This is a genomic window from Paenibacillus sp. BC26 (assembly GCF_900116125.1).
Lineage (GTDB): Bacteria > Bacillota > Bacilli > Paenibacillales > Paenibacillaceae > Paenibacillus_Z > Paenibacillus_Z lignilyticus.
In genome coordinates this window covers 57,672-173,014 of the sequence record NZ_FPAD01000006.1, presented here as the reverse complement: position 1 = coordinate 173,014, position 115,343 = coordinate 57,672, and the positions used below count along the sequence as shown (strand labels likewise).

117 protein-coding genes, 1 pseudogene and 2 riboswitches (2 of these 120 cut by a window edge) are annotated in these 115,343 nt (G+C 52.2%); of the genes and pseudogenes, 72 read left to right on the top strand and 46 right to left on the bottom strand.

From position 1 onward, the window contains the following. The 4 genes from BM412_RS29255 to BM412_RS29240 all read left to right on the top strand — a co-directional run. Positions 1-331, top strand: the 3' portion of a protein-coding gene (locus BM412_RS29255) for a hypothetical protein (protein WP_091225235.1). Its footprint begins 53 nt before the window's first position; the window shows 331 of its 384 coding nt (coding positions 54-384); its start codon lies beyond the left edge, outside the window; it ends in the stop codon at positions 329-331. 15 nt (positions 332-346) lie between these two features. Continuing rightward, positions 347-1,012: a DUF421 domain-containing protein gene (locus BM412_RS29250; protein WP_091225234.1), complete on the top strand. Its 666-nt coding sequence runs from the start codon at positions 347-349 to the stop codon at positions 1,010-1,012. Between the two features lie 188 nt (positions 1,013-1,200). Next, positions 1,201-1,503: a hypothetical protein gene (locus tag BM412_RS29245; protein WP_091225233.1), complete on the top strand. Its 303-nt coding sequence runs from the start codon at positions 1,201-1,203 to the stop codon at positions 1,501-1,503. A 126-nt stretch (positions 1,504-1,629) separates the two neighbouring features. After that, positions 1,630-3,105: a DHA2 family efflux MFS transporter permease subunit gene (locus BM412_RS29240; protein WP_143111722.1), complete on the top strand. Its 1,476-nt coding sequence runs from the start codon at positions 1,630-1,632 to the stop codon at positions 3,103-3,105. 73 nt (positions 3,106-3,178) lie between these two features. Here the strand turns inward: BM412_RS29240 and BM412_RS29235 are convergent, their stop codons facing one another. Together BM412_RS29235 and BM412_RS29230 are read right to left on the bottom strand one after the other, a co-directional pair. Next, a complete protein-coding gene (locus BM412_RS29235; protein ID WP_143111721.1) occupies positions 3,179-3,751 on the bottom strand; it encodes a GNAT family N-acetyltransferase in 573 nt (190 codons plus the stop codon). Positions 3,752-3,903: 152 nt separating this feature from the next. Beyond that, a complete protein-coding gene (locus BM412_RS29230) occupies positions 3,904-4,407 on the bottom strand; it encodes a hypothetical protein (RefSeq protein ID WP_143111720.1) in 504 nt (167 codons plus the stop codon). A gap of 154 nt (positions 4,408-4,561) precedes the next feature. Between BM412_RS29230 and BM412_RS29225 the strand changes: the two genes are divergently transcribed. After that, entirely contained in the window at positions 4,562-5,362 is an 801-nt protein-coding gene (locus BM412_RS29225; protein ID WP_256256650.1) for a class I SAM-dependent methyltransferase, read from the top strand. A 125-nt stretch (positions 5,363-5,487) separates the two neighbouring features. Continuing rightward, on the top strand, positions 5,488-6,960 hold the full coding sequence (locus tag BM412_RS29220) for a stalk domain-containing protein (RefSeq protein ID WP_177246149.1): 1,473 nt from the start codon (positions 5,488-5,490) through the stop codon (positions 6,958-6,960). 110 nt (positions 6,961-7,070) lie between these two features. Here BM412_RS29220 and BM412_RS32715 read toward each other — a convergent pair whose 3' ends face one another. The 6 genes from BM412_RS32715 to BM412_RS29195 all read right to left on the bottom strand — a co-directional run bounded on the left by BM412_RS32715 (position 7,071) and on the right by BM412_RS29195 (position 12,247). Further along, positions 7,071-7,196 carry a hypothetical protein gene (locus tag BM412_RS32715; RefSeq protein ID WP_256256649.1) on the bottom strand — a complete coding sequence of 42 codons (126 nt, stop codon included), beginning with the start codon at positions 7,194-7,196 and terminating at the stop codon, positions 7,071-7,073. A gap of 69 nt (positions 7,197-7,265) precedes the next feature. Next, a complete protein-coding gene (locus BM412_RS29215) occupies positions 7,266-8,531 on the bottom strand; it encodes an MFS transporter (protein WP_091225228.1) in 1,266 nt (421 codons plus the stop codon). A gap of 97 nt (positions 8,532-8,628) precedes the next feature. Continuing rightward, positions 8,629-9,306 carry a lysoplasmalogenase gene (locus BM412_RS29210; protein WP_256256648.1) on the bottom strand — a complete coding sequence of 226 codons (678 nt, stop codon included), beginning with the start codon at positions 9,304-9,306 and terminating at the stop codon, positions 8,629-8,631. A gap of 455 nt (positions 9,307-9,761) precedes the next feature. Beyond that, positions 9,762-10,241: a GNAT family N-acetyltransferase gene (locus tag BM412_RS29205; RefSeq protein ID WP_091225227.1), complete on the bottom strand. Its 480-nt coding sequence runs from the start codon at positions 10,239-10,241 to the stop codon at positions 9,762-9,764. A 100-nt stretch (positions 10,242-10,341) separates the two neighbouring features. Further along, positions 10,342-10,989 carry a GntR family transcriptional regulator gene (locus BM412_RS29200; RefSeq protein WP_091225226.1) on the bottom strand — a complete coding sequence of 216 codons (648 nt, stop codon included), beginning with the start codon at positions 10,987-10,989 and terminating at the stop codon, positions 10,342-10,344. Positions 10,990-11,125: 136 nt separating this feature from the next. After that, positions 11,126-12,247, bottom strand: coding sequence for a tyrosine-protein phosphatase (locus BM412_RS29195; RefSeq protein ID WP_091225225.1), 1,122 nt, complete (start codon positions 12,245-12,247; stop codon positions 11,126-11,128). Between the two features lie 329 nt (positions 12,248-12,576). Between BM412_RS29195 and BM412_RS29190 the strand changes: the two genes are divergently transcribed. Both BM412_RS29190 and BM412_RS29185 read left to right on the top strand, forming a co-directional pair. Continuing rightward, positions 12,577-13,692: a GNAT family N-acetyltransferase gene (locus BM412_RS29190; RefSeq protein WP_091225224.1), complete on the top strand. Its 1,116-nt coding sequence runs from the start codon at positions 12,577-12,579 to the stop codon at positions 13,690-13,692. A 22-nt stretch (positions 13,693-13,714) separates the two neighbouring features. Then, on the top strand, positions 13,715-14,674 hold the full coding sequence (locus tag BM412_RS29185; RefSeq protein ID WP_091225223.1) for a DUF4838 domain-containing protein: 960 nt from the start codon (positions 13,715-13,717) through the stop codon (positions 14,672-14,674). A 67-nt stretch (positions 14,675-14,741) separates the two neighbouring features. Here BM412_RS29185 and BM412_RS29180 read toward each other — a convergent pair whose 3' ends face one another. From BM412_RS29180 to BM412_RS29165, 4 genes are all read right to left on the bottom strand, one after another. Then, a complete protein-coding gene (locus BM412_RS29180) occupies positions 14,742-15,458 on the bottom strand; it encodes a VOC family protein (protein WP_091225222.1) in 717 nt (238 codons plus the stop codon). A 135-nt stretch (positions 15,459-15,593) separates the two neighbouring features. After that, the gene (locus tag BM412_RS29175) at positions 15,594-16,910 is read right to left on the bottom strand and encodes an ABC transporter substrate-binding protein (RefSeq protein ID WP_091225221.1); all 1,317 of its coding nucleotides are present in this window, start codon (positions 16,908-16,910) and stop codon (positions 15,594-15,596) included. 71 nt (positions 16,911-16,981) lie between these two features. Continuing rightward, the gene (locus BM412_RS29170) at positions 16,982-17,815 is read right to left on the bottom strand and encodes a carbohydrate ABC transporter permease (protein ID WP_177246148.1); all 834 of its coding nucleotides are present in this window, start codon (positions 17,813-17,815) and stop codon (positions 16,982-16,984) included. After that, positions 17,812-18,720, bottom strand: a complete 909-nt coding sequence (locus BM412_RS29165) for a carbohydrate ABC transporter permease (RefSeq protein ID WP_091225219.1) — start codon at positions 18,718-18,720, stop codon at positions 17,812-17,814. Before BM412_RS29165 ends, BM412_RS29170 begins: the two co-directional genes overlap by 4 nt. A gap of 166 nt (positions 18,721-18,886) precedes the next feature. Here BM412_RS29165 and BM412_RS29160 point away from each other — a divergent pair, with 166 nt between their 5' ends. Continuing rightward, on the top strand, positions 18,887-19,726 hold the full coding sequence (locus BM412_RS29160; RefSeq protein WP_177246147.1) for an AraC family transcriptional regulator: 840 nt from the start codon (positions 18,887-18,889) through the stop codon (positions 19,724-19,726). Positions 19,727-19,960: 234 nt separating this feature from the next. After that, the gene (locus tag BM412_RS29155) at positions 19,961-20,815 is read left to right on the top strand and encodes a GNAT family N-acetyltransferase (protein WP_091225217.1); all 855 of its coding nucleotides are present in this window, start codon (positions 19,961-19,963) and stop codon (positions 20,813-20,815) included. Between the two features lie 84 nt (positions 20,816-20,899). On the opposite strand, the gene BM412_RS29150 is transcribed toward BM412_RS29155, so the two are convergent. Beyond that, entirely contained in the window at positions 20,900-22,516 is a 1,617-nt protein-coding gene (locus BM412_RS29150) for an AraC family transcriptional regulator (RefSeq protein WP_091225216.1), read from the bottom strand. Then, positions 22,509-23,495: an ABC transporter substrate-binding protein gene (locus tag BM412_RS29145; RefSeq protein ID WP_091225215.1), complete on the bottom strand. Its 987-nt coding sequence runs from the start codon at positions 23,493-23,495 to the stop codon at positions 22,509-22,511. The genes BM412_RS29150 and BM412_RS29145 overlap by 8 nt, the downstream gene beginning before the upstream one ends. Before the next feature lie 239 nt (positions 23,496-23,734). Between BM412_RS29145 and BM412_RS29140 the strand changes: the two genes are divergently transcribed. The 4 genes from BM412_RS29140 (at position 23,735) to BM412_RS29125 (ending at position 28,544) form a co-directional block, all read left to right on the top strand. Then, a complete protein-coding gene (locus BM412_RS29140) occupies positions 23,735-24,643 on the top strand; it encodes a DMT family transporter (RefSeq protein WP_091225214.1) in 909 nt (302 codons plus the stop codon). A 41-nt stretch (positions 24,644-24,684) separates the two neighbouring features. Continuing rightward, complete coding sequence (locus BM412_RS29135; RefSeq protein ID WP_177246146.1) at positions 24,685-25,929, top strand: copper amine oxidase N-terminal domain-containing protein; 1,245 nt, start codon at positions 24,685-24,687, stop codon at positions 25,927-25,929. A gap of 171 nt (positions 25,930-26,100) precedes the next feature. Next, positions 26,101-26,736 (top strand): 2OG-Fe(II) oxygenase, encoded by a 636-nt coding sequence (locus tag BM412_RS29130; protein WP_091225212.1) that lies wholly within the window; start codon positions 26,101-26,103, stop codon positions 26,734-26,736. Positions 26,737-26,825: 89 nt separating this feature from the next. Next, entirely contained in the window at positions 26,826-28,544 is a 1,719-nt protein-coding gene (locus BM412_RS29125) for an MBL fold metallo-hydrolase (protein WP_091225211.1), read from the top strand. Between the two features lie 391 nt (positions 28,545-28,935). Here the strand turns inward: BM412_RS29125 and BM412_RS29120 are convergent, their stop codons facing one another. The 3 genes from BM412_RS29120 to BM412_RS29110 all read right to left on the bottom strand — a co-directional run bounded on the left by BM412_RS29120 (position 28,936) and on the right by BM412_RS29110 (position 30,885). Beyond that, entirely contained in the window at positions 28,936-29,571 is a 636-nt protein-coding gene (locus BM412_RS29120; protein ID WP_091225210.1) for a DUF4328 domain-containing protein, read from the bottom strand. Beyond that, a complete protein-coding gene (locus tag BM412_RS29115; protein WP_143111719.1) occupies positions 29,568-30,386 on the bottom strand; it encodes a hypothetical protein in 819 nt (272 codons plus the stop codon). The genes BM412_RS29120 and BM412_RS29115 overlap by 4 nt, the downstream gene beginning before the upstream one ends. A gap of 172 nt (positions 30,387-30,558) precedes the next feature. Continuing rightward, a complete protein-coding gene (locus BM412_RS29110; protein WP_091225208.1) occupies positions 30,559-30,885 on the bottom strand; it encodes a hypothetical protein in 327 nt (108 codons plus the stop codon). 183 nt (positions 30,886-31,068) lie between these two features. Then, a riboswitch (TPP riboswitch) is annotated at positions 31,069-31,177 on the top strand. 89 nt (positions 31,178-31,266) lie between these two features. On the opposite strand from BM412_RS29110, the gene thiM reads away from it, so the two are divergent. The 10 genes from thiM (at position 31,267) to BM412_RS29060 (ending at position 40,667) form a co-directional block, all read left to right on the top strand. Further along, on the top strand, positions 31,267-32,079 hold the full coding sequence (thiM, locus tag BM412_RS29105) for a hydroxyethylthiazole kinase (protein ID WP_091225207.1): 813 nt from the start codon (positions 31,267-31,269) through the stop codon (positions 32,077-32,079). Continuing rightward, a complete protein-coding gene (thiD, locus tag BM412_RS29100) occupies positions 32,076-32,894 on the top strand; it encodes a bifunctional hydroxymethylpyrimidine kinase/phosphomethylpyrimidine kinase (RefSeq protein ID WP_091225206.1) in 819 nt (272 codons plus the stop codon). Before thiM ends, thiD begins: the two co-directional genes overlap by 4 nt. Beyond that, positions 32,891-33,577 (top strand): thiamine phosphate synthase, encoded by a 687-nt coding sequence (thiE, locus tag BM412_RS29095; RefSeq protein WP_371264871.1) that lies wholly within the window; start codon positions 32,891-32,893, stop codon positions 33,575-33,577. The genes thiD and thiE overlap by 4 nt, the downstream gene beginning before the upstream one ends. Before the next feature lie 214 nt (positions 33,578-33,791). Further along, on the top strand, positions 33,792-34,085 hold the full coding sequence (locus BM412_RS29090; protein ID WP_091225205.1) for an RNA polymerase alpha subunit C-terminal domain-containing protein: 294 nt from the start codon (positions 33,792-33,794) through the stop codon (positions 34,083-34,085). 68 nt (positions 34,086-34,153) lie between these two features. Beyond that, the gene (locus BM412_RS29085; protein ID WP_091225204.1) at positions 34,154-35,050 is read left to right on the top strand and encodes a LysR family transcriptional regulator; all 897 of its coding nucleotides are present in this window, start codon (positions 34,154-34,156) and stop codon (positions 35,048-35,050) included. A gap of 91 nt (positions 35,051-35,141) precedes the next feature. Then, positions 35,142-35,579, top strand: coding sequence for a rhodanese-like domain-containing protein (locus BM412_RS29080; protein WP_256256647.1), 438 nt, complete (start codon positions 35,142-35,144; stop codon positions 35,577-35,579). 37 nt (positions 35,580-35,616) lie between these two features. After that, on the top strand, positions 35,617-36,510 hold the full coding sequence (locus BM412_RS29075; protein WP_091225203.1) for an aminoglycoside phosphotransferase family protein: 894 nt from the start codon (positions 35,617-35,619) through the stop codon (positions 36,508-36,510). Between the two features lie 201 nt (positions 36,511-36,711). Continuing rightward, positions 36,712-38,289 (top strand): spore germination protein, encoded by a 1,578-nt coding sequence (locus BM412_RS29070; RefSeq protein ID WP_256256646.1) that lies wholly within the window; start codon positions 36,712-36,714, stop codon positions 38,287-38,289. Positions 38,290-38,308: 19 nt separating this feature from the next. Beyond that, positions 38,309-39,532, top strand: a complete 1,224-nt coding sequence (locus tag BM412_RS29065; RefSeq protein WP_091225201.1) for a Ger(x)C family spore germination protein — start codon at positions 38,309-38,311, stop codon at positions 39,530-39,532. 19 nt (positions 39,533-39,551) lie between these two features. Next, a complete protein-coding gene (locus BM412_RS29060) occupies positions 39,552-40,667 on the top strand; it encodes a GerAB/ArcD/ProY family transporter (RefSeq protein ID WP_091225200.1) in 1,116 nt (371 codons plus the stop codon). Positions 40,668-40,680: 13 nt separating this feature from the next. Here BM412_RS29060 and BM412_RS29055 read toward each other — a convergent pair whose 3' ends face one another. Beyond that, positions 40,681-40,914 (bottom strand): YczF family membrane protein, encoded by a 234-nt coding sequence (locus BM412_RS29055; protein WP_091225199.1) that lies wholly within the window; start codon positions 40,912-40,914, stop codon positions 40,681-40,683. Positions 40,915-41,028: 114 nt separating this feature from the next. Next, positions 41,029-41,559, bottom strand: a complete 531-nt coding sequence (locus BM412_RS29050) for an SRPBCC family protein (RefSeq protein ID WP_091225198.1) — start codon at positions 41,557-41,559, stop codon at positions 41,029-41,031. Between the two features lie 187 nt (positions 41,560-41,746). On the opposite strand from BM412_RS29050, the gene BM412_RS29045 reads away from it, so the two are divergent. Continuing rightward, complete coding sequence (locus BM412_RS29045) at positions 41,747-42,241, top strand: hypothetical protein (RefSeq protein ID WP_091225197.1); 495 nt, start codon at positions 41,747-41,749, stop codon at positions 42,239-42,241. A gap of 57 nt (positions 42,242-42,298) precedes the next feature. Continuing rightward, positions 42,299-42,583 carry a hypothetical protein gene (locus BM412_RS29040; RefSeq protein ID WP_091225196.1) on the top strand — a complete coding sequence of 95 codons (285 nt, stop codon included), beginning with the start codon at positions 42,299-42,301 and terminating at the stop codon, positions 42,581-42,583. A gap of 806 nt (positions 42,584-43,389) precedes the next feature. Here the strand turns inward: BM412_RS29040 and BM412_RS29035 are convergent. Continuing rightward, entirely contained in the window at positions 43,390-44,088 is a 699-nt protein-coding gene (locus BM412_RS29035; RefSeq protein WP_091225195.1) for a polysaccharide deacetylase family protein, read from the bottom strand. A gap of 100 nt (positions 44,089-44,188) precedes the next feature. Here BM412_RS29035 and BM412_RS29030 point away from each other — a divergent pair, with 100 nt between their 5' ends. Further along, on the top strand, positions 44,189-45,925 hold the full coding sequence (locus BM412_RS29030; RefSeq protein ID WP_091225194.1) for an ABC transporter ATP-binding protein: 1,737 nt from the start codon (positions 44,189-44,191) through the stop codon (positions 45,923-45,925). 82 nt (positions 45,926-46,007) lie between these two features. Next, positions 46,008-47,831 carry an ABC transporter ATP-binding protein gene (locus BM412_RS29025; RefSeq protein ID WP_091225301.1) on the top strand — a complete coding sequence of 608 codons (1,824 nt, stop codon included), beginning with the start codon at positions 46,008-46,010 and terminating at the stop codon, positions 47,829-47,831. 76 nt (positions 47,832-47,907) lie between these two features. Here BM412_RS29025 and gdhA read toward each other — a convergent pair whose 3' ends face one another. From gdhA to BM412_RS29000, 5 genes are all read right to left on the bottom strand, one after another. Further along, positions 47,908-49,284 (bottom strand): NADP-specific glutamate dehydrogenase, encoded by a 1,377-nt coding sequence (gdhA, locus tag BM412_RS29020; RefSeq protein ID WP_256256659.1) that lies wholly within the window; start codon positions 49,282-49,284, stop codon positions 47,908-47,910. A 308-nt stretch (positions 49,285-49,592) separates the two neighbouring features. Then, positions 49,593-49,796, bottom strand: a complete 204-nt coding sequence (locus BM412_RS29015) for a hypothetical protein (protein WP_091225193.1) — start codon at positions 49,794-49,796, stop codon at positions 49,593-49,595. 505 nt (positions 49,797-50,301) lie between these two features. Then, positions 50,302-50,595: a transporter gene (locus BM412_RS29010; protein ID WP_091225192.1), complete on the bottom strand. Its 294-nt coding sequence runs from the start codon at positions 50,593-50,595 to the stop codon at positions 50,302-50,304. Between the two features lie 38 nt (positions 50,596-50,633). Continuing rightward, positions 50,634-50,963: a hypothetical protein gene (locus BM412_RS29005; protein WP_091225191.1), complete on the bottom strand. Its 330-nt coding sequence runs from the start codon at positions 50,961-50,963 to the stop codon at positions 50,634-50,636. 165 nt (positions 50,964-51,128) lie between these two features. Continuing rightward, positions 51,129-52,112: a diaminopimelate dehydrogenase gene (locus tag BM412_RS29000; protein ID WP_091225190.1), complete on the bottom strand. Its 984-nt coding sequence runs from the start codon at positions 52,110-52,112 to the stop codon at positions 51,129-51,131. Positions 52,113-52,248: 136 nt separating this feature from the next. On the opposite strand from BM412_RS29000, the gene BM412_RS28995 reads away from it, so the two are divergent. Beyond that, positions 52,249-54,009 carry an ABC transporter ATP-binding protein gene (locus tag BM412_RS28995; protein ID WP_091225189.1) on the top strand — a complete coding sequence of 587 codons (1,761 nt, stop codon included), beginning with the start codon at positions 52,249-52,251 and terminating at the stop codon, positions 54,007-54,009. A gap of 38 nt (positions 54,010-54,047) precedes the next feature. Beyond that, positions 54,048-55,007 carry a D-2-hydroxyacid dehydrogenase gene (locus BM412_RS28990; protein ID WP_091225188.1) on the top strand — a complete coding sequence of 320 codons (960 nt, stop codon included), beginning with the start codon at positions 54,048-54,050 and terminating at the stop codon, positions 55,005-55,007. Positions 55,008-55,016: 9 nt separating this feature from the next. Here the strand turns inward: BM412_RS28990 and BM412_RS28985 are convergent, their stop codons facing one another. Next, positions 55,017-55,685, bottom strand: coding sequence for a phytanoyl-CoA dioxygenase family protein (locus BM412_RS28985; RefSeq protein ID WP_177246145.1), 669 nt, complete (start codon positions 55,683-55,685; stop codon positions 55,017-55,019). A 112-nt stretch (positions 55,686-55,797) separates the two neighbouring features. Between BM412_RS28985 and BM412_RS28980 the strand changes: the two genes are divergently transcribed. Both BM412_RS28980 and BM412_RS28975 read left to right on the top strand, forming a co-directional pair. Beyond that, entirely contained in the window at positions 55,798-56,430 is a 633-nt protein-coding gene (locus BM412_RS28980; RefSeq protein ID WP_091225186.1) for a hypothetical protein, read from the top strand. A gap of 24 nt (positions 56,431-56,454) precedes the next feature. Continuing rightward, entirely contained in the window at positions 56,455-56,904 is a 450-nt protein-coding gene (locus BM412_RS28975) for a YdeI/OmpD-associated family protein (protein ID WP_091225185.1), read from the top strand. A 160-nt stretch (positions 56,905-57,064) separates the two neighbouring features. Here the strand turns inward: BM412_RS28975 and BM412_RS28970 are convergent, their stop codons facing one another. The 3 genes from BM412_RS28970 to BM412_RS28960 form a co-directional block, all read right to left on the bottom strand. Next, positions 57,065-57,859, bottom strand: a complete 795-nt coding sequence (locus BM412_RS28970; RefSeq protein ID WP_256256645.1) for a sigma-70 family RNA polymerase sigma factor — start codon at positions 57,857-57,859, stop codon at positions 57,065-57,067. A gap of 93 nt (positions 57,860-57,952) precedes the next feature. Then, positions 57,953-58,402 carry a carboxymuconolactone decarboxylase family protein gene (locus tag BM412_RS28965; RefSeq protein WP_091225184.1) on the bottom strand — a complete coding sequence of 150 codons (450 nt, stop codon included), beginning with the start codon at positions 58,400-58,402 and terminating at the stop codon, positions 57,953-57,955. A 198-nt stretch (positions 58,403-58,600) separates the two neighbouring features. Beyond that, positions 58,601-59,989 carry a glycosyl hydrolase gene (locus BM412_RS28960; protein ID WP_091225183.1) on the bottom strand — a complete coding sequence of 463 codons (1,389 nt, stop codon included), beginning with the start codon at positions 59,987-59,989 and terminating at the stop codon, positions 58,601-58,603. A gap of 198 nt (positions 59,990-60,187) precedes the next feature. Here BM412_RS28960 and BM412_RS28955 point away from each other — a divergent pair, with 198 nt between their 5' ends. From BM412_RS28955 to BM412_RS28920, 8 genes are all read left to right on the top strand, one after another. Then, entirely contained in the window at positions 60,188-60,982 is a 795-nt protein-coding gene (locus tag BM412_RS28955) for an alpha/beta fold hydrolase (RefSeq protein ID WP_371264870.1), read from the top strand. Positions 60,983-61,098: 116 nt separating this feature from the next. Further along, positions 61,099-61,437, top strand: coding sequence for a DUF5658 family protein (locus BM412_RS28950; RefSeq protein ID WP_091225181.1), 339 nt, complete (start codon positions 61,099-61,101; stop codon positions 61,435-61,437). A 44-nt stretch (positions 61,438-61,481) separates the two neighbouring features. Further along, a complete protein-coding gene (locus tag BM412_RS28945) occupies positions 61,482-62,807 on the top strand; it encodes an amino acid permease (RefSeq protein WP_091225180.1) in 1,326 nt (441 codons plus the stop codon). Between the two features lie 161 nt (positions 62,808-62,968). Beyond that, positions 62,969-63,256: a hypothetical protein gene (locus BM412_RS28940; protein WP_091225179.1), complete on the top strand. Its 288-nt coding sequence runs from the start codon at positions 62,969-62,971 to the stop codon at positions 63,254-63,256. A gap of 131 nt (positions 63,257-63,387) precedes the next feature. Then, positions 63,388-63,921, top strand: coding sequence for a GNAT family N-acetyltransferase (locus tag BM412_RS28935; protein WP_091225178.1), 534 nt, complete (start codon positions 63,388-63,390; stop codon positions 63,919-63,921). A 58-nt stretch (positions 63,922-63,979) separates the two neighbouring features. Beyond that, positions 63,980-66,244, top strand: a complete 2,265-nt coding sequence (locus tag BM412_RS28930; protein WP_091225177.1) for a glycoside hydrolase family 3 N-terminal domain-containing protein — start codon at positions 63,980-63,982, stop codon at positions 66,242-66,244. 322 nt (positions 66,245-66,566) lie between these two features. Further along, entirely contained in the window at positions 66,567-67,454 is an 888-nt protein-coding gene (locus BM412_RS28925) for an ATP-binding cassette domain-containing protein (RefSeq protein WP_091225299.1), read from the top strand. Next, positions 67,451-68,242: an ABC transporter permease gene (locus BM412_RS28920; RefSeq protein WP_091225176.1), complete on the top strand. Its 792-nt coding sequence runs from the start codon at positions 67,451-67,453 to the stop codon at positions 68,240-68,242. The genes BM412_RS28925 and BM412_RS28920 overlap by 4 nt, the downstream gene beginning before the upstream one ends. Before the next feature lie 49 nt (positions 68,243-68,291). Here BM412_RS28920 and BM412_RS28915 read toward each other — a convergent pair whose 3' ends face one another. Continuing rightward, a complete protein-coding gene (locus BM412_RS28915; RefSeq protein ID WP_091225175.1) occupies positions 68,292-69,092 on the bottom strand; it encodes a TetR/AcrR family transcriptional regulator in 801 nt (266 codons plus the stop codon). Between the two features lie 200 nt (positions 69,093-69,292). Here BM412_RS28915 and BM412_RS28910 point away from each other — a divergent pair, with 200 nt between their 5' ends. Together BM412_RS28910 and BM412_RS28905 are read left to right on the top strand one after the other, a co-directional pair. Further along, complete coding sequence (locus tag BM412_RS28910; protein WP_091225174.1) at positions 69,293-70,126, top strand: helix-turn-helix transcriptional regulator; 834 nt, start codon at positions 69,293-69,295, stop codon at positions 70,124-70,126. Between the two features lie 123 nt (positions 70,127-70,249). Next, positions 70,250-71,263: an ABC transporter substrate-binding protein gene (locus tag BM412_RS28905; RefSeq protein WP_177246144.1), complete on the top strand. Its 1,014-nt coding sequence runs from the start codon at positions 70,250-70,252 to the stop codon at positions 71,261-71,263. Positions 71,264-71,707: 444 nt separating this feature from the next. Here the strand turns inward: BM412_RS28905 and BM412_RS28900 are convergent, their stop codons facing one another. Both BM412_RS28900 and BM412_RS28895 read right to left on the bottom strand, forming a co-directional pair. Continuing rightward, entirely contained in the window at positions 71,708-72,517 is an 810-nt protein-coding gene (locus tag BM412_RS28900; protein ID WP_091225173.1) for a CPBP family intramembrane glutamic endopeptidase, read from the bottom strand. A 231-nt stretch (positions 72,518-72,748) separates the two neighbouring features. Beyond that, entirely contained in the window at positions 72,749-73,636 is an 888-nt protein-coding gene (locus tag BM412_RS28895; RefSeq protein ID WP_091225172.1) for a LysR family transcriptional regulator, read from the bottom strand. Positions 73,637-73,772: 136 nt separating this feature from the next. Here BM412_RS28895 and BM412_RS28890 point away from each other — a divergent pair, with 136 nt between their 5' ends. The 13 genes from BM412_RS28890 to BM412_RS28835 all read left to right on the top strand — a co-directional run bounded on the left by BM412_RS28890 (position 73,773) and on the right by BM412_RS28835 (position 83,646). Next, complete coding sequence (locus BM412_RS28890) at positions 73,773-74,864, top strand: branched-chain amino acid aminotransferase (protein ID WP_091225171.1); 1,092 nt, start codon at positions 73,773-73,775, stop codon at positions 74,862-74,864. Positions 74,865-74,974: 110 nt separating this feature from the next. Further along, a complete protein-coding gene (locus BM412_RS28885; RefSeq protein ID WP_091225170.1) occupies positions 74,975-75,469 on the top strand; it encodes a ferric reductase-like transmembrane domain-containing protein in 495 nt (164 codons plus the stop codon). A 66-nt stretch (positions 75,470-75,535) separates the two neighbouring features. After that, positions 75,536-76,189: a DUF2306 domain-containing protein gene (locus BM412_RS28880; protein ID WP_091225169.1), complete on the top strand. Its 654-nt coding sequence runs from the start codon at positions 75,536-75,538 to the stop codon at positions 76,187-76,189. Between the two features lie 52 nt (positions 76,190-76,241). Continuing rightward, a riboswitch (ZMP/ZTP riboswitch) is annotated at positions 76,242-76,320 on the top strand. Beyond that, a complete protein-coding gene (locus BM412_RS28875; RefSeq protein WP_256256644.1) occupies positions 76,297-76,968 on the top strand; it encodes a DJ-1/PfpI family protein in 672 nt (223 codons plus the stop codon). It overlaps the preceding riboswitch by 24 nt. A gap of 280 nt (positions 76,969-77,248) precedes the next feature. Next, the gene (locus BM412_RS28870) at positions 77,249-78,013 is read left to right on the top strand and encodes an SDR family NAD(P)-dependent oxidoreductase (protein WP_091225168.1); all 765 of its coding nucleotides are present in this window, start codon (positions 77,249-77,251) and stop codon (positions 78,011-78,013) included. Positions 78,014-78,106: 93 nt separating this feature from the next. Continuing rightward, the gene (locus tag BM412_RS28865) at positions 78,107-78,685 is read left to right on the top strand and encodes a TetR/AcrR family transcriptional regulator (RefSeq protein WP_091225167.1); all 579 of its coding nucleotides are present in this window, start codon (positions 78,107-78,109) and stop codon (positions 78,683-78,685) included. Between the two features lie 267 nt (positions 78,686-78,952). Further along, on the top strand, positions 78,953-79,414 hold the full coding sequence (locus tag BM412_RS28860; RefSeq protein ID WP_091225166.1) for a flavodoxin: 462 nt from the start codon (positions 78,953-78,955) through the stop codon (positions 79,412-79,414). Continuing rightward, positions 79,414-79,590 carry a hypothetical protein gene (locus tag BM412_RS32285; RefSeq protein ID WP_177246143.1) on the top strand — a complete coding sequence of 59 codons (177 nt, stop codon included), beginning with the start codon at positions 79,414-79,416 and terminating at the stop codon, positions 79,588-79,590. Before BM412_RS28860 ends, BM412_RS32285 begins: the two co-directional genes overlap by 1 nt. A gap of 80 nt (positions 79,591-79,670) precedes the next feature. Then, on the top strand, positions 79,671-80,255 hold the full coding sequence (locus BM412_RS28855; RefSeq protein WP_091225165.1) for a DUF975 family protein: 585 nt from the start codon (positions 79,671-79,673) through the stop codon (positions 80,253-80,255). 131 nt (positions 80,256-80,386) lie between these two features. Further along, positions 80,387-80,968: a sigma-70 family RNA polymerase sigma factor gene (locus BM412_RS28850; RefSeq protein ID WP_371264869.1), complete on the top strand. Its 582-nt coding sequence runs from the start codon at positions 80,387-80,389 to the stop codon at positions 80,966-80,968. Next, positions 80,949-82,235 carry a hypothetical protein gene (locus tag BM412_RS28845; RefSeq protein WP_091225163.1) on the top strand — a complete coding sequence of 429 codons (1,287 nt, stop codon included), beginning with the start codon at positions 80,949-80,951 and terminating at the stop codon, positions 82,233-82,235. The genes BM412_RS28850 and BM412_RS28845 overlap by 20 nt, the downstream gene beginning before the upstream one ends. A gap of 88 nt (positions 82,236-82,323) precedes the next feature. After that, entirely contained in the window at positions 82,324-82,956 is a 633-nt protein-coding gene (locus BM412_RS28840) for a DUF2306 domain-containing protein (protein WP_091225162.1), read from the top strand. A 78-nt stretch (positions 82,957-83,034) separates the two neighbouring features. Further along, positions 83,035-83,646, top strand: coding sequence for a DUF975 family protein (locus tag BM412_RS28835; RefSeq protein WP_091225161.1), 612 nt, complete (start codon positions 83,035-83,037; stop codon positions 83,644-83,646). Positions 83,647-83,703: 57 nt separating this feature from the next. On the opposite strand, the gene BM412_RS28830 is transcribed toward BM412_RS28835, so the two are convergent. The 3 genes from BM412_RS28830 to BM412_RS28820 all read right to left on the bottom strand — a co-directional run bounded on the left by BM412_RS28830 (position 83,704) and on the right by BM412_RS28820 (position 88,460). After that, positions 83,704-85,200, bottom strand: coding sequence for a DHA2 family efflux MFS transporter permease subunit (locus BM412_RS28830; protein ID WP_091225160.1), 1,497 nt, complete (start codon positions 85,198-85,200; stop codon positions 83,704-83,706). After that, a complete protein-coding gene (locus tag BM412_RS28825; RefSeq protein ID WP_091225159.1) occupies positions 85,197-85,646 on the bottom strand; it encodes a MarR family winged helix-turn-helix transcriptional regulator in 450 nt (149 codons plus the stop codon). The genes BM412_RS28830 and BM412_RS28825 overlap by 4 nt, the downstream gene beginning before the upstream one ends. A gap of 240 nt (positions 85,647-85,886) precedes the next feature. Then, complete coding sequence (locus BM412_RS28820) at positions 85,887-88,460, bottom strand: bifunctional 2',3'-cyclic-nucleotide 2'-phosphodiesterase/3'-nucleotidase (protein ID WP_091225158.1); 2,574 nt, start codon at positions 88,458-88,460, stop codon at positions 85,887-85,889. Between the two features lie 325 nt (positions 88,461-88,785). Between BM412_RS28820 and BM412_RS28815 the strand changes: the two genes are divergently transcribed. From BM412_RS28815 to BM412_RS28775, 9 genes and pseudogenes are all read left to right on the top strand, one after another. Next, a complete protein-coding gene (locus BM412_RS28815; protein WP_091225157.1) occupies positions 88,786-89,928 on the top strand; it encodes a glycoside hydrolase family 172 protein in 1,143 nt (380 codons plus the stop codon). A gap of 31 nt (positions 89,929-89,959) precedes the next feature. Next, the gene (locus BM412_RS28810; RefSeq protein ID WP_177246142.1) at positions 89,960-91,273 is read left to right on the top strand and encodes a glycoside hydrolase family 140 protein; all 1,314 of its coding nucleotides are present in this window, start codon (positions 89,960-89,962) and stop codon (positions 91,271-91,273) included. A 53-nt stretch (positions 91,274-91,326) separates the two neighbouring features. Further along, positions 91,327-93,009, top strand: coding sequence for a glycoside hydrolase family protein (locus tag BM412_RS28805; protein ID WP_091225156.1), 1,683 nt, complete (start codon positions 91,327-91,329; stop codon positions 93,007-93,009). Positions 93,010-93,160: 151 nt separating this feature from the next. Next, positions 93,161-94,885, top strand: a complete 1,725-nt coding sequence (locus BM412_RS28800; protein ID WP_091225155.1) for an extracellular solute-binding protein — start codon at positions 93,161-93,163, stop codon at positions 94,883-94,885. A gap of 99 nt (positions 94,886-94,984) precedes the next feature. Then, positions 94,985-95,881, top strand: a complete 897-nt coding sequence (locus BM412_RS28795) for an ABC transporter permease (RefSeq protein WP_091225154.1) — start codon at positions 94,985-94,987, stop codon at positions 95,879-95,881. 13 nt (positions 95,882-95,894) lie between these two features. After that, positions 95,895-96,503: pseudogene (locus tag BM412_RS28790) on the top strand (carbohydrate ABC transporter permease); the annotation flags it as partial. A 28-nt stretch (positions 96,504-96,531) separates the two neighbouring features. Further along, a complete protein-coding gene (locus BM412_RS28785) occupies positions 96,532-97,851 on the top strand; it encodes a sensor histidine kinase (protein WP_091225152.1) in 1,320 nt (439 codons plus the stop codon). Continuing rightward, the gene (locus BM412_RS28780) at positions 97,851-99,473 is read left to right on the top strand and encodes a response regulator transcription factor (RefSeq protein ID WP_177246141.1); all 1,623 of its coding nucleotides are present in this window, start codon (positions 97,851-97,853) and stop codon (positions 99,471-99,473) included. The genes BM412_RS28785 and BM412_RS28780 overlap by 1 nt, the downstream gene beginning before the upstream one ends. Before the next feature lie 30 nt (positions 99,474-99,503). Then, entirely contained in the window at positions 99,504-100,490 is a 987-nt protein-coding gene (locus BM412_RS28775) for an aldo/keto reductase (RefSeq protein WP_091225150.1), read from the top strand. Between the two features lie 324 nt (positions 100,491-100,814). On the opposite strand, the gene BM412_RS28770 is transcribed toward BM412_RS28775, so the two are convergent. The 3 genes from BM412_RS28770 to BM412_RS28760 all read right to left on the bottom strand — a co-directional run bounded on the left by BM412_RS28770 (position 100,815) and on the right by BM412_RS28760 (position 102,554). Next, complete coding sequence (locus BM412_RS28770; protein WP_091225149.1) at positions 100,815-101,444, bottom strand: TetR family transcriptional regulator; 630 nt, start codon at positions 101,442-101,444, stop codon at positions 100,815-100,817. Next, the gene (locus BM412_RS28765; protein ID WP_091225148.1) at positions 101,437-101,943 is read right to left on the bottom strand and encodes a hypothetical protein; all 507 of its coding nucleotides are present in this window, start codon (positions 101,941-101,943) and stop codon (positions 101,437-101,439) included. Before BM412_RS28765 ends, BM412_RS28770 begins: the two co-directional genes overlap by 8 nt. Positions 101,944-102,107: 164 nt before the next feature. Then, positions 102,108-102,554 (bottom strand): VOC family protein, encoded by a 447-nt coding sequence (locus tag BM412_RS28760; RefSeq protein ID WP_091225147.1) that lies wholly within the window; start codon positions 102,552-102,554, stop codon positions 102,108-102,110. A 130-nt stretch (positions 102,555-102,684) separates the two neighbouring features. Here BM412_RS28760 and BM412_RS28755 point away from each other — a divergent pair, with 130 nt between their 5' ends. Continuing rightward, the gene (locus tag BM412_RS28755) at positions 102,685-103,086 is read left to right on the top strand and encodes a GNAT family N-acetyltransferase (protein ID WP_091225146.1); all 402 of its coding nucleotides are present in this window, start codon (positions 102,685-102,687) and stop codon (positions 103,084-103,086) included. Positions 103,087-103,268: 182 nt separating this feature from the next. Then, on the top strand, positions 103,269-104,030 hold the full coding sequence (locus BM412_RS28750; RefSeq protein ID WP_256256643.1) for a peptidoglycan-binding domain-containing protein: 762 nt from the start codon (positions 103,269-103,271) through the stop codon (positions 104,028-104,030). 56 nt (positions 104,031-104,086) lie between these two features. Here BM412_RS28750 and BM412_RS28745 read toward each other — a convergent pair whose 3' ends face one another. Genes BM412_RS28745 through BM412_RS28725 form a run of 5 tightly spaced genes read right to left on the bottom strand, consistent with a single transcriptional unit; the run spans position 104,087 to position 107,983 of the window. Next, on the bottom strand, positions 104,087-104,560 hold the full coding sequence (locus tag BM412_RS28745; RefSeq protein ID WP_091225144.1) for a DinB family protein: 474 nt from the start codon (positions 104,558-104,560) through the stop codon (positions 104,087-104,089). A 19-nt stretch (positions 104,561-104,579) separates the two neighbouring features. After that, entirely contained in the window at positions 104,580-105,077 is a 498-nt protein-coding gene (locus tag BM412_RS28740) for a HugZ family pyridoxamine 5'-phosphate oxidase (RefSeq protein WP_091225143.1), read from the bottom strand. Positions 105,078-105,125: 48 nt separating this feature from the next. Next, complete coding sequence (locus tag BM412_RS28735; protein ID WP_091225142.1) at positions 105,126-105,908, bottom strand: ABC transporter ATP-binding protein; 783 nt, start codon at positions 105,906-105,908, stop codon at positions 105,126-105,128. A 1-nt stretch (position 105,909) separates the two neighbouring features. Next, entirely contained in the window at positions 105,910-106,908 is a 999-nt protein-coding gene (locus BM412_RS28730) for a FecCD family ABC transporter permease (protein ID WP_091225141.1), read from the bottom strand. A gap of 22 nt (positions 106,909-106,930) precedes the next feature. After that, entirely contained in the window at positions 106,931-107,983 is a 1,053-nt protein-coding gene (locus BM412_RS28725) for a helical backbone metal receptor (protein WP_091225140.1), read from the bottom strand. A 216-nt stretch (positions 107,984-108,199) separates the two neighbouring features. Here BM412_RS28725 and BM412_RS28720 point away from each other — a divergent pair, with 216 nt between their 5' ends. From BM412_RS28720 to BM412_RS28700, 5 genes are read left to right on the top strand one after another with little or no spacing between them, the layout of a single operon-like run. Then, positions 108,200-108,625, top strand: coding sequence for a VOC family protein (locus tag BM412_RS28720; RefSeq protein ID WP_091225139.1), 426 nt, complete (start codon positions 108,200-108,202; stop codon positions 108,623-108,625). A 5-nt stretch (positions 108,626-108,630) separates the two neighbouring features. Continuing rightward, positions 108,631-109,404, top strand: coding sequence for a sigma-70 family RNA polymerase sigma factor (locus BM412_RS28715; protein ID WP_091225138.1), 774 nt, complete (start codon positions 108,631-108,633; stop codon positions 109,402-109,404). A 1-nt stretch (position 109,405) separates the two neighbouring features. Then, complete coding sequence (locus BM412_RS28710; protein WP_091225137.1) at positions 109,406-109,783, top strand: VOC family protein; 378 nt, start codon at positions 109,406-109,408, stop codon at positions 109,781-109,783. A gap of 21 nt (positions 109,784-109,804) precedes the next feature. Further along, positions 109,805-110,170, top strand: coding sequence for a VOC family protein (locus BM412_RS28705; protein ID WP_091225136.1), 366 nt, complete (start codon positions 109,805-109,807; stop codon positions 110,168-110,170). Positions 110,171-110,198: 28 nt separating this feature from the next. Then, a complete protein-coding gene (locus BM412_RS28700; RefSeq protein WP_091225135.1) occupies positions 110,199-111,128 on the top strand; it encodes a DMT family transporter in 930 nt (309 codons plus the stop codon). 47 nt (positions 111,129-111,175) lie between these two features. Here BM412_RS28700 and BM412_RS28695 read toward each other — a convergent pair whose 3' ends face one another. Next, positions 111,176-112,084 (bottom strand): nucleoside hydrolase, encoded by a 909-nt coding sequence (locus tag BM412_RS28695; RefSeq protein WP_091225134.1) that lies wholly within the window; start codon positions 112,082-112,084, stop codon positions 111,176-111,178. Between the two features lie 59 nt (positions 112,085-112,143). Here BM412_RS28695 and BM412_RS28690 point away from each other — a divergent pair, with 59 nt between their 5' ends. Then, positions 112,144-113,319 (top strand): FAD-dependent monooxygenase, encoded by a 1,176-nt coding sequence (locus BM412_RS28690; protein ID WP_091225133.1) that lies wholly within the window; start codon positions 112,144-112,146, stop codon positions 113,317-113,319. On the opposite strand, the gene BM412_RS28685 is transcribed toward BM412_RS28690, so the two are convergent. Both BM412_RS28685 and BM412_RS28680 read right to left on the bottom strand, forming a co-directional pair. Next, complete coding sequence (locus tag BM412_RS28685; RefSeq protein WP_091225132.1) at positions 113,304-115,238, bottom strand: beta/alpha barrel domain-containing protein; 1,935 nt, start codon at positions 115,236-115,238, stop codon at positions 113,304-113,306. The two genes, BM412_RS28690 and BM412_RS28685, sit on opposite strands and share 16 nt — an antisense overlap. A 76-nt stretch (positions 115,239-115,314) precedes the next feature. Then, positions 115,315-115,343, bottom strand: the 3' portion of a protein-coding gene (locus tag BM412_RS28680; protein WP_091225131.1) for a metal-dependent hydrolase. The gene runs 670 nt beyond the window's last position; the window shows 29 of its 699 coding nt (coding positions 671-699); the start codon falls outside the window, past its right edge — the gene reads right to left on this strand; the stop codon is at positions 115,315-115,317.

The window sequence follows — 115,343 nt, the reverse complement described above, 5'->3', positions numbered from 1 at the left end:
GTTGTGCGGGCTATTCGCTTGGCAATATCGTCTCTTTCAAAGCGGAAATCCCAACTTCGAGGATCGCCTTCGCAAGGTGGAATCTTATGCTGTTCAAGGGAATTGGAGCGAGGCTCAGCAAGAAGTCGAGAGCGTACTGCATACTCGGAAAAAGGGCCATACACTTATCGCCATCAAATATGCCGACACAAGCTTTACGTTGATGAACGTTACGCTGGATGTGCTGAAGGCCGCAACGGAGGAGAAGGATCTTCGAACCGTGCGGTACAGCACGAAGGAAGCCTTGGTGTTATTCGACAATATCACTTCTCTTTCTCCGAAATCTCCATAGGAAGCTGTGATGGGAATGGAATTTTTCATATACGCCGTACGATGCTTTATCGTGCTTATGGCAACGTGGCTCGTAACCAATTTTATCGGCAAAAAATCGATTGCCCAGCTGACTCCCTATGACTTGGCGATTCTGTTCGTGATCTCGAACGTAGCGGCGCAGCCTTTGGTGAATAAGGACTCGTTCAAGACGGCCGCTGGGATGATCTTTATGGGGCTTTGCCTAGTGGTAATAGCGAAGCTATCGCTGCACCGCTGGTTCTATAAGATGGACTTCACGCCTTCGATTCTCATTGCCAAAGGAGTCATCGACAAGAAAGAACTGAGAAAGAACAGTATGAATCTGCATATGCTGCTCTCCCAGCTCCGGGTCCAGGGCTATTTTCAGGTGTCGGATGTGGAGTATGCGATCCTGGAGGCAGGCGGAGATCTGTCCATTCTGCCGAAGTCGACGGCAAGACCGGTGACGCCGGACGATCTTAAACTCTCGCCTCGGCAAGAAGGGCTCTCTTATGCGGTCATTATTGACGGCTATCTGATGAAAGACCAGCTTCAAGCCGCAGGAGTGAATGAGGACTGGTTGGACAAGCAGCTCCAATCGCAGCATTATTCGGCGATTAAGAACATTTTCTACGCCGAGGTCAACGATCAGAAGCAGCTGTTTGTAAGCGGGAATCGGTAGCGGGAAAATAAAAATGCAGCCGGAATATCGTATGCAGCAGGGGGATATCGCTCATGAAGCGATGTGCCCCTTTTTGCGTTAGGGAATGTCCTGCAAAGGAGACTCCGATCATCCGATAATATAGGAGAATGCCGCGAATGATGTGCGCAGGCCAGTCGACAACTAAGAGTAAAAGGAGAGGATTATGTATGCACTACCAGTTCTGCCAGCAAGTGAAGATCGTGGATATGGATGATGAAATTATTTCGGAAGTGTTATTCGAGCACGGGGAGTTCGAGACGGCAGCTTTGTCGATCGGTTCATCGGTCCTGATTCATCAATTGGGATTGAGGGAGTTTAGCGTGGTCTACGACAGAAGGGAAGGCAAAATCGCCCGTTATAAGGTCGCGGATATCGAGATCGATCTGATTACGCAGCCGGTGGTTACTCGGGTATACCTGGAGCCGGTGAAGCTTATCGTTGGCCAGCACGATATCGGGGAAATGGCCTGAATCTGAAAAAAAGTCGCAAGCCGCCGAAAACAAAAATTAACAATAAAAGCCGGTTAGGTGATTGCAAAATTTACCCAATAATAGTACCGTTTATGGGTAGAAGATTAAGTGAAATGAGGAGATAAGTTGTCTAACCATTCGAATGCAGCTGCTGCCTTGGAGGATGCGCCATTTTCGATGAAGGCGATTATGGGTCCGCTTATGGCAATCGTTGTCGGGATGATCATGGTCATACTCGACAGCACGGTAATGAACATTGCATTGCCGACTTTGATGGACGATTTCAAGTCATCCGTTAATACGATGCAATGGTCCATTACGGCGTATACGCTGGCGCTTTCCGCGGTTATTCCGCTGGCCGGCTGGCTGACCGATCGATTCGGCGCCAAACAAGTTTTCCTGATTACGATTTTCTTGTTCGCGGCAGGCTCCCTTCTGTGTTCCTTTGCCACAACGCCGGAACAGCTGATTATCTATCGCGTTATTCAAGGAATCGGCGGAGGCATGGTGCAGCCGATCGGGATGGCGATTATTTTCAAGCTCGCTCCTCCTAACAAGCAAGGCGCGGTCATGGGCATGCTCGGCATTCCGATGATGCTGGGACCTGCGCTCGGACCGGTATTGGGCGGTTATTTGCTGGAATACGCGACTTGGCACTGGATCTTCCTCATCAATCTGCCAATCGGTATTATCGCCATCCTAGTCGGACTTAAGTATCTGCCGAAAGTCGAACGCAAAACCGTGCCGGAGCTCGACATTTGGGGTATGCTTCTTGCACCGATCGCATTCGCTACGTTATCTTACGCGGTTAGTGAAGGCGGCAAGGACTGGGGTTCCACTAAAACAATTGTCGGCTTAATCATTGGCGTAGTGGCCTTGGTGTTGTTCATCTTCGTGGAGCTGCGCCATAAACAACCGTTACTGGAGCTTCGCGCGTTCAAGTCTGCGGACTTCACCGTCGGCATGGTCACGTCTTGGTTGATGTTCATGGCTTTATTCGGCTCCTTCTTGTTCGTGCCGATGTACATGCAGCAGGTATTTCATTATGAGCCGCTCAAAACCGGGTTTATGATCCTGCCGCAAGTCGCGATGACAGGATTGTTTATGCCCATTGGCGGCAAACTGTTCGATAAATTCGGCGCTCGCGCCGTATGCGTGGTCGGGGTCGCCTTTGTTGCGGCAGGCATGTTCTATATGTCGCAAATTCAAGCGGATTCCGGCGCAGGATTCGTGATCATCGCAACGATGATTATGGGCGTAGGCATGGGACTGTCGATGATGCCGGTCAATACGCACATCTTGAAAGCCGCACCGCGCCATCTGGTAGGCCGTGTAACGCCGCTTACATCCGCTGCCCAGCAAGTCGTGGTTTCGTTCGCGGTTGCAGGCTTGGCCAGTTATCTGAGTACGCGAATTGCGGATCATATGGCCGCAACCAAAGGGGATGCCGCTGTCTCGCTAGTGGCAGGCTTCGGAGATACGTTCTTCATCGCCGGATGCATCGCCACAGCCGGCGCCTTGTTGGCTATTCTGCTTCGGAAGCCGAAAGTCGCGGAAGGCGAAACATCGGATCAAGTGAATGCTCCTGTTATGATGCATTAAGCGCGTATGAGAAAAAGGCTTCATCGTCCACGGGACGGTGAGGCTTTTTTTGCATGTTCCCAAATCCAAGCATTCAACTTAACAATAATGCCAGCATAACCACGTCAAGGAATCTTTTCGTAACATCGTGCAACAAATACTGTCTTAATACTCCTTCTTCTTGAAAGCCCAGCTTCTTTAACACTTTAAGCGAGGCCGCATTCTCAGGGAGGACTTCAGCTTGAATGCGGTGGTGACCGATATGTTTCCGGTTGAAGTCCAGAACGGATCGCAGCGCTTCAGACATGATTCCTTTGTTCCAACACTCAGGCTTCAGATCAAATCCGAGGGTAAGAGGGAAGTAGGGAGCTTCATTAAAATGTCCTCTGATCGGCATGAGCATGAGCGTTCCTACAAATTGCCTCGTGCTATTAAGGGATATGCCCCAAGGGATTAGCTTTTTATCTTCGTAAGCTTCATTCCAAGAGTCGATCAACACCCGGGTATCCTCGACCGAGGAGGGCCCGTACCAATCCAAATGTTTCGTGACCAGAGGGTCGGAGTAAAAAGCGTAGATGTCCCCGGCATCTGCGGCATTCATTTGTCGTAAAACCAACCGTTGCGTATACAGGGTAGGAAATGAGGGGAATAGGCTTTCACTGCTCACAGAGGTTCACTTGCCTTTATACTAAGAATATAATTAGGCAATCATATCGGACCATCCTTAAAAGCAACTTAAAATAGCATAAATTCTTCATATGCATTAAAAAGCCTGGAGCCACCTCATGCGAGGCAGCTCCAGGCTATTTGCATGTACCGCTATTGAGCGCCAAATGTCATCATTACGGATGATCGTTCGGCATCTGCGGCATCCGGGGCAATTACGATGAGCATGCTGTACGTATCATTCTCCCCAACAAACGTAACCTGATCTTGTGCGGTCGTATCCGCAAATTCGTAACCGTCCTTCTTGAGCGCTTCTCGGTAAAAGTCTGCTGTTTCGGAAACGCTCAGACCTGTCGTGAGGGAGACCATATAACTCTTCATCGCGTCTGTAGACATATTAAGCGATCTTACAATAACAGCGTCCTCCGGTAACGGGATGTCCTGCGGAAAATCGTTCGGTAATTCCGTGGCCTTCTCGTTGTTCGTAACGGTCACTTCGCCTTCATCCGTCTTAACCGTAATTTTGTCTCCATCCTTGGTGACTTCCGCATTACCCTCCGCTGTTTTTATGGTTGTGGTCTCCTTGGCATCAGACCCGCAACCGATAAGCCAGACCGACATCAAGACAAGCATCGAGGTGATTCTCCAGTATCTCAATATCTTGTAGCCCTCCTCATCTTGAACCTTAGATTAGGATATATGCTTCTTTATTCTCCATTATGAAAAACACTTCGGCCTGACGGCAGGATACTTTAAGCATAACGATGAATCACTGTATAGCAGGAACCCCTAATAAGAAGGGAGTATCAACTTGAAGAATGATCATAACCAATTGCGCGAGTCGTTTGAACAAGCCGCAAGTATTTATCAGCAGGCGCGTCCGGATTACCCCGAAGATTTGTTCAATGATTTCATACGTGTAACGAACTTGAATGCTGGCGCTCGTTTGCTCGAAGTGGGTTGTGCTACAGGGAAGGCGACACTCCCTTTAGCACAGTTGGGATTCAAAATCACGTGCATCGAACTGGGAGCAGAACTCGCTGCAGCTGCACGGCACAACCTTGCTGGTATGGATGTAGATATTATCAACGGGAACTTCGAGGAATGGCAGCCTGAAGCGGGGGAAGGTTACGATCTTGTATTCGCTGCGACCGCTTGGAATTGGGTAGATCCCGAAGTTCGATACCAGAAGGCATGGCAGGCCCTTCTTCCCGGCGGACACCTGGCGTTCTGGAACGCCAATCATGTTTTTACGGATGAGGGAGATCCTTTCTTTCATGAAATTCAGGACGTGTACTATGAAATCGGTGAAGGGAAGCCGGTGGAGGACAACGACTGGCCGCGGGTTGGAGAGCTTCAGGAGCAAACGGACGAGATTGAGAAAAGCGGCTTGTTCGAGGTTGTTCATGTGCGGCATTTCGATTGGGAGCGGATCTATCACGTTGAAGAGTACATTAAACTCCTTGAAACCTTCTCCGGGCACATCCTTATGGAGGAATGGAAACGCAAAAAGCTGTTTAGCGAAATTCGACTGCGTCTTAATAGGCGTCCGGACCAATCGGTTCGCCGCCACTGGGGAGCTGTTCTTCATGTCGCGCGTCGAAGAGATTAACAGGACTCCGGCAAAGGTATTCATGGAGGTGACGTGTGCTGCGTAGATTTCTGATATTCATTATGGGTATAGCCTTACTAATAGGTAGTGGAAGTTTATCGCCAGTGGTAAGAGCGGAAGGGCAGTTGAAACCCATCACTGTTCAAGTTAACGGCGTGGCAGTTTCAATGACGGCAAAGCCTTATATTACTCAAAGCGTGACAATGGTTCCGTTCAGGGCGATTTTCGAGGCTCTGAGCTTGAAGGTGGAGTGGGACAAGTCGAAGCAGACCGTTTCCGGCTCAAATGCATGGTCACGAATGGAACTCAAGGTTGGAAGCTTAGCGGCGAAAGTGAATGGGAACCAAATCAGGATGCAAACGCCTGCCGAGATCAAGGATGGAGCCGTCTACGTTCCGCTGCGATTTATCGGGGAAGAGACGGGTAATAGGGTCACTTGGAACGCAGCAGCCCGTAACATCGATATTCGCACCGGAAACACGATAAAAGGACGGGTTTATACAGCTGACGGTGTAGGAAGCATGAGCGGAAAGCATATCCAACTGCTACAACGGCAGGGTGACAAGCTGCTGGACATTGCGGAGGTCCTAACCGGTCCGAACGGGGATTTCCGTTTCGACGGACTAGAGATAGGGAGCGACTATTTCATTGAAGGAAACTGGACGGAGGATTCAGACATCGTAACATGCGCCTTCCGGTTTCGCGTCTCGGGTAACTGTGCCAGGCTCGGAGTGGTTGATCGTCAGGCTACAGTCCGGGTACTGTCACCGGATGGAGACCCGATGATCGACAACGAGCTTAATTTCACCGTATCGGAGAACGATACTTTGATTAGCTACTTGGGGCAGCAACAAAACGAGTACATAACCAATCTATTGCAAGACGGGCATACCTATACGATATCAGCACAGCTTCCCCCGGCTTGGTCTGAACGGTTTGCAGTTCCGGCGCCGTACACCTTTACCTACCATGCCGGAGAAAAGGTCAAGCATGAGTTCATTCTGTCAACTTTGCTCGATGCTCCGGTTATCGGACGAGTAACGGACGATACGGGCAAACCACTGGCCAGATTTAGGGTTTTGATCAGCCTTGAATCCGATTCATCTAACCGTGAATCCGTTATATCCGGGCAGGACGGAAGCTTTTCCCTCCGGGGGCTTGAAGCGGGGCATGCCTACTTGCTTTATGTCGATGTAAACGTGCCATTCGCGGCGAGAGGCAAAAACCCGGCTATAGGCGACTTGATCCCGCCTTTAGCTCAAAAATTTACGTATGACGGCACAACACTTGATTTGGGCAACGTAAAGCTGAACCGAATTCAGATGATTGGCAAGGTCGTCAATGGGGAGGGTAAGCCGCAATTCGGTATCCCCGTTCTGCAAGACGCGAAGGGGAAGGATGTCGGCAATGTCGTCTTTACTAAAAGTGGTTACGTTGCCGTTGGCGGTATGAATGAAGGGGAAACCTATACTTGGAAGGTATACATAGGTGATTTTACCTTGACCAAAGAAGTGACTAAAGTAACCAAAGGTTCATGGAAAGCATATACCTTTGTTTACAAGCCGGGGCTGGAAGAACACACGTTTACCGGCGACTGATAAAGAAGACCAGGACTTAGACGAATATTCAAAAGGGGAGTCGCGTAACCGCGGACTCCCCTTTGTCTTATTTATTCGATGTCTCTTTGGCCGCCAGCGCTTTGTTCTTCTCATTGATTGGAAATATCCTTCGCCCCAACGGCAACGGAGACAAAGAGAAATATGATTAATAGTGCGATCCCCGAGATAATAAAAAGCAGCTTGCCCGTTGTACCAACGCGAGTAAAAAACGTCATGAATAAGGCTCCTCTTGAAAAGCCGGGATTACGCACCGTAATGGTGTGTAATCCCGGCTTTTAACGGAGTTACTGCCCTTCCACCGCAACGGGAACCGGATCCTTGATTCGGTACAGGGGCAGAAGAAACACGATGCCGATCAGGAACATCGCAGCAGAGCATTGATAGGTCCAAGAGAGCGATAAGCTGTCCTTCAGGAAGCCCGATATGCTCATCGTAACAACCATCGCGCCCATGAACATAGGAGTCAGAATGCCATTCACGCGTCCGACGAATGTCTCTTCCGTCTTGTTCAGAATGAGCGTATTAATGCCGATCTGCAGGGCTGGCATGAATAGGCCGATCATGGCTTCCATCGCCAGCGTAAGCCAGAACATCTCGGAGAATCCCATGATCGAAACGCCAATCCCGGTGACAAGCATACCCCATAAAACAAGCGTTTGCGGAGCGACTTTGTTCGAGAATACCATCGATAATCCTCCGCCGACAAGCATAGCCGCGCCGTTAGCTGCGAAGAGCCATTGCAGATTGCCCTTCGGCAAGCCGAGCTGCTCGGTAATAAGAAATACGGCAAGCGTATGGATGACGCCGATACCTAGCCCAGCGGCGAGGAATGAGCCGCCCAAAGCGACGAGTGCTTTGCGACGAAGAACGTAGTCGAGCCCCATCTTCATCTCCGTCCAAATCGATGTCCCTTTATCGATTTTCTCTTCAATCCGGTCCGGAGGCAGCAGCGTAAGTACTGCAGCAGAGATGAGGAACATGGCGCAGACGATGCCCATCGACCAGTAGATGTTCAATTGTTCGAATACGAATGTGCCCAGAATCGGACCCAAAATCATGAATACCGCCATCATGGTCTGGAACAAGGCCATGCCGGCTTGCATCTGCTCTCCCGGCACGTGCAGCTTGAACAGCTTCATGCTGGAAGGCTGAGAGAATTGCGATAGAATCGCCGAGACAAACGTAGCGAAGAATATCGACTGCCAAGAGCCATAAAGCAAGGTGAGCAAGATAACGAAGATGGATATCGCGCTAAGCAGGTCACATAATACCATTGTCCGCTTAGGCTTCCATCGATCGGCGAACGCGCCGCCGATGAACGAGAAAACGAAAATCGGCGCGAACTCCGCTACCGATACCAACGAGACGGCAAGCGCGTCTCCGTCGGTCATTTCGACTACAAACAAGAGCACCGCGAAGTTGCGCACCCAAATGCCAATCTGCATGAATACGCCTGCTGATAAAATAGCTTGAATAAAACGGTTTCTCAGCATGGAGCCCATAGAGGGCTTAGGTTCTGATGAAGGACTATTTGTTACAGGGAGTTCCATGTGTAAAATTCATCCTTTCCTAGCAAAATAGTAGATCATATGTTCGATTCTACTATAATTATGTCTATTAAGGAACGAGAACATACTCTTAAGACTATTAAAATTTTGCGGAAAAATGAGAGGTGATAGGAGTGGCCGTGGTGGCCGTGGATGGTTCTCTCAAGCTGTTGGCAATGAAGAATTGAGCTGCATAATAGGTAGCCATAATCCAAATGTCGGAGTGGGAAATGTCAGCAACGAACATGTTCCAAGACAGAAGGGAGTCGGAGGCCAAGAAGAGCAGAGACCCGATTACCGCATAACCATTGCCGGTTAGAATCGCCGTCCAGGCCATCGCGGAGATAACCGTTACATAGAGAAGAACAGGTACGATGAGTCCGCTCTGCCCGCTGCCTTGCAGGGCATGAACCAGCTGTATACTCATATACCCGGCATAGATGGCAATTGGAATGAGGGTGACAGCACGTGGCCAAGAGAACCGCATGCGACGGATGAAGGATGCTGTATAAAACAGGTGTCCGATCAGAAATGCAGAGAGCCCGGCAACGAACCATTTCATCAATCCGTCTCCGCACATAGAGAAGATCAAACCGAGCAAGAGCAGCGAATGCTTCGGCTGCCGGGAAGCCGGGCAGAGCAAGTAGGCATACGTAATGATGAGGGCCATAGGAATTAGCTTGAATACCAGCTTCAAGCCTTCAGGCTCGGACGGAATGATGAAAATATAAGAGAAGCTCATAAGTCCAATGGCAAATGGAAGCAGTTTGCGAATCAAGGGGAGCTCCTCCTATAGAAAATGTAGTTGGTCTACTTGATTCTGCATTGGCCAACCAGTCTCCTGCCTAGTGTGGAGCGTTATCGTTTAATTGCCGTCACGTCGCAAAGAAGCGCACTGGTCATCGGATTTTTTAGCTCCCGGCGCCTTGCAGGTGGAGCAAATTTTCTCCTATGGCCGCGTGCTTTGTCGCATTCCACCTCTAACGGTTGTGACAGTGGTTATTTTGCTTAAACAGACCCTTTTCGTAGGCTAACGGTTGCCAGCGAGCTTATTTGAACGTTTTCCACTGGGAATCGCCCCATTCGCATCAAATAGCGTCTGTCACAACCGTTAGAATTGCAAAAAGGCTTATTTTCATCAAATAGCCACGCTGACAACCGTTAAAGTTTTGTCCAAGAAGTGTAGACGAAAAAACGGCTGTCGAGACTTTCCCTGGCAGCCTGTTACGTCCTTTATCCGCCGTTCAACTGCTTGATATACCAGGCATCGCAAGCATAATGCTCCGTGCCTGCAAGCGGCGCATCGAGTTGTGCGAAGCCATGTTTGGCATAGAATCGATTGGCAGCGACCATAGTCGTCAACGTTTCCAAGTAGCATTGCCGATAATGAATACGCGCAAAGCCCAGTGCTTCGTCTAACAGAGCCGCTGCCGCGCCTGTACCCCTTGCTTCCTGCAGCAAGTACATCTTCTGCAGCTCACATACTTCGCTCGATTCCGCAAAAGGCGCAATGCCGCATCCCCCAACGATTCTGCCATCCTGCTCAACCACCCAATAGGCCCGTCCTTCGGCATTATAGTAATCAGCCAAGTGGCTCAAGCTCTCATCCTCCCAAGCTAACCCGGCTCTGTTGCCGCCAAATTCGATCAGGCATTCCCGTATAATTCGTTCGATCGCCGCGTTGTCGCTTGGCTGCAGGTTTCGAATGTTCACTTTAAACAACTCCTAGCTTAAAAGTGTAGTAGTTCAGCTTAATAGAAAAGGGCCTCTGCAAAAGAAGCCCATAATTTTATATAGTGGCAAGAGTCCGGTTCTACAATCTCGACATGCGCAGCATGCGCTGGCGGTTATGGGCATAGGAGTCGTTGGCGATCTCGCGAAAACGATCGTAATCGCCGGCTGCAATCGCATCGTAGATCGATTGGTTCAACCGGTTGGCGGAATAGTGCGGCTCGTGGGGCGTTAATTTGAAATTAATGGTGGCGAAGAGGATGAGTTGTTTGACGCCGGCATCGACGATTTTCGCAATAACTCCGTTATTCATCACATTGAGCAAGCACTCAGAGAACTTCATAGAGCTCTCAAGATACTGCGTATAAGCATTATTCTGCTCGGCGTCGAGTTGACGGTTTAAATGCTCCTGCAGATGCTTAAGGTCCGGTTCTACCACGCCATCTTTTAATAGCGCTATAGCCTGCATTTGAAACAGATGCAGCACCTCCATGGTGTCGATGACTTCTTTCATGGAGATCTCTTTGACGAGCACGCCTCTATTCTTAAGCGTAACGAGCAGCCCTTCGTGTTCGAGACGAGAAATCGCCGCGCGTATGGGTGTACGACTCATATTTAGGGTTTCGGATAATTCATTCTCGGATAGAAGCGAACCTGGCATGAATTCACCGGTTCGAATTTGATTATCAATATAGTCGTACGCGGTATCGATTAACGTTGAATTCGCCATTATTGCACATTCCTCTCCGTCTGGCACTCCTCTGTATAATATGACAAGCAAGGGACTCTCTGCAAACTCAGCTCACGAAAATGCACGATCAAAAAGGAGTCGTCCCTCAATCGGGGCGACTCCTTACTTGTTAGATTTATTCGGTGTACATCGCTTTCAGCTTAGCGCGCTCCTCTTTTGTAATACCAAGGCCTGTCTCCAGAAACGCATCAATGGAGCCGTACTTCGCTTTCATCTCGTCAAGGGCAGCTTGCAGGAATTCTTTCTGAACGCCCATCAGCGCGGTAATGGCAGCAACCACGTTCTCGTCCTTCACTTGCTGCTTCACGCCTTCGATCATGTTCTTGTTCGCATCTGCACGATAGAAGTTGCTGAGCAGGTAATCGTCCATTACCGTTTTCTCATCAACGCCAAGCGTCAGCAGAATGATTGCGGAGCCCAGTCCGGTGCGGTCTTTGCCGGCGGTGCAGTGCTGCAAGAGGGCCGCGTTGTTCGGATCGTTAAGCAGATCCATCAATTGCACGTAGAACTTCGGAGCGTCGACCATTTGCTTGTTGAAGCCCACCATCATTTGAACGGCGGATGCCGCGTCCTTCATCATGCCGGAGGCAATCATCGCGTTCATATCGGCCGTTGAGCCGGGATTTCCCGCATCGGTACGAACGTTGTTGACGCCTGGAATTACCGGATCCGGTAGAGCTTTCACTTCCGCATCGGTACGGTAGTCGACGTTTGTCTTAATGCCCATTTCCTGAATCGCCTTAAGGTCTGCATCCGTCAAATGGCCGAGCTCTTCGCCGCGGAACAGCTTGCCCCATTTTACCGTTTTGCCGTCTGCTGTTTGATAACCGCCAAGGTCGCGAAAGTTAAATGCGCCTTGCAGGTTTACTTTGCGCTCAGCCGTCTCGATCGTTGCGCTGTTACCGCCTTTTACGAGGAAATAAATCCGGGATCCCGGCTTAGGATCCGCTGTTGCAAAACCGTTAAACGCCGAGTACGTCTTAGCGAGCAATTTACCGTTCTTCTCGATGTTGTCCGGAGAAGTGCTCCAGTATACCTTGGCCGAGCCGAGGTCAGCATCGGCTTTCCAACGTACGATCAATTTCCCTTGAGCGGTGCGTTCAACGCTTGCTTGCGTGAAGGCACCGGCTTTCTTAGCGATTGGCGCGGCCGCGAAGCCGGATGCAGGAGCAACAATTGCACCGACGAGCACAGATGCGGATAATACAGCGGTTGTAAGTTTCGAAATGTTCTTCATTATTATGTACCTCCCTGAAAGTTCAACGTGTCTACAAGTAGAGTACAAGTTGTATATTTTCGAGAGATCATAGAATTGTAAATGTTTGATGTAGCCATGCGGCGTATTTTTTTTACGGCGTTTTTGTCAATTCATTGCTGCTGTTGGCGTGCATAAAGTCTGCGTATGGTTAGGGAAACAATGAAGGATTTGTCGAAAGCACTGGATTATGCAGCGGCTCATCTTGGGGTAGGCGTTTTTCGGTATAATGAAAGTAGTTTGAAGACAGAGGCTTGAATGCATGTGAAATGATAGTTATTAATCCTTATATAGAGGGAGCTGTGAATGAGATGGAATATAGAAAAGCAAGACCGGATGAGCGTGAGGCGTATATCGATCTAGCCAACTATGCCTTTAAGCTTGATATCGAAGCCGTGCTGCCCAAAGTGTACAGCGAGGACATCGATTCTTCGTCCATTCACATGGTGGCTGCGGATGAGCAGGGACGGCTGCGCGCTCAGGTAGCCATTTATCCGGAGCCGATGAACGTAAGCGGTATTTCGCTGCGGGCCGGATACTTGGGGATTGTGTCGGTGCATCCGCGAGCTCGCGGGGAAGGGCATATGAAGGTGCTCATGAACAAGTGGCTGGAGGAAGCGCCGGAATTGTACGATATGGTCGTTCTATACGGTCAGCGGCAGCGGTATGAGTATTTCGATTTTACCCTCGGCGGGGTGAAGATCAAGTATTCGGTGGGAGAGGTCAATTGCCGCCATGCCTTAAGCGATGTGAACGTGGACGGGCTGTCGTTCCGTCCATTGTTCGAAGTCGAAGGCGCAGCAGCCTTTGCACGCAGTCTGAACGATGCACGGCCGGCATTCGTTCATCGTGACGAGCAGCAGATGTCGCACATCTTGAATGGGCTCGAGCAGAAGGCGATCGGCGTTCTGGATGGGGACAAGCTAATTGGCTATATTGTCGTCAACAAAGCGGGGAATGAAGTAACGGAGCTCGCGATGGCAAATGTGAACGACTTTCCGCGTGCAATGAAGGGGTATTTGGCTCATTCGGGTCAGGACTGGATCGCTGTATTCGCTCCTGAATATGAGACGGAGCTGAACGCGAGCTTGAGCAGCTTTGCGGAAAATTACGCGATCGGCCCATCCGACAGTTACCACATTATAAACTTTGCCCGCGTGCTTGAAGCTTATTTAACGCTTGCTTATCGGACGACGGGACTTGCGCCCGGCGAATTCTCCGCTGTACTGGACGGACAACCCGTTACGGCTCGCGTGGACGAGAACGGCGTGACGGTCGAGCGGTCAGCCAAGCCCGGCGCAATTGCGCTGGACAAGAAGCAGGCACAGACGCTTCTGCTTACACCGCAAGGTCGTTATACGGGAGCTAACGTGCCTGCCGGATGGTTTCCGCTACCGATTCACTGGTATACGGCGGATAAATTTTAACAGCTAAGAGGAGACAACCAACATGAATGAAGAGAAGCGCGGCATACTTATTCTGCCTGAGGAGGTCGGCCCTTATTGGGCGGACCTGATTGCCCGTTCGGGTCTAAATCTGGTGGGCATCCATCCGGGCTGGGGAGCGGGAGCGCTTGAGGAGCTTGAGAGGATGCTGGATGTTGTGAGAACGCCGGCGTTTGAGCAGTTCGCAGAACGGATGAAGGAGCTGAACGTGGACCTCGAATTCGAATCCCATGCCATGTCATGGCTGGTTCCGCGAGCGCTCTTCTCCGAGCATCCCGACTGGTTCCGGCTGGATGAGTCAGGAAGCCGCAATCCGGACTTTAACTTGTGCGCTTCCAATAAGGAGGCACTCGAATTCTTGGAGGTGCGCTCAGAAGAGCTGGCAAGGGCTTTGCCTACATTATCGGGGCGATACTACTTCTGGATCGACGATGTGACGAACAGCGCTTGCCACTGTGAGGAATGCCGGATGTTGTCCACCTCCGATCAGGCGATGAAGTTCTACAATCATATCCTGCGGGGGATTCGGCGGTTTGATGCGTCGGCTGAGCATTGCTACCTGGCTTACCAAGATACGATCCAAGCGCCGGTCAAGGTACAGCCCGACCCTGGTATCTTCCTCGAGTATGCGCCAATTTACCGGAATTCCGCTGTTACGATCCATGATCCGGATTGCCCGGAGAACTATAAGGAGCTCGAGCACCTGTCCGGTCTGCTGCAGCTGTTCGGACAGGAAGGCGCTCAAATTCTGGAATACTGGATGGACAATTCCCGGTTTCTAAAGTGGACCAAACCTTTGCAAGCACTGCCTTTCTACGAAGAGGTCATCCGTCAGGATGCGGCTTACTATCGGAGCCTAGGCTTCGGCCGGCAGACCAGCTTCGGCGTATGGTTAGGCGAGGACTACGCGCAGGAGTTCGGAGAGCCGCCGATTATCGCTTATGCTCGTGCTATAGGGGAATAAGGCTGAAATGAAAAACAGAGCACGGTGATCCAAACACCGTCGCTCTGTTTTTTATTGTCTGCTAGAGTTATTCGCCGTTCAGGATATCGTCATACTGCTGGGAAATTCGTTTCCAATCAGCAGTATCATTATTAGCGTCGACAATTAGCCCCTTTAGGCGATCGTTTAGTACCGGGTCGACGACATGATTACGGTGCAGTTGGATGTCCAGCGCAACCAGCAGGATTTTAGCTAAATCCATGCTTCCGACGTTCAACGTACCGAGATCTGCAGGGAAAAACTTCTCCAACATATTGGACGCCGACTTGCTGTCTTCTTTGGAATACATCAAATCGAATAGGGTCTCGAAGGGGTTGACCCATGCTTCGCTTTCGATGGTTCGAAAGAAAGCGGGATTGGCAAGCTCGGCATTCGGCGTTCCGACAAACAGCGTATTTCCGCCCATATCCGTAATTATAAATCTTCGATCTTCCGCCAAGTCCTTCAACTTCGATATGCGGGGAATGCCGGAGCGGGGGATTTTCCCGATCGCTTGTTTCAAGCCGGCAGTGAAAGCCTCATAGAGACGATTGACGTCATCGACTTGCACGTAGCACATTTGCGGATTTTCGGCAGGCGCTATCTTCTTGCTAACATAGAAATGAATCTCCAGCTGGCCATACTTTACAACGGCATACGGGTGCGGACGATTCGAGTTATACACGGTTTCGAAGCCCAAATGTTCGTAAAAGGCAATCTGTTCCCTAATGGAGGGACACGGCAAAATGGGTTTGATTTGATTCATTCCATAAGCCCCTTTCATTGTTAATTTTGCTGCTATCTCTATCGTACAACATTCATGCAAATGATAAGGTTTGATCACAATGAAATAAAAAGAAGCGCTCCCGATTAACGGAAGCGCCCAGGGTCTTGCCGGTCTTTACTTCTTCTTGCTCAATATGGCGTCGATTTCCTCGGCGATCTTTTTGGCGCCTTCTTCCGGCGTCACTTTCTTGCTCAGAATTTGATCGCCGTAAGTGATATACACCTGATCCTCTTCCGCCGTCGTTTCCGTAAACTGATACAGTTTGCCTTTTTCCAGCATTTGCGAAATGATTTTGGCGTTGGACGGCATCCCTTCGGCATTCAGGATTTCCTTCTTGTCGACGACGCTCGGTCTAGGCGGGATAATGCCTCGGCTGGCGGCGTCATCCGCGTAGGAGTCCGGTGTCGAGAGCGCTTCGATAACGGCCCACGCTTCGTCGGGATGCTTCGTGTCCTTGGAGATCGAGAAGCCAGAGTTATGAATATAAGTCGTCAGCGGATCGATATCGCCGCTGGCCACCGGCATTGGCGCCACATTCCATTTGAACGGCAGCGTCTTATAACCGCCAATCGCCCAAGAGAAGTTTGCTTCCATTGCGATTTTGCCAGTCGCAAACGACATGCCCGTTACGTCCTGCCCGCCGCTGGCAGGTGAAGGAGCAACGCCGTATTTGTTGGACAGCTCGCTTGTAAACGCAAGCGAAGCGATGACTTTCGGATCGTTGAATGCCGATTTCGAGCTGTCATCGTTTAAGTAATTGCCTCCATTGGTGAACACCCATGCGCTGTACCACCATGGCCCAATCCCCGGATAGCTGGTGCCGAATTGCGTAATGCGGTCGCCGTCTTTGAGCGTCAGCTTCTTCGCGGCATCCAAGTAAGCGTCCCAAGTCCAGTTGCCTGCCTCATACAATTCCCAAGGTGTCTTCAAGCCGGCTGCCTTGAACATATCTTCGTTGTAGAAGAAGAGTGCCGTATTCAAGTCCTGCGGGATGCCGTATTGCTTACCGTCGTATTGATAAAATTCCAATGAAGCCGGATAGAAGTCGTCCTTGTTGAACGTCGAGCTGGCTTCGATATAGGAGTTCATATCGAGCAGCTTGCCTTGACTGGCGAATTTCTTGAGCGGCTCGCTCATGAACAGAACGTCCGGCTGCGTGCCGCCGGCGAACATCGTCGTTACCTTATCCCAGTATTCGCCGCCCGGTATCGGGGTCACCTGCACTTCGATATTGAGCGACTTGTCTAAGTATTTATCGATGCGGGCTTTCAGCACCTTCGTCGCATTCTCATCGCCGGTGTACGTCATGGTAATGGTGACTTTGTCATCGGACTTGCCCGAGTTTGAGCATGCTGCTGCGAAGACGAGCGAGCTTACAGCCGCGAACACGAACATGAAACGACTCCACTTTCCAATTGACAGCGTTTTCATTTTTCGTTGCCTCCCCTTATTATTCTAATGCTTCGCGAAACCGGCAGAGCTCTCGAACATTCCCCCTCTCGTTACCCTTTGATTCCGGAGACGACTACGCCTTGAATCATTTTCCGCTGGAATAAAAAGAAAATCGTAACGGTCGGTATGAGCGCGATGACCGAAGCCGCCATCAGCAGATGCCACTCCACGGTGTGCAAGCCTCGCAGCGCGTTAATGCCCAGTTGAATCGTCCGCAGCCGCTCGGAGTTGATATAAATGAGCGGTCCGAGAAAGTCATTCCATACGCCGTTGAAGGAGAATATCGTCACGACGCCAATCACCGGCAGCGACATAGGGATGATAATGCGGATGAAGGTGTTCCAATAGCCGCAGCCGTCGATTTTGGCGGCATCATTGTACTCCTTGGCAATATTCATGAAAAATTGCCGGTACAGGAAGATGTAGAAGGGGGTGCCGAAAAAGGCAGGCGCGATCAAAGGCAAGTACGTATCCAGCCAGCCGATCTCCTTGAAAATGATGAACTGGGGCACCAAGGTCGTATGATAAGGGATCATCATGGTCGACAGCATGACGATGAACAGCGCGCCGCGGCCGGGAAATCGCAAATTGGCAAACCCGTAGCCGACCATCGCGGAAGAGAAGACGGTGCCGCAGACGACGAACACGGCAATGAACAGCGTGTTTAGAAAATATTTGCCGAACGGCAATATCCGAAAGATATCCGGATAATTGGACCATCGGAAGCGGGAGGGAATGACCTCCGGCGGGAAAATAAACACGTCCGCGTACGGCTTGATCGAGGTCGTAATCATCCACCAGAGCGGGACGAGCAGGAAAAAAGCACCCATCGCGATAACGATATAGACAATTGTTTTTTGCAGCCGTTCAGCGGTCGACTTCATCCCCGATTCTCCTCTCCGGATGCATAATAGACCCATCTTCTCGAGGTCGCGAATAAGAGGAGCGTCATGAGCAGAATGATCAAGAACAGCACCCAGGCAAGAGCGGAGGCGTACCCCATTTTGAAAAACTTAAAGGCGTTCTGATACAAATACATCGCATAGAAAAGCGTAGCGTTGTCGGGCCCGCCATTGGTAATCACGTAAGCTTCGGTAAAGGTCTGGAATGCGCTGATCATTCCGATGATCAGATTGAAGAAGATGACGGACGTCATCATCGGGATCGTAATTTTCCAGAGCTTCTTCCACTTGCTGCAGCCGTCGATTTCGGCGGCCTCGTACAATTCGGTCGGGATGCCCTGCAGTCCGGCCAAGTAAATGATCATGCCGCCTCCCGCACCCCAGATGCTCATGATGACGAGGGAAGGGAGCGCCCAAGTGGGACTGGCGATCCAGCCGGGGCCTTGTATGCCGACGTAAGAGAGGAGCAGATTGATGACGCCGAAATCCGGATTCAGCACCCACATCCACATGAGCGAAACCGCGACGCCCGATAAGATGGCGGGGAAATAGTAAATCGTCCGCCAAATGGACAAGCCTTTTATCTTCTGATTGAGCAGGAGCGCAATGCTGAAGCCGAACACGATGCCGAGCGGAACGGCGGTAACGACGTAGATGACTGTTACTCTAAGCGAGATCCAGAACTTCTTGTCATGAAGAAGCGTGTTATAATTTTCCGCTCCGATCCACTTGGACGGCGTAAGCAAGTCCCAGTCCGTCATGCTTACATAGAATGCGGTTAGGAGTGCGCCAAGCACGAATACAATGAACCCGACGATCCACGGAGCGATAAACAAATAACCTGCGACAGCCTCTCGTTTGGCCTCTTTCCCCAATGCCCTGTTCACCTCACGCTGCGTTGAATTCGTATTTGTTTTGCAGTTTCGATGCCAATAAAGAAAGCGCTTGCGGCATCTGGTAACCCGAGTATATGATAATTTGTAAGCGCCTTGCAGATAGCATACTGGACTAAAAGATATGGGCTTTTGTTTTTATAACAAAGGAGTGAGCTGTTTGTCCCAATCGCTTTTTGTCGAACCGTTTCTGCCGTTTGTGCGCGGTGTAATCAACTTTGATTTGAAGCGGGGCGAAACGTTCTCCTACCCGATGCATCATCATCCGGATATCGCGCAGCTGCTGCTTATTACCGAGGGCAGCGGATCGTTCCTGATTGACGGCAAAATCTATAAGGCCGGCCCGAGAACTATGCTTGTCTACGATACCGGCGTATGGCACGAGGAGCTGTCGGATGCATCTGAACCGTTTAAGGCGATCTCCATCTCCTTTAACGCTTTTCAGTTGACTGATTTAGCGCCGGGAACCTTCATTAAGCCCGGAGCTAGCCCAATAATTGAGCTTGGCGACCGCTACGATGAGGCGTTATCTCTGTCGCGTATCATCTTGCGTTTGGCAGAAGACCCCTATGTGCCCGCTGGGCTAAGCATTCGTTATTATGTGGCCATTCTGTTGATTGAGCTTGCGAAGCTCGTCCATAACGGCTTTATTAAGGAAACGTCTACAAGCACCGATCGAACGGTTGCCGCGATTAAGCAGTACATTCACAATCATTACATGGACGCCATTACGCTGGATCAGTTGTCAAAAGCTTCTTTTTTCAGTCCCGGATATACGTGCCGGGTATTCAGTCAATCCGAGGGGATCAGTCCTATTCAATATTTGGTCGGCTACCGGATGGAGGTGGCCAAGCATTACTTGCGGACAGAGAGAGATCCGGTGTATCGAATCGCCGAGCTGGTCGGCTATCAGAGTGAAACCCACTTCAAGAACGTGTTCAAGAAAACGATCGGTCTGCCGCCGCACAAATACAGAAAGATGCATCGATTAGAAGGATAGGCGCTTGAGCTGAGCCGCTGAGCCTTCGGAGAAGAAGTAAATAAACGCAAAAAAAGCCGCCGGAGTTTGGCGGCTTTACGTATGCGTGGCCCAAGTTTGCATAGCTAAAAATGGCATGGATACATAGTAGTCTATAAAAAAATGATTATCAGTCTATCTCTTTTTTGGAGGAAATTGTATTTTAAATAAGCGGCCGCGGCGCGAATACGAAGGCGAAGGTGGAATCGAAGGCAGATGAATAGAGCAGGAATCCGGTATGAACGTTATAAGGAACAGGATTATCGAGTGGCAAGGGAATTATTAAGCCAGGATGATGCGGGCGAAAATATGCTTCGGGTGTTTGAGCGGGAGCCGCAATTGTTTATTTCCGTGTTTATAGAGGACCAACTGGCTGCATTGGCCCAAGTGAATGAGCCTGGGACGCTGTCTTATTTAACCGTGTACGTCGCGCCGCTGTTTCGCAGGCAAGGGATTGGGTCTGCTGTCGTAAGATATGCAGAGGAGAAGTTGCGGACGGGTGGAACCGAGAAAGTCAGAAGTTCCTTTCGCGCCAATTATCCATCAACCCTTACATTTGCACACAAGCTCGGATATGGCGACTACTTCTCATCAAGCTTAATGCGGCGAACCGGCGGGCCTTTTCCTATGGAGAAGCTGGAGGAGCTGCCGGTGAGATCGTACACCGATCAAGACTATACAGCCAGTCAGTCGTTGTATGCCGAGGCTTTTCACGAAATGCGTGTCCGTGTCGGCTCCTTCCCGGATTCCGTGGTTGCGCAACCCAGCGAACAAGAACGACGGTCATGGCTTGAGGATGCGCAGGATCGATTTGTCTACGTGTTAAATGGGGAAATCGCCGCATATGCCCATCTTTCTACTGGTGAGATCAGCAGCATTTCTGTTCGATCAGACCTGCAGGGACATGGAATCGGAAAAACGTTTATGAGGTATCTATGCAATGAGATCTATCGGCGTGGCTATGCAAACGTCGACCTGTGGTGCGTTGTCGGAAATAATGCCAGAATTCTGTATGATCGCCTAGGTTTCGAAGAAAAATATACGATGCAATTTGTACGGAAGACGCTATAGATGTGACAGCTGCTCCATCATGCCAACAAGGCCGGGACACCAGTAATAGGTGTCCCGGCCTTGTTGAGTTAATAAGCGTCCTCATTAGAGATGGGTGGAGAAGAGCCGCGGCACATCGCTCAGAAAAATATCGTGCTGGCTGGCGGCGTAATCGCTCCATGGTGCCTCGAAGCAGGAGTAGCCGAAGGCAAGATGAATTTTGTTGTTGCGGACAGGAGAGAGCTCGCGCCACACTTCCGACTGGGAGACTCGGTTCCATAAGGCTTGCGCGGCGTCGTCGTCTTCCACGTGCAGCAGGATACGATCGGACGCTACCTCAGCAAGTTCTTGAGGCTGGATAGGGCGCTTCCATTCGAGATCGGAGATGGCCTTCGGAGCGGGAATCCCCAAGTCGTCGTACAGCACTGTACCGGCTCTTCGTCCCCACACGTATAGCTGATCGCGGCAGACAAGCAAGACAAGAAGAGCATCTTGTCTGATTAGAGGCGACAGCGACTCCTTGGTAGCGGCTGCTTTGCGATCGTAGCGGGTTAGCCACTTGCGTGCTTCTTCCTGCTTGCCGAGCAGCTCCGCAATCGCGATCAGATGACGCCGCCAATCGTCCTCGTTACGCAGGAACAAGGCAGGCGCTATCGCATTCAACCTCGCGCGCTCTTCCGGCGGAATCAGATCCTCGATTCCGATAATGTAATCGGGCTGCGCCTGCCGCAGCGCGTTGTAGTTGTAATCGTATCGATGGCTGAGCGGGACTTTAACCTCGTATTTGTATTTGTTGCGGTACATGTCCGTCCAATAGTGATCCATCGGAGCCGCGAACGGAATGATCTGCAGGGCAAGCAGCTGCCCGAAGTTGATCCAGCTGTACGCGGCAACTTTGAGCTTCTGGTTGCGCTGGTAGACGGCCGGGGCAACGCCTGTTTCTTTCTTGAACAAGCTGCTGAAGTAAGCTTCATTCTTGAAGCCGACCTCGTATACGATTTGGCTGATGGGCAAGGGTTTGTCCCCTTCCATCAGTCGCTTCGCTTCCGTGAGGCGCAGCTCGGTTCGGTATTCGGACACGCCTTTGCCATAACGATCCTTGAACAGGCGCATGAAATGATAGCGGCTTAGACCGGCGATGGCAGCAAGCGAATCGATCGTGATTTCTTCCTTGTAGCGGCGTTCCAGCTCAAGCCGGGCGCTCTCCAGGGCAAAGGCGGTTTTCTGCTCCTGATAGCTAAGCACGAGACTAAGCAATTCGAGCAAACCGGCTTCGCAGCGAAGGCGAGAAGCCGAACTATCTCGGTTCCAGTTCGAACGCAGCGTATCGAAGAGATGCGCTGCGGCGGCGGCCGAAGGAATCGTCGCTTCCCCGATGTAAGGGAAGCGTGCGGCAGACGGCCCGGGCGGAAACGCGCTTACTTCGAACTCGAGCAGCAGCAACTCGAAGGGGAGTCCCGCGAAGTTGGTCAATTCGATCAATTGCCCGGGAGCGCAGAGGAACAACGTACCCGGCCGAAGCGCATGGAGATGGCCGTCGATGACCAGGTTGCCGCCATGGGAAACGGAGAGCAGGAGCATATGGGATTGGCTTGGCTCGATGAAGTTCCGTTCGGAACCGGCTGCCAGCGCCGTGATCCGGAGTGCTTTTACATCCAGCAGCGTGTAACGGAGAAGACTCCCAGCCATTGGCTGAGAGTCGAAAGCGACATCTTTATTCATGGATATCCTTCAGAACATCGGAGATAATCAGGTCATTTGCGATCGGATTGGCATTGAACCAATGGCCGGAATCCGCATCGAATACGTGACCTGCTTTCACCGCGGAGAGAGACTTCCAAAGTGTGTTATTGACCGGCGGTTTACCGCGTCCTTCCCCGGTAATGAGGAAGATATAATCGACATCCTTCAGCTCAGAGAGCGCTTCAATGGAATACTTCTCATATTCACCCTTCAGAACGGCCGGCTGCTTGAAGCCGAGTGCGCCGTACAGCGTAGCGCCGCCGTAGAAGTTCGGGCCGAATAAGGCGAAGCCTTTCTCTTCGTCAGCCTGCAGGACAACGGCTGTTTTGTTGGCCGGCAATGTTCCCAGCGCAGCCTTCGCTTCAGCGAGCTTCTGATCGTAGGCGTCCAGCGCCTGCTTGGCGGCATCGTCCTCGTTCAGCAAGGCACCCAGCTTCTGCATGTTGCCGCGCCAGTCCGCTTCGTCCTCGGATAATACGAACGTTGGCGCGATCTTCGCGAACTGCTCGTAGCTGCCATTGGCCATGTATGTCGGAGCTAGGAAAATAATAAGATCAGGCTTATAGGAGAGCGCTTCTTCCGGCTTTAGACCGCCTTCCATATTCAGCACGGGAATATCTTTAAGTTGATCTTGCAAATAGTGCTGCGGCACGCCGCCGGCACCCCACTGCGCGACCGGTTTCATATTGAGCGCGGCAAGCGGGTCTTCCATGAACGGAGCGATAATCCGCTTCGGATGCGTCGGAACTTGCACTTCATGGCCCATAACATCCGTTAACGTACGGAAGTCTGCTTCCGGTTCAGAGGATGTCGAGTTCTCCGTGGATGCCGTGTTTCCCGACGAAGCCGAGTTCTCTGAGGCATTGCTCGCATTGTTAGATGAGTTGCCGCACGCGGCAACGAGTAGGACCAGGGAGATCAGAAGAGCGACTAAGGACATTCGTTTCATTGCGTACATGGTTATAACCCCTATCGTTTATCATTGAGATTGATTATCGTTCTCTGTCATTAGTATAGGGGGAGCCCAAGAAAAAAGGAATAAGTAATCGTGCTCTCTTTTTTGGAAAGACCGCATTTTTAGTGATAGGGAATTATTAACGGGCAAGGCTTCCGCGGGAAATCCTATACAAAGGTTCCGGCTTTTTTGGTATGGTTAATTGGGGTTTCAAAAAGATTGGCTGGGAGAGACGACATCTTATGAGTAAACAACAACAAATGAAATCGAGTTTATTGCTGCTAATTACGGCATGCATCTGGGGGTCCGCTTTTGTCGCGCAGCGTGAGGGGATGAACTATGTAGGGCCGTTTACCTTTAATGCCGTTAGATTTGCCCTTGGTGCATTATCCTTGGTTCCGCTCATTATCTGGCTGGATCGAAGATCGCGGAAATCATCCCATGAGATTAAGGCTTCGGTCAAAAGTTCGGCCGTCTCCGGCTTTCTGGCAGGACTGATTCTCTTCTGCGGGGCGTCGTTGCAGCAAATCGGACTCATTTACACAACGGCGGGAAAAGCCGCTTTCGTCACCGGTCTATATATCGTTATTGTGCCGTTCCTGGGTTTGTTCCTAAAGCAGCGCATTAATGCAAACAGCGCGATAGGAGCCATTATAGCGGTTTACGGGTTATATTTATTGTGCTTAAAGAATGATTTGACGCTCGGTACCGGCGACTTATACGAGCTTGTCGGCGCGTTCTTCTGGTCGGCGCATATTCTGCTGATCGATAAGCTGTCTCGCCAAACGGATGTCATTAAGCTGTCGTTCGTTCAGGTGGTGACCTGTTCCGTTCTCAGCTTTATCGTTGCTTTTGCAACGGAGACGATTGATTTCGCAGGGCTGTCGCAGGCTCTTATTCCTCTTCTGTATGGCGGAATTTGCTCCGTCGGGATCGCTTACACACTGCAGGTTGTCGGTCAGAAAGGCGCGCATCCGACGCAGGCGGCGATCATTATGAGCATGGAAACGGTATTCGCGGTCGTTGGCGGTTATTTCATACTCGGCGAGCTGCTGGATACGCGCGGCGTAATCGGTTGTTTGTTTATGCTGGTGGGGATGATCATTCCGCAGCTTCCTCCGATTAGAAGAAACATTATTGCGCAGGAATAGTTGCGATTCGACTACAATGATAAAGGATGGGAATAAAAGATATGAAAAAGCTACTTTGTTGGTTTTTACTGCTATGTACGCTGACAACCGGTTTCCCTCGCATTTCTGACGCAGCTGCTGAACAATTAATCGCAGTAACCATTAATGGGGACAAACAATTCTATGATCAACATCCGCTTCAATTCAATGGTGCGGTAGTCGTTCCTCTCCGTGCCATTTTTACCTCTCTGGGAGCAACATTACAATACGACACCAAGACGCAAACCATTACAGCAGCAACCGATGTCATAAACGTCGTTCTTCAAGTGGGAAGCAAAACAGCAAAAGTAAATAATAAACCGGCGAAGTTGAGTCAAGCGGCCGTCATTATTAAAGGTTCAACCTATGTCCCTGTACGATTCATTGCAGAAGCGTTTGGCGCTGATGTAAAGTGGGATGCGGCTCGTAACACCGTTGTCATTCATTATGTAAATTCAGATCGATTGCAGACAGCCATTAGCAAGGGTGATCTGAAGCAATTTACCGCGTTATTGAAGCTCGCATCGCCGGATACAGCAACTTCTGCGCTAAAATTACTGATTGCCAATAAGAAGGATGCTCAATGGGCGAAGGTCGCACTTGATGCAGGCGGATCTGTTGTGAAGCCTTATAATTATTTTGCGGAAGCCATTATACTAAGACAGATGGATGAAATCCGAACAATGCTGGAGACAGGCATGGTGAACCCGACTACGGCTCCGCGCACTGCACAGAAGATTTCCTACATCGGTCTGGCTCAGACCCATTATACAACGCCGATCATGGACCCATCGTCCATGACAATCATTCCTGTTAAGAACTCCGAGCCATCGATGGAGCTTGCCCAGCTACTGTATGACTTTGGTTTCAAAGCGGATAACATCGATGCGGTGCTCGCGTTGTCCAACAGTAAGAATGACTGGTTGGATTGGATACTCAGTCACGGAGCGGATCCGAACGGAGAAACGATGAAGCTGGTTAAATTGGAAGGTCCGAACGATAACAGCATCCACTTCTATCATCCGTTGTCGACGCCATTCCCGTACGTAAAGCAGAAGCTCATTGATGTTGCCTATGCCGTCTCAAGTTGGGGGCCAAGCCTCGAAAACATGCGCAATCTGGATTTGTTAATTGTAAAATACGGCGCAGATCTTTCCCCGCTAACGCAAGCACAAAAGGATCGTTTATTGGAGCTGGCAAGCAGCAACAACATGTCGCCGCTTGCTGAAGCACTTGTAAAGGCAGGGGCGATGAAGCAGGTCTATTAAAACAAACTCAAAGCAGCGAGGTCATGTCCTCGTTGCTTTTTTCATGTCATCGCAACAGGTCCATCCGCCGTCTGGAAGGGATTTCCGACTCCGTTGAAGAACTAGTAATCAACTGGAATACCGTTTGATTCGACTACTTCCTCAGTACTCGAGATAGAGGAGGACATGACGATGACGATTAAAGAACAGCCGATGATGAACGTGAGAAGAAACAAAATTATAACGACGGATAAGGAAATCACGATTGTCGGCAGGATCGAAGAACCGCTCATTCTTATCTTGGAAAATGTATTGAGCCACGCCGAATGCGATATGTTGATTGATTTAGCCACAACCAGAATGAAGCGAGCGAAGATCGGCAAGGCTCACGAAGTAAGCGATATTCGCACCAGCAGCAGCATGTTCTTCGAGGAAAGCGAGAATGAATCGATTCATCGCATAGAAACCCGAATTTCGGAGCTTATGAATATACCGCTCGCGCATGCGGAACCGCTGCAAATTTTGCACTATAAAGCCGGCGAGCGGTATCAGCCGCATTATGATTATTTTAAATCCGGCCACGGGGTAAACAATCGCATCAGCACGCTGGTCATGTACTTGAATGATGTGGAGGAAGGCGGAGAAACGTATTTTCCTTCCCTTCATTTTGCGGTCACGCCCAAAAAAGGAAGCGCTGTCTATTTCGAATACTTCTACACCGACGACCATTTGAACGGACTGACCTTGCATGGCGGAAACCCCATTGTGGCCGGTGAGAAGTGGGTCGCTACCCAGTGGATGAGAAGACAAATTTATCGTTATGAATAGGAGAGCAGCTTGCATGCTAAAGCCGATATCGACGCATCTTTTTCAATATGAGGATACTTGCTTGGTGTATGTGATTCAGAACGGCAGCGTTGATTGATTTTGGATCGGGTGTCGTGCTCGAAGAATTGGCATCCATTGGCGTCGACAAGGTAACGGATGTGCTGATGACGCATCATCATCGTGATCAAGGACAAGGACTGGATAAAGCAGTTGCGGCAGGTGCGCGCGTATGGGTGCCTCATCATGAGCAGGATTTGTTTGCCCGAGTGGATCAACATTGGCAGGGCCGTGAAATACTCGTCAATTACAATGTGCGCCAAGATAAATTCTCGTTGCTGGAACCGATCTCGATTGCCGGAACGTTGAAGGATTATGCGAATTACACCTTTGGCGAGCATACGTTTAACGTGGTTCCTACCCCCGGCCATACGACAGGATCGATAACGCTGACGACCGAACTGGACGGCAGCCAAGTTGCCTTTACAGGGGATCTGATTGCCGGTCCGGGAAAAGTATGGTCCATGTCCGCCACGCAGTGGTCGTATAACGGCTGTGAAGGGGTCATGCATACCCTTAGTTCTATATCGGCTCTGCGGGATAAAGGCTTGCAACTGCTGCTTCCTTCGCATGGCGAAATCATGGAGCAGCCTTCCGCGGCCATAGATCCGTTAATCGAGAAGTTAGAGCAGCTTCTTCGGCTGCGCGGCCAATACTCGGATTATGAGTCTTTCAAGGAGCCCGAGTTTCGGGAGATTACCCCGCATCTGCTGTGGAATGCCCGCAGCTTCGCCAACTCCTTTGTACTGCTCTCCGAAAACGGTAAAGCGCTGCTCATCGACTACGGATATGCGAATATCCATGCCATCTTCATCGCGGGAACGGATCGCGCCTCACGCCGGCCCTCTCTCACTCCCATTGAGCGGTTGAAGAAGCAATTCAATGTGTCCAAGATTGATGTGGTTATTCCGACGCATTATCATGACGATCATGTGGCGGGCTTTAACCTCCTGCGCGATATCGAAGGTACGGAGACCTGGGTAGCCGATAATTTTGCCGATCTCTTCGAACACCCGATGGACTACGACGTGCCATGCATTTGGTATGATCCGATCCCGGTAGACCGCAGAATACCGCTCGAACAGACCGTTGTGTGGGAGGGGTATGAGATCCGTCTCTACGAGCAGCCGGGGCATACGCTCTATGCGGTCGCGATTTCGTTCGAAGTTGATGGGAAACGCGTACTGGCTATCGGAGATCAGCAAGGAAATGACGGGAATTTGAACAACTACGTGTATCAGAATCGGTTCCGTTCCCATGACTATATCCTAAGCGCGGAATTGTACAAAAAGCTCGATCCCGACCTCATCATCTCCGGCCACTGGGATCCGCTATGGGTGGAGGAAGGTTACTTCGACAAGCTGCAGCGAGATGGAGTAAGCTTGAAACAGCTGCATGACGAGCTGTTGCCGCTGGAGAAGATCGATCTGGGTGCGGAAGGTTACTGTGCATGGATAAAGCCGTACCAGCTCGAGTTGAGCGGCGGGGAAACGGCCGAAATTGCGGTTGAGGTGTTAAATCCGTTGCCGCAGAGAGACAAGGTGACCGTTCGGCTGGTTACGCCTCCAAGCTGGAGCACGGAAACCAAGGAGCGGCAGCTGGAAATCGATCCTCACGAAGTGGCGACGGTTCAGTTCGCGATTACGGCTCCTGCGGGGGGCACGGCGAATCGAGCCCGAATCGCGGTCGATATTTCGATTGGGGACCGGAAGCTGGGTCAGCAGGCGGAAGCGCTTGTGACGGTGAAGTAGTTTGGTGAGCAGGGTGGTCAAAGACAAAGAGAGCAGGCGATGTCGCCTGCTCTCTTTGTGTCGAGAAACCCACAGCGTTTGATACAACGTCGGTTTCTTAGCTTCCTGCGTGCTGCTCTGTCTCTTTCGAACTCTAACGGTTGTGACAGTGGTTATTTGGCATAAATAGACCCTTTTTATTATCTAACGGTTGCCAGCGAGCTTATTTGATCGGTTTCCACGGGGAATCGCCCCATTTGCAGCAAATAACGTCTCTCGCAACCGTTAGAGTTTTCAAAAGGTTTATTTTCATGAAATAGCCTCGCTGACAACCGTTAAAGTTTATTCATGAAGTGAAGTATAGACAAAAAGTGGCTGTCGAGACTTTCTCGGGCTTTTCTATTTCGTCTCCCTATGAGGGAAGCTGCACTGCACTCGCGGGATCGATTGCATCGGAAGTCGTATGATTCGCTCGTGCATGGATATTGCTCAGGCCTCTGGATACGAGCAAGCAAAGGGTGAAGAATATGGTGTAAAGGATAGAAGTAACTAAGCTGGAAGCGAACAGAAGCGCTCCCGAGACTTCTTCGGCACGCGATACGAAACGGCCGAGAATATTGGAGGCAATAAAGAAAATAATCAGCGGAACGGACATGCCTTGAATCCATTGACCGTCCTTGCTTATCGCTGCTGACCGCTGATAGTGGCTGCCGATTTGCTGATAGATGGACGGAATGCCATAGAAGTTATAGAACGGAATGATCATGCAGGCAATGGCGGATCCCGGCGTTCGCGGGAATTGAAGATAAAGTCGATTCAAGTCCATGTGCACCCGGTATATCCAGATGAGATATACGATAGCGGCTACATAGTAAAGCACAACCGAAACGATATCTACAAAACCGTACATCGGATAGATGTAGTCACTGAACATATTCAAGTCGATCATGTAGATGAAGGAGAAGACCAGATCGGCCAGTGCTGCTACTAAGAGAGCGGCCAGAAGGATTTTGAGGATAAATGAGATAAATTCTGATTTTAAGTTCACTTCGGATCGAGCTCCAATTCATACTTAGGATAGTTGCTTAAATAATAGATGGCTTCTTCCAGGCTGGCTACGGGGACAACCCGTAAACGCAAATGAAGTTCCCCGGCGACTTGCAGCGCTTCCTCCTCGTTGCTGAGGCCCTCATACATAAACGTTTCTTTGTCCTTGGGAACCAGAAAAATATCAGCCCCTTCGGCTTCCGCCGTCCGTAGTTTCTCGCGAATGGCACCGACAGAGCCAACGGATTGATCCTCCTCGAGCGTACCCGTACCGGCAATAGTGAGTTTGCCCAGCTTCGAAAAGTCGACGTGCTTTTCTTCCTCGTACAAGCCGATGCCGAGCATGAGCCCGATCGAATTCCCATAATACTGTGAGGTTTCTTCGATGAGCTTGTTCTCCCGGTCCTCCAGCTGATCGACCGAGCTCGGCTGATCCGCAATGTCTGCTGCGGAATCCACTGCGTGACGAATCGTATCGTCCTTCAGCAACTTTTCGAAATCGAGCATGTCGTCACTTGCTTCCTTGGCGGAGGCGCTTACTCGCGTGAATTGGGCATCCGGATAAGAGCGTCTGACCGATAACTTCTCGTACCGATTGCGGGTAAAACCTTCGCGGACATAGACGAAGTGAACGCTGCCCTTTACGCCAATGTCTTGAATGGACACAAGCCCTCCGGGCGCGGAGAAGCTATTGTATTGAGGGAGGTAACAATAGAGGGCGATTGATAAGGGAAGCAATAAAAGCACGAGCGCAATCAGCCATTGCTGCCAAGAGGTTAATCGCCCTCGTACAGCTTGTACTTGTGGTTGTTCCAAGAATATCATCCGTTCCAATTTATCGTAAAGTTCAACAATATTTGCTAGTATTCAATGAATTATGTAAAAATCCTGCATTTTTACAATAATATTAATTTGGAAAAGAATGAACCCCGCTATCACATTGGGTGAAGCGGGGTTCATCATTTTACCGAGCCTGATCAAAGCGGTACTAGTTGCTGCCCGAAAGGACATAATCCGTGTTCGAAAGCGTGTACGTAAGGGTGCTGTTTGTGTTTAGTAAAGCATCCAAAGTGCTTTCGAGGGTAACGACGAATTGCATTTTGCTGTAGAGGTCGCCTTCGAAGATCGTGAAAAGCAGGATTCCATTTAGAAAAGTGTTGTCGTCGTCGCCGTAAGCAACCTCTTCCGTCCCAAATGGTCCAAGGGTAAAGGATTCCGTGCCATATTGGTTGTAAGGCTCAAAGCCTGCGCGGATAAACAGCGTAATATCCAAAGCGGCTCCTGTATTATTTACAAACGTTTTTAAACCTGCCATGAGCTGTATCCTCCTTTCAAAGCGGGATACTCCATCCTATTCTAGTAATTTCAATTTGCTAGGACTTCCGGATAGAATTAGTTAATCGTCCGTATCCGACCATGCCGGATTGGCTTGCTCGAGGCGAGTAGAGCCCTCGAATTTCGTTGCAATTTCGGGTCTCATGGATTACACTGATCACAATCGAATAAGCGCGGGAGCTTGTAGAAACAGGCTGAGAGTACGACTAATCCGTCGTAGACCGTTTAACCTGTTGGGTAATGCCATCGTAGGAAGTTCACGGCTGTCGTGCGCATTGTTGCGCCTTACCCTCGTTCTGCGGGTAAGGCGTTTTTTTGATGCTTAAATTGGAAAAATAGGAATGAAGAGGTGGCTGAGGCTATGAACATTCAAACGGTAGCGAGCAAGCTGAAACAAGTAAGGGAAACAAACCCGTTAATTCACAATATTACGAATGTCGTCGTCACGAATTTTACTGCGAACGGCTTGCTGGCACTTGGAGCTTCGCCGGTCATGGCGTATGCCAAACAGGAAGTCGCGGATATCGCCAAGATTTCAGGAGCGCTCGTACTGAACATCGGAACGCTGAACGAAACGGAAATTGAAGCGATGAAGCTGGCGGGCAGCTCGGCGAATGCGCATGGTGTTCCGGTCGTGCTGGATCCGGTTGGCGCGGGAGCTTCGGCGTATCGTACGGATACGGCAAGAGGATTGCTCGCAGACGTGAAAGTCAGCATCATTCGGGGCAATGCGGCGGAAATCGCAAACGTGGTCGGCCGCGAGTGGACGATCAAAGGCGTCGATGCCGGTACAAGCGGCGGCGATGTTGTCGAATTGGCTAAGCATGCGGCTGCGCAGCTGGGCACAGTTGTCGTGATTACCGGTGAGGCCGACATCGTTTCTGACGGAACGAGAACGTTTGCCGTGCGCAACGGAGATGCTATTCTGACGCGTGTTACCGGAACGGGCTGTCTGTTGACGTCGGTTATCGGCGCATTCGCGGCGGTGGAGAGCGATCTGATCTTGGCTTCCGTGGCTGCATTGACCGCATACGGCGTTGCGGCCGAGCTTGCTGCCGGCAAGGCGGCCGGACAAGGACCGGGCAGCTTCCAAATCGCGTTCCTCGATCAGTTGGCGAATGTAACCGCAGCGGATATCGAGAAGCTGGGCCGAGTGGAGCGGATTGAACAATGAGCACATCGATTGCTAGAGCATTAACGATTGCAGGCTCGGATAGCGGCGGCGGCGCCGGTATTCAAGCCGATTTGAAAACCTTTCAAGAACTGCGGGTGTATGGCATGTCGGCCATTACGGCTGTTACGTCGCAGAATACACTCGGCGTGCGAGGGATCTATCCGCTGACGGCAGATGCCGTTCGATCGCAGATTGAGGCCATCGGCGACGATCTTGGCACGGATGCGGTAAAGACGGGCATGCTGTTCAACGATGAGATTATCGTTGCCGTGGCTGAGGAAATCCGCCGCTACGGCTGGAGCAAGGTCGTTGTCGATCCGGTCATGATCGCCAAGGGCGGAGCTTCGCTGCTGCTCGAACAAGCGGTCCGCGCCATGAAAGAAACGCTGCTTCCGCTCGCGTGGGTTGTCACGCCTAATGTGCCGGAAGCGGAAGCGCTGACGGGGATGACGATCTCCGGCATTGCTGCGCGCAAAGAAGCGGCGAGACGGTTAGCCGATTTCGGGGCGAAGCATGTCGTGCTCAAAGGAGGCCATGATTTGTCCGATGACGGGCAGGCGATCGATATTCTCTACGATGGACGGGACTTCTACGAGTTTCGCAGCGAACGGAGAGAAACTCGCCATACGCATGGCACCGGCTGTACGTTTGCTTCGGCGATCACCGCTGAGCTTGCCAAGGGCCGCGGTGTGCCTGAAGCTGTCGAAGTCGCCAAAGCTTTCATCCAGGCGGCGATCGAATATCCGCTTGGCCTTGGACAAGGGCACGGGCCGACCAATCACTGGGCGTACCGCGATCAGGAGAGCGGACGATGAGTATGCGGGCATGGCAGGATGATACTATTCGCGAGGCGCTGCGGCTCTATTTCATTATGGGGAGCAACAACTGTTTGCCGGGAGTTGATCCCGTGCAGGTATTGTCGGAAGCGATTCGAGGCGGCGTCTCGATGTTTCAGTTCCGCGAGAAGGGCAGCGGCGCACTCGTGGGCGATGCCCGAGTAGAGCTTGCCTGGCGTCTTCGGGAACTGTGCCGCGAGCACCGCATTCCGTTCATCGTGAACGACGATGTCGAGCTGGCCTTGGAAGTGGATGCGGACGGCGTCCATGTCGGCCAAGAGGACGAAGCGGCTTCGACTGTACGCCGGTTAATCGGCGATGCTAAGCTGCTTGGCGTCTCTGCCTACGATGAGCGGGAGGCGGAAACTGCCATTCGCAGCGGTGCGGACTACTTAGGTATCGGTCCGCTGTTCTCCACGCGCACGAAGGAGGATGCCAAGGATGCTTCCGGCCTCGACGTACTTACGCAGATGCGGGAACTGGGCATGCGGATTCCGATTGTCGGCATCGGCGGAATTACCGATGGCAACGCGGCTGACGTGATCCGCGCAGGAGCTGACGGAATATCGCTGATCTCCGCGATATCGCTGGCTCAGGAGCCGTTCGCGGCATCCAATCAGCTGCGGCAGGTCGTCGACGCGGCATTCGCTGGAATGGGCTAAGCCCCCAAAAGCATGGCTCACTGTATTGACAGTGAGCCATGCTTTTTTGTTGTTGTTGTTGGCCAATCTCGCTGCATTGGCTCCCAAGTAGACCTCATGGTGGTCTGCATGCGCGAAATCCGCTGCATTGGGTCCCCGAAGGCGGCAGTACCCGGTCAATTTGCGGTACAATAAACAAAATGGCAAATTTCCTTGAGAGGATGGTTGCATACCAATGGCAACAACGGAGAAGTCCTTACGAACGTGCAAGAAAGGGCATCAGTATTATAAAAGCACCGATTGCCCAACCTGCCCGACCTGCGAGCAAGAAAAGAAACCGGAGAGCGGGTTTCTGTCCCAGCTGTCGGCACCGGCAAGACGAGCGTTGGAGCACAACGGGATTACCACTCTAGAGCAGCTATCGCAGTATAGGGAAGCGGACATACTCAAATTTCACGGTATGGGGCCGGGTTCCATGCCGAAGCTGAGAGCGGCTTTGGAGGCAAATGGGCTTTCTTTTAAGCAATAAGCAAATGTACCGAGCATGGTGGCCGGATCACCATGGCCTTGTATTTTAGGGAATGGAGGTGGTTGTAGATGGAACTGACGTATTTGAAAACTTTTCGCGAGGTAGCGAAGTGCGGGAGTTATACACGAGCCGCGGAAGCGCTGGGTTATGCCCAGTCGAGCATCACGTCGCAGATTCAGAAGCTGGAAGAAGCGTACGGGGCGGTCCTGCTGGAGCGTTTCGGAAGAGGCATGAAGCTGACGATGGCGGGCGAAGCGCTCCTGCAATACGCCAACGATATTTACAGACTGCATGAAGAATCCAAGGAAGTCGTGGCCAAACAAGCCAAGGGGACGCTCTCGATCGGGACGATTGAGACATTGGCTGCCTTTTACCTCCCGCCGCACCTGCAAGCCTACCGCCGCGAGTATCCGGACGTGAACATTGTCATACAGCCAGCGAACGAGCCGTTCATTATCGAATCGGTGAAAGAGGGCGAGCTCGACATCGGAATCATTCTGGATCCTCCGTTCACGGACCCGGAGCTTCACAGCAGCATCCTGCGAGAAGAACCGCTGGTTATCATTGCGAACCCCGATCATAAATTAAAAGGACAAAGCGAAGTCCATGCCCATAACCTGGAGAACGAGTCGCTCATTCTGACGGAGGATGGCTGCACGTACCGGGCCATGCTGCTCAAGGTGCTAAAAGGCAATCAAGTGAGCTTTAGTCTCTCTTACGAGTTTGGCAACTTGGAAGCCATCAAGCAGTGTGTCATCTACGGTCTTGGGATTGCACTGGTGCCCCGGATTACAGTGGCCGAGGAAGTCCGCAAAGGACAGCTTATCGCGATTCCTTTTGTCCACCCGGACTGCAGGTTCTATACACAATTGCTATACGCAAAGAAGAAATGGAAATCGAACGCGTTCAATGGCTTCGTGGAGCTGCTCAGCGGCGGTTCCGGTTTCAAATATCGAAATGAGTGAAGTATAGTATAGATAACTATCGATAACTCCATGGTTAAGGGCTGTGATACATTGATATCAAGAAATCACAACTCCACCGGAGGTAATCAAAATGACCATTCAAACACGCCAATCCCTCGTTCTCGAGACACCTGCCGCATCGCCGGAGCACACGCATCGTCACTTTATGAACAAGCTTTCCGTGGAAACCGACGTTGCGGATGTGCGCTATGACATGCAGCACGGCCTGAATGACTTTCTGCTCATCGATGTTCGGAGCTCGAAAGCCTATGAAGAATGCCATGTTCCGGGCGCCATCAGCCTGCCTTCCAACAACATCAGCCCAGAATCAACAGTTGCATTCTCGAAAGAACAAGTTATTGTGGTCTATTGCTGGGGGCCGGCTTGCAATGGCGGCACCAAAGGCGCGGCGCGCTTATCCGGTCTGGGATTCAGAGTAAAGGAAATGATCGGCGGCATCGAATATTGGCGCAAAGAAGGGAACGAGGTAGAAGGTACACTTGGACAATCAGCTCCCTTGATCGGATAAGGGACGCAGCGGTTCGTCTATCAAACGGAGGTAACGAATGACGGAAATCAACACGGAGCTGGTAAGCAAACTAATTAAGGGGCAGTTCCCGCAATGGGCGGACTTGCCGATCTATCCGGTAGCCAATAGCGGTCATGATAATCGGACCTTTCATTTAGGCAGCGAAATGAGCGTTAGGCTACCGAGTCATGAGTCGTATGCGGCACAAGTCGAGAAAGAACTTACATGGCTGCCTAAGCTTAGACCGCACCTCACTTTACCTATACAGGTTCCGGTAGCGAAAGGGAATCCTGCGGAAGGCTACCTGTGGCCGTGGTCCATCAATCGATGGATCGAAGGAGAAACGGTAAGCCTTGCTGCGATAGAGGATCTGAATCAACTAGCGGGAGATTTAGCTGCTTTCTTAAAGGAGCTGCAAGCCATTCCGGCTTCGGATGGACCTCCTGCTGGCGCGCATAATTTTCATCGCGGAGGCGCTCTTACGGTTTACCATGAGGAAACGAAGATGACACTCGAAAATCTGAAGCCGATCCTCGACGCTAATGCATTCCATGAGATGTGGGACCTTGCGCTGCAGTCGCAATGGACGGGGACGCCGGTCTGGGTGCACGGCGATGTCGCAATCGGCAATCTCTTGGCACGGAACGGGCGGCTCAGCGGTGTTATTGACTTCGGCATTTTGGGCACGGGCGATCCGGCTTGCGATTATGTGATGGCATGGACATTCTTCGATTCGGAAAGCAGGGAGATCTTCCTGCGGGAAGTCGGCTGCGATGAAGCAACTCGTCATCGGGCACGCGGCTGGGCATTATGGAAGGCGCTGATCACCTACAATTGGCATGACAAAGAGTCTGCTGCGGCGGTAGAAGCTAAACGGATTTTGGATGTTATCAAGAGTGAGTATGGGCAGCAGGCGGGAAAACGCATCTAACGTAAGTATCGTAATGTACAATGAGGGATTCTGCCCGTCCGTACAGTTATTAATGTGTACCATAAGTAATAGCCGGCAACTCTCCATTCGGGAGAGTAGCCGGCTTTTTCTTATGAGCCGCAATAGGTAAAAAAAGGTGGAGTGAGGCATACTAGCCTTGGGAAAATAGGTAAATTGCAAGTTGAAGGAGATTCAACTTTGATGAGAATACGAAGAGCAGTATTCGGCTCCGGCCCTGGTAAGGCAGGTGGCCGCAAGGAAAATCGAGCCGTTCCGCCGGGCCAGCTTGAAACGGATTTAGAAGCAAATATAAATCGAATCCGAGCTGAACTGGTGTCCAGCCCTGATCTGATTGTGCGCAAATTCACCCTGCGTACGGGAAGGCCGCTTCATGTGGCGGCTGTCTATCTGGATACGATTACGGATAAAGAAGTGGTAAACGAGTTCGTCATGCGGTCGCTCATGTCGCCTTTTCTGCCGCAAATACCGGAAGAAGCGGATTCTCCGGAGGCTGCGTTCCGGTTCATCTGCGATAATGCGCTTGCTGTCGGGCAGATCGAAGTACTCGATAACTGGACATCCATGATGCTTGAATTGTTGACCGGCAAGACACTGCTGATTGTGAATGGCTGGAGCCAGTGTATTTGCGGGAATACGATTGGCGGTGAGAAACGCGCAGTATCGGAGGCAAGCACCCAAGTGGTCATTCGGGGACCGAAGGACAGCTTCTCCGAGTCGATCGCAACGAATATCGCGCTAGTGCGACGCAGGATACGGAGCGCGAAGTTTGGCTTTGAAGCCATCAAGCTTGGCAGCGTTACGCAAACCAGCGTTGCCATGCTTTATATAGACGGAATCGTCAAGGATGAAATCAAGAAAGAAGTCAGAAATCGGTTGGAGAAAATCAACACGGACGCGATTTTGGAATCCGGGTATATCGAGGAGTTTATCGAAGACAATTGGAGCTCCCCTTTCCCTACCGTATTCAATACGGAGAGACCGGATGTAATCGCCGCTAATCTGCTTGAGGGACGCATTGCCATTTTGGTGGATGGAACGCCCTTCGCCTTAGTGGTGCCCACGGTGCTTTCGCAATTTTTCGCCGCTGCCGAGGACTACTACCAACGATACGATATCGGCACCTTCATTCGATTATTGCGGTATATGGCATTCATCATTTCGTTGTTTGGGCCGGCTGCCTACATTGCTTTGACGACCTTTCATCAGGAGATGCTGCCGACGACGCTTCTGATTAATTTGACTGCGGCCAGAGAAGGCGTTCCGTTCCCGGCGCTCGTTGAGGCGTTCATCATGGAGATCAGCTTTGAAATTCTAAGGGAGGCGGGCATTCGAATGCCTCGGGCTGTTGGACAAGCCGTGTCGATCGTAGGCGCGCTAGTGCTGGGAGAAGCCGCTGTTCAAGCGGGTATCGTATCCCCGATCATGGTCATCGTAGTGGCCATTACCGCGATCGCGAACTTCTCTATTCCCGCATACAATCTAGCCATTACGGCACGATTGCTGCGATTCCTATTCATGATGGCGGCCGGACTGCTTGGTTTCTACGGCATCATACTCGGCATGATCATGATGGTCGCCCACTTGAATGCGTTACGCTCGTTCGGCGTATCCTTCCTGTCGCCGCTCGTGCCCTTCAAGTATAAGCAGTTGAAAGATGTATTCGTTCGTCTCCCGCATTGGAGCCTTAGGGCTCGGCCGGACGATACGGCGGAGGAGGGTGTTCGAATGCCTCCGGGACAAAAACCACAAAGCGAGTGAGTAAGGGGGCGGCAATCAGATGGAGATGGGAAAACGGATGATGAAGCTTGCCCTAATTGCAATCTCATTGGCGTCTGTCTTGTGTGCTACCGGCTGCTGGAACAGCAGAGAGCTTAACAAACTTGCGATCGTGACGGCAATGGCTATCGACAAAGCAGAGAGTTCCGATCAATACGAGCTGACTTTCCAAGTCGTGGTCCCGAGTGAATTATCGAAGTCGGGAAATGGCGGAGGAGGAGGAGGAGGGGCGCCGTTTTCCATTTACAGCGTGCGATCGAAAACGTTGTTCGAGGGGATACGCAAAGCATCGAAGCAGGTGCCGAGGCAATTGTTCTTCTCTCATATCCAAGTTGTCGTGCTTGGCGAGAAGCTCGCAAAAGCAGGCATCGAAGAGATTTTCGACTTTTTCGAACGCTCGCATGAGGTGCGGTTAACGTCAATGCTGCTCGTTGCAAGAGGCAGTTCCCCTGGGAAATTGATTAGTACAATCACACCGCTTGCACCTCTGCAAGCACAGGCTGTGCTGGGAGCCAGCGAATTCTCGGCGAAAATTTGGTCCAGCTCACCCAATATCGGCATTGACGAGGTCATCCGGAAGCTCATCAATCCCGGAGCCGAACCATCGATCAGCGGACTCCGGATGATGGGCGATGATGCGAACGTGACGCAGCAGCAGAATCTGGGACAGTCACGCCTTCCCTATCACCTTGAAGTGTCAGGGATTTCCATGTTTCGCGAAGGAAAGCTTGTGGGATGGCTGGAGAATGAGAAAGCGCGCGGATACATGTTCATCATTAATCAAATGAAGAGTACAATTATGAATTTATCATGCGCTGGGAAAACAGACGCCCTAGCCCTTGAGATTATAAAAAGCAAAACCAAGATCCAGGTTTCGATGAAAGACGGTCATCCGAACGTGCATATCGTCGTGAAGGCTGAAGGAAATGTAGCCGAAGTCAAATGCGGCATCGCGCTTACCGAGCTATCCGTACTGAACAAGCTGGAGCAGGAATGGGGGGAAGCAGCGAAATCCAGTATGCTGGCGGCGATTCGCAGCGCGCAAGCCGTCCACTCCGATGTATTTGGTTTTGGCGAAGTGCTGCAGCGCAATCATCCGAAGGCATGGAGGCAAGTACAAGATAGTTGGGCGGAAGCCTTCTCGGAAGCGGAGGTGACAATCACCTTCCAAGGGCAGATCCTGAGATCGGGCATGCGAGGAAAATCGCTGATGGAGAAGTCTTGAAACAGAGAGGAGTGACAGCATGAATAACCGAGTCGTACATATAGGCCCGCTGCATTTGTTTGCATGGATTACTTTATTCGAGCTGGGGACAGCCGTCGTCATTCAGCTCGGGATGGGTGCTAAGCAAGATGCCTGGATTGTCATTCTACTCGGCTGTCTGTGCGGCATTGCCCTGTTTGCCGGCGTATTCGGCACGCTGTATAACCTGTACCCGGATCTCCCTCTAACGGGGTACATGCGCAAGATAATCGGGCCTGTTCCGGGATGGGTGCTGGGCTTTGCCTATCTACTGTATTTTATATATATATCGGGCCGCGACGTCAGAGACTTTATCGATTTGCTATCCGCTGCAGCCTATGATGTCACGCCGTTGTTCGCCCTGGCGATGTTTATGTTGATCACGGTCGGTTATACGATTCGTCTGGGAGTGGAGGTGTTTGCGAGAACAACCTTTGTTTTCTTCATATTCTGCTGCATGATGTTTCTGTTCATCATCTTCTTGGTCCTTTTCTCGGAAATGTCGGAGGGCAATCGGCTGCTCCCCGTGCTTGGCGAAGGATGGAAACCGGTCTGGAAAGCGCTGTTTCCCACGAACATCACGTTTCCATTCGGCGAAATGATCGTAATGACGATGTTTCTTCCTTATTTGAACAAGAAATATAAGGCGGTCAAAATCGGCGTTGGCGCCATGGTGTTCAGCACGTTGCTGCTCATCATTGCCACCTATGTGAATACTTCCGTGCTCGGCACCGAAATCGCTTCGCGGGCGACGTTCCCGCTATTTACGGCCTTGAGCCGGTTAAAGCTGTCTGAAATCGCCCAGCGAATGGATGCCATCGTGCTCTTCTTGTTTGTCATTACCAGCTTCGTCAAAATAGGCACCTTCATGTATGCCGCGATCTTGGCGGCCGGCGATTTGTTCCGAATCACGAATCACAAGACGTTAATCATGCCGGTCGGTCTCATCGTCATGTTCACATCGCTCACGGTCGCGGGAAGTTTGACGGAGCATCTGCAGGAAGGACTCAAGATCGTGCCGTATTACCTCCATCTGCCGCTCCAATACGCGATCCCAACCCTGCTCATGCTGATTGGCTTAATTCGGCGCAAAGGGCAATCCGCTGCTTCCTCATGATGAGGACGAACTGTCAGTGCCCGGGCCAGAACTTGCGCAGAAGGGCCATAATCGGCTTGCGAACGTAGAGGAAGAGGAGGATCGCAAGCATGAGTTTCTCGATAAAGTCTAGCATGGAGAACGGGAATATTAAATTTCGAATCATGCGGTCCATAGGAAGACCTTGAAGGAGATCCATAGCCAAATCCCATAGGATGATGCAAGGAAAGAGGAGCATGAACACCGCGAAATGTTTGTTATTCTTCATTGTGAGCGCACCTTTCATTCCGTTGATGCACGTATTATTCCCCAAAATGCAGCTCAAAACAAAAGGCCGTGGGAGCCACCTGAAAGGTGACTGCCACGGCCTTTTTTGTGTATTTTACAGGCTTGCCAAGTAGTCGTCGAGCTTATCGAAGGTACCGCCGAAGCCTTGCTGCATGGATTCGAACATCCCTTTGTAGAAGGCATTCTCCTCGGCGCTTGCGTTATGAGGACCGCCTTCAAGCTTGATGGTCGTTTGCCCCTCGACTTCCGTAAAGGTAACTACATTCAGGACTTGCAAAGGAAATTGCGGAGCGAACGGAGGGCGTTCCGTGCCGCCTTCCGGGTTAGAGAATGAGCTGAAGAAAGCGAGTTTCTCGGGTGCTGCGATTTCTTCATAAACAAATTTGCCCCACATCTTCTGCCCGTCAGGTGTGCTCATGGAGTAGAGGAAGATACCTCCGGGGCGCAGATCAAGCTCTGCTACTTCAAGATCCAGACCTTTCGGTCCCCACCAGTGCTTCAGATGCTCCGCTTGTGTAAATACTTTGAATATCAACTCGCGCGGTGCGTTGAAGGTGCGAGAAATGACTAGTTTGCCTCCCTCGGTGCTAACTTCATTGGCGTTTACAGCTTGGTTATCGGTCATGATAGGATTCCTCCAAAGTTAAAGTTCTTGTTTTGAATATACCCTAATAGGAATATTCCTGTCAAGGAATATTGAATGCGAAGTCAAATTGCCTATAGAACGGATTGTATATATTTACCCCGGCAACTATTTTACTATTCATGCCGTCTTCTATAGCAACTAGGTTGGAATGGATGTGAGGGATCGTATGATGTTTCGAAAAATGATGTGGGTATCCCTATGTGCGGTAATGCTTCTGTTGGGTGCATGCGGGGAAAAATCCGAAGGCAATGTCGCTGCTGTGGATTTAGGCGAATTGTACAGCTTAGCTCTGGATGCTTATATGCCGGTCGATGAGGGTCTCAATAGTGGCATGAAATACATCGCCATTGATATGAGCAACTTAAAGGACCTCGATGCGGGAGATAAGCAGCAGATTCTGGCGCATTTCAAATCTTACAAGGTTGACGTGATGGAAGCGACCTATGAGCAGTTGGAGGCTAAAGGGTTGTTTAACAAGAATACGCTGTCGCTTGACGGGGTGCTGTTGAAGGTGGAGAAGGCTGAGTTGACGGCTAAGCAGTTTGTTATAGAGGGCTCCAAGTATCGGTCCGGTGACGGAGCCGTTGGAATGCGGGTTGTCGTGAAGTTAAAGGACGGCGATTGGCAGGTTGATAAAGCAGATATGACATGGATTAGCTAACAGAACTGACATTAATCTGCTATGATAGGTGCAAAACAATAGCGGGGTGATGGATCCATGTCCATGTTCGGCAACAAGAATACCAAATCGCCCGAGCCGGCCGCGGAGAATGTGCGCGTCGTCCCGGTGTACACCGTGCATTCGCTGCCTCAACCCTATGAAGTGCTGTGCACCGTCTACTCCGGCAGGATCAGCAACAGCTCGCCTGTTCATATGCTGCAGCAGCTGGGTCGCGCAGGTGGCGCAGTGGCGGAGTGTGATGCGGTTATCGGCATTCTGCTCACGCCCGGACTGGCGTCCGGGACATTGAATGCTTATGGCACAGCCATTCGTTATGTTTAAGCGGGAAAAGGACCGAGCGGCTGCTCGGTCCTTCGTGTTTTGTGAAACCGACGTTTGATCTAACGTCGGTTTGTTAGCATGCTTGACGGCATGAGAGCAAACCTCAATATTCTCTTTACGCCTGTTATGAGGGGATCTTTCTCGTATTCCAAACGCTAACGGTTGCGACAGCGGCTATTTGGCTTAAATAGCCCCTTTTTATTGGCTAACGGTTGCCAGCGAGCTTATTGGAACGATTTCACGGGCAATCCACCCATTTACTGCAAATAACGGCTGTCACAACCGTTAGGATTTCAAAAAGGCTTATTTTCATCAAATAGCCACGCTGACAACCGTTAAAGTTTGGTTCTTCATGAAGCATAGACATCAAAGTGGCTGACGAGATTTTCTCGAGAGGGAAAAGAACCGAGCGGCTGCTCGGTCCTTTTTATTGATCCTACCGGCAACAAGGATGTCCCGGATATCGCCAGCTCGTTCTGTGGATGATGTAACATTCGTTTCTCTCATGGTCTACCGCCGCTAAATGCTGCACAAACTGCAACATTATTCCCTTCCCAATGGCCTACTTCAGCCAAATGCTGCTCAAAACGCAACATTTCAAAGGGAATGGACGGCTGAGAGACGATATGAGATGGAAATCTTGCCTTTTATGCAGCATTTCCTGCGTGGACTTACCTTTTCTCTGGATATGCTGCACAAAATGCAACATTTCTGTTAGCTGTCTTTTACTCCGCAGCCTGTTAAAGGCTAGCCAAGAGGAATGCCCGGTTGGTTACGAGCCCTCGTTCAACCCGGTATCCAAGCCCTTACTGCTGCAGCTTCAGCAGCTCGCTGACGGTGACAAAGGAATAGCCCTGCTCCTTTAACGCTTGCAGAATTCCATGGATCGCGGTGATCTCGTTCGAGTCGTACATAGGATGAAGCAGCAGAATGTCCCCCGGCTTCACCTTTTCTTGTACATAGCGCACCTTATCGGCGGTTGTCGAATAGAAGGTGTCCGGCTCGAGGTTCCAAGTGATCGTCTTCATATGATGCTTGTTCAAGTAATAAGGCAGTCCAATCAGCTTCTTGCCGTAAGGCGGGCGAAAAAGAATCTCTCCCTCGTAGCCGGTTTGGCGGATCAGCGCATTGGTCTTCTCAATCTCATCCCGGATATAGGAAGGCGATTTAAAGACCATCCGGTCATGAGAGAAGGTATGATTGCCGATTTCATGTCCGGCTGCCGCGATCTTGCGCCCTTCCTCGGGGTTCTTCTCCAGCTCTCCCCCTATGAGGAAGAAGGTAGCCTTTGCCTTGTATTTGTCCAGAAGCGGCAGAATCTGATCGACATTGGCTGTAGGGCCGTCGTCGAAGGTGAGGGCGATGATCTTCTGATCAGTTGTCACTTGGTCGGTAATGCCCCCGAATACTTGAAAGGTACGTGAGTTCATCCATTTAAGCGTACCAAATAGAATAAGAACAAGAAGGACAAGGACAGCTGCGCTAATGATTAATTTTTTCTTCATAGAGGGTATCTCCTTGATCAGTTTTCGTTAGCCGGGTTCCATTTGCAGGGCAATAGTCGTTACAATATAAGGAAGACAAACTGTAAGGGAGTCCTGAACGTTGAGCTTTCTAAAGCCATATTTTCGCCAATTCGGAAAACCGTTTGCCGCAGCGATTCTGTTCTTAATGCTTGAAGCGTTATGTGATCTCATGCAGCCCACGCTCATGTCGCGCATTATTGACGTCGGCGTTGCGAACCGAGATCTTGATTATGTCTTCCGTTTCGGCGGCTACATGCTGCTCATCACGGCTATTGGTGCGGCAGGGGCGACGATGCGCAACATTATCTCCAGCCATGTCTCCCTGAATTTCGGCACGCGTCTGCGTTCCGACCTGTTTCGTCGGATTCAGTCGTTATCGTTTGACAGCATCGACAAATTCGATCGCGCCTCTCTGGTTACGAGGCTGACGAACGATGTGACCCAAATTCAGAACTTTACGAACGGACTCATGCGAATCTTCGTCAAAGCTCCGCTGATATGTATCGGCAGTCTCATTATGGCGATTCGCTTGAATCCGCCTCTTTCGCTTGTATTGGCTGTTGTCATTCCAATGGTTGCGCTGCTCATTGTGTTCAATATGCGCATTGGTTTTCCTTTGTTTGCAGGTGTTCAGCGTGCGCTCGATCGCGTTAACGGGGTGTCGCGCGAATATTTATCCGGGGTTCGCGTCGTGAAAGCCTTTAACCGGGTCGATTACGAGACGGACAAGTTCGGCATGGTGAACGACACCTATCAGGAAGCGTCGACTCGCGCGATGCGCTTAATGTCGATCTTCAGTCCCGGCATTATGCTGACCGTGAATCTCGGAATTGCTGCAGTGATTTGGATCGGCGGTGTTCGGGTAGACGGAGGCCATATGCAGGTTGGCCATATTATTGCATTTATTAACTATATGACGCAAATTTTGTTCTCGCTGCTGATGATTTCGAGTGTATTCACGATGTTCGTCAGAGCAAAGGCGTCGGCGGAGCGGATCGGCGAGGTGTTTGCGGAGAAGGATTCCATGCCGGTGAGAGATGAGGGACAGCTGCAGCATGCGTCCGGGCATTCCGGCAGCATTTCGTTCAAAGAGGTATCCTTCTCGTATGCCAAGTCGGAGACCGTGCTTCGCAATATTACGCTGGACTGCCGACCGGGCGAGACGATTGGCATTATCGGTTCAACGGGCTCGGGCAAAAGCACGCTCGTGAACCTCATTCCCCGATTCTACGATGCCACCTCGGGTACGGTGGAAGTGGACGGGCAGGATGTGCGAAACATCGAGCTGAAATCGCTTCGGGAGAAAATAGCCATCGTACCGCAGAAAGCGGTGCTGTTTACCGGTTCCATTCGGGAGAACCTGCTGTGGGGCAAAGAAGACGCCACGCATGAAGAGGTTGAGCTGGCGGCGCGGATGGCGCAGGCACATGACTTCATCATGGATTGTCCTGAAGGCTACGATACGCTGCTCGGGCAGGGAGGGGTTAACCTCTCGGGCGGTCAGAAGCAGCGGGTTTCCATTGCAAGGGCGCTCATTCGCCAGCCGTCCATCCTCATTCTGGACGATTGCACGAGCGCCGTGGATACATCGACGGAGTCGCGGATCAAGGAAGCGCTTCGGGAATACGCGCAGGGCTTGACCTGCATTCTCATCGCGCAGCGGATGTCCTCTGTTATGGATGCGGACCGCATTATCGTGCTCGATAACGGGGAGATCGTCGGTTCCGGGCGACACGAAGAGCTGATGCTGACTTGCGCGGCTTATCAGGAAATTTATCGGTCGCAGACCGGCAAGGAGGCGCGTGCCAATGTCTGAACGGAATAATCGGCCCGAGGGGAGTCCTCCGGCGCAGGGGCAAGCGCAGTCGCAATCGCAGGCGCAGGGCTCGCCGCCGCCGATGCCTGCCGTGAATGTTCCGGGCAGGGGCGGTTTCATGGGCCGCGGACCGGTCGTGAAGCCGAAGAATTTGAAGGCGACTTTGGGGCGGCTGTGGTCATATTTCGGCAAGGAAAGAAAGCTTCTAGCGATTATCTTCGTCATCGTACTGATCGATGCTCTTATTACGCTTTCCGGCCCTTACCTCATCGGCGTGGCCATCGATGCGATGTCCGTAGAGAACGACGGCAGCCCGGTCGACTTCGGACTGCTTCAGATCGCGCTCATTGCGCTGGTCTCTTCCTACATCGCAGATGGAGGCTTGACCTTTCTGCAAGGGTGGCTGATGGCCGGCGTATCCCAGCGTATCGTCGGGCGGATGCGCACCGCGCTGTTCGCCAAGCTGCACAAGCTTCCGATCCGCTTCTTCGATACGCGGACGCACGGGGAACTGATGAGCCGGATGTCCAATGATATCGACAATGTGAGCAATACGATTGCGCAGTCGGCCATCCAGGTCATGACGGGATCGGTCGCGATTACAGGCGCGCTCGTGATGATGCTGGTGCTGAGCCCCGTGCTGACGCTGGCGAGCTTGATCACCGTGCCGGCCGTATTCCTGCTGACGCGGACGATTGCCCGCGCAACCGGGCCGTTGTTTAAGCAGCAGCAGAACAAGCTCGGCAAGCTGAACGGCCATATTGAAGAGACGATCTCGGGGATTCAGATCGTGAAAGCTTTTAACCGCGAAGACAAGGTCATCGATGACTTCGAGGTCGTCAATGAAGAGCTGCGCGAGATCGGCATTAAGGCGCAGATCCGCTCGGGGTTCCTCATGCCGATTATGAACGTGATCAACAACGTCGGCTTCGCGGTTGTAGCCATCGTCGGCGGCGTTCTTGCGGTTAACGGACATATTACGGTCGGCATAATCGCCAGCTTCCTCAGCTATTCGCGTCAGTTTGTAAGGCCGCTGATCGAGCTTGCGAATCTGTTCAACGTCCTGCAGTCCGGTGTAGCGGGGGCGGAGCGGGTATTCGAGGTGCTCGATGAAGAAGAGGAGCCGGCCGATCGTCCGGGAGCGAAGACGTTCGTCAATCCGCGCGGTCATGTCGTCTTCGACAATGTATCCTTCGGTTACCGCGCCGATGTGCCGATTCTGAAGGGCATCAGCTTCGACTCTGCCGAAGGTACAAGCACGGCGCTGATCGGACCAACCGGCGCAGGCAAAACAACCATCGTGAATCTGCTGAATCGCTTCTACGATGTGACGGGCGGTTCCATTCGAATCGATGGACGCGACATCCGCGATTACACGAAGGATAGTCTTCGGCAGGCATTCGGCATCGTGCTGCAAGACACGTATCTCTTCTCCGGAACGATCCGCGAAAATATTAAGTACGGCAAACCAAGCGCAACGGACGAGGAGATGGAGCGGGCGGCAGCGCTGGCCAATGCCGCTTCGTTCATCCGCAGACTTCCGCAGCGGTACGATACGGTGCTTGCCGAGAACGGCGGCAACCTCAGCCAAGGTCAGCGTCAGCTGCTTGCCATCGCAAGGGTCATTCTCGCGGATCCGCCGATTCTTATTCTGGATGAGGCGACCAGCAGCATCGACACCCGGACAGAGCTGCATATTCAAGATGCGCTTCGAGGCGTCCTGCATGGCCGCACGAGCTTCTTGATCGCCCACCGGCTCAACACGATTCGTGACGCCGACACCATCATGGTCATCGACCGCGGGGCGATCATGGAGAAGGGTTCCCATGAAGAGCTGCTCGAGAAGCAGGGCGTGTATGCCCATATGTTTAAGAACCAATTCGGAGCCGTACTGGGCGAAGGATAAGGCACGAATGGAAACAGAAAACCCACCGTACCAGGTTAATGATCATTAACCTGGGGCGGTGGGTTTTTCCCGTTATTTAAACGACGCCTTGAGCGATCATGGAGTCGGCCACTTTAACAAATCCAGCGATATTCGCACCATAGACCAGATTGCCGGCATGGCCGTAATCGGCAGCTGCTTTGATGCTGTTGGCATAGATGTTTTTCATAATGTCATGTAGTTTGGCGTCTACTTCTTCGAAGGTCCACGACAGTCGCATGCTGTTTTGCGCCATTTCGAGTGCGGATACGGCAACTCCGCCCGCATTCGCAGCCTTAGCCGGCCCAAACAGGACGTCGTTGTTCAGGAACACATCAATAGCCTCCAACGTTGACGGCATATTAGCCCCTTCGCCAATAGCCTTCACGCCGCTATCTACTAACAGCTGCGCGGACGCTGCATCGATCTCATTCTGTGTTGCGCATGGCAGCGCGATATCGCATGGAATGGACCAAATTCCGTCGCAGCCCGGCGTGTAGGCAGCATGCGGATGGATTTTCACGTATTCGCTGATACGTTTGCGATCCAATTCTTTTAATTGCTTAACGGTATCCAGGTTGATGCCTTCAGGATCGTAAATATACCCGTTGGAGTCGCTGCACGCAACCACTTTCGCGCCGAGCTGTTGGGCCTTCTCGATCGCATAGATGGAGACGTTACCCGAACCGGATACGACAACCGTGCTGCCTTGGAAGCTCAAGTTTTTGCTTGCAAGCATCTCGTTCACGAAATAAACGCAGCCGTAGCCGGTTGCTTCCTTACGCGCCAAGCTTCCGCCGTAAACAATGCCTTTGCCCGTCAGAACGCCGGCTTCATTCCCGCCGCGAATGCGCTTGTATTGCCCGAACATGTAGCCGATTTCCCGTGCTCCTACACCGATATCGCCTGCAGGAACATCGACCTCAGGTCCGATGTATTTGTAGAGCTCCGTCATGAAGCTTTGCGTGAAGCGCATAATTTCAAGATCGGATTTGCCTTTCGGATCGAAGTCCGATCCGCCTTTGCCGCCGCCGATCGGCTGGCCGGTTAAGCTGTTCTTGAAGATTTGCTCGAAGCCCAGGAATTTAATGACGCTGGCATTAACGGACGGATGGAATCGCAGTCCGCCTTTGTACGGGCCGAGCGCGCTGTTGAACTGAACGCGGAAACCGCGGTTCACATGCACTTTTCCCTTGTCGTCCACCCATGGCACGCGGAAGGATACGACGCGCTCAGGCTCGGAAATCCGCTCCAAAATACTGTTCTGCTCATACTCCGGATGCTGGGCAAGAACCGGTACGAGGGAATCCAGTATTTCCTTCACGGCTTGGTGGAATTCAGGCTCGTGGTGGTTGCGTTGAACGATTGTTTCGTATACGGATTGGACGTACTTCTCGGCAGCTGCCAATTGCGGATCAGATATAACGGTTATCAATTTGACCAACGCTCCTTAGATGATAATGGGTCGAATTTGCATTTTTTTACGCAAAGTTTGTATTTTTATACATTGTAAACGTGTAATTCTCATAATACCAATTAATTAATCTTTGCAGACCGATAAATTACATTTATCAACTAAATGTGAGAAAACTTGCCATGAATCCATGGCAAGTTGCGATAAAAGCTATAAGGATCATGTTATTATGGCTGACATTTCAGGCAGTATGTACGATTTTCGGGTGAAGAATGCGATGCTCGTTTCTCTGCTTGGTACGCCGTTATGGAACGAGTTCGGGTTGTCTATCATTTGCGCAGCTTGGGGCCTCGCAAGGAACGGCGGATTAGCATTGGTCCTACCGCGCTTCCCACCATGGCCGCATAGAAGGAATGGAGCGGCAGCTTAATCAAGTAATACAGGACAGTCCCCCCAATAATATCAATCACGACAAACTTCTTGATTTCTGACATCGGCACGACCACGACAATAAATTCTTGCTTGCTCCCCATGATTTATCCCTGCTTTCCCGTGTAACGATCTCCACTTGAAATTGTATTTGCAGCGAGCTTGTCAGATTCCATGCCATGAGAAAAACGGGGTAAGTCTCGCTTGCCGGCACCTCCATAACATTATTCCGTTCCAAATGATGCTGATGATCGTTAAGGAAGAAAGGATCGCGCCGTCGGTTCGAGGCTAAGTTCATCTGGGTCGCGCAGCGTTAGATGCTCGCTCACGAGCGCTAACGAATCCCAGAGGTCTTATTTCATCCAAATGAAGGGGGTTGAAATTCTAACGAATCCCACAGGGCTTATTCGGTGTCAAAAGGGCTTTTTCGCACGATTTCCTCACAATAAGGCTCGTACGATTTGTTAGATCTGAAAAATGGCTATTTCCGCAGGAATAAGACCCTCAGGATTCGTTAGCGCAAAACGGCATGAGGCAATGCTAGCGAGCGACCACAGAAATGTCCCTCAGCCATGGTCAGCATGACTGAGGGACATCGGGCCTTACTATTTAAACACAAGTAAACGCATCGATTCGCGCAAGGTCGAAGCCGGCGAACATCCAGAAGAAGCCGTTCCAGCGGAATCCGGAGATGGACGTCCGGCCGAGGAAGACGGGATAAAACCAGAAGCCGGGTCCGCTGCGCGGCCAGATGTAGGTCATGCGGAACATGCAGCGGGAGATCGCTCCCGGATCAATGGCAAGCGTCGATGAAGTAAGCGGTCTTGGCGGAACCATTTGCGGCGGCGGCGAGCCAGGGGGCTGCTGCGTACCTTGAGGTCCAACCGGTGGCATGAAAGCCATGCGAATCACTCCTTTGTCAGTAACGGTCCACTACAGGCTTAAAGCAGCGAGATGGCAAGAAGATTAAACAGAACCAGCGGCAGAATGACATTGTTATAAGTCTGAGGCGGGACACCGGGACCCGGGAAGAACCCGCGATGGACGCCTTCATTGGACAGGCAAATGTAGAGAATGCTCTTGTCACAATGGACGATATGCCCTTCGAAAACATCGCCGTCCATCGTTTCGATTTTGACCAATCGATTGACGTGATTCGCGCAAAGCTGATGAAGATGGTCATTGACCGACCGCAGTGTATGATGAACCTTGGCGTCGCACTGATAGATCGGCTTTAGTTCTTGCTGCATGGACTGATTGGGCGAGCTCATGATAGATTCCCTCCATTTTGAACATTGAACATGGATTATCCTATGCAGGGGCCTAGTTCGGCGTTACGGGGAGTTGGTTTCAAGGGAGGCCGCGCAGGTTGGGGAAATAAAAAAGCTCGCCATGAGGATCATGGCAAGCTTTTAGGTTCAATTAGTATTCGGCGATTAGAGCAGCTCGCGGCGAAGCTGTTCAGCCGATTTCGGGGAGAGGTAGCCGATTGGAAGGTCGAAGATCGTCTTCGCGCCTTTGCTGCCCTCTTGGCTTAGACGGTAGCCGGCTCTCGCGCAAGCTACCAGCACGCTTGCCGTAAACTCGGGATTGCTCTCGAGCGTAAGACCGAACTCGATAATTTGTTTCGTGCCTGCACCGGTAATACCGCTGCGAATGACGAATCCGCCGTGAGGCATGCCTTGGTGCTCAGCATGCAGCTGCTCTTCGCTGATGAAGTTTACCGTCGTGTTGTAATCGGAGAAATAATTCGGCATGTTCACGATCGTTTGTGTGATTTCTTCTTTATCCGCGCCTTCTTCGGCAACGACGTAGCATTCACGAAGATGCTTGTCGCGAGTTGCCAGCTCCGGCGTTTCGCCCGAGCGAATTTGATCGATTACTGCTTGCACCGGCACCGTATATTGAACGCCGGCTTTAACGCCCGGTACACGGCGGATAGCGTCGGAGTGGCCTTGGCTTACGCCTTTGCCCCAGAACGTAAAGTCTTTTCCTTCCGGCAGAATCGCTTCCGCAAGCAGACGGTTAAGAGAGAACAGACCCGGATCCCAGCCTGTCGAAATAATGCTCAGCGTGCCGGCTTGCTGCGCGGCAGCATTGACGGTTTCATAGAATTCCGGAATCTTGGCATGCGTATCGAAGCTGTCTACCGTGTTGAACATGCTTGCGATAACAGGCGTTTGCTCAGGAAGATCGGTAGCCGAACCGCCGCAGAGAATCATGACATCGATAATGCCTTTGTATTGCTCTGCTGCCGAAATATGTTCGAAGCGGACGCCTTCTCCGCCGGTCATTTGTTCAGGCTGTCTGCGAGTAAAAATCGCGACAAGCTCCATATCGGGATTTTGAGCGATTGCCTTCTGGGTGCCTCTGCCGAGGTTTCCGTAACCTACAATGCCGATTTTGATTGTTTTACTCACTTCAATTTCCTCCTATTATGGGTTATTCTGCATGTATGGATGATCTTTATTAAGTATAAAGATATTACATGGAATGTAAACTATTTCTTTTTGGAAGTCTTAAAAAAACAGTGTGGTTAGAGACGGAGGTTAGGGATTGAGCACATCGACCAGGAGCGTCGCCGGCCTGATTCGCAGACAGGGATTCCGGCAATTTTTAGAGCTTTGTAAGCGCTATAAATATTTATATCTGGCCGTACTGGCGCTGCAGCTTGGCGGCACGGGAGCCGCGCTCCTGCTCGCGGAGCTGAGCAGAAGGATCTTCGACGGCGGCGCGGAGCTGTCGCATGCCGAGCTTGTCCGATTAATCATCGGTATAGCGGTTATGGTCATTCTGGGCTTGTTCTTCTCCTTGGGAGCACGGATTTGCAACCAAGTCGTAAACACCAATATTGTGTTCAGAATGAGGCAGATCATACTGCGGCAGCTAACGAATCTATCGCTGAAGTATCACGAGCGCACGCACAGTGCCCACACGCAGAATATTCTCTTTAATGAGCTGGAAGTGTTCAAGCATTTTATCGTATTCGATATGCTTCGGCTTATCTCGCTGCCCGTATCCTTCGTCGCCGTCGGCATTTATTTGTTTACCGTTAATCCTTTGCTCGGCGCCATCGCCATTCTTGTGGGTCCTTTCCAACTGCTCAGCAACCTGGTGATGAGAGGGAGATTCAAGGATCTCATTGCGGATCAGCAGGTTAACGGAGGCGAAGTCTTCTTTCACATGGATGAGACGCTCTCCGGCATTCGGGAAGTGAAAATGAATCAATTGGAGCAATCGGTATTTGCGAGGTTTGAGAAGGTGTGCAAGGAGGGCATTCGGCTCTGGGTTTCCGTTGAGAAAATGGAGGCGGTTCGCGAGTTTGTCCGACTCGTTCCGGAGAAAATCGGTTATTTATTGGGTATAACCATCGGCGCCGTTCTGATGGTGAACGGGGATATAGGCCCCGGTGCGATCATCGCCTTCCTGACGCTGCTCGATAAGGTAAGCGAGCCCTTCGTCAGCATAACGGCTATTATCAGCTCCCTGCAGCGGGTATCGGCCGGCGCGGAAAATCTGCTCACGGTTATGGAGATGGAGCCTGAGGTGAAGGATCAAGGGAAAGCGCTACCGGCCAAGCCTTGCTCCATTCGGTTCGATAATGTGTCTTTTGCCTATGAGCCGGATCGTCCTGTCCTTCATAACGTCAGCTTCGAGATTCCCGCAGGCAAATCGGTTGCATTGGTCGGGCCAAGCGGCAGCGGGAAGAGCACCTTGATTAAATTGCTCTATCGGTTCTACGAGCCTATCAGCGGTTCGATTCGACTGGATGAGCGTCCGATGGAGTCCTATACCATCGCTTCGCTGCGGGGGCAGTTGGCTGCCGTTACCCAGGATGTGTATTTATTTGACGGCACGATTCGGGAAAATATTGCGATCGGGTTCGCGGATGCGACGGAGGAGGACATCCTTAGAGCTGCTGAGCTGTCACAATCCGCATTTATTGGAGAGCTGCCGGAAGGCCTGGATACAAGGGTCGGGGAGCGAGGCATTAAGCTATCCCATGGGCAGAGACAGCGCATTGGCATAGCCCGAGCTGTGCTTCGCCGGGCGTCGGTCACGATTTTGGACGAGCCGACCTCTGCACTCGATGTGGAGACGGAAGCGATGTTCCAGAGCGATCTGCCGAAGTGGGCCGGGGCCAGCACCAAAATCATCATTGCACACCGGTTGTCGACGATTCGCGATGTGGATTATGTCATCTTCCTGGAAAATGGGCGCGTACAGGAGATGGGCTCGCCTAAAGAGCTGCTGCAGTCGAAGGGGCGGTTCTCGGATTTCTGGAGAAACCAGCATATTCATGAGTTTGTCAGTTAACGAAGGAAATGGACTACAACTAAGGAGGCGTTTTACATATGACAACGATACTTTGTTTGCAAGAGCTTACTTCGGAGCAGCAAGAGGCGGTGCGGCAGGCGGCACCGGAGGCGTCGATAATTTTCGGACGGAAACCGGAAACGGAGGATCAAGCTTTTCGCGAGGCGGAGATTATCCTCGGGTGGGATGCGAGAGTGAAGAGCATTGCGCTGCAGGAGGGGGCTAAGCTCCGCTGGGTGCAAAGCTGGTCGTCGGGGATCGACAGCCTGCCGCTCGATCTGCTGGAGGAGCGCGGGATCCTGCTGACGGATGCCAGCGGCGTACACGCCAGATCGGTGTCCGAGACGGCGGTTGCCATGATGCTGGGCTTGTCGCGCGGCATTGCCGCGGCCGTTCGCAATCAGCGGACAAGCCTATGGGAAAGCCCGGATACGCTCGCCGAGATGAACGGAGGCACCGTCGCGATTGTCGGCGCAGGCGAAATCGGCCGCGAAGTGGCGCGGATCGCTCGCGCGTTCGACATGCGCGTTATCGCTGTGCGCCGATCGGGCGGGTCGATGCCGGAAGCGGATGTCGTCTATGAAACGTCGCGTCTGGATGATGCGCTGCGGGAAGCGGACTATGTCGTTAACATTTTGCCGCTTACGGGGGAGACGCAGCATCTGTTTCATGCCGAGCGGTTCGCCGTGATGAAGCGTACGGCTTACTTTATCAACGTGGGGCGCGGCGCGACAGTGCGCACGGAGGATCTCGTTGAGGCGCTGGATCAGGGCATAATCGCAGGCGCGGGTCTTGATGTGTTCGAACAAGAGCCGCTGCCCGCGGATCATCCCCTATGGGCGATGCCGAACGTGATTCTCACGCCGCATAATGCCGGGGGGTTGACCGTTCGCAACGGGGAGCGGCTCGTGAAGCTGTTCCTATCGAATTTGGAGCTGTATTTGTCCGGGCATGCTGCCGATCTGCGTAATTTGGTTGATTATAAGAAGAGATATTAGAGGGTAGCGTTACTTCAGCGCAAAGGCGGCCTTAGCCCATGGATATTCGGGGTCGGGCTGGGTTCCATCTTTATAGGTAGAGATAAGTGCCCAGCGATCTGCGCCGGATGTGTTGGAATAGGAGGCGTGCAGCAATAAATCGTGGAAGACGATGGCATCTCCCTTGGAGGCTTCGAAGTCGACAACCTGCGAAGCATCGATCTGTTCTTCGTTCAAACGATGGATGAAGCCATGGTTATCCGATGCATCTCCATCATGGCTGACTGTCGAACGATGGGAGCCGGGAAGGACTCTCAGACAGCCGTTGGCCGCCGTCGCATCGTCCAGCGCAATCCAAACCGAGAACTTGTGACTGCCGTGCCAGTAGGAGTAGTCTTGGTGCCATGGTGATCCGAAGTCCGTGCTGGCATTCTTGAAGACGACCTTGTCGTTCATGAATAAGACGGCATCGCCGATGATCGCCTTCAACGCGCGAGTCAGTTCGGGTGTCCGCGCAGCTTCTTTGAACAATTCGCTTTCCGCCGCTAACCCGAGAAAAACGCCGCTTTGATCGACATCGTGTTTGGCTAGAATACGGGCTGCTTCTGCCTTTAAGGCTTGCACCTCATCTTGCGAATAGAGCTGCTTCAGAATGAAATAGCCTTGCCGATCGAACTCTTCCTTCATGGCTTCTGTCATGCTCATTGCCTCCTAATCGATATGATGCGGAATGAATGGCAAACCGTGCTAAAGGGCGTTATAGTATGAATGGTAAAGCAACCGGATAAAGGTGTAAAGGGGCGATACCGACATGCAGTTGTTTCGGATGCAGGTGGAGTCGGAAGGCAAGAACGGGTTATCTGAATATGTGGAAAATCATTATATAAGCTGCGGGAGACCGGGCATCGGAGACATGAGTCTGTTGACCAAAACAGAGCTGGAGCGGAAGCTGGCTGAGGGCTATGGGCTGGATGGGCCGGAGCTGGAACGCGAAGCGGAGGCCCATTACAGTTTCGCGCAGGTCATGCAGGACGGCGATTACATCATCGTAAGCGATAGTGAGTGCATGTATCTGGGGGACCTCGGCGATTATTATTATTTGGATGATTGCGACAATGCTGAGGATCAAAGCGGTCATCGGCGAGGCGTGACTTGGCTGCGAAGCTTGAACAGCGAAGAGCTGCATCCGGAGCTGATTCGTTTCCTGGAGCAGGCTGGGAAGCTTGGCATGTTCGAGCGCCCGGTAAGCAAGGAGCAGTTGGATCGGCTGCTGCTGCGCAACCAAGCGCCGGTCGGGGCGAGGCTGGTCGACGAGGCAACCGTACAAGAAGCGCTCGACATTCTGAAAGCCGCGATGCGAAGCGAGGATGCGGAGCGTCGGGAACAGGCGGCAATCGCGATCCTGCAATGGGCGGGAATGGAGCGGCAGGCAGACAAGGTATGATGAATCGTAGAGGAGGCGAAGGGGATGAAGTTTCGAACTGTAGTCGAGCTTGGCGGCAAGACCGCAACCGGCTTCGAGGTACCGAGCGAAGCCGTGGCGTCACTTGGGACAAGCAAGAAGCCGGCCGTTAAGGTGAAGATTGGCGCATATAGCTACCGCAGTACAGTCGCTTCTATGGGCGGCCGCTTCATGCTGCCGCTCAGCGCGGAGAATCGCCAAGGCGCCGGCGTGGCTGCGGGCGAAGAGATTGAAGTCGAGCTTGAGCTGGATACCGAGCCCCGGGAGCTTGAGGTGCCCGAGGATTTCGCAGCCGCACTTGGCGGAGAACCGGCATCCCAATCCTTCTTCGATGGATTGTCTTACAGTAACAAGCGCAGAATCGTGCTTGCAATAGACGGCGCGAAGACAGCTGAAACCAGGCAGCGGCGGATTGAAAAAGCGGTGCAGGCGTTAAGCGAGAGCCGCATCCCATAATAAATGCAGAAGAGCTGCCGGGGCGTGACCTCAGCAGCTCTTCTGCTGATTTCGATCACGGATACGCGTGAGCTTCTCGGGGTTAGAGACCATATACACAGCCCGGATGGCGCTGAAATCCTCATTCGGTTCGAACACGAGCGCAAGTGGAGGCCTACCCTCACGCTGTAGAAGCAGTCCTTGCTGGCCGCTGATCGATACATGGAACAGCTGACCGTCCAGAGAGCCTTTGCTTGCTATGCCGGCAAAGAAAGCCGCAATGCGGCTGCGACCCAGAATCATAGATAGCGGCACGAACGATACCGCCGCCGTCGCTGATCATGATCGCATCTTCGGTCAGCAGATGAATGAAGCCCTCCAAGCGGCCGGTATGAATCGCTTGCGTGAAGGACTGGACGAAACGTTCCACGGACGAGTCCATGGTCGTTTCATTGTCCGTGCGCGTCAAATGGCCAATCTTCGCGGAGGCGCGGCTGAAGATCTTGCGGCAGGCAGCTTCGGACTTATCCAGCATGGCCGCGATGTCGGCGTAATCGTAGCCGAACGATTCGCGCAGCACGAAGACGGCGCGCTCCTGAGGCGTGCAGGTCTGCAAGAGCACAAGCATGGCATAGCCGAGCTGCTCGCGCTGAATGACTCGCTCCAGCGGTGCATCCGGAGTCGCAGTGCCAAGCTCGATCACGGGCTCCGGCAGCCAGTGGCCCGTGTAGCTCTCGCGCTTGCGCGGCGCTGCTTTCATCACATTGAGCGCGCGGTTGGTGACCATTTTGACCAGGTAGGCCTTCGGGTGCGTCATATCGATCTTGCCCAGCTTACTGATCGCAACGAACACATCCTGGACGGCATCCTCGGCTTCGCTCATCGAGCCGAGCATGCGATAAGCGATGGACGTAAGCAGCGACTTATGTTCGCGGTATAACTGTTCCACTTCTAACGTGCGATCGATCGACGTCAAGGCGCATCCCCCTCCGATTCTAGATGCATTTTATCAAGATAAGAGCATGAAAGAAAGCCACCCTAGGGGGGGGCGGCTTGTCAGTTCGTTCCGTTATTTCGCAAAACAGTCAGGGAACATACCCGTGGCAATCGCGATCCGGTTCCAGCCGTTAATGGCATTGATGGCGAGCAGCAAAGCAACAAACTCGCTTTCATCGAAATGCTTGCGGGCTTCGTCGTAAACGCTCTGAGGCACGCCGTCTTCGGAGATGAGCGTAACCGCTTCGGTCAACGCGAGTGCGGCACGTTCCTTCTCCGTGAATTGAGGGGACTCGCGCCACACCACGATCAGGTTCAGCCTGCACTCGCTTTCGCCCATGGCGCGCGAATCGGTTGTGTGCATATCCACGCAGAACGCGCAGCCGTTGATTTGGGAAGCCCGGATTTTGATAAGCTCATAGATTACATTATCCGCAATCAACTCTTTTGCCGTTCCATCTAGTTTTTGCATCGCTTGGTAAGCTGTTGGGTTGGCTTTGGATGCGTTCATTCGTAAGTGCATATCGATTCCTCCGTCGGATTCTATTTTTGAAGATACACTGCTAAGACAATTCATGCTCTCATTCTGTGACAGTGCGGCCGGCTAATTTACAAAAAAAACTCCGAGCGCGCTCGGAGCCTTTTATGGCAGGTGAAACTATTAAGTTAGAACTTGTTGCAAAATCCGCATCATTTCTAACGCTCCCCGATGATCGGAGAGCTAAGCGTGGCCGACATGTCTCCAGTTCGGGAGCCGATCAAGCGTAATGCAGCTCGGGTGATGATAAACCTTCTTCAGCTGCTCGTCGGACGTGGATTTGCCATCAATTACGAAGCCTTCGCCCCATGTCATATACCACAGCCAAGGCGTGCGGCTCGCGATGAGCTGATCCGGATCCGGAATCGATCCGTTCTCGCCAAGCGCAATGAGCTTCCTGCCTCCGGCAAGCGCATCCACTTGCTCGAACGGCTTGCGCAGCGGACCGTAATTGGCAGAAGGCGCATAGATATCGCAGCTGTCGATGTCCGTTTCGTCATCGCCCGGATACCACTCCTGCACATGCGAATTCCAGACCCAGATTAAATTATGAAGCTCGTGCAGATTCGTCAGCCGATCGTATAGCAAGCGCCATAGCTGCTTGCACGGTTCAGCGCCGAATGCGCCCCACCAGAACCAAGCGCCGTCTGCTTCGTGCAAAGGCCGCCACAATACAGGTACGTTCGCATCCTGCAGCTTCTTCAGTTGCTCCGCAATGGCATCGATATCGGCCAGCAGCAGCTGATGCTCGTTCGAATCGGGCTTCAGCGCGAGCGGAAGATTAAAGTCGGTGTTCTTCGTGTAGAACGTTTTGTCCGTACCGCCTGTAGGCGCGAACCAGTGCCAGGTCAAGGTTACGATCCCATTATGGACGGTCGTCCACTCGATGGCGGACTCGATGGAGCCTTTGTTCTCTGCGATCTCCTGCAGCTTATGCGGAGTTGGATCTGCCGTCTCGGTAGCATGCGTGTAGCTGAGCAGGTCAAACCCGCGAATAGCAGGCTGTTTGCCGGTTAGGCTTTCGATATAAGCGAATTCCTTCGCGGGTGTAAACCCGGAAGCGGTATGCTGGCCCGTAAGTAGGCCCTTGCCAAACTGACTGTTCAAATAGTTCCACAGCGACACGGTTTCCGCCGTTGCCTTCGGATTGATCAGTTGGCGCGGCGTACGGCTTAGCTCCGGCGAGTCTACGGCGGATAACAGGAAGCAGTCGACTTCCACGCCGCTGTCCCAGGCTTTGAGCAAAGCAAGCGTATGCGTGCCGGTCTTTAGATAAACGCTGCATTGACGCTCTGTTACAAAACCGTCCGTCGGCCGGGATCTTACGTAGCCGTAGCAATTGCCGTCGACGAGGAGTGCGTTGGACCGATAGCCGTCCGGTACCGCATAGCGAACGCTAAGCTCATAGAAGCTGTCCTCCTGAATCTGTACATCCACCTCAAGCCAATCCCCTTCATTTTCCGTGCCATTCACATAACCGGCTCCGCTAAAACCAGGTGTCACATGTGCAACCGCAACGCCTTGGAAACGGCCCTCTTCGGCCTGAACGATAATCGAGCTGCTTGTTTTCATCGGCTAGTTCCTCCAATAGTTGGAATTGATTATTGTTCTTTCACTATATAGCAATCTTCCGGTCGGTTGAATGTACATATATCAAATAGAAGCTGTGCCGAGTCAGGCACCCTGAAGGCGCATCGGACATAGACTAGGCTATAAACCAATGCTATGTACGAAAGGACCAAGGTCATGTATCTCGATATAAGGAATAGCGTGAGTGAGTGGATTCCCGGCTGGCAGTATGTGATGGAGCAAAGAGCGAAGGAGCGCGAGCAGCCGCTTACCTTCGTCCTCGTCCACGGTTCATGGGCGGATGCCAGCTTCTGGAATGGGGTTGCGGTCATGCTGCGCAGGATGGGACATCGCGTATATACCCCTGAATATCCGGGCCATGGCAGCGATCCGAATAAGAATGTGACGCATGCCATGATTACGAAAGCGGTAGCCGATTTCATCATCGCGAATAACTTGCGCGACATTGTGCTGGTCGGACACAGCTTCGGCGGATCGGTCGTGCAGAAGACCGCGGAGCTCGTTCCGGACCGGATCAAGCGGCTCGTCTTTATGGACGGTTTCGTGCTGGGCGACGGGCAATCCGTCGTGGATCAGTTTCCGCTTCCCGTGCAGCAAGTGTTCGAGCAGCTGAGACAAACCTCGAAGGATGATTCGCTCGTGCTGCCGTTCCCGGTCTTCCGCGAGCAGTTTGTGAATTTGGCGGATATCAAGCTTGCGCAGCAGCTGTACAGCGAAGCGAAGCCGGAGCCGGCGAAGCCTGCTTTTGAGAAGTTGGATTTGAAGAAATTCTACAGTTTGACCATCCCGCGAAGCTATCTCTATCTCACGGAAGATAATTTGCTGCCGCAGGGGGAGGGCTATGGCTGGCATCCGCATATGTCGAGCCGGCTTGGGGTGTTCAGGCTGATTCGCTCGCATGGCGACCATATGACCTACTTCAGAACGCAGCCCGGGCTTCTGGCGCAGAAGTTGTATGAGGCTTCAAGAGATTGATCCGTATAGGAGAGCAGTGGGAGGAGGTCGCCGCTGCTCTTTTCGCTATATGGAAGGGGATGTATTTATTTGGCAGAATGTGATACAATATGTATCTAAATTATGGAGGTGATGCGATGCCGGCTCGAGCGAAAGCGGCCATCAGGAGCTTGCGACCGGGTAAAAGTACGTTGAAATGGCTGGTTGTTTTATCTTTTTTCGATGCATTTGCGACAGATATGGGCATTCGACTGCGTGCGATTCATGAAGCAAACCCGTTTGCTGCTTACTTATACGAGACAGATCCGACCGTCTTCTACGCGTATAAGATTATTTTGCCGCTGCTTCTGTATTATCTGATACAAAATGTATCAGATACATCATTTCTAAAAAAATGGATTCTCATCGTTACCCTCATCTACGCGCTGCTGGCCCTATATCATCTCGTATGGATGCTTCTTGTTTTTGTGCTATAACCCGGGCATACTAACGCGAAGATTCGACGTGGAGGGTACTGGGAATGCATAAAAGATTGGCATGGTGGCAGCTGTCGCTAATCGGTATAGGCTCGATTATCGGGGCAGGATTCTTCCTGGGGAGCGGTCTCTCGATTGGGATGGCGGGGCCATCCGTGCTCATCGGCTACATCATTGCAGGACTTGCCACATTCATCGTGTTTGCTGCTTTGGCCGAAATGACCGTGAACGACCCGCAGCCGGGCTCGTTCCGCACCTATGCCAGATTGGCCTTTGGCCGCTCGGCGGGTTTTATGTCCGGATGGATCTACTGGCTGGCCGGCGTGCTGATTATGTCCAGTGAAATCGTCGCGCTGTCTACCTTTACGCAATATTGGTTCCCGAACATTCCGCTTGGCATCTTCTCCGTGCTCTATGCTGTGCTTGGGTTTGGCATTAATTTTATGGGTGTGCGTAATTTCGGCGCTATCGAGTCTGTGTTTGCCGTTATCAAGCTAACCATTCTTATCTTGTTCATCTTGTTTGGCGTACTGTTCGTGTGCGGCTTGCTTTCTACTTCGCCTAAGGTGCCGATTCAACCCATTGGTAGTCATGATTGGTTTCCGCATGGCTTAAGCGGGCTGTGGTCCGCTATGATTTTTGTCTTCTTTTCGTTCGGGGGCATTGAGGTCGTCGGGGTTACCGCATCCGAATTGAAGCGCGGGGAGGAGATTGCGAAGGCCGGGCTTACGCTCCTAGTGGTGCTGGTTCTTGTCTATGTGCTTGCCTTGTTCGGGGTACTCAAAATGACGGAGCCCTCAGCTATCAGTGACGCTGCCAGCCCGTTTGTAACGGCGCTTTCCGGTTTTCGCATTCCGTATCTGGGAACGCTGTTTAATCTCATTATCATCAGCGCAGCCTTCTCTACCATGGTCGGGGCGTTATTCGGCGTGAGTCGCGTGATGGTATCGCTGGCGGAGGATGGCGATGCCCCGCGTTCATTGAAGCAGGTAAACAGTCGCGGCATCGCTTCAAAATCACTCTGGATTACAGCGGCTGCCCTGGCTGTTACCATTGTCTGCTCGTACATACTGCCTCATACGATGTATGAATATGTGAGTACGGCTGCCGGGGCGATGCTGATCCTAAACTGGATCCTCATTCTGGCTTCTTCGCTCAAATTACGCAGCCGCTCCGAAACGAATCGAGGCAAGCTTCGCATCTTTACGCATCCCTATGGCGCTTATGTCGGCATGGCGCTCATACTTGTGGCCATCTCCGGCGCGCTTCTGCACCGCAATGAGCGGATTGGGCTGGGCCTCAGCTTGGCGTTGATTCTGCTCGTATTTGTTGCTTCCCGAATTGTACCTTATACCGGTCGGCGCCACTGAAGTTGCTGCTGCGGGTATAAATAGGCCGTGATCTGACTCTGCTGTAGTCAGCTTCGCGGCCTTTTCATGGGCAGATTGCTGCATGTTCCATTTACAAAATCGGCGACCCTATATCATAATTTAGTTGTGCGGCAACTGGGGATTTAGGGAGGTCATTAGAAATGAAAAAGTACTTTATCATTAGCCAAATTATTTATGTTCTCTTCTTGCTGCCATGGTTCGGGATATTCATCATGTCGTTCATGTCCTTCGACGCCGGCTTCAGTACCTGGAACGTGGCTTTCGTCTCCGCCATTGCGGCGTATCCGGTGGCTGCAATTGGTTGCTCCATCCTTGCTTGGGTATTTCACAAGCGCCGAGAAGGGTTAGCGAAGGCGGTTAATGCCGTGCCCATGCTCTGGGTAGCCGGTATCGTCGTATTGCTGGTCTATGTTTTTGCGGCCTCATGATTCGAATTATTGATTACTGTAATGGATAACATTCGTTATACAAATCATGCTGCCGAGCGTATCATCTTCCTATATGGTGCTGGGCACATCGCCGCCATCATCTAAATTAGGCAAAAGGTGCGTGGAGAAGGATGAGGCATGAAGTGCAGATAGAGAGAATCGATTCGATTATCGAACATAGAGATGAGCTGTCTGAGCTGCTGGCAGCGGTTGTTCAGGATGGTGCCTCACTTGGGTTTCTCCCGCCGCTAAGCCATGCTGAAGCTGCAGAATATTGGGCTCATGTACCGGCTCCGGAAGTCCGGCTGTATATCGCAACGAAGGACAACCGGATTGTCGGAAGCGTACAGGTGCATTTGTGTACGAAGCCTAACGGCGGTCACCGGGCGGAGATCGCTAAACTAATGGCGCATCCCGACTATCGCCGGATGGGAATTGGGCGGACGCTCATGCAGACAGCCGAAGCTGAGGCGAAGCGGGAGGGGCGCTCCTTAATCGTGCTGGATACGCGGGAAGGTGACCCATCCAATCTCCTCTATGCGTCTATGGGTTATATACAAGCAGGCAGAATTCCCGATTACGCCATGTCAGCGGACGGCGGACTGGATGCAACCCTTATGTATTACAAGCTGCAGCTTACAGACTTAGAGATTGCTGCAACGTAACTAAATAGGTTCCTCTGCGTCTATACAATCAGAAAAAAGATACAGAGGTGTGTTTGGAATGACGATGACGAAATGGAAAGCAACCGCGGTTGGCGCGGCTGCCGGCATTGCCTTTATGGTATGGGCAGGAACGGCGGCAGCGGCGGGGGAACAATTTACTGATTTACAGGGAGCCCAGTGGGCGGCGGATAGCATTATGTACATGGCGAAACGGGGAACGGTAGCCGGTTACGGCAATGGGCGTTTTCTGCCGGAAGGTGCGGTTACCCGTGCACAGGCGGTCACCTTTATGGTGCGAGAACTGTATCCGCAGCAGTTGGCGGATGGCGAACAGACGTATACAGACGTCCCGCGAAGCCATCCGTTCTACAAAGAAATTTCAGTTGCGGCCCGGATGGGATTGGCAGGCGGTTTCCCTGACGGTACGTTTCATCCGGATGCTCCAATCAGCCGCGCGGAAACGGCCGCTTTTCTTACTCGCGCATACGCCTTTCAATCCGGGGAGCGCGTGGTGAGTTTGTCCGATACGTCAACGCATTGGGCTGCTGCGCCTATTGGGATTATGAGCTCGAATGGGCTGATCGGCGGGTATGCGGACGGCACCTATCGACCGGATAAATCCGTGACGCGGGCGGAGTTTGCGGTGTTTATGACAAGAGTGATCCGGTTCGAGAGAGAGAACGCCATTCAGGCGAAGGACTGGGATAAGCTCCTATCCTATATGACCGTCAGCGAGCAGGTAGGGCAAATGCTCATGCCGGATATCCGGCAGTGGAAGGGGCAGCCGACGACGACGGTGAACGACGGTATCAAGGAGACGATTCGCGATCAGGATCTGGGCGGTCTAATTCTATTCGAGAAAAATATCGTGAATGCCAAGCAGGTTACGACACTCACGCATGGGCTGCAAGCAGAAGCGGGAGACATTCCGCTGTTTCTTGGCATCGACCAAGAAGGCGGCGTAATCAAACGAATTCCCGGCGGCACGAACCTGCCCGGGCAGATGGCGCTTGGCGCAGCGCGGGATGCGTCGCTGGCCGAAGCTGCCGGGAAGCTCACGGGCGAGGAGCTGAAGGCGCTCGGTATGCAGCTTGATTTTGCGCCGGTGCTCGATATTAACAGCAATCCGGACAATCCGATTATCGGGATGCGCTCCTTCTCCTCCGACCCGGATTTGGTCACGCGGCTTGGGCTGGCAGAGATCAAGGGGCTGCAAGCCTCGGGCGTTATCCCGGCGGTGAAGCATTTTCCGGGGCATGGCGACACGACGGTCGATTCCCATCTGGGACTGCCCGTATTGACGCATGATCGCGCGCGTTTGGATACGGTTGAGCTGAAGCCGTTCCGCGCTGCCATCGCGGCCGGTGTGGAAATGATCATGAGCGCGCATATCGCGTTCCCGGCTGTAGACAATGAACATGTCATCTCTCGCAAAGACGGCAGCAGCGTACCCGTGCCGGCGACCTTATCGAAGAAGGTGCTGTCCGGACTGCTGCGGGAAGAGCTCGGGTTCAAAGGGGTTATCATATCCGATGCGTTTACGATGAACGGGATCGCGGAGCATTTTGGCGAGGAACAGGCGGTCGTGCGTGGAGTATCCGCAGGTATCGATATCATTCTGATGCCGCAGGATTCGGCGATTGCGCATCAAGCGCTGGTGAAGGCCGTCAATAATGGAACGCTCTCCTCGGATGCGATTCATGCATCGGTTAAGCGGATTTTGCAGCTCAAGGCAAAATACGGCTTGTTTGGCGGCAGAGGCGAGAGTCTTTCTTCCAAGCTGGCAGCATTGCCGGCGGTTATCGGGACTGCCGCGCATCGCAGGGTTGAGCAGGACATTGCGGAACGCGCGGTTACGCTGCTCGCCGGGCGTGATGGGAATTATCCCGATCGTACCCGGCAAGGGGATCGGGTCGTTATTGCTGCAGCCGACGAAGAAATCGGGAAGCAGCTGGATAAACAATTACGAGAAGCAGGAGCGTCACAGCATCTGAGTACAGAGGTCGTGATTATCGGGCCGGGGAAGACAGCTGCTGCGCTGCCTAAGCTGAAAGGCGCGGATTACGTGATGGTAGCCTCCTACCAATTCCGCAACGCAGCCAGTCAGTTCGGGTGGTCCGATTACCAAACGGTAATCGATGAACTGAATAAGCTGGGCAAGCGGTATGCGCTTGTATCGCTGGGCAACCCATATGAGCTGCTTTACTTGCGCGACGTGAAGTCGGCCGTGGCGCTCTACGGGAAGCAGGAGCCGAATATCGGAGCCGGTATGAACGCGCTGCTCGGGCAGTCGGAGCTGCCCGGTGTGTTGCCGGTACAGTAGTGAGAACATTCTACCCACACAACGGGAGCTGAGAGTCCCAAAAGCGATCTTTCAGCACCAAAAACTCACCGAATTCATGCTGAGAGTTCTAAAACACGACTATCAGCATCCAAACTAACCAATCTAACCCCACAACCGGAGCTGAGAGTCCGCAATAGCGAACTCTCGCCACACAGTGGCCGCCGGTAATGCGGTTGGAGAAGAACAGAGGGTCCAGGCTGTATCTAAATTAGATGCGCGGGACCTTTTTTCTTGTTGTAAATTAACTGTGTACATAATATACTGATTATATCATACACAATTAATGAGGGGAATGATGGTTGTGGCAAAGCTTGCAATTGAAGCTGCCGGGCTGCGAAAGAGCTTCGGCAGTCAAACGGTGCTGGACGGCATCGACTTGGCGGTACCGAAGGGGACGATCTTCGCATTGCTTGGACCAAACGGAGCCGGCAAAACGACACTTATTCATATTCTATCTACGTTGATCGAACCTGATGACGGCAGCGCGCGGATTGAAGGGTATGACATCGTGGCAAGCAAAAAAGAGGTGCGCCGGTCGATTGGACTGACCGGCCAGTTCGCCGCGGTCGATGAGGTGTTGACGGGGGCGGAGAATGTGAACATGATGTGCCGCTTGTCCGGTCTGTCAGCTGCGGAAAGCCGCGTTCGCACGGCGGAGCTGCTCAGAAGCTTCGATCTGGAAGCCGCTGCAGGCAAGCGCGTGAAGACCTATTCCGGCGGGATGCGCCGCAAGCTGGACCTTGCGGTCAGCCTGGTCGTGCACCGGCCGGTGCTGTTCTTGGATGAGCCGACAACGGGGCTCGACACGGTGAGCCGCCGCGCGCTCTGGGCGAATATTCAGCAATTGAAGGAGCAGGGCATCACGATCTTCCTGACGACGCAGTATTTGGAGGAAGCGGATCAGTTAGCCGACAGGATTGCGGTCATTAACCATGGCCTTGTGGTCGCGTCCGGGACCGCCGCCGAGCTGAAGACGCGTGTGGGCGGCGAAGTAATCGAGCTGCGAAATAAGGACAATGAGCTGCTTCGCTCCCTGCCAACGAGCGGGACCATCGCAGATGTGTGGCAAACGCTCGGCAGCGTCGTTCATTCCTTCCCTGAAGGCACGCAGATCAGTATTCGCAAGCCGAGCATGGACGATGTTTTTCTGGCGTTAACGAGCATGGAGAAGGAGGCGTCACCGGCATGAGAACCTTACAGCATCGGGTACCGAAGCCCGCATCCTTCGGCGTAACCAACCTTGTCTTCATCGGACGGAGCCTCCGTCATAGTTTGCGCAACGTCGAGTCGCTGGTGATGGCGATTATGCTCCCCGTTATGCTCATGCTATTGTTCACCTATGTGTTCGGCGGCGCCATTGATCCATCGGGCGACTATGTCGTTTACGTCGTACCGGGAATCATCCTGCTGTGCGCAGGGTTCGGTTCCTCCAGCACCGCAGTCGATGTCGCGACAGACATGACGAACGGCATCATTGATCGGTTCCGTACGATGCCGATCCGTTCGCTTAGCGTGGTCGTTGGGCATGTGGTCGCGAGCCTGGTCCGTAATTTGCTGGCGACCTGTATCGTTATCGGCGTTGCCCTGGCCGTGGGCTTCCGCTCGGACGCAAGCGTACTGGAGTGGGCGGGTGCGCTCGGCGTCATCGTCCTGTTCATCCTGACGTTCACCTGGTTATTCGCCGCGATCGGGCTGGTGACCGGGAGCCCGTCGGCCGCGAGCGGCTACGGCTTCGCACTGCTCTTCCTTCCGTATCTGTCGAGCGCCTTCGTGCCGACCAGCACGATGCCATCATGGCTGCAAGGTTTAGCCAATCATCAGCCGATCACGCCGGTCATCGAGACGATTCGCGGCCTGCTCTCCGGTACGCCGATCGGGGACAACGGCTGGTGGGCGATCGGCTGGTGCACGGCCATCCTGATTCTGGCCATCGTATGGTGCACGCTCGCGTTCCGCCGCAAAGCCGGCCAGCGGTAAAACAACAAAAGCAGCGATTCAGAGCCGATGAGCTCGAATCGCTACTTTTTTACATCTGACGCCTCACTTCAAGATACTGCTCGATCCCATCCAGTATACGCTCCAGTCCGAAGGCCAAGTCGTCTCCAATCGGACTCTCGACCTCACCTGTATACGCGCCTGACATGACGATCGGTTGCAGGTCCGGGAAGTTGCTCTCCGTAATGAGCTGCTTCAATGCGGCCGTGTAACTCAAGCCGGAGAAAGTCGAGAAGCTGTCGCCGGCTTTAATGACCAAATCCATGTCTCTGGCAATCATGCCGCATGCCCTCGCATAGCTGCTAATCAAGAGCACGAAGGACATTTTCTCAAAATCATTCACGGGGAAGTCACGCATAATGCGAAGCATCCAATCAATAATACGAAGATTGCCGGGCATCATGGGGACGCTTCGAATGGGAATATCGGCGAACCAGGGATGGTCCCGGAAGACCTTGATACAGAATTGCACGTAGTCCTGCATCTCCGCGCGCCAATGTTTCTTTGACGCTCCCGTCTCCGATTCGGGCTCCGCTTCCGGTGGAGGAGGGCAGACTCTATCTTGCATCAGCAGCAGCAGGTCCTCTTTGCTCGTTATGTAACGATATAGGGACATCGTAGTGAAACCGAGCGCTCCGGCCACGCGGCTCATCGATACGGCGGACAGTCCGTCTTGATCGGCGATTGCGACGGCGGTGTCCACGATTTTGGGGATGCTGAGCTCGCCCTTAGGTCCTCTGCGCGACTGCTTGATAATGCCCCAGCTCAGTTTTACGCTCTCCGGCAAGCTTTGTATCGCTTCATCATCATAGTGATCCTTAGTATCGGACATTGCCATTAATCCTCCGTCAGCTTACTGTTTCTATAAGTGTATATGTAGTAGACAGTATATCATAATTCGAGACCTCGGAGATGATGTAAAGCCTTGCCGGGATCGCAACTGACGATTTTCCCAGCCGCTCCTATAGTCACCTCGTCAGCCTGTACATTTTGTTATATGATGGGGAGAATTAATGAAGGGAGTGGAACCACATGGCCTACAGTTATGAAGAGCTGGCGAGAAAATTTGTACAGACCCCTGTCGATCTGTTTGGTGTGTACAGGACGCAGCTTGAAGCGAACCAGGTATACAGCGGGCATGTGGACAAGCCGACTTCGAAATGCGCGATCATCTTCTCTCTAAGCGGAGCTGCCGAATTTATCTTCGATGACGAGGAACGCTACCGGCTTGAGCCTGGCAGGGCACTGATTGGGGGAGCGGGCAGAAGGCTTGAAATCAGAGTGGGCGACGACGGCTTTCAATATAACATCGTGCATTATCTGCCGAGCATGGCGGAACCAGCGCCGGGGGGCTTAAAGCGTACTCACGAAATAACGCTGTTGGAAGTTATGGTAGATCCAGAGCTGCTGCGGCTGCAAGAGCAACTGCTTCAAGCCGCTTCAGCGCCAGACAGTATGGGGATGCTGGAGAAGAAATCGTTATTCTACCAGTACGTAGCCAAGCTGCTTCAGTCCGAGCGCAACCGTCAGAACAAAGAGAGTTATTCGGTGATCGACGATGCGCTCAGCCATATTCATGACCACTTCATGGATCCGCTGACGCTTGCCGAATTAGCCGAACGCTACCAGATGAAGCCGAAGTATTTCTCTTATTTATTTCGCAAATATACGGGCACCGGACCGATTGATTATCTCATCCATTACCGCATGAACAAGGCGCACGAGTGGCTGCTGACCGAGCAGGTGTCGGTATCGGCGGTCGCGAGAAGCGTCGGGTACGCGGATCCTTACTACTTCAGCCGACTGTTCAAGAAATATAAAGGCGTAGCGCCAAGTATGGTCGGTCATCTTCATCAGAAGAAATAGTCCATTGTCATGTCGGGAATTTCTCTATTCTATTTTCCTGCGTCTGATGGTACTGTTTTACTTGATAATGAGAATCGTTATCGAAACAGACAGTATGAGGATATGGAAGAGGGGAAGCTTGACATGCATCTGAGAAAACAGTCTTATTGGGTACTAATCGCTCTGTTGAGTTTGGCTTTGATCCTAAGCGCGTGCTCCGGTTCGAAAAATAACGGGGCATCTAATACTGCACCGAGCGATGAAGCGGAGCAGAGCAGCAACACTACTTCGGCAAGCGCATTCCCGCGCACCATCGAAGCAGCAAACGGCAAAATCGAAATTGCCAAAAAACCGGAAAGAGTGGCGGTCGTTCATTGGGGGTATGCCGACTCGATCCTGCTGTTTGATCTGAAATCGGCAGCGCTTGCGCTTCCTTTTACGGAGAAATCATCGGCCCTGCATACGGACAGCTACAAGCCTTATGTGGACAAGCTGGGTGAACTGGTCATCGTAGGCGAGAACACAACGGTGAATATGGAAGCTTTGCTGAGCTATAAACCGGATTTAATCATCGCGGGTAACGCCATCAATGCCGAAATAACAGATCAGCTGGAGAAAATCGCAACGACGGTCGTTATCGATGAAGCCGTAACCGATATTTGGAGCAATTGGCAAGCGCTCGTTACGAAATTCGGGGACATCCTCGGACAAGAGGACGTTGCGAAGCAATACATCGACAATTACAATGCGAACCTTCAAACAGCCAAAGAGAAACTGGCGAAAGTGGAAGGCACCGTAGCATTCATCCAAGTTCGGAATAATGCGGTATGGCTGGGCGGCACGAAGTATTTGACGCAGTACTACGGCAGCGGACTTGGCTTGAAAGCGCCGACTGATCCGGCTATGGAGGAAGGCGTAGAGCTTTCGCTCGAAGGGTTAAGCAAGCTTAATCCCGACCATCTCTTCCTCGGCTACTTCAATTACGTCGACAAATCGCTCCCTGCCATGACGGACGATTGGGAGAAAAGCGCAGTCTGGAACAGTCTGAATGCGGTTAAAAACAAACAAGCCTACGCCATCAACGGCGAGCTGGCGATGGGCTACGGTCCAATCGGCAACAGCTACGGGGTGCAGGCTGTCCTTGAAGCCTTAGAATAAGAGTACCAGTAACTGCCTCCTTGGGAAGTACGGGATAGCGCCATTTCCGTGCTGTACCGGGGAGGTTTTTTGTATTCTTGTCCTTTTTGAGGGGCTCCTTGGTTCGGGAATCGATCGCGAAGGTACGCGGAGGTGCGCGGTACACATCGGTAGCTATTCCCCCTGCCGGGGCCGAGGAGCGAGATGCGTTCTAACGGTTGCCATTGCGCTTATTGGGTCTATTTTTGCCCTCTAAATTCTCTAACGGTTGCCGGAGAGCTTATTTGACCTTTTACGACCGGAAATCGTACCTAAATCGCGAAATAGCCTCTCATACAACCGTTACAATTGTGGAACGTCGAAAAAGGGGAGAATAGGCGCACTGGCAACCGTTAGACTTCGGGAGCGACTCTCTCTGACAGCCCAAAAGCGTCTCCCCTGAGAGAGACGCTTTGCTTTGGATGCTTACGCTGGATTCGAACTCTTCTTCGCGTTGTACTTCACGACGCTAGCTGCCATATAGATCGCTGAAACAGCTAGGATGACGATAAGCCAGCCGTCGTGAAGCGAGCCGAACCAGTCGAAAGCAGATGTTTTGACAAAAGCAAAGAACAACACATTAAACATGCAGCCGATGAGGATGACCGACCAAATCGACCGCAACCGGATATACATGTAGCCATACAGGAAGCCAAGCGGGATGCCAAGCAGCTGCATCGCGATCCCTCCAGGCTGAAGAGCGGCAATAATGATGGAAACGAGGAGAACCGCCCAGAAGACGGCCACATTGCGGCGCGCTTCATTGAAGAGGATGCCCACGAACAAGATGAGCTCCAGCGCGGTGTTGATGACGGCTGAGACGATGAGGTAGCCGGTCGGAACGTCGGCATACTGATTAGTGAAGGTTGCCAGCTCGCTTACCCCTTGATGGAGCAGGAGCTTGAGGGCGGCGGTGAAGAAGAAAGCAAACCCGATGCCGACGGTGATCATATGCACGGCTTGTAAGGTTGAAATCGGCAGGTACTGCTGCATCCGTATAAAGCCCGGCGGCGTCTGCGAATCCATCAGTTTGTATTTGACCTTATATGCCAGATAACACAACACGACGGACAGCACCAGCACGATAAAAGCTTGCGCAGGCAATTGTTCGCCTTCTCCGAAGGTTCCCCACTCCGTCAGCGGATTTACAGCTGCATTGTAAATCACGATGGCGGCAATAATCATGGCTACGTACAGCACTACATTCGCGAGCATCGCAAGATATCGTCTCATCATTCAGATTCGCCCCTTTAATTGGGTTGCGCAAATCGGAGGTACAAGACAACATATTCAGGGGATTGAGTGTCTATGCCAGCCATGCCATCGGCTTCACGATCGGCAGCGTTATCAGTGGAAGATTCGACGAGTTCAGATGAGCGTGAAGACGAGCTTTAATATCAAAGAAAGGCCGACATTCTCCTTGGACGGAGCAATATCGGCCTTTCGTATGGTTGTCGCGAGCGAGGACTATTGAAAACATTCGATAAAATGCTGAGCGCGTTTGGACAGCAGCTGGTCCTTCAGCCACAGAATGCCGACCTCGGATTGAAAATCGGCGTCGCGAATAGGGAGCGTGATCACGTCACCGGAGGGAAACGAGGAAATAACCGATTTCGGAAACACCGTTGCGCCGATTCCTGCGGCAATTAGGGACATAATAATGGCGACGCTGGAGCATTCGCAGATGATGTTGGGCTCAAAGCCGTGACGGCGGAATTCGTTTACGACCTGCTCGTGCATTTTGATTGTTTTGTCGGTCTTTAATGTAAGCTGCGGATATTGGGCGAGCTCCTCGATGCTGATATCGTTCCCTCTGCCGGGGGAAGCCCATGCGGCAGGCATCAAGGCAACATAAGGATCGGAAGGAAGCGGGAGCATATCCAGCTTGTTCGGAAGCAGATGAGCCTCGAACGGCAATCTGGATATGACGAGCTCAATCGAGCGTCTCTCCAGCATTTCGCCCAGCAGGTAATGGTCGCCCTCGGCAATCTTAAACGTGACCTGAGGGAACTTCTCGCGCAGCTGCTGGATCGGCCCCGGGAGTATGGAAACGCAGGAAACAACCGCACCCAGGGAGAGCGTACCTCGCACACCAAGCTCAAGCTCTTTGACTTCCTTCATGGTCTCGTCTAATTGCAGCAGCAGCGACTCTGCCCGGTCCTTAAGCAGCCGCCCTGCAGCGGTCAATGTCAGCTGGGTCCGGCTCCGCTCGAACAGCTGGGCGCCGAGCTCATCTTCCATCAGCATGAGCTGCCTGCTAAGGGGCGGCTGCTCCATATGCAGCAGCTTCGCCGCTCGTGTAATCTGCTTCTCCTGTGCAATGGCCAAGAAGTATTTGAGCTGTCGAAAGTCCATTTAAACATCCCCAATTTATATTCTCTTTGCATACTTTAAAGGTATGGATAGTGAACAGAATAGATATTTTATATATACCTCAACAGGTGGTAGTATGCAATCACCAATTAGAAAGTAAGGGAGTAGTGATTCAACCATGACAGCAGCCAATAACGCCATTTCGATCGAACGCAGTCTGAACAAGAAGACGAAGCCAGCGCAGGATCAGCTAGGTTTCGGTATCTATTTTACCGATCACATGTTTGTAATGGACTACAGTGTCGAGCAAGAGTGGCATAACCCGCGCATCACGCCGTACCAGCCGATCGTACTCGACCCGGCCGCGAAAGTGTTCCATTATGGACAAACCATCTTCGAAGGCTTGAAAGCCTACAAAACCGAAGACGGCGGCATTCAGTTGTTCCGTCCTCGCGATAATTTTGCCCGTATGAACCGTTCCAACGATCGTATGAGCGTGCCTGATCTGGATATTGATGTGGCCATTGCAGCGCTGGAGCAGCTCATCGCAGTCGATCAAGACTGGATTCCGGATCTGCCGGGTACATCGCTGTATATTCGCCCATTCGTCATTGCCACACAAGCGACGCTTGGCGTGTCTCCATCCGAGAATTACCAATTCATCATTATCATGTCGCCTGTTGGCGCCTACTATCCGGAAGGAATCAATCCGGTCAAAATCCACGTGGAATCCCACTATGTTCGTGCAGTTGTAGGCGGCGTGGGTGAAGCGAAGACAGCCGGCAACTATGCGGCGGCCTTGAAGTCGCAGCAAGCCGCTAAGGAAGAAGGCTACACGCAGGTTCTGTGGCTCGATGGCACGCAGCACAAATATATCGAAGAAGTCGGCAGTATGAATGTGTTCTTCAAAATCAACGGAACGGTCGTAACGCCTGCACTGAACGGCAGTATTCTAGCGGGTATTACACGCAACTCGGTTATTCAGCTGCTTAAGCACTGGGATGTTCCTGTTGAGGAGAGAGTGCTTTCCATTGAGGAGCTTTATGAAGCGGGTCGCAACGGTACGCTGGAAGAGGCTTTCGGAACCGGTACCGCAGCCGTTATTTCGCCTATCGGCGAAATGAACTGGAACGGAGAGAAGCTCGTGATCAGCGAAGGCGTGACCGGCCAGCTCTCGAAGTCGATTTATGATACGCTGACAGGCATCCAAACCGGTGCCGTTGCGGATCCGTTCGGCTGGGTCAAGAAAGTCGAATTCAGCCAAGAGTAATCAAATTATGGTGAGGCTATACGCAGATGTTCATCGTACTGTGAGATTTTTCGAGTGGGGTCTATGGTAGAATCAGAAGTAAGGATTCTTCTCGAAAAAGGAGCACGTACATGCTGCAGCCTCGCCATTTTTTTATTTTCTTGCTACCGCTAATTAATGCAGCCGTGTGGATTGCTTTTCCACCTGTGGATCACGGGCTTCAGCCTTCGTTTGCCCAGCGTCATCTGGGCGAAGTGATCGGCTCGACAATGATGATTATGATGGCCTTCACCTTATTGCTCGCAACGAGAATCCGGGTATTGGAACGATTATTAGGCGGCTTGGATAAGCTGTATGTCGTCCACCGGAACGCGGGTATATTTGTATTTCTGCTGCTTTTCCTCCATCTGCTCGTCATGCCGCTTAATCCGAATGAGGTCCCTCCCGGACGGGCTCCCGGCTATATTGCTTTTGGGGGTTTTGTCCTGCTCATTCTCCTATCGGTGGCGCCGAGGATTCCGGGGGTTCGGCGGGTTATGCGGATAGGCTACCGAGGATGGCGGATCTCGCATCGGTTTATCGGGGTGGCGGGTTCCATTCATTTTGAACAATTCCGGTTCCGATGAGCGCTGTGCTTGTGCGGAGGACCGCGGCGTTGAGTTTTCATTTTTGAAACGAGGTACAGCCCAGCTATGCAGAAGTCTAAAATTCTCTATCGGTTTATGCTGACGATTGCGGTCGGCTTTATCGTATATGTGATCACCATCAATTTCTTCGTGGATCCCCAGGCGGAGCGTTTTCTGAGTCACAAGATCAACCTAAAGCATCCGTTAAACAAGCCGGTTTGGCTTAATGTGATGTATGTCCATGTGGTGTGTGCGAGTATCGCGATGGCGGCGGGAGCGGTTAATTTTGCCACGAAGGTTCAGACCCATTACCGGCGCGCGCACCGAGCTATCGGGTATGTTTATTTTGGCGCGATCCTTGTCGTAGTGCTCACTTCCGGCTACATGGCGCCTTATGCGACCGGCGGTAAGCTGAACAGCGTTCCGTTGAACCTGCTGAGCATGCTGTGGACGGCCATGACGGTGATCGCGATTGTGAAAATAAGACGAAAACAGCGCATCGCCCACCGCAATTGGATGATCAGAAGCTACGCGTTCTGCTACACGAATTTGTGCATTCATGCGATTACTTATGTAGTTCACCAAGGATTCGGTTTGTCCTATACGCACAGCTACACAATCGGCGTTTATGGGGCTATTCTCTTCCTACTGCTTGCAGCCGAGGTTGTTATCCGAGTGGTATTTGGACAATCGGGCAAGGGAAGGCCGATGCAGCCCTAATAGAACTTCATCGTTGATTTGACTAAATATTCGGACTACAATATAAGCAGTATTCGGTGTGTGTGACTGGCGTAAACGTGGAGTACCACGAGGGAGCACATATTCATATGCCGTACGCCTGGGCGAAGTGCTTGGTCTTTGGACTGAGCGCTTTTTATTATTTCATGGGAGATGATGAGATGGAGCAGGTGCGGCAGGCAAGACATGTAGCGATTCTGATCTTTGATCGCGTGGAAGTGCTGGATTTTGCAGGGCCGTTCGAGGCGTTCCTATCCGGCAGCAACTATGGCCGGGACTTCAATGTGTTTACCGTAGCTGAACATGATGGTCCGATTCATGCGCTTGGCAATCTGAGCATTAACCCGGCCTACAGCTTCCGGACTTGTCCGAAGCCGGACATTCTCGTCATTCCCGGAGGACCGGGCACCAGAACCGAAATGCACAATCCTGTCATGTTGGACTGGATCAACCAAACTGCCGGAGAAGCGGAGCTGCTTCTGTCCGTGTGCACAGGCGCTCTTCTGGTAGTGAAGGCTCAGCTGGCAGATGGATTGAAGCTGGCTACGAACCGCCTTGCGATGCATGAGCTGCGGGCAATAGCGCCGGAATCTGCAGAAATTCATGAAGAAGCGCGTTATGTGGACAATGGGAAGCTTATTTTGTCGGCCGGTGTTTCAGCGGGGATCGATGCGTCTTTGTATGTAATAGGTAAGCTGCTGGGCGAGGAACGGGCGCTTCTGGCAGCAAGTTTGATGGAATACGATTGGGTGCGCTCATGAAGAAATCGCGCTAGTCCACAGGAGTGGGCTAGCTTTAAATTTATTCTTTACTGATCGTTCCCAATATGATATGATCAATTCGTAAGCAAGAAGGAAGCAATCGTGAGTGAGGATGCATTCCTTTTTTATTCGCAATAGTAGAACGATCATTCCCGTAAGGGCTGCGGTCAAGTTGGCAGCCAAGCATAGTTTGCAGTACATTTTATTTTTTTACTCTTTTGAGAATGATCATTCTCAATTGGTGCATCATAATAAACAAATGACAAAGGAGCGATACAAAATGGGTAAATTAAACGGTAAAGTAGCATTCATTACAGGTGGTAACAGCGGGATCGGCTTTGCAACGGCGAAGTTGTTTGTAGCTGAGGGAGCTAAGGTTGTCATCACAGGTCGTAATCAGGCTACGCTGGACAAAGCAGTGGAGGAGCTTGGTGCGTCGAACAGCTTCGGTATTCAAGCCGAAACAACCGATCCGCAGAGCCTGGAGAAGGCAACGGCTGCAGCAGTTGAGAAATTCGGCCGACTGGATGTCGTGTTCGCCAATGCCGGCATTGGCGGTCATACTCCGCTCGGCGGTACGGAGCTGGCCGCATTCCAGGAAGTCATGAACGTGAACGTGACGGGCGTGTTCTTCACCGTACAAGCCGCATTGCCTTACTTGAAGGAAGGCGCTTCGGTAGTCCTGAACGGTTCGGTGCTTGCTAATGCGGGAAGCCCGGGATGGGCAGCGTATGCAGCGAGCAAAGCGGCCGTTGCGAGCATGGCGAAAGTGTTTGTTTCCGAATTGTCGCCTAGAGGCATTCGCGTAAATACAGTCGTTCCCGGCCCTACTCGCACACCGATCTGGGGTCAGCCGGAAGGGCTGGCGCAAATGGAAGCCAAGCTCACGCGATCGGTTCCGCTAAACCGTTTGGGTGAACCGGAAGAAATCGCAAACGTAGCTTTGTTCCTGGCTTCGGATGATGCTTCGTACGTGCAAGGCGCCGAAATCAGTGTTGACGGAGGCGGCGGCTCATCCCCGTTCGGTGCACCGGTATATCGTTAAGCCTAAAAGCCGCCGGAGTATAGGACACCTTGTCAGGGGATTCTTTACCGATTGTTCTCAATATGGTAAAATCGACTGGAAAGGGGTATGCTTATGGCTAGAGCGAAAGAATTCGAAGAAGACGTCGTGCTGCTGAAGGCAATGAAGCTGTTCTGGGAGCAGGGCTACGAGAAAACATCGATTAATGATCTTGTCGAGCGTATGGGCATTCACCGCAGAAGCTTGTACGATACGTTCGGCGATAAACATATGCTATATCTAAGGGCGTTTGACCGGTACAAAACGCTGACCAACAATCGGCTCGGTGCGCTCATTCCGAACTCTACGCCGAAGCAGGCAATCGATTTTATATTCGATTACACGATCCAGGGCACGAGTGCAGATAATCCTGTTGGCTGCATGATGGTGAATATGGCGGTTGAACTGGCTTCGAGCGATCCCGAGGCAAGAGCCAAAGTGAGCGAGAGCTTTGCTTACTGGGAGCAAATGCTCGCTGATGTGATCAGCAGGGGGCAGCAGAACGGCGATTTTACGTCGACACGGAGCGCTGAGGATCTCGCTGAGAGCCTGCACAACACTTTGCTGGGCTTGCGCGTGCTTACTCGATCACTTACTAACAAAGACAAGCTGTACCGCATAGCGGATATGGCTAAGGTTGTCCTGTACCAATAAATGCTTGGCTTCAAAGGCCGGAACTCCTTGCTACACAAGGGGTTCCGGCCTTTTTAACATGGGCACGCTCCCGCTGAATCAGACCCATCGTACTTGCACATTGTTCTCTAAATGGACAAAGGTCATCAAGGAAAAGGAACTATTTTCAAAAGATTAATTGACAATGAGAATCATTATCAACTAATATGAGAGAGGAAATGCGGGACGTAAGGAACGCACACCCAAGCAAGAGACTATGGAGACATAGGGTAAAGGAGTGTTGTAAGCATGGCTAATATACTGCTGGTTTATGCGAGCATGACAGGTAATACGGAGGATATGGCGGATGCAATTGCACAAGGCATTCGTGAAGCAGGCGGTACACTCACGGTTCAGATGGTAATGGATGCTGCTGCTGCCGACATGGCGGCTTACGATGGTATTGTCCTTGGTGCGTATACGTGGGGCGACGGCGAGCTGCCTGATGAGTTTCTTGATTACTATGCGCAAATGAACGGCCTGCAATTGCAGGGAACCAAGTCCGCCGTGTTCGGATCTTGCGATTCCTCTTACTCTGCTTACGGAGTTGCCGTAGACATCTTAGTGGATAAACTCAAGGAACTGGGCTCAGAGGTTGTGCTCGATGGGCTGAAAATAGAATTCGGGCCAAGTCCCGCCGAGAAAGAGGTCTGCAAACAGTTTGGCAGACAATTTGTCGGCATGCTTGCCGAGGTTGGAGGATCCGTATAATGGGATTGTTATATAATCTATATAAATCGATGCAAGAGATGGAGGACGAGAGTCCGGAAATGCGAGATCAGATCGAGATGGCCGATACACCGCTTTCGTTGATTGAACTGCTCTCCCGGCCTATTGGCGGAAGGGATGTAAGTGCAGCCGTGCAAGGGAAGGAAACGACGAAATAAACCGAATCGGACTAAATCCGCTCTATCCGACGTAGTATAGTTTGAAGCTAAACGATACTATTTCGGGGGGAAACTGATATATGCTTAGTCGTTCAGAGATTCGCGCTCAAGCAAGGCAAAGCTTAGCCGGCAACTGGAAGACGGCTGTACTTCACTTCTTGCTGTACATGGTTGTTTCAGGCCTAATCAGCAGCATCACGAATAAAATCGACTACATCGGATGGATCATTAACGTTCTGTTGACGGCTCCGTTGGCGTATGGGATCTATAATCATTATTTGGATTTCGCGCGAGGGAAGATCCCGGCGGCGGCAGATATTTTTCGCGGGTTTCAGCGGTACAAGGAAACGCTCATAGTCTACGTTGTCATGGCGGTCTTTACGATGTTATGGACGCTGCTGCTCATCGTTCCGGGTATTATCGCGGCCCTTCGCTATTCGCAATCCTATTTCATCCTGCGGGATAATCCGGGTATAGCGCCCCTTGAGGCGATCGACCGAAGCAAAGCCTTGATGGCGGGGAACAAGTGGCGGTTGTTTACGCTTTACCTCTCCTTCATCGGATGGGCATTGCTGTGCATCCCGACGCTCGGTATCGGATACCTCTGGCTGGGCCCGTATGTCAGCACCGCGGCGGGACACTTTTACGAGGATATTGCGAAGTAACAGGTGAGTGGAATAAATGAAGGCCGGGAACTCCGTTAGTGGAGCTTCTCGGCTTTTTGTATTGGGGGCAAAGAGGCAGAGGCTGCAAGAGGGAAACGTTTATTTGAAAAGCAGAGCCAAATGGCGATCTTGTGCGTCTAATCGTTAGGCAGGTAAAAGTAAAGCAGGTGATGGGGATTATCGAGCGGGTCAAGAAAGCGCAGCAAGGTGATGAGCAGGCGTTTTTAGAGCTGTTTCAGCAATATGAAGCGGATATTTACCGAACGGCTTATGTTTATTTGGGCAACTCGGAGGATGCTCTTGACGTCGTACAAGAAACGGCCTACAAGTCGTATAAAGCGATCGCAACGATTAAGGAACCGCAGTACTTCAAAACATGGCTCATCCAGATCGCCATCGGTTGTTCGATCGACATGCTGCGCAAACGAAAGAAAGAAGTGCAATGGAGTCCGGACTTGTTGGACCATTTGACGGCTGTAAAGGACGAAGAAGATATTCCGCTTTCCGTATCGTTGCGGGATCTCATAGCATACTTGACGGCGGAGGAGAAGCACGTCATCCTGCTGAGGTTTTATTATGATTTTACGATCCGGGAAGCGGCTGAGATGATGGGCATTCCGCTGGGAACGGGCAAAACATTGCTGTACCGGGCGCTTAAGAAGCTTCGAATGCGAGTAGAGGAGGGGGATAGCCGTGAGTTCAAATCCAATTAAAGAGCGGTTGGAATCGATACCTATACCTCCCGAGCTGGGGCTGAGAAGTCGACTGGGCATTCAACAAGCGGCTGCGGAACAGAAGCAAGCCATCGGCACTCCAATAAGCGGCGCCATGCAACCGGCAAAGAAGCGAAGAATTGCCGCGGTCGCAGCAGCGATAGCCGTATTTCTATTGATGGCGGCACTGGCAGACCACTCCAGAGTATGGGCCGCCCTTCAGAAGGCGCTGCAATTTGTGCCGGGTATCGGCATTGTGAAAGAAGAAGACGTTCCTATGGAACGGTATGTGATGAAGCAGCCGATTACGGTTAAGGTCGGGGATGGGTCGATTCTTATCACGGGATTCATGTCCGATGAAGAGATGACCTATATCACGATGGCAGGGACAGATGCGCCGCGGTTCAAACAGATTGAGGTCGTGAATGAGAAGGGAATGAAGTTCACCCTGGATTCTTCTATGGCCGTTTGGGGTGGGGCGAAGTGGACCTCCGATTTCTGGCATAAAGGCAAGCTGGACCTTAGCGGATCCGTTCAACTGATTCTGCCGCTTGATCCTGCTGTTGAAGTGGACGTTAACCTGTCGAGGGCTGCGACCTACGCCAGTTATTCGGAATTAGGTGCAACGGATACAGCTGCCGGCGTCTCCATAACGGCCATTACAGACCGGATGGACGAGAAGGTCAGAGTTTCCTTGGTCGCTCGCCATTCTAATGATTTCCAAGTCGGAGATTATGGCATTTTCGGTGTGTACCTGCATGATGATAACCGGAAGCTGCAGGTGGCTGATGGAGCTGGCAAGAAGCTGGAGATCGAGAACATTCCGGGTGTCAGCAGTCCGGCTAGCGAATTCTTCTTTAGCGTACCGAAGGGAGCTGCAAGTGACCGCTATACCCTGACGCTGCCTGAAATCAGCGTTACGTATAATGATGAGACGCAAATTAAGGTGCCGACGGCTGCAAACGACCATCTGAATCAAACTTTCGAAATCGCCGGTTTTCCGGTCACGATTACGAAAGTGGAACGCGTAAGTGAGACTAATTTGCGGCTTTACCTGGATATGCACTATGACGAGCAGGCGACAGCATCGTTGTTTAATTTCGGCTTGGATAGAAGCAGCATGTTCAAACTGGATGAGCAAACGGGTGAGGTTTTATATATGGAGGTCGACATGGAGCAGGGCAGCAAGCAGTTAAGCGTGAAGATCGTCCGTCCGGAAGTCGTGATCCGCGGACCTTGGACATTTGAGCTTACGCCGCCATCCTAGGCTTGTTTAGTCTTTTTTTAGAAATCCTTTACGGATTCGATAGAATGAACAGGTACAATGAAAAGAAAACGTAGGTGGCGTGATTGTCGTGAAGGCGAATAGGCGTTGGTGGATTTTGCTGGTGGTATCGGTTGGGGTGATGATTCCGTTCATGCTCCCGTATATGACTTTTGATCCGGATAACAGTCGTGTGGGCATCTCCTCCGTGAGTATTCAATACCCGGCACTTGTTGCGCATATCTCCTTTGCTTTTGTCGCCCTGCTGACGGGTTGGAGTCAATTCGTGGGATATATCCGCAAGCGTTATCCTCGTGTGCATCGTCTATTGGGACGCGCGTACGTCCGCAGTGTTTTCCTAAGCGGGATTCTATCTCTGGTGGTCATTCTGTACGTCGAGGATTTTACAAAAGCGGTATCATTCCTCGTGCTGACCGGTCTCTGGCTGTTCACCAGCTGGAAAGGGTATCGGACTGCGGTACATCGGAGGTTCGATGAGCATCGCAAGTGGATGATTCGCAGTTATGGTATTACGCTGGTAGCCGTATGCGCACGTTTGGCGGTTCCGCTGCTGCTGCTAACCTATGGGTTGTTGAACGGGTTTTCTCTGCCGGCGGGTAGGGAAGGAATGATCGAAGAGATACTGAAAGTGAATATTTGGACGGCTATCATCATCGATCTTGTCATCGTGGAATGGGTCATTCTAACCAAGCAATGGAAATAAAACGGTTGTGAAGTCCCGGCTTGGCAAGGTAAGATGGGGTTGCAATCCACTATCAGATAGCAGGGGGAAATTCGACACATGCTCACTCGTCCTCAAATTCGTGCCAGAGCAAGACAGAGCTTATCAGGGAACTGGAAACCGGCTGTCCTGCACTTCTTAATGTTCGTGATCATTTCGATTATCGTTAGTACGGTCACCAATAAAATTAATTATATTGGATGGATCATCAGTATCCTAATGGAAGCTCCGTTAACGTATGGAATCTATAATCATTACTTGGATTATGCTCGGAGGAACGTGCCTGATGCCGCCGGAGTTCTTAGAGGATTTGAGCGATATAGAGATTCGCTTGTGCTTTACGTCGTCATGTCGATATTCACTTTGCTGTGGACGCTCCTGTTCCTCGTACCGGGAATCATCGCGGCAATGCGCTACTCGCAGTCCTATTATATTTTGAGGGATAACCCGGGCATGGTGCCTATCGAAGCGATTAACCGCAGTAAGGCCATGATGGCGGGGCACAAATGGAGATTGTTTGTGCTCTACTTATCCTTCTTCGGTTGGTTCTTGTTGTGCATTCCAACGCTTGGTGTTGGCTTCCTTTGGTTAGGACCATATTTCAGCACATCGATGGCGCATTTCTATGAGGATCTGCGCGGCGTTGGTCAAGAAGACCTTATCGTCGCCTAATAGGGCAATAAAGAAGGCCGGGATCTCCGTAAGCGGAGAATTCCCGGCCTTTTTGTATTATTCCACATCGTCAAAATTAGTGAAGTCGGCGCGTGCAGCCGCAGGCTCTTCATGCGGCTTCACCTTGCGGATGAAGAAGGCCAGTACGAGCGCGGCCACAGTCAGCCAAGTAGCGACGACGAAGGAGTGATTGATTCCGTAAATCATCGCCGTTTGCGTGATTTCCGCCATTTTGGTTTGGTCGGTCGTATCGACTTTGCCCGCAAGGATAAGCTCCTTGGCATGGGACGCTGTCTTGTTCGTCATAAGCGTGACCAGAATCGCGGTGCCGAGTGCACCGGAGACGTTACGAAGCGTCTGCGACATCGCCGATCCGTGCGCGTTCAAGCGGCGCGGCAGCTGGTTCATGCCGGCTGTCTGGATTGGCATCATGAGCATCGACATCCCGAACATCCGCAGCGTATAGATCAGCATCATGTGATTATAAGTGGAATCGGCTGTCAAATGGCTGAATTCATACGTGGTGATCGTCGTAATGACGAGACCGACGACAGCCAGCCAGCGAGCACCGACTTTATCGAAAATCATCCCCGTGATCGGCGACATAATGCCCATTAGAATGGCTCCCGGAAGCAGCAGCAAACCGGAGTCCAGCGGGGAGAAGCCGCGGATGTTCTGCAGGAAGATCGGGAGCAGAATCATACCGGAGAACATCGCCATCGTGATGATCGCATTGATCAGTGTCGTCAACGAGAACATCGGATATTTGAATACATTCAGATCAAGCAGCGGTTTCTCGGCCGTAAGTGATCGGATAACGAAGAGCAATAAAGATAGCCCGCCTAATGCGAGACAGACGATAACGGTCGTGCTGCCCCAGCCGGCCGTGCCAGCGTCGCTGAAACCGTACAGGAGTCCGCCGAAGCCGACGGTGGATAGGACAACGCCAAGCGTATCGAGCTTAGGAAGACTGGTCTTGATAACATCCTTCATGAAGATGGCACCGATGATGACGGCCAAGATAGCAAGCGGCATGATGATGTAGAACAGGACATGCCAGTCGTAATGCTCGACAACCCATCCGGACATCGTTGGTCCAATGGCCGGCGCGAAAATCATGGCGATCCCCATCATCCCCATCGCTTTGCCGCGTTCTTCTACAGGGAAGATCGTTAGAATGACGACGGACATGAGCGGCATAAGGATACCGGCGCCGACAGCTTGCACAAGACGCCCTGAGAGCAGCACGCCAAAGTCGCCGGAGAAAGCGCAAATGATCGTTCCGATAGCGAACAATGAAGAGGCCACCAGGAACAGCTTACGGGTAGAGAAACGATTGAACAAGAAGGCGCTAATCGGTACGAGCACGCCGTTTACGAGCATGTAGCCGTTGGACAGCCACTGGATGGTGCTCTCGTTCACGTTCAGGTCTTCCATCATTTTGGGCAGGGCGACATTTAATACGGTTTGGCTGAGCAACGCTACGAATGCTGCGAGAAGCAGCGAGGCCATGATCGGACCTTTACGTAAGGTTGAGCTTATCATGCTGGTCATATAGCACCATCCTCTTTCACTTTTCTTAAGATGCCTAAAATTTCGGTTTGGATACGGAGGAATTGCTGTTGATCCTCCTCGGACAATTGAAGAAGAGGCTGGTACAGCAGCGTACGCGTCGTATTCGACTCTTCCCACAAGGTGTTTCCTTTATCGGAGAGCGTTAGCGTCATAGCTCGGCGATCCGCCTCGGTGCGCGCCCGGCACACGAGATCATCCCGAACCATTCGATCGATGATGCCGCTGGTCGTGCTGTTGCCAAGGTTTAGTTTCTCGGCCAGCTCCGTTAGTTTAATCTCGGGATGTTCCTTCAAGATGCGAATGACGATGAGCTGAATCGGCGTGATCCGATGCTGCTGCGCGACTTTCTTCATCACTTGGAAGAAGGCTTGATTAACCTCGCGGTAGCTTTGGAATATTTGAAGGATACGTTGTTGTTCATCCATTGGAGGGCCTCCTAAGCATGCCGCAATTTATTTCGTATACGAAATTTCGCATACGAAGTATTATGCTACGGAACTAACCATATGTCAATATTGATATATAAATAAGAAAAAGGTACCTAATTAGGGTACCCTTTTTTCATTAAATTCGGCATCTACCATGAATTCGGTCAAAAAAAGACCCGCAAGAGGTCACTTGAATCCAAGTGTCCGTCTCACGGGTCTTATGGTCTTTCCGAACGATTACTTCGTTGCGCTTGTCATAACCAGGTCAATCACTTTGGCTGCTTCCGCGCGTGTCGAAGTCGCTTTCGGCACAAACTTGTTGTTTCCGCGGCCATTCATGATGCCTTTGCCGGTTACAGCATCAACGCTGGATTTTGCCCAAGTGCTGATCGTGTCGCCGTCTGCGAATGTAATCGCGGCAGCTGCTTCTTGCGCTTCCGCTGCTTGAAGATCCAGCGCATTCTTAGCCATTACAGCCATTTGCTCACGCGTGATGCTTGCAGTCGGCGCAAACAGATCGTTGCTGATGCCTTTAACCAAACCATTGCCATAAGCTGCTGCTACCGCGTCTGCGTACCAGCTGCCTGCCGGAACGTCTTTGAACGACACTGTAGTTGCGGTTGGCTTAAGATTCAGTGCTTTCACAAGCATAGTCGCAAACTCAGCGCGTGTAACTTGTGCATTCGGATCAAAGTCGGTTTCGTTCTTACCTTGCACGATTTGTTTAGCCGCCAGACGCTGAATCGATGGGTAAGCCCAGTGCGAAGCAGGTACGTCACGGAACGTTTTGTTCAAGTTGATGGAGAAGATGCCAAAGCCTTTGTCGTCTGTTTTGTCCAAGTAACGGATGTTGCTCGTTGCTTTCGCATAACCTTCAGCCTTCGGAGAAGAAGCGAACGTGACATTCACATCGCCGTAGATTGGCGCGATCGACCAGTTGTTGTCGATCGATGGGTTGATCTCTTTATTTTCCGTGATGTAATCCATCAGAATTTGACGGTTCTCTTCGGTGGAATCAATGATGTACTTGCTTCCTTTAACGCCTGGGAAGTTACCGCCGCCGCTTGCACGGTAGTTGTTCGTTACCACGATAAAGTCTTGGTTCGGATCTACCGCTTTACCTTTGTATTTCAGGTTGAGGATACGGCTGGAGTCCGCATTGCTGACAGTACCGTCTGCTTTGTATTTCGCCGGCTTCGTAACATCGACTTGATACGTTACGCCGTCAATGACGTCGAAGTTGTAGACCGGGAAGCTTGCGTTCAGCAAAGCTTGCTCTTCTTTGACAGTCGGATCGATCTGATTGAACTTGCCTGCCGACATTTCAAGCCATTCTTTAACAACAGAACCTTTAACCAGAATAGCTTTCATCGTGTTGTCGTAGAGGTAAAGATCGCCTGCGCTCTTAATCGCAAGAGGGCCTGCTTTAATTTCGGTATATTCTTCTACGCCGTTGCGGCCGGCTTTAAACGGAGCGCCAACCGACAGAATCGGCGTGTCTTTGTATTGCGGCAAGTTGTCCTTCACGTATTGCTCCACGTACCATTTCTGCGCGTTGGTTACAATTTGAACCGATGGATCGTCTTGAACCAGGGCAAAATAGCTGTGAATCGGCGAAGTCGTTGTACCGATTGGGTTGTTCGCATATTGAATGGTCGCATCGTGATCCGCTTTAACCGCTGCTACGATCGCAGGATCTTCGTCAACGAGCGATTTCTTCGCTACTTTGTCATAGATGGATTTCGTGGAGGACTGGGAAGCCGCCACTTTCCATTTGCCGTCTTGCTTCTCCAGCGTAAGGTCGATTACGCCGAGGTCGCTGCCGCCGTAACCGGCTTGAACAGCAGGTACGCCGTTGATTGTACCTTTAGCGTTGTCTACGCCGGGCAATACTTTGCCGGAAGCGTCTTTGAACAGCGCATCAAGGGACTTCTCGTCAACTGCAGGGAATACCTTATGGGTGTGCGAGAACGTGATGGCATCAATGCCAGGTACTTTACTTAGCGGCAATACGGCATCTTCTGCTTTCACATGTGCAGCCGCGTTGCCGTTAAAACCGGTGTGCGCCATGGCGATAATGATATCCGCGCCTTCAGCCTTCATGACGGGAATGAATTTCTCTGCTGTTTCCACGATGTCCTTCGTGATGACATTGCCTTCAAGCGATGCTTTGTCCCAGTCCATAATTTGCGGAGGCACAAAACCGATTACGCCGATTTTGAGCGTTTGCTCTTGTCCGGCTTCGTCTTTGTACGTTTTCTCAATGAGCTTGTACGGCTCGAATTTGTTTTTATCATTTTCAGGGTTGTTATCCTTATCATCTACATACACGTTAGCGGAGATATAAGGGAAGTTTGCGCCTTTGATCGCTTGGCTTAGGTAATCAAGGCCGTAGTTGAACTCATGATTGCCAAGCGTAGCTACGTCATAGTCCATTAGATTCATCGCTTTGTAAACCGGGTGAATCTCGCCTGCTTTCAGCGGAGCGACTTTCGCTTTGTACGTGCCGAGCGGCGTGCCTTGAATCAGGTCTCCGTTGTCGACCAAGAACGTATTAGGGGATTGTTCGCGAACTTGTTTAACCAGGTTCGCCGTTCTGGCTAGACCTACGGTCGGAGCTGCAGCATCCTTGTAATAATCGTAGGACATCAGATTCGTATGAATGTCCGTCGTTTCCATAATGCTAAGCTTCAATGTTGAGCTTCCTTCTGCTTCTGCGGATACGATCCCGCTAAATGGCAGTGCAAGCATTCCTACTGCTAATGTAGTTGCAACAAACTTGCCAGCTCGTTTACTTTCTCTGTTTCTCATGCTGCTCCACTCCCCTAGTAAAGTTTGTTCAAAAAATATTGAACGGTTAAATGAACCTCTCTTATCTTAGTTGAAGCGACTCGAAAAGACCAGCGTTAAAAAATGTATTCCGTTCATGAAAAAAGGTAAATGAAAGACTACGCGAGTCAATGATTTCACGTTGTTGCCGCACTTGCGCAGGCCTATAATCGAGATAGGAAGCGAATGCAGCACCTGCATAGTATGCGTAATACGATAACTCCCGACCGCTGAGGATCAGGAGTTTTTTTGGAGCAAGCAGATTTATAAATCGTACTTATATCCTATCTATTGAGGAGCGTTCACCATGTCCATACTTGACGGCATCTACAAGCTTCAAAACGGTAGAAGAACGAAGCGGATTTCCAGCTATGACCGAGCCGGCTTTAACAAGGATTCGGTGCCGATCGGCGCAGGAGAGGTCAAGGAAATTGCGCGCATCGAAGGAGCGGGCATTATCCGCCATATCTGGATGACGATCAGCACGAGCGATAACATGATTCGCCGAAACGCGGTGCTGCGCATGTATTGGGATGGGGAAAGCGAGCCGAGCGTGGAGTCGCCGATCGGGGATTTCTTCGGACAAGGCTGGGGCCAATCCTACCCGTTCATGTCTTTGCCGCTGGCAGCCGCGCCGCAGGGGGGAAGAGGGCTGAATTGCTATTTTCCGATGCCGTTTGGGCAAGGCGCAGTCATTACGGTGGAGAATGATTCGGACCTGCCGATGGATGCCCTCTATTACTATGTAGATTATGAAGAGCATGATGAGCTCGAAGAGGATATAGGAAGATTCCATGCGCATTGGCGGCGTGAGCTGACGGAGGCGGATCCCGAAGACGGCGAGAACGAGGGTTTGCTTGAGATCGTGCCGCTGAAGCCGACTTTGGATGACAAGCACAATTATGTGTTCGCGGATATAGAAGGAAAAGGTCATTTCGTAGGGCTGAATTACTTCGTCGATAACCCGAGTCCCATGTGGTACGGGGAAGGCGATGACATGTGGATGATCGACGGCGAAGAATGGCCGGGATCCTTGCATGGCACGGGGACGGAGGATTATTTCAATACGGCTTGGTGTCCGAAGGAAGTGTTCATGCATCCTTACTTCGGTATCGCCAAGATCAATGAAGGGGAAACCGGATTTCTGGGACGGACGCATTGCTACCGCTTCATGCTGGAGGATCCGGTGTATTTCGAGAAATCGCTGCGTGCGAGCATGGAGCATGGTCATGGAAACGTGCTGACGCTGGATCTCGCCACGGTGGCGTACTGGTATCAATCAGAACCGCATAAGCCTTATCCGAAGCTTCCTGACCGGGCCGGAAGACAGAACATGCCGATGCTTAATTTGCACGATGTGCATTATTGGCGGCAGGAATACCGCAAAGCATTCGGCGGCGGCACGAAGCTGTGGGGCAATGAGTGGCGGACACAGAGACCGCAAGTGTAACAAATGAAGCTCGAAAGGTGCGAAGGCCATCATGCTGAACATATCCGAGAATAAAAGATTTATGATGAAAGAAGACGGTGCGCCTTTCTTCTACATGGGCGATACCGCATGGGAGCTGTTCCACCGGCTTGACCGGGAGCAGACAGCCGCCTATCTGGAAACCCGTAAGGAGCAGGGCTTTAATGTCGTGCAAGCGGTCATTCTCTTCGAGCTTGAAGGGCTAGCCGAGCAAAACGCGTATGGCGAGGTGCCGCTGCTGCAAGACGAGGTGGGCAAGTACGATCCATCGCGTCCCGCGGAAATTGCGGACCGCTATGATTATTGGAAGCATATTGATTATGTCGTCGATTATGCGGCATCGCTCGATCTTGTCATAGGCATCGTGCCGACTTGGGGAGACAAGGTGCTGCTGGGCAATCCTTTTGCTAAGGGACCGGAAATCTTCAACGTGGACAACGCGCGCGAATTCGGTCGTTACGTGGGCGAGCGATACAAGGACAAGCCGAACATCGTATGGATTCTCGGCGGCGATCGGAACCCCGATGAGCGTATTGCGGTGTGGCGGGCGATGGCAGGAGGATTGCGTGAAGGAGATGGCGGAAGTCACCTGATTACCTACCATCCCATGGGCGGCTACTCCTCCTCGATATGGTTCCATCACGACGAATGGTGCGATTACCATACGCATCAATCCGGCCATTTCGGCCGGCATTTGGCGAACTACAACTTGATTACCAAGGACTATCATATCTACCCGCCTAAGCCGACAATCGATGGGGAACCCCGCTATGAAGACCACTCGGTCAATTGGAACGAGGAGCTCGGTTTCTTCCTCGATTATGATGTCCGGCAAGCCGCATACTGGGCGGTCTTGGCGGGCGCCTTCGGCCATGTCTACGGGCATACGAGCGTATGGCAATTCTATGAGCCCGGGCGGACGGCTTATAGCGGAGCAAAGCTTCATTGGCAGGAGGCTTTGAGCCGCCCGGGCGCCGCCCAGATGAAGCATGTGCGGGCGCTCTTCGAATCGCGGCCGTTCCTCGAGCTGGTGCCGGATCAAAGTTTGATCACGAATCAGCTGGAAGGGGCAGACCATATTCGGGCGGCCAGAGGGCGCGGTTATCTGTACGTATATAGCGCGACCGGCCAGCCCTTCGAAGTGAGCATGGGCCGGATTACAGGCGACCACGTACGCGCCAGCTGGTATGATCCGCGCACGGGCGAGACTTCGAGCGCTCATAAGCAGGAGCAGGCGATTCCGAACCAAGGCAAACAAACCTTCTTACCGCCAACCTCCGGAATTGGCGAGGACTGGGTTCTTATTATAGACGATGCTGCAGGATAAGTCGGGAGCAGTGAAGCGAAGAAGATTGGCCAGAATACGAGGAGAGAAGGCGAATGGCTATGGCTCGGAATACAATAGCATTGGCATTGGAACAAATTGCTGTACAAGGGGATTTGCTTGATCGTTTGCATGCCAACGCTGCTCGTCTGGCGGATACGCTATACAGCCCCGAAGAAGTTTTTAAGCCATCGAGTTACGATTGGCCGGGGGATAATGAGGGCAGAACCCTGCTCGCGCAAATTTTGACCGCTCGCGCAACGGGCAAGGACGCCCTTCACTTGGATGCCATCTTGGCGAAGCTTCCGCTCCACATGAATGTGCTGGGCTATTTCGGGAATATATTGCCTGAAGGTATTACCGATGAACAGCAGCTGTCCGGCAACAGCTGGTTTCTGCGCGCCTTGTGCGAGCTGTACGCCTGGAGGCAGAATCCCGATGTGCTGGAACAGATCGGGCGCATCGTGAAGAATCTGCTGCTGCCTGCTCACAGCCATTTTGCCCATTATCCGACTGATCCGTCTGAGCGGGCGGAGGGCGGCGAAGCATCCGGTACGCTCGCGGACAAGACGGTTCGCGACTGGTACCTGTCGACGGACATTGGCTGTGCGTTCATTATGCTCGATGGGGCGACGCATGCATACGAGCTTCTGAAGTGGCCGGAGCTAAAGGCGACCATTGAAGAAATGATTAGTCGTTTCCTCGAAATCGATCTTTCGGGCATCAACGCTCAAACCCATGCAACGCTGTCCGCGCTGCGGGGCATTCTTCGCTACTATGGCGTGAGCGGCAACAAGAACCTGCTGCCTGCGGCGGAGTCCATTTATTCGCTCTACTTGAGCGAAGGGAAGACCGAGAATTACGCGAATCGCAACTGGTTTAACCGCCCATGGTGGACGGAGCCGTGCGCAGTAGTGGATTCTTTCGTGGCCGCCGTGGAGCTGTGGCGGTATACGGATCAACCGCGCTACCTGGAGACCGCGCATCTTATCTACTATAATGCGATCAGTCACGGACAGCGCGAGAACGGCGGCTTCGGCTGCGATTGCTGTACACGTGAAGAGGAGCCTTCGCTGTATGCGCTCGAGAATGTATATGAAGCGTATTGGTGCTGTACCATGCGCGGCGGAGAAGGACTATCACGCGCTGCGGAATACAGCTATTGGCTGAGAGACGACGAAGTGACGGTGCCTTTCTACCATGCGAATCTGGTTGAACTTCCGTTTGCGGAAGGGCCGGTGGCGATGAAGCTGGAGACACGGTACCCTTATGAAGGTCAGGCGGCGCTTACCGTCGTCAGCAGTCCGGGAGCCATCGAGAAAACAATTAAACTGTTTGTTCCTCAGTACGCCGTACCCGGTTCGGTTGTCCTTCTACTGAACGGTGAACCGATGGACAAGATAATACCGAGCAACGGTTTTATTGAGATTACGGCTGCGCTTACGGCCGGCACGAAACTGGAGCTGTCCTTCGGTATTGCGCTGCAGCACATCCCGGTCTCAAACAGCAAACCATCCGAGGGCCAAGCTCCGTTTATGCTGCGGCACGGTTCGCTCCTCCTTCATGGGCCGCTGGACGTCGAAGGGTTGTCCATCCAAGCGGATACCACGCTGGTACCAATAGGAAACGCCGTCTATCGGGATGAGCGGCATGAGCGCGATTTCTCGCCCATCTATCGCCCGATCCGCGAAGCCGCGAAGCAGAATGCGTTAGCTAAGAAGCCGATTCTCTTCCGCTAGATAAGGAATGTATTGACTTCCTTGCTCTTTCATTGACTAAAGTAAAGATTGTTCATTTCATGTCAATACATTCATATTTTCGCCTCCCGGTGAGTTCGGTATGATGAAGCAGCAAGAATGACAGTGTATATATAAACGGGAGGTTGCAAAGATGAAATCAATGAAACATGTTTTGTTGTTGTCTCTGATGACCATGGTCGTATTTACTTCAGCGTGCGGCAACTCGGACTCGAATTCGAATTCAAATTCGAACGAATCCACGGGTGCCAATGCGAACGGAACTGCTGCCGGAAACCAATCCAACGGCGCGGCTGATGATGTAGTAGACATTAATGCCAAGTATGATCCACCGATTACCGTTACTGCCATTCGAGACCAAGACCCGTCCATGGCGTTCAAAGAAGGGGAAGACTTCGAGAACAACAACTGGACCAAGGCTTACGCGGACGAGCTTGGAATTACGCTAAAGTACGATTGGATCGCTCCATCTGACCAATATTATGAGAAACTCAACGTTGCAATCGCTTCCGGAGATATTCCAGACATTATGAAAGTGAACGGCGCGCAATTGAAGCAGCTGGTTGATGCGGATTTGATCGCGGACTTGACGGATGTGTACGACAAATATGCATCTGAATTAACGAAGAAGTCGATCGAGATGGGGCCGCTGGCCAAAGCCTCGGCGACGTTTAACGGCAAGCTGATGGCGATTCCGCCGGATGAAGGCTCCTACGAGGGCGGCTTGTCCTTGATGTACATCCGGGCGGATTGGCTGAAGAAGCTGAACCTGGAAGTGCCTAAGACATGGGCCGAATTGGAGAAGGTCATGGATGCATTCGTGAACCAGGATCCGGACGGCAATGGCAAGAAGGATACGTTCGGCATGGGTCTGACGAAAGACCTGTACAAGAACGGCGTTGCGGAAGCAACCGGCGTATTCAACGCATTCGGCGCACAGCCATACACATGGGTTCAGCAAGCAGACGGCACAATCGGCTACGGCGGTATTCAGCCAGAAGTGAGAGAAGCGCTGCTGAAGCTGCAAGACATGAAGAACAAGGGACTTATCGATCGCGAATTCGGGGTGAAGGACTCCGGCAAGGTTGGCGAGGATTATGCCAATAACCGGATCGGCATTAACTTTGGAGCGCTGTGGAATCCATTATGGCCTCTTCAAGACAGTGTAACGAAGAATGCGAATGCGGACTGGGTTGTACTTCCGGGCATTTCGGCGACAGATAAACCGGTTCAGTATACCGGCGCATTGGAATTCAACGAATACATGGTTGCGAGCAAGAAGATGGAGCATCCGGAAGCGCTCATCAAGCTGCTGAACACCAGCCAAGAGAAGCTCTATGGCGGTCAGGCAGATCCTAAAGTGTTCCATACGGAAATCGTTGGGGACAAAGAATACGGACACTTCAAAGAGAATGTCATGATGGTCAAAGGCTCCGATCCGATCGGAAACTACGGCCACTACAAGAAAGTCATCGGGGCACTTGATTCCAAGGATGCAACGGCGCTCAATCCGGAAGAGAAAGGCTATTACGACAAAATCCTTGCCTTCCAAGGCGGAGACCGTACAACTTGGGGCACGGTGCGCGTATTCGGTACGGAAAGCGCGTATAGCGTTCTGGACGGTATCTATCAGAACAAAGAGCAGAACATCAATTTCACCAAGTTCTACGGCTCCAAGACGAAGACAATGGCGGAGAAAATGGCGACCCTTGATAAGATGCAAAAAGAAGTGTTCACCAAAATCATTCTGGGCTCCCCAATCGATGATTTCGATAAGTTCGTAGCGGACTGGAAGAAGCTTGGCGGCGATCAAATTACGCAAGAGGTTTCCGAATGGGCAGCGCAGCAAAGTAAATAATGCAGTAAACCAAGAAGAAGAACGATAGTGATCTTCCTATCCTTCTTCTTCTTCTTTCATCTACCCCAAATACGACATACGAAAGACGGAGGGACCGCAATGGTAAAGAATAGAATCAGCCAGATGCCGTTTCATTTGATGCTGCTTCCGGGCGTCATTTTGGTGCTGATCTACAGTTATGGTCCGATGCTCGGCATTGTAATGGCGTTTCAGCATTTCATCCCTGCGCTCGGCTACTCCGGCTCGGAGTGGACCGGATGGGACAATTTCAAGTATGTGTGGGATATGCCGGAGACCTTAACGGTGCTCTGGAATACAATCTATATTTCTGTGATGAAAATCGCGGCGGGTCTCGTGTTTCCCGTATTTATCGCGCTCTTGCTTAATGAAGTGACCAAAACCGCGATTAAGCGGGGGATTCAGACACTCATCTATTTGCCGCACTTTCTATCCTGGATTATCCTTGGCGGAATCCTGATCGATGTATTATCGCCCTCGAGCGGCATCGTGAATCAAGTGCTGGGCCTCTTTGGGATCGAGCCGATCTATTTTCTCGGTGATAATCGGTGGTTCCCGTTTACGATCGTCATCAGCGATCTGTGGAAGGAATTTGGATTCTCCACCATCGTTTACTTGGCTGCGCTGACTTCCATTAATCCGGTGCTGTACGAAGCGGCAGTCGTGGATGGCGCAAGCCGCTGGAAGCAAACCTTGCACGTGACGCTCCCGGGCATGGTGCCTATTATTGTGCTCCTTACGACACTTAGCCTCGGCAATGTACTGAATGCAGGCTTTGATCAAATCTTCAATCTCTATTCGCCGCAAGTCTTCGATAGCGGGGATATTATCGATACGCTCGTCTATCGCCTGGGACTTGAGCAGGCGCAATTCGGACCTGCGACAGCAGTCGGATTGTTCAAATCTTTCGTTTCGTTCGTGCTCATTTCGACTTCCTATCTACTCGCCTACCGTTTGGCCAACTATCGCATATTCTAGGAGGTGCGCGAACTTGCTCTATCAATTAACGACCGGCCGAAAGCTGTTCCAAGCAGCCAATTATATATTTCTGATCGGGTTATCCATACTGTGCATTCTGCCTTTGATTCATGTTTTCGCGATTTCGCTCAGCGACAAAACCGCGGCAGCTGCGGGGGATGTCGTGTTATGGCCCGTTAACTTCACCCTGCAATCCTACGAATACGTGCTTCATAAGCCGGAATTCTCTAAATCATTCATCGTTACCTTGGAGCGGGTTGGTCTTGGCACGCTCATCAATATGTTTCTGACCATTCTGCTCGCTTATCCGTTGTCCAAGGAAGTTCGGACGTTCAAATACCGCACCGTTTACGCCTGGTGCTTCGTGCTCACCATTCTGTTCAGCGGCGGGTTGATTCCAAGTTATATCGTCGTGTCGAAGACGCACTTAATGGATACGATCTGGGCGCTCGTCATCCCCGGAGCGGTACCGGTGTTTAACGTAATCCTGCTGCTGAACTTCTTCCGCGGATTGCCGAAGGAGCTGGAGGAGGCGGCATTCGTAGACGGCGCTCGCGCATGGACGGTGCTGTGGAGAGTGTTCGTTCCGCTGTCCATGCCCGCACTGGCGACGATCATGCTGCAACTATGACTCTGCTGACCAGGCCTATTTGCAAACCTTGATCGACGAATCAGGCCGCATCCATCCCATTGTACAATCGTGGCAGGATCGTCTGTTCATCACGCAGAAGTACCCCGATATCGGGTATCCCGATTCCCTCACCTTCTTCTTAAACGAAGAAATCTCGAAGAAGGCCATTCGGCAGGAATTACAGCAATTTTCGAATATTCAAGGCGAGCAGGCGATCTTGTTTGGGACTGACTTCAATTGGTCGATTACGAATGACGATCACGCCGATCTAATTGAACATATACGGCAAGTCGCTAAGCGCCTGGTGAAAGGCGATACGGTGACGGCTATGGATACGATCGATTTTGAAGGGACGCCTTACTTGCTTACCTTGGAGCATGAGCCTTCCTTCGATATGACGCTCGTCATGTACATGCCGGTGAAGAACGCGCTGGGGCCGATTGCAAAATATAACGTATGGCTGTGGGTGCTTTCGCTCACCTCGTTCATTATCGTGTTGTTCTTCTCGTACTGGATTTACCGGGTTATCCATAAGCCGCTTGAGCAGCTGGTCCGAACGTTTCGCAAGGTGGAGAAAGGTCAGCTTGATGTGCGTCTTCATCCGACAACCCGCGATGAATTCGAATACTTGTACAGCCAGTTCAACTCCATGATCGGACGAGTGAACGTACTCATCGAAGAAGTGTACGAGCAGCAAATCCGTTCGCAGCGCTCGGAGCTGAAGCAGCTGCAGGCACAGATTAATCCCCACTTTCTGTACAACACCTTCTTTATTCTGAACCGGATGGTGAAGGTAGAGGATTATCCGAAGCTGAAGCCGTTTACGAAGCACTTGGGCAACTATTTCAAGTTCATTACGCGTGACGCCTCGGACGAGGTTGCGCTCCGGGAAGAATTGGCTTTTGCACAGTCGTATTTGGAAATTCAGAAGATACGGTTTGAGGACCGCATCCAGATTGAGATCGAACAATTACCGGAGTACTACGCCGATTTGCTGGTGCCCAGACTCACGTTGCAGCCGATTATCGAGAATTGCTATAAGTATGGGCTGGAGGATGTTGTTTCCGGGGGACAGCTGCACATTTCATTCAAGCATGCGGGCGGTCTGCTGACCGTCGTCATTGAAGATAACGGCAAAGGGATGAGCGAGGAGGACATGAGCGCCTTGAACCGTAAGCTCAGTCATCCCCAGGCGCAGCTGGAAACCACGGGCATGATTAACGTACATAAGCGGCTTCAGCTCATGTACGGCAAAGATAGCGGTATACGCGTAACGACCAGCGAAACGCTCGGCGGGCTGAAGGTTGAACTTTATATTCCGGTAAAGGAGGAATCATGATGCACCGGCTGCTGATTGTAGATGACGAGCCCTATATCGTCTCCAGTTTGAAGGAACTGTTCGAGGAGGCGGCTCATCTCGAACTGGATATTTACTGTGCAGGCTCGGCCATGGATGCCATCGAGCGGCTGGAGCAGACGCGAATCGATATCGTGCTCAGCGACATCCGCATGCCCGGCATGACAGGGCTTGAGCTGCTCGCGCAAATTAGGCGCAGATGGCCGGCTTGCAAAGTGATTTTCCTATCCGGGCACAATGAGTTCTCGTACGTACAGGAAGCCCTTCGACAAGGAAGTGCGGGGTATTTGCTCAAAACGGACGAGGAAGAGGAAATCGTGCTTGCCGTTGCGAACGTCATCGCCAATATGAACAGTGAACAGAGTTTGCAGAGCAATATGGAGAAGGCGCAGCTGCGTATGCGGCAGGCGCAGCCCTTGCTGCAAAGAGGGTTTCTGACCGAGCTTGCGGAAGGCGAGCCGATTGCCGATGCTACCAGGACGAAGAGATTTCAAGAGCTGGAGCTGGGGCTGCGGGCTGACCGCCCGTTTATGCTTGTGGTCGGCCGCATTGACCGCTGGGATGAGAAGTATTCGGCCATGGACAAGGAGCTCCTCTTGTATGCCGTTCAGAATATCGCGGAAGAAGTAGTGGGACATGCCGGCGCTTTCTATCCCGTGATGAGCGATCGTTCGCGTTTCTTCTGGATCATACAAGTGGGAAGCGGCGCAGCGGAAGCTGAGATTCCGCCAAGGTTTGTTCAGGAATCGCTCGACTTTATTCAGAATCAATGCGAATTGCTGCTCCACGTGCCGGTATCGCTCGCTTCGACGGAGCAGCCGATTGAATGGAGCGATCTGCCCGAGTATTACGGGCGCTTGAACCGGCTTCTTATTCGGGGGCTTGGACAAGGCGATCGCATGCTGCTGTACGAGAAACAGGAGGATCCCGATTCGGAAGCTCGGATCTCCCGCTGGCAAAGCGAGTTTAATCAACTGGGTACCTTAATTGAGAGCGGTAACCGGGATGCCTTTCTGCAGCTGCTGGAGAGCATCTTGGAACGAGCGGCCGGAAGGTCGTACGGCATCGTGCAGGAAACCTACTATACGATCGCAACCTTACTGCTTTCGAACATGAATCGATGGGGCGTTTACGAGGCCGTATCTCATAAGCTTCCTATCCATCGACTGCTTCATTTGGATGGCCACGTGTCTTGGCAGGAGGCAGGCGACTATCTCAAGCGAACGGCGGATATTATCTTTGCGCTGCTGGACCAGGACAAGTCGGCGAAGAGCAATGAGGTCGTCGATCAGCTGCATGGCTATATTCACAAGCATATCGAAGGGGACCTCTCGCTGTCTCGATTGGCGGATCTGGTAGGACTGAACGCGAGTTATTTGTGCAGATTGTACAAGCAGCTGACAGGGAGCGGTCTATCCGAGTACATCACCGAGCTCAAACTGACCAAAGCCAAGGAGCTGCTTCGCGACCCTCAGCTTAAGGTTGGCGAGGTGGCGCTCCGGATCGGGCTGGATCCGGGTTACTTCTCCCGGTATTTCAAGAAAATGACAACCCTTTCTCCGCAAGAATATAGGGAGAAAGCGGCGATTCGTACGACGGAGTAGCGGTCAACGTTCAATGGGGAGGCAATTGGGATGAATAAGCGCGCAATACCGGGGACATCGATCGAGGCTTCCGTTATCTGTCTCGGCACGTCCGCCTATGGCGGAACGCTTCCGAAGGAAGAGGCGTTTGAGCTGCTGGATCTGTTCACCGAGCTTGGAGGCAATTTTTTGGATACGGCTAACGTATACGAAGATTGGCTTGGCAAAGGAAAAAGCACGAGTGAGCGAACGCTTGGGGAATGGCTCCGGTTACGCGGGGGCAGGGATCGGGTGATTGTTGCCACTAAGGGCGGCCATCCGGATTTGCAGTCGATGTCCGTCTCCCGTTTAAGTAAGGAAGCGATTGTGCATGATCTCGAACAGAGTTTAGGTCATCTGCAAACCGACTATATCGATTTGTACTGGCTTCATCGGGATGATCCGTCGATTCCTGCAGGAGAAATCTTGGAAACGCTGAATGAACAGCTGGCCGCAGGTAAGATTCGTGCATTTGGCTGCTCGAATTGGAAGGTTGAACGCATCGAGGAAGCGCGCCAATATGCGGAATGTAAAGGAATTACGGGCTTTGCCGCGAGTCAGCCCCTATGGAATCTTGCTGTGCTCAATGAGGGGATAATCGCCGATCCGACGGTAGCGATCATGGATGAGAAGTCGCTTGCCTATTACAAGGAGCACGGTATGGCAGTCGTTCCTTTCTCTTCGCAGGCAAATGGTTTCTTTGGGGGACGCTACTTTAGAGGGCAGGCGATTCAGACAGGCGGCAGCGCCCATATCGTCAAAGCCCATTATTTTAACGAAGCCAGCTTCGACCGGCTAGATCGCGCCAAGCAGCTCGCGTCAGAGCTCGGCACGACGGCCTCGCGCATCGCACTCGCGTATTTGACCTCACAGCCGTTTCCCGTCTTTCCGATTGCCGGAGCGAACAAACGGGAATATATGTTGGATAGCTGCGCGGCCGGAACGATAACCTTAACGAAGGAGCAGCTGCTATTCCTAACGGGCGGAAGTCCGATGTAACCGAGAAAGATGCAATCGTGCAGCATTCCCCGCCTGAGAGAGGTAACTAGTACCTCTCATTATGCAAATTCGCAGGTTTCCCGCATAAGAGAGGTACCTAGTACCTCTCTTCATTTCGCAGGCAGCGTTCCCTACCCAAGAATATTGCCCCAAACACAAAGGGCCGTCTTAAAAGTCGCCCTGCGCACTTTGAGACAGCCCCTTTTGTTTCCTAACCCTATTCCTTCACACTCCCAGGCACGATTATTATGGCCAATAGCATGCCTTAAACCGAAAACGGCTGCGCCGGAGTTACTCCCGCGCAGCCGTTTCTTTGTTTTGCCATTACGCGGATGGTGAGGCGAGGATGGCGCGTTCAAACGTACGTACCAGCTCGGCGCTGTACGTTTCCATGTCCACTTGCGCGATCAGATTCACATTCGCCATATACTCGCTGATGGCGCCTTGAATGGCGAACGCCATAATGAGCACGTTGAATGCGCAGAATTCGCCTGCTGCCTGCCCATCGAGCAGGATCTGCTTGAGCTGCGCATGCATCGGATCCTCCTCATCGTCGCCAAGCTTGTAGTACGGCACATTATCAGGCGTCCGAGCATGAAACACGATTTCGATCAACGCCGTGTTATGTTGGGGCCGAGTGCCTTGATAGGCGATGCTGGCGTTAATGTAGGCGCGAAGCTTCTCCGTGGCCGTTGCCGCGGTAGCCGTTCTCTTCAGCACATAGGAGGACGATTCCTGAACGAGCATCATCAGCGTATGGTCCATCAGATCGTTCTTATCTTTAAAATGGTACGAAATAAGCGCCGTGCTGATACCGGCTCTCTTGGCGATTTGGGCGAGGCTTGCGTTCACATAACCGATCTCATCGAGCGTCGCGATGGCTGCGTTCATGATTTGCGACCTTCTGGCTTCGGTTATAAACGATTGCTTCTCACTCTCCTTACGATCAGTCATCCTTGTTCTCCTTCGGGGGTTGTGGTTTGGATTTTGCGTTCGTACGAACGATGATGAGCGTGATGATAACCAAGATTAGCGCGATATTAATGAGCAATTTCCCGGAGGAAAGCTCCAGGTCCTTGAAAAAATCGACAACCGATCCATCGAGCAGTCTGCGTGCGACCGTACCGATAAGCACAATGATGACAATCAGCAATCGCATTGCCAGTGTAATTGGAACGATGGCAATCGCCAGCTCCAGCATATCGCGGCCGGCAGTTCTGCGGCTGAACAGCATTGCCGCCGCCAGCCAGCTCATTGCGCCGCCAAGCAGAAGCAGGATTGGAGTGAGCCATTCATACCAATGAAAGTCGGGAGATCCCCATGAATTACGGAAGAGCAGCCAGGTGACCAGCGGAAAAGCAATACCGGCCAATACAGCGAGCAGACCAAGCGTGTTTAAGGGGAGCGATCTCCAGCCGGTTCCGGATTGCGTTTCGTTGACAGGTTCGTTCATCAGACATTCTCCTTTTCATTATACGGATTATGAGTGTGTTGATCATTCAATCAAAAAACTGATTACTTAATCAAATTTTATAAGGAACGGCCTCCGATGTCAATCCGATCCACATCAATAAAGAAAGCCGGGCGGCCTCTCTTTACGAGAAGCTCCCGGCTTTCTTAGGAACGATCTGCCAGCGTGGCTCCCCAAGCTGTAGGATCCACGTCTTTGATATGCTGCGAGAACTGCCATAAGTGGTTTTCGATATCCACCACCGAATATTGGCGCTCCCCGTACTCTGTCTCGAAGAGCTCCTCTACGATATGGGCTCCGGCTGATTTTGAACTGTTGTAGTGGGCTTCGATGTCGTTCACGAAGATCATTAACGACTGCGTCGTTGCTCCAAGCTTGGCCGGGCTGGCTGTTAACGGGGCAAGGCTTTTCAGCATAACCCATACATCGCCAAGGTAGATCATCGCTCCGTGCAGCTGCCCATCCGGGAGCGCGAAGCGGTAATGCTCTTGGAAACCGAAGGTTTGGCTTATCCAAGCCAGCGCCTCGGCGACATTCTCGTAATAAAGATGCGGCACCAGATGGTTAGACGGAACGGAACGATTAGAGATCATTAACAGGTTTCCTCCTTAAGTTGCTGCACGGCAGCCGGATGCAGGAACAATACATGATTCAAATTCGCAATGGATATAATGTGCGAGAAAATGGCAACGGAGAGGGGCAGGAGATCTGGATACAGAAGTCATGGTACAGCACACAGCGCCGGAGGCAGGTGAGTATATCGCCTTGCGGCTGGCTGCCGGACTAAGCCCTAAGGACGAGGCGGCGGCTAGGATCGCGCTGAAAAATTCGATTTATGCCGTTTCGCTTAGGAGCTCGGACAAACTCGTTGGCATGGGCAGAATTATCGGTGACGGCGGCTGTTTCTATCAAGTGGTCGATATTGCAGTGGATCCTGCTTTTCAAGGCAGAGGTTTAGGTAATCGGATTATGACGGAACTGATGAATGCTATGGATGCTCATGCACCGGACGGTGCGTATGTGAGCCTGCTCGCCGATGTACCGGCAGACAGATTATACCAGAAATTTGGGTTTACTTATACTGCGCCGCAATCGCTCGGCATGTATAAGAAATACCCGCTTTAAACCTCCGCAAGAAACAGTCAAACCTTTACCGCGAAGAAGCATAATGGAAAATAGGTATTGGGTATAGTAAGGGCTGTGGCAAATCATGCTCACTACATCCAAAAGGAAGGTGTCTTGTTTAAATGGAGGCAAATAAACGTTCTCATGGATCTAAAGGTAAATCCGTGAGATGGGCGGCTAAGATGCTCGGATCATTAGTGTTGGTGCTTACCCTTCTTGTTGGAGCACCGAATGTCGGCTCGGCGATTGGCAAAGGAGCAAAAGGGCCGGATGTTTACGTCATTCAGGGGATGCTGAAATCGTTAGGCAGCTACTCGGGCCCGATTAACGGACACTATAACTTGCAGACTGTTCGCGGTGTCAAATATTATCAGAAGTCGCACGGCTTGCCGATGACCGGCAACGTAGATAAACGTACGCTCAAGTCGATCGTATACGCCTACGATGCTAAGAAGTCGGGCGTGAAGATGAAGGCGAAGAGCAGAGGTATGGGTAAAGGCGTGCAACGTATTCGCGGCGGTGGTGCAGGCGGCGGTGCAGGTGGTGGCGCAGGCGGTGGCGCAGGCGGCGGTGCAGGCGGCGGAGCAGGCGGTGGCGCAGGTGGCGGAGCAGGCGGCGGAGCAGGCGGTGGCGCAGGTGGCGGAGCTGGCGGCGGCGCAGGTGGCGGAGCTGGCGGCGGCGCAGGTGGCGGAGCTGGCGGCGGCGCAGGCGGTGGCCAAGGCGGCGGTGTAGAGCAAAAACAAGAGCAAGGCACCGAGCAAGGTCAAGAGAAAGGCCAAGTCGAAGAGAAATCGCAGCAAGAAGGCACTGAAAAGCAAGGCAAAGATAACGGTGGTTCGCAGGGCGGAAGCCAAGGCGGCGGCCAAGACAATCAAAACAACCAAAACAATCAAGGCAGCAAAGACAATCAAGACAATACGGATAACAAGAGCAAAGGTCACTAAGCTCGGCTGATCATAATAAAGGCAGGGCCTCATTCACGAGGTCCTGCCTTCTTTAATTATGACTGCGCTGACGTTGGTTGTGCCGCATGTTTACGAATGAGTCCGATTTGACCTGCGTGCAGTCCTGTATGATAGATGGCACGGCCCAGCGCTTCACGCGGTGAGGATGGTCCGATCTTCGATTCAACGATCGTATCCCATGCATCGTCGCCAAGCTGTTTCATCGCTTCCGTCAGAAATGCATCTGCTGCCGCAGAGAACGCGATCAACTCTTGCAGCGTAAGAGCATGCTCATTCGGAGCGCCGCCTTGACCGCTTGCAATGTATTCCGTTCCCTCAGGCACAGTTGCGCCGAAGAACCACTCCGCGAACATATATTCAACCTCAGCGTTATGGCGAATCATATGGCCGATGGAGGAGGATTCGGCAGTCATGGCCAGACTAAGCTCTTCTTCTTTCAATCCTTGAACCATTTTCTGAAACCGATCGCGGACAACGCGCCAAATTGGACCAACCGCTTCGTAACTCATGCTTACACCGTCCTCATAATTATTTATCTTTGCGATCTACGACAACATGCTCGAAACGGTCGCCGGCCAGATCGACATCGAACGCTTGCCCGAAACCGACTACATATCGGCCTGCCGATGGCGTCAGCTCGAACAGGGAGAAATCGAGGCCGCGCAGCATCGTCATCATTTTGTCGCCGAACTTCTCGTCGAATGCGGCGAAGATCGCTTCATACCCTTCGTTGCCGAGGTTTTGCGATTCACATACCCAACGAGCGCGCTCGCGGGCAAACGCATTCGGCGTAGCCGATTCATCATTGATCAACATCACGTGAATCCGCTCGTTGTTCTCCACGAAACGGTAATGATCGGAGATCCGGCTGATGTAGATGTACAGTTTCCCGTCAACTTTAACGAACGGCGCATAGCTGATGAAAGGCGTACCTTCCGCATCTTGCGAGCTGATAATAAGCGATTTGCGGCTTTGGATAAAGTCGATGTACTTCCCGCGTGATTCTTCGATGTTGGGCTGTTTCATGGAAATGCCTCCTTGTAGTGGGTGGGTAATAAACGGGTGAAAATCGTGCTAAATAGCTGATCTGCGCCGTACGTGGATGCGAAGACCGCCGTCCAGATGGTCCGGCGTCACTTCGGCTTCCACGCCGTAAACCGTGCGAATCAGCTCAGGCGTCAGCACATTGGCCGGCGTATCGGTGAGCGCCAGGCTGCCATCCCGAAGGACGCAGATGCGGTCGCTGTATGCACCGGCCTGATTTAAATCATGCAGCACCATGACGACCGTAATGCCGAGCTCGCGATTAATGGAACGAACAAGCTCCAGTACTTCCAGCTGATGGGCGATGTCGAGATAGGTCGTCGGCTCATCCAGGAGGAGCACCTTCGGCCGCTGGGCGAGTGCCATCGCAATCCAAGCACGCTGCGCTTCTCCGCCGGATAGGGAGCTGACATACCGCTTCCGGAAGGAGAGGAGACCCGTACGTTCTAAAGCCCAATTCACGATCTCATGATCGGATTCGCCAAGACGCTCATACCACTTCTTATGCGGCAGACGCCCATAGGAGATGAGCTCCTCGACCGTCATATCCGGCGGCGTTTGATTGGATTGGCTCAGCATGCACAGCAGCTGTGCGATCCGTTTGCTGCTCATGGACGCCAGCTTCTCCCCGCAGAGGTGTACGCTTCCGCTTTCGCATGGAATCATACGGGACATGCTCTTCAGCAAAGTCGATTTCCCGGACCCATTCGGCCCGATAATCGATAGAATTTCTCCTTCTAGTACCTGCAGCGATAAATTGTCGATAATGGTTCTTCCATCGTATTTGACGGCAACCGACTGGGCCTCGATCATATCAGACCTCTCCTTTACGCATCAGATACAAGAAATAAGGTCCTCCGGCAATCGCCATAATGATGCCAGCAGGGATATCAAGCGGCGCGAACAGCGTACGTCCGGTCGTATCGGCAACAAGCAGCACAAGTGCGCCAAGCATCAGGCTCATCGGGATGAGCTTGCCGTAGTTGGAGCCGACCAGGATGCGAGCCATATGCGGGACTACTAACCCGACAAACCCGACTAAGCCGACGTTCGATACGGATACTGCGGCCAAATAGACGGCAACGAAAGACAGAATCAGACGGACGCGGGTCATGTTCTCCCCGAGATTGACGGCGGCTTGTTCGCCGAGGCGAAGCGTGTTTGCTCTGCGGATGCAGAAGAAAGCGGCAATCCAGCCAACTGCGGAATACGGTAGAATCATGAGGGAGTCGCCGAGTCCTTTGCCGGACAGGCTACCGTTCAGCCATTGCAGCGCACCCGGCAGCTTCTCGCTGTACAAGATCGACATCAACCCGATAATCCCGCCAAAAATAGCATTAACCGCAACCCCGGAGAGGATGACTCTCAAAGGCGCGATTCCGCGTTTGTTCCATGCCAATAAATAGACCATGCCTGCCGCCACGGCGCCTCCGGCAATAGCTGCAATGGGAATGAGCGAGCTGAGCTCGGGCATTACAAGCAGAATGAAGAGTGCCGCTACGGCCGCGCCGCTCGAAACCCCGGTAAGACCGGGATCCGCGAGCGGATTATTCATCACGGCTTGGAGCATCGCGCCCGAGACTGCCAGATTCGCGCCAATAATTAACGCGAGCAGCACTCTCGGAATGCGAATGTCCCATAGGATGGTATCGGAGGCACCGGTAGCACGGCCGGACAGCGCGGTAATAATATCGGCAACCGAGATCTTGACACTGCCAAGGCCGATGGATGCGATTATCGCGACTGCCAGCAGCGCAAAGGTGAGCAGCATAATAAGTTTACTCGATCGGCGTTGCAATACTCCGGGTGCCATAATCTAGTTCCTCCACATGATGTTAGTTAGCAGGGTAGAGCTTGCTTGCCAATTCTTGATAAGCGGATGCGGCTTTCGTAATCGAAGTAATTCCGAACAGATTGTAGTCCAGTGCTTCCACGCGGTTGTTCTTGAATGCGTTCAGCTTCTCCCAAGCGCCATTCTTCTTCACATCGTCTTCGAATGCTTTCTTAGCCGCTTCAGGGTCGCCGTGCGCTACGAGCAAGATGACATCCGGATTAGCCGTTACAACGCTCTCCATATCGAGCGGTACATACGTTTCTTGCGATTTCAGCACATCGGATACGACGTTGGAAGCACCAAGCTTCTTCGCCATGCTGCCCGCGTACGTGCTTTCGTTCATGAGCATGAAGGATTCGGCGGAGCCGAACAGGAACATGACCTTCGGCTGTGTTTGGCCTTCAGCTTGTTTAACCGCAGCAGCTTCAGCCGTTGCCAGGCCGTTAACCAGATCCGTTGCTTTCTGTTCTTGTCCGAATACATGGCCGAGAACAACAGTGGAGAGCGTAAGCTCTTCCAGAGAATCAGTAGGGATATACACCATATTCAGTTTCGCGGAGCCGAGTTGTTTGTCGAGGCTGTCTTGAATGGATGCCGGTCCGAGTACAACGTCCGGCTCCAGGCTTGTAATGACTTCGGCATCCGGCTTCAGCGCGGAACCGATCTTCTGTACGTTATCGAATGCCGCAGGAAGAGCGGACATCGAAGTTGGCACGCCTACCGGCATAACGCCCAGTGCATCGAGCAATTCAGCGATGGCAACGGAAGCAACGACAACCTTCTCCGGTTTCTTGTCGCCGAACTTCGCTTGCAGCTCAGCAGCCTTTGCTTCATCGATAGTAACCGCGGCAGGTGCAGCTTCTTCAGTTGTATTAGCAGCGGTATCGGTTGCCGCCTCATTGGCAGCAGCATTGTTGGTTGCATTGGTTGTTGCCGCTTCGTTGCCTGTGTCGTTAGCAGCCGTGTTGTTGTTGTTGTTGCCGCAGCCGGTAGCAATGGATAGTGCAAGGATGGCCGTGATGAGTGCAGTGCGTTTCTTCAGTACGGATGTCATGTTGTCTAATGTCCCCTTTTGTGCGTTTCTACGCTGATTGGTAGTGATAATCATTATCAAGAAAGTCTAGTTTATAACAGCATATGTCAATATTCAATAGATTTACTGAAAATGATAATTATTATCATTATGAAAAAATTATTTGGACCCCGTATCTGTATATCTTCTGACCGCGTTATGATAGGTGTAGTGAATTTCCAAATGGGAGGGAGTCTCATGCGACGAAGCGTAAGTAGAATTAGCGGCATCTTTATTCCCGTAACGGATATGCGGCGCTCCACGGAGTGGTACATAAGGATGTTTGATCTGGAGACGATCGACCTGTCGGACTGCTGCACAGGGCTCGCTTTTCCGGGTGAGGCAACGTTCATTAATCTGTGGAAAGTAGAGCGGCCTGCAGCTGTACAGTTCGATGCGGGAGGCGGGGTGAGGATTCCGTATTATAATTTCGAGTCCTTTGATATCGAATACTCCCATACTTCGCTTCGTGAGAAAGGGGCGGAAGTGCTGCCGATTGCGGAGGATGCGAGCGGAACCCGGTACTTCGATTGTCTCGATCCGGACGGCAACCTCATCGGCATTGTGGAAGATTTGCCGGCTTCGACTTACTACCCGCACAAACAGAAATACAAGCGCGATTAACGCCTATGACAACCTACAATGATGAAATTTTCGAGAAGCAGACGACACCGCACACAGCCGAGCTGCTCCGCTATTGCGGCAAATTAGCCGGTTCCGCCTGGGATGGCGAGGATCTGTATCAAGAGGTAATGCTCAAAGCCTACCGCAGGTTCATCCGCTGGCCGGATCGTGAGCTGAGCAAGCCTTATTTGTACCGTATCGCCGCCAATGCGTGGTTTGATGTCTGCCGCCGCCGCAAAATCGCCTTCATGCCGGAGCTTCTGGCCGACTATAACAACTTGGCCTACTCCGAATGGAATCGACATGATGTACGAGAGTCGCTTGAATATTTAATGGACGCGCTGGAGCCGAGGCAGGCGGTGCTTATTCTTCTGACGGATGTGTTCGGCTTCTCGCCGACCGAGGCCGGCCGGTCGCTTGGGCAGCCGGTTACGGCAATTAAGGCAGTGCTTCACCGGGCGCGCACGAGGCTCAAAAAAGCGGCGGAGCGGCAGCTTCACTGGCTGGAGGGAGACGGAGCTCCGCAGGCGACGGCCGCGCATCGGCGGTCCGGCAAGGAGCTGTTCGAATCCTTCGTGCGAGCGTTCCGCGAAGCGGATATGACGGCGATGTTCCGCACCTACCGAGAGCTGTCCGGGTCCGGCATCACGATTGACCGGGTTGCGGTGGTTCGCGGGCAAGCCTGGTTTTATTTTAAAGATCCCGATGGCAATGTCCTGATGGTGTCGACGCCTTTCAGATCCAATCGATCCAATCCAACCGAGCAGGAGGAACAATGAGATGAGTAAACCGGCATTATTCGGCGTAGGTATTTTTGTCCCGGTAAGCGATTTGGAACGATCTACAAAGTGGTATTCAGAGGTGTTGGGCTTCGAGATCACAGGGAGAGACGAGCCCAAGGCAACCGTTATGATGATGAATGATTACCGCATCATGTTCTGTCTCGTGAAGTCATATAACATCGTGCAGCATGCGTTTCCGCAGAACGATTACGAGGTGGAGCAATATTTTAATTTTCATACCGACGATGTGGAAGAAGCTTACCGCAACTTGAAGGACAAGGGCGCTAATATCGGCGAAATCGTCCATTTCGATGATGGTATTACCGGCTTCCCGCTGTACGATCCGGACGGCAATAAATACGGGGTTGTTAAATAATCAGGCGAGGTGAATGAGCAGATGCTGCCATTAATCAAGCAAGAAATTATCGGGGTTATGCACTATGTTAAGGACTTGGAAGCTGCGGCAAAATGGTACTGCGACACGCTCGGGTTTGCAATCACGGCCTATGATTACCGTTCGTTCGTCGAGCTCGCGATCGATGGTCGTTACGTGATGCATTTGCTACAATCAGAAGGTGAAGGCGTGCCGGCAGCACGGGCGCCGTTCACGTTTGATACGGCTGATCTTCAGCTGGCGCATCAACGGCTGGCTGAGCTGGGCGTGGAACCGGAGCCTATTAAGGAATATCGCGATCATGCCTGCTTCAGCTTCAAGGATTGCGAAGGCAATGCGCTGATGATTTGCCGGTTTGATCGGCGCTAAGGAACGTATGAAGTGAGGAGAAGACAGGATGCAGGCTAGTCAGACGAAGTCGGAATTATCGCGGAGCCCCTATGTGCTTATGCCGATTTTGCTGCTGCTCTGGGGCTCGGTTGCGGCGGTGAGCAAGCTGGTGCTGGGCCGATTGGACAGCTACCAGGTGTTATTTTATATGAATGGAATCGGGGTTGTCGTGTTCGCGGGCATCGTCTTATATAAGGTGCGTTGGGGAACGTTGAGGCTGTGGTCATGGCGGCAAACGGCGCTTATCGTGTCATGCGGGTTGTTCGCCTTCTTGTATGATGCGCTTTATCTGCAGGCGCTTGATCGGATTCCGGCGGTCGAGGCCTCCATGCTGAATTATCTGTTTCCCGTCTTTATCGTCATCTTTGCCATCCCCCTCCATAAGGAGAACATGAATCGATACAAGCTGCTCTCCGTCGTAATGGGCTTTGCGGGGACGGTGTTGCTGATGACCAAGGGGGATCTTACGTCACTAAAACTGACTAATTTGACCGGCGACGTACTGGCGATTCTGGCGGCGGTCAGCTGGGGTTTGTTCACCAATCTGGTGAAGCGGAACAAGAAGGATATGCTGATCAGCACCTTCTTGATCACGGTGGTAGCTTTCGTGCTGTCTGCCGCCGGCCTGCTGGTTAATTCGAACCTCATACTGCCTCGGCTGGTCGATTTCGGCGGCGTGTTCTGGTTAAGCATGTGTAACATCGTGCTCGGTTTCTTCTTGTATTTCCGGGCGCTGCGTTATTCGCCGGCCTCGCTCATCGCGAGCTTTACTTTCTTTACTCCGTTCGTGACGCTGCTGTTCATCGTGCTGCTGCTCGACGAGCGGCTCACGCTGATGGACGGCCTCGCGGCACTGCTCATTCTGTCCAGTGTTCCGGTGCAGAAGCTGGGAAGTGTGCTCGGGGCGGGGGAGAAGAATGCAGGTTCGATGTTGTAAAAGAAGCCTCCAAATCGCGTTGCTGCGGTTTGGAGGCTCTTTTTACGTTAGAGAAGGTGTTTCTGCTGACCGGTAATGGAGTAATAATGCTCGAAAAATCGCGTACGGTCGACAGTTGTCGCTATCTCATGGTTACCGACAGTGCCGCCCGCATGAAATGTCATTTGACCGAACGTGTCCGCGTGAGTGTAGTCGACTTCAACGGAACCGCGCTCGTACACGCAGAGCTGCGGTTCAAATAAACATGCCGCCGCGAGCGGATCATGGAAGGTCATGACATGCTGCTCCAGCCACGGCGATCCGAAGTCCTCCACCGCTCTCATGACCGGAGCAGCAAATAAGTCTGGTTTTTCGCTCCGCCCGAGGACAAGCTGCGACGTCACATTTAAGCCGAATGTGCGATGAATCGCCACCGGCGCGTTATATACGATGGCGCAGGCATGCGGATCCATCCAGGAATTCCAGTTGGCCATCGGCATATCCGGTGAGGCTTCGAGCTCTTCGGAGAATACGCCGCTCATGATGTACAGCCCCTTCAGTAGCTTCGGAATCTCGGGATCTAGCAGAAAAAGAAGGGCGACATTGGTGAGATGACCGACGGCGAGCAGCATCACTTCATGGGGATGCTCGTGGATGGCGGCCCGCATGGCGTCGACGGCTTGGCTCGCTTTGAAGGTAGTCTCGTGCGGCCAATTCACCAACTTGGATGCACCGCCCGGCGTGGGATAGATGCTGCTTGGCATCATCGGATGATCTGCTCCCGCATATACGGGCACACTCCGATCCGCAGCTTTGCAGATCGCATCCGCCACCATGGCGCGGTTCGCGACCTCGCCGCCTACGGTCGAAATGCCAATAAGTTCACAGTTCGGTTGGCCGAGCAGATAGGCTAAACAAAGGGCATCGTCGATATCGCCGCCAATGTCGGTGTCGAGCCAAACTTTTAGGGTAGTCATCGTCATTCCTCCTTGGGTATGATGAAACCAGTGATAGGAGAAGAGCGGGGGATGCGGTAATGAGCAGCAAGGGCAAGCGACAAGCAATAGTAATTGGAGCGGGCATTGGCGGGCTGTGTTCGGCTTTGGCGCTGCGGCAGCGCGGGTGGCAGGTGGCGGTATACGATAAAGCGGCGGCATTGCGGGAAGCGGGAGCGGGTATCGTGCTTGCGGCCAACGCCATGAAGGCACTCGACTTACTCCGAGTAGGCAACAATGTCAGAGAAGCAGGTGCCCCGGTCATGCAGGCGGACATTCGGACATGGGACGGCAAGCTGATTACGAGCCTCCCTGCCGCGAAGCAAGCGGCGAAATATGGCACGCACAGTTATGTCATTCATAGAGCGGAGCTGCAATCGATTCTCCTGCAAGCGGTTATGGCGGAATCCCCGGTCTATACCGGCAAGCAGTGGATGCGCGGCGAACAAACGGATGATGCGGTAACGGCCGTGTTCGATGATGGGATGCACGAGAAGGCTGGGCTTGTGATCGGAGCGGACGGTATTCATTCTGCGATCCGCGAGCAGTTATTCAGTACAAGTCCTCTCCGGTATTCGGGCTATACGGCGCTTAGAGGTGTATGTACGTTAGCCAATATACCGATTGGCGCAGCGTCCGGCGGCGGGTTTGAGGCGCTGGGCCAAGGACGGAGATTTGGCTTCTCAAGTCTGGGCAATGGCCGCGTTTTCTGGTTTGCTGCGGTTAATGCGCCGCAAGGAACAATTCTTCCGGCAGCAGAACGTAAGTCGGCGTTATTGGACTTGTTCCGAGGCTGGTATAAGCCCGTTGTCGATGCGATTGAAGCGACCGATCCAGCGACGATACTTGCCCATGACATTGTAGATCGAGCTCCGCTTGCTCGGTGGAGCACCGGCCGCATAACGCTGCTTGGCGATGCCGCGCACCCGATGCTTCCTAATCTCGGCCAGGGCGGAGCGCAGGCTATCGAAGATGCCGTGGTGCTGGCGCGTTGTCTGCAGCAGTCGGAAACGGACGTGCCAGCGGCGCTACGGGTTTACGAGATGGAGCGCATGGCACGAGCCTATCGGATCGTGCGAATATCACGCTCCATGGGAAGAATGGTGCAGCTTGAGAATGCGCTGCTTATCCGCTTCCGTAACGCGGTCATGGCCGCAACGCCGGGAGCCGCTTATGTGAAACGGTTTGATCCGATCGTTGGTTATGCGGTGCGCTGAGCAGCGACCGGTGACCGCGTCAGATAAGGATAGAGTAAGATAAGGCCAGCTATATAAAGCAATAAGGCGAAGATGGCAGGCGACAAGTGAACGAAGTCCGTATAGCCAATGTGCCAATGAACCGAGAAGGCCGCGAAGAATGCCGGAGCTCCGCCGATCAGAAACGTCCACCACAGCCAGCGTTCCCCTTGCTGAATGCCCCATAATGCCATCGTGAGCAGCGCCAGTGCATCGGAGAACAGCGCTCCGCCGAATCCGGCGCGATCATGGGCGATCAGCGGAATCAGCCGCGGGTTCATGGCTGCAATTTGATCGGATGTAAGGCCTATGTAGGCCAGATCTTGCGGCACGAACACACGTGTCACGCCGAATCCGGAGATGGTAATACTGCCGATTACCAGCGCAAAACCAAGCACTACCATGCAGAACTGCCCCCACATGGCCCGCTTCCACATCCGGTCGCTGCGCAAGTTGACGGGATTGCGAAACGGCTTGTCGGGGTTCGCGCGCATACTTAGCAGAAACATTGGAAGAAGAATGAGTGCGACGACCGCATGCAGCGGATCGAAGTAGCCGTAGCCCAGATAGAGAAAAAAGCTGGCAAAGCCGGTAATAGCGGACACGAGCAGTGCTGTTCTCGCCCAATGCACGCCGTGACGTAATCCATGCATGCCAAGCTGATAATAGAGCACGCCGATGGAAATCATCGTGCCGGCGAGCGTAATGCGATCATGCGACATGAAGTGAAGCAGACGGTGATTCAGATGATGCAGCATGTCGCGATGGATACCTAGGAACGCTTCGTCATAGGGAAGCAGCACCGTTGTAGTCGCTATTATCCACGCGAGTATACCGCCGGTGATCATCCCAATGCCGAGCAAGCACATCCAGCCCCAGTGACGCCAAAAGGATTCCGGTTTAGGCTCAGGCAGTTGTCGGACGCGTTCATACAGGATGGCTTCGTTGACCCGTTTGGGCAGTCCGGGCCCGGTATCGATGAGTCCGCCGTGCAGCAGGATGTAGTCGGCGCCTGCAGCCGTCAGGTCCAGGGCATCCAGTGGTTCATAGATGCCGCAGGATGCTTTGAGCACGAAGTGCTGCGGGCCAAATCGTCGCAGCTGAGTAAGCCTTGCAGCGCACGATTGCTTATCTGCGGGCTTGACCGTGAGTCGACCGTCAGTTGCGCGGGCTTCGCCTACAACAGCACCGCTCCATGCCGTGAAATCAATGGAATGGAGCACGAGTTGAAGCGTGCCGTCTTCCGCATCATGCGGGATGTAAAGGAACAAGCGGTTATCTACTGCCGCATGCGAATCTATGAGTTGGAGCAGCGCGATAATTTGTTCCGTTGAAGCTGGCTGCTGCAAAATATCAAGATAAAACCCCGCCGCACCGGCCTTTCGCAGCTGCCCCATCATAGCCAGCAGCTGCGCGAGCGCCTGTTCCGGCGTACTCCCCGGCAGAGGCGTCAATCTGGCAAACTGCGGCAGCCTATGACCGGGATTCGCAATCCGCGATGCTGCCGAGGCTGCGCCGCTATTCTCGTCATAGGACGGGTAAGTAATGCTTCGTTCCTCTGAATTCAACTGAATGGGCGCTGAACTTGCGGCTTGGATGGGCTCGGCCGTAATCGGTCCGATCTCCATGAAGCCCAGTCCGAACTGCGCCACGGCCCGATGGGCAACGCCGGTTGGATCAACCGTGCCCGACAGTCCGACCGGCGTGATGAAATCGACGCCGCATGCTCGGCTGCGAAGGAGAGGGGCGGGATCCATATGCCCCAGCGTGCGAATGACGAAGGAGCCCAGAGGAAGACGGCTCAACGCGCCGATAGCGCCGAGCGTGACGGAGCGAGCGAGCCGATTCGGGAGCCGCAGCAGCAGAGGACGAAACAACGTTTGATAGGACCAATCCGGCATACGCTCACTCCCCACGTGATGTTGTCATTATAAAAGGTTCCTGTTACCGCACATTTGCGCCGTTCACCACTCGGTGCTATCGGCCGTTTACTTCAAATTCGTCTC

Coding starts and splice junctions, on each gene's coding strand:
- BM412_RS28865 (WP_091225167.1), top strand. CDS start 78,107: ATGGCTAGAGCGAAAGAATTCGAAGAAGACGTCGTGCTGCTGAAGGCA.
- BM412_RS28810 (WP_177246142.1), top strand. CDS start 89,960: ATGCTGAACATATCCGAGAATAAAAGATTTATGATGAAAGAAGACGGT.
- BM412_RS28760 (WP_091225147.1), bottom strand. CDS start 102,554: ATGATCTCTAATCGTTCCGTTCCGTCTAACCATCTGGTGCCGCATCTT.
- BM412_RS28990 (WP_091225188.1), top strand. CDS start 54,048: ATGACAACGATACTTTGTTTGCAAGAGCTTACTTCGGAGCAGCAAGAG.
- BM412_RS28940 (WP_091225179.1), top strand. CDS start 62,969: ATGAAAAAGTACTTTATCATTAGCCAAATTATTTATGTTCTCTTCTTG.
- BM412_RS29055 (WP_091225199.1), bottom strand. CDS start 40,914: ATGAAGAATAACAAACATTTCGCGGTGTTCATGCTCCTCTTTCCTTGC.
- BM412_RS28780 (WP_177246141.1), top strand. CDS start 97,851: ATGCACCGGCTGCTGATTGTAGATGACGAGCCCTATATCGTCTCCAGT.
- BM412_RS29080 (WP_256256647.1), top strand. CDS start 35,142: ATGACCATTCAAACACGCCAATCCCTCGTTCTCGAGACACCTGCCGCA.
- BM412_RS28690 (WP_091225133.1), top strand. CDS start 112,144: ATGAGCAGCAAGGGCAAGCGACAAGCAATAGTAATTGGAGCGGGCATT.
- BM412_RS28975 (WP_091225185.1), top strand. CDS start 56,455: ATGAAGTTTCGAACTGTAGTCGAGCTTGGCGGCAAGACCGCAACCGGC.
- BM412_RS28835 (WP_091225161.1), top strand. CDS start 83,035: ATGCTCACTCGTCCTCAAATTCGTGCCAGAGCAAGACAGAGCTTATCA.
- thiD (WP_091225206.1), top strand. CDS start 32,076: ATGAGCACATCGATTGCTAGAGCATTAACGATTGCAGGCTCGGATAGC.
- BM412_RS29130 (WP_091225212.1), top strand. CDS start 26,101: ATGACGATTAAAGAACAGCCGATGATGAACGTGAGAAGAAACAAAATT.
- BM412_RS28890 (WP_091225171.1), top strand. CDS start 73,773: ATGACAGCAGCCAATAACGCCATTTCGATCGAACGCAGTCTGAACAAG.
- BM412_RS28685 (WP_091225132.1), bottom strand. CDS start 115,238: ATGCCGGATTGGTCCTATCAAACGTTGTTTCGTCCTCTGCTGCTGCGG.
- BM412_RS28750 (WP_256256643.1), top strand. CDS start 103,269: ATGCTCGGATCATTAGTGTTGGTGCTTACCCTTCTTGTTGGAGCACCG.
- BM412_RS28920 (WP_091225176.1), top strand. CDS start 67,451: ATGAGAACCTTACAGCATCGGGTACCGAAGCCCGCATCCTTCGGCGTA.
- BM412_RS28980 (WP_091225186.1), top strand. CDS start 55,798: ATGCAGTTGTTTCGGATGCAGGTGGAGTCGGAAGGCAAGAACGGGTTA.
- BM412_RS28820 (WP_091225158.1), bottom strand. CDS start 88,460: ATGAGAAACAGAGAAAGTAAACGAGCTGGCAAGTTTGTTGCAACTACA.
- BM412_RS29215 (WP_091225228.1), bottom strand. CDS start 8,531: ATGGAACTCCCTGTAACAAATAGTCCTTCATCAGAACCTAAGCCCTCT.
- BM412_RS28720 (WP_091225139.1), top strand. CDS start 108,200: ATGCGACGAAGCGTAAGTAGAATTAGCGGCATCTTTATTCCCGTAACG.
- BM412_RS29145 (WP_091225215.1), bottom strand. CDS start 23,495: ATGTACGCAATGAAACGAATGTCCTTAGTCGCTCTTCTGATCTCCCTG.
- BM412_RS29180 (WP_091225222.1), bottom strand. CDS start 15,458: ATGAATCAAATCAAACCCATTTTGCCGTGTCCCTCCATTAGGGAACAG.
- BM412_RS28710 (WP_091225137.1), top strand. CDS start 109,406: ATGAGTAAACCGGCATTATTCGGCGTAGGTATTTTTGTCCCGGTAAGC.
- BM412_RS29135 (WP_177246146.1), top strand. CDS start 24,685: ATGAAAAAGCTACTTTGTTGGTTTTTACTGCTATGTACGCTGACAACC.
- BM412_RS29035 (WP_091225195.1), bottom strand. CDS start 44,088: ATGAAGAAAAAATTAATCATTAGCGCAGCTGTCCTTGTCCTTCTTGTT.
- BM412_RS29170 (WP_177246148.1), bottom strand. CDS start 17,815: ATGAAGTCGACCGCTGAACGGCTGCAAAAAACAATTGTCTATATCGTT.
- BM412_RS28715 (WP_091225138.1), top strand. CDS start 108,631: ATGACAACCTACAATGATGAAATTTTCGAGAAGCAGACGACACCGCAC.
- BM412_RS29200 (WP_091225226.1), bottom strand. CDS start 10,989: ATGGCGAATTCAACGTTAATCGATACCGCGTACGACTATATTGATAAT.
- BM412_RS28905 (WP_177246144.1), top strand. CDS start 70,250: ATGCATCTGAGAAAACAGTCTTATTGGGTACTAATCGCTCTGTTGAGT.
- BM412_RS28915 (WP_091225175.1), bottom strand. CDS start 69,092: ATGTCCGATACTAAGGATCACTATGATGATGAAGCGATACAAAGCTTG.
- BM412_RS28950 (WP_091225181.1), top strand. CDS start 61,099: ATGCCGGCTCGAGCGAAAGCGGCCATCAGGAGCTTGCGACCGGGTAAA.
- BM412_RS28900 (WP_091225173.1), bottom strand. CDS start 72,517: ATGATGAGACGATATCTTGCGATGCTCGCGAATGTAGTGCTGTACGTA.
- BM412_RS28795 (WP_091225154.1), top strand. CDS start 94,985: ATGGTAAAGAATAGAATCAGCCAGATGCCGTTTCATTTGATGCTGCTT.
- BM412_RS28825 (WP_091225159.1), bottom strand. CDS start 85,646: ATGGATGAACAACAACGTATCCTTCAAATATTCCAAAGCTACCGCGAG.
- BM412_RS28855 (WP_091225165.1), top strand. CDS start 79,671: ATGCTTAGTCGTTCAGAGATTCGCGCTCAAGCAAGGCAAAGCTTAGCC.
- BM412_RS29005 (WP_091225191.1), bottom strand. CDS start 50,963: ATGAGCTCGCCCAATCAGTCCATGCAGCAAGAACTAAAGCCGATCTAT.
- BM412_RS29070 (WP_256256646.1), top strand. CDS start 36,712: ATGAGAATACGAAGAGCAGTATTCGGCTCCGGCCCTGGTAAGGCAGGT.
- BM412_RS28830 (WP_091225160.1), bottom strand. CDS start 85,200: ATGACCAGCATGATAAGCTCAACCTTACGTAAAGGTCCGATCATGGCC.
- BM412_RS28895 (WP_091225172.1), bottom strand. CDS start 73,636: ATGGACTTTCGACAGCTCAAATACTTCTTGGCCATTGCACAGGAGAAG.
- BM412_RS28705 (WP_091225136.1), top strand. CDS start 109,805: ATGCTGCCATTAATCAAGCAAGAAATTATCGGGGTTATGCACTATGTT.
- BM412_RS29085 (WP_091225204.1), top strand. CDS start 34,154: ATGGAACTGACGTATTTGAAAACTTTTCGCGAGGTAGCGAAGTGCGGG.
- BM412_RS28755 (WP_091225146.1), top strand. CDS start 102,685: ATGGTACAGCACACAGCGCCGGAGGCAGGTGAGTATATCGCCTTGCGG.
- BM412_RS28735 (WP_091225142.1), bottom strand. CDS start 105,908: ATGATCGAGGCCCAGTCGGTTGCCGTCAAATACGATGGAAGAACCATT.
- BM412_RS29245 (WP_091225233.1), top strand. CDS start 1,201: ATGCACTACCAGTTCTGCCAGCAAGTGAAGATCGTGGATATGGATGAT.
- BM412_RS29175 (WP_091225221.1), bottom strand. CDS start 16,910: ATGAAAACGCTGTCAATTGGAAAGTGGAGTCGTTTCATGTTCGTGTTC.
- BM412_RS29015 (WP_091225193.1), bottom strand. CDS start 49,796: ATGGGGAGCAAGCAAGAATTTATTGTCGTGGTCGTGCCGATGTCAGAA.
- thiM (WP_091225207.1), top strand. CDS start 31,267: ATGAACATTCAAACGGTAGCGAGCAAGCTGAAACAAGTAAGGGAAACA.
- BM412_RS28815 (WP_091225157.1), top strand. CDS start 88,786: ATGTCCATACTTGACGGCATCTACAAGCTTCAAAACGGTAGAAGAACG.
- BM412_RS28885 (WP_091225170.1), top strand. CDS start 74,975: ATGCTGCAGCCTCGCCATTTTTTTATTTTCTTGCTACCGCTAATTAAT.
- BM412_RS32715 (WP_256256649.1), bottom strand. CDS start 7,196: ATGACGTTTTTTACTCGCGTTGGTACAACGGGCAAGCTGCTTTTTATT.
- BM412_RS29190 (WP_091225224.1), top strand. CDS start 12,577: ATGGAATATAGAAAAGCAAGACCGGATGAGCGTGAGGCGTATATCGAT.
- BM412_RS28730 (WP_091225141.1), bottom strand. CDS start 106,908: ATGGCACCCGGAGTATTGCAACGCCGATCGAGTAAACTTATTATGCTG.
- BM412_RS29075 (WP_091225203.1), top strand. CDS start 35,617: ATGACGGAAATCAACACGGAGCTGGTAAGCAAACTAATTAAGGGGCAG.
- BM412_RS28695 (WP_091225134.1), bottom strand. CDS start 112,084: ATGACTACCCTAAAAGTTTGGCTCGACACCGACATTGGCGGCGATATC.
- BM412_RS32285 (WP_177246143.1), top strand. CDS start 79,414: ATGGGATTGTTATATAATCTATATAAATCGATGCAAGAGATGGAGGAC.
- BM412_RS29040 (WP_091225196.1), top strand. CDS start 42,299: ATGTCCATGTTCGGCAACAAGAATACCAAATCGCCCGAGCCGGCCGCG.
- BM412_RS28960 (WP_091225183.1), bottom strand. CDS start 59,989: ATGAAAACAAGCAGCTCGATTATCGTTCAGGCCGAAGAGGGCCGTTTC.
- thiE (WP_371264871.1), top strand. CDS start 32,891: ATGAGTATGCGGGCATGGCAGGATGATACTATTCGCGAGGCGCTGCGG.
- BM412_RS28965 (WP_091225184.1), bottom strand. CDS start 58,402: ATGCACTTACGAATGAACGCATCCAAAGCCAACCCAACAGCTTACCAA.
- BM412_RS28740 (WP_091225143.1), bottom strand. CDS start 105,077: ATGAAACAGCCCAACATCGAAGAATCACGCGGGAAGTACATCGACTTT.
- BM412_RS28770 (WP_091225149.1), bottom strand. CDS start 101,444: ATGACTGATCGTAAGGAGAGTGAGAAGCAATCGTTTATAACCGAAGCC.
- BM412_RS29195 (WP_091225225.1), bottom strand. CDS start 12,247: ATGAAGAACATTTCGAAACTTACAACCGCTGTATTATCCGCATCTGTG.
- BM412_RS29045 (WP_091225197.1), top strand. CDS start 41,747: ATGATGTTTCGAAAAATGATGTGGGTATCCCTATGTGCGGTAATGCTT.
- BM412_RS29140 (WP_091225214.1), top strand. CDS start 23,735: ATGAGTAAACAACAACAAATGAAATCGAGTTTATTGCTGCTAATTACG.
- BM412_RS28930 (WP_091225177.1), top strand. CDS start 63,980: ATGACGATGACGAAATGGAAAGCAACCGCGGTTGGCGCGGCTGCCGGC.
- BM412_RS29185 (WP_091225223.1), top strand. CDS start 13,715: ATGAATGAAGAGAAGCGCGGCATACTTATTCTGCCTGAGGAGGTCGGC.
- BM412_RS29050 (WP_091225198.1), bottom strand. CDS start 41,559: ATGACCGATAACCAAGCTGTAAACGCCAATGAAGTTAGCACCGAGGGA.
- BM412_RS29150 (WP_091225216.1), bottom strand. CDS start 22,516: ATGAATAAAGATGTCGCTTTCGACTCTCAGCCAATGGCTGGGAGTCTT.
- BM412_RS29090 (WP_091225205.1), top strand. CDS start 33,792: ATGGCAACAACGGAGAAGTCCTTACGAACGTGCAAGAAAGGGCATCAG.
- BM412_RS29065 (WP_091225201.1), top strand. CDS start 38,309: ATGGAGATGGGAAAACGGATGATGAAGCTTGCCCTAATTGCAATCTCA.
- BM412_RS28945 (WP_091225180.1), top strand. CDS start 61,482: ATGCATAAAAGATTGGCATGGTGGCAGCTGTCGCTAATCGGTATAGGC.
- BM412_RS29025 (WP_091225301.1), top strand. CDS start 46,008: ATGCCTGCCGTGAATGTTCCGGGCAGGGGCGGTTTCATGGGCCGCGGA.
- BM412_RS28800 (WP_091225155.1), top strand. CDS start 93,161: ATGAAATCAATGAAACATGTTTTGTTGTTGTCTCTGATGACCATGGTC.
- BM412_RS29010 (WP_091225192.1), bottom strand. CDS start 50,595: ATGGCTTTCATGCCACCGGTTGGACCTCAAGGTACGCAGCAGCCCCCT.
- BM412_RS28935 (WP_091225178.1), top strand. CDS start 63,388: ATGAGGCATGAAGTGCAGATAGAGAGAATCGATTCGATTATCGAACAT.
- BM412_RS29250 (WP_091225234.1), top strand. CDS start 347: ATGGAATTTTTCATATACGCCGTACGATGCTTTATCGTGCTTATGGCA.
- BM412_RS28765 (WP_091225148.1), bottom strand. CDS start 101,943: ATGAACGAACCTGTCAACGAAACGCAATCCGGAACCGGCTGGAGATCG.
- BM412_RS28725 (WP_091225140.1), bottom strand. CDS start 107,983: ATGACATCCGTACTGAAGAAACGCACTGCACTCATCACGGCCATCCTT.
- BM412_RS29060 (WP_091225200.1), top strand. CDS start 39,552: ATGAATAACCGAGTCGTACATATAGGCCCGCTGCATTTGTTTGCATGG.
- BM412_RS28805 (WP_091225156.1), top strand. CDS start 91,327: ATGGCTATGGCTCGGAATACAATAGCATTGGCATTGGAACAAATTGCT.
- BM412_RS28880 (WP_091225169.1), top strand. CDS start 75,536: ATGCAGAAGTCTAAAATTCTCTATCGGTTTATGCTGACGATTGCGGTC.
- BM412_RS28700 (WP_091225135.1), top strand. CDS start 110,199: ATGCAGGCTAGTCAGACGAAGTCGGAATTATCGCGGAGCCCCTATGTG.
- BM412_RS29155 (WP_091225217.1), top strand. CDS start 19,961: ATGAATAGAGCAGGAATCCGGTATGAACGTTATAAGGAACAGGATTAT.
- BM412_RS28910 (WP_091225174.1), top strand. CDS start 69,293: ATGGCCTACAGTTATGAAGAGCTGGCGAGAAAATTTGTACAGACCCCT.
- BM412_RS28775 (WP_091225150.1), top strand. CDS start 99,504: ATGAATAAGCGCGCAATACCGGGGACATCGATCGAGGCTTCCGTTATC.
- BM412_RS28875 (WP_256256644.1), top strand. CDS start 76,297: ATGCCGTACGCCTGGGCGAAGTGCTTGGTCTTTGGACTGAGCGCTTTT.
- BM412_RS29110 (WP_091225208.1), bottom strand. CDS start 30,885: ATGGCAGGTTTAAAAACGTTTGTAAATAATACAGGAGCCGCTTTGGAT.
- BM412_RS28985 (WP_177246145.1), bottom strand. CDS start 55,685: ATGACAGAAGCCATGAAGGAAGAGTTCGATCGGCAAGGCTATTTCATT.
- BM412_RS28860 (WP_091225166.1), top strand. CDS start 78,953: ATGGCTAATATACTGCTGGTTTATGCGAGCATGACAGGTAATACGGAG.
- BM412_RS28745 (WP_091225144.1), bottom strand. CDS start 104,560: ATGAGTTACGAAGCGGTTGGTCCAATTTGGCGCGTTGTCCGCGATCGG.
- BM412_RS28870 (WP_091225168.1), top strand. CDS start 77,249: ATGGGTAAATTAAACGGTAAAGTAGCATTCATTACAGGTGGTAACAGC.